Genomic DNA, 114,923 nt, shown 5'->3' with positions numbered 1-114,923 from the left:
GCCTTTCACCGTATAAAGGCACTCAACATGTGCGCATGAAAGCCATGCCGAAGCCATAGGTGGCTGGAGCTGTTGACGGTTACACGTTCTCCGATTCCGCCCGGGCCGTGACACCTTGTAGGGTGCGGCCCCCGCACCGAAAAGAGCTTCAATTGACATCCTCGCATGGGTACCGATAGCCGTCGGAGAGCCTTTCGTCCAAACCTGCCGGGTTATATCTTACGCCACAGCGGGGGCGCGACGGTTTTAACGATCATCACCGCTCAACCCAGTGGTGTTTCAATCCACGCCCCCGCGAGGGGAGCGACGCCCCGCCGTGGATGGATTTTACATCAAGGCGAAGTTTCAATCCACGCTCCCGCGAGGGGAGCGACACCCCCGCGGACGACACGGAAAACGAGGAGGCGACGTTTCAATCCACGCTCCCGCGAGGGGAGCGACGTTAACCAGGCGAGCCAAACACAGGCAGATCAATTGTTTCAATCCACGCTCCCGCGAGGGGAGCGACGTATGTCACCCCCAACTTGGTTAGCGCCCAGCCTGTTTCAATCCACGCTCCCGCGAGGGGAGCGACTCGGAGACCTTAGCGTTACTTAGCAGCTTGCTTGTTTCAATCCACGCTCCCGCGAGGGGAGCGACCATACATCTCCGGGAATTCCCACCCCGTATCGAAGTTTCAATCCACGCTCCCGCGAGGGGAGCGACAGGCTAACGCGGCCTTTCCTGTACCAGGGCCTATGTTTCAATCCACGCTCCCGCGAGGGGAGCGACAAAGGCGGTCAAGCTCCTTCCCCTTGTCGCCCTTGTTTCAATCCACGCTCCCGCGAGGGGAGCGACATAAAGAGGGGTGATCTTGATGCGGACGAGTGGGTTTCAATCCACGCTCCCGCGAGGGGAGCGACTCTAAGCCTCTGCGCTTCTCCTCTCGGCATCCTTGTTTCAATCCACGCTCCCGCGAGGGGAGCGACTTTGGTTTATTTTCGGATAGATAAGAGGCATGAGTTTCAATCCACGCTCCCGCGAGGGGAGCGACCGTATGCCCAGGGCGGCCAATCACAAGCACGAAGGTTTCAATCCACGCTCCCGCGAGGGGAGCGACTGTTTTCAGGGAACCCATTCATATACAAAAGGAAAACCGGGGTTATGCGCGAACCCCGGTCGGCAGTGCCCATGAGGAGCACGTATTGGTCTGATGTTGATGAATAAGTTCATATTTTCAAATGGTTAAAAAATCGCGAACCTCTTCTTCTCCAATGGTCGAAAGAGACCTTTTTTCAGATGGTTGATTTTTATAACAAAAAAACGAGCTCGGGGTTCGCGCTTTCAAAGGATTAAAGGGGCATCCGGGTCGCGTGAGGGTTTTGCCCCCACATGTTCCACCCGGCGTTTCCAGTTGGCCCCCAGAAAGTAGAATCGGAGACTGTCTGTTTCCGGGTTGATCTCTTTGATTAGTTTGGCCTTGACCTCCACCCAGAGGGCCGGGTCCAGGCTGCATTCGAACATGGAGTACTGGACCCGCTGTCCGTAGTTCTGGCACACCCGGGCCACACGTCGGAGCCTCTTTTGGCCCCCTTCATCCATGGCCACATCGTAGCTGACAAGCACCATCATGGCATCTATCTCCATACAAAGGGCGGGTAGCCGTCCAGATCTTTTCGAAAATAACGGTTCAAAAGCTGGGCCTGCACGAAAAAAAGCTGGCCGATCTTTGCCTTTTCCTTCAAGAACGGATGACACACTTCGTCCTGCTTTCGGTCCTGATAGGCGGTAATGACAACCTTGCGCGTGGAATCGTCCATGACCACGGCGCCGGAATCCAGGGTTTGAAAGCCCGACGGGGAGACCTGCCTCTGGTTGATGAGGGAGAGCACCAGGCGATCAGCCACAAAGGCCCGAAACTCTTCCATCATGTCCAGGGCAAGACCCGGTCTGCCCGGTCGGTCCCGGTGAAGAAAACCCACGGCAGGGTCCAGGCCCATGGCCTCCAGGGCTGAGCGGACGTCATGGACAAGGAGGGTGTAGACAAAGGAGAGCATGGCATTGACCATGTCCTGGGGCGGTCGCCTGCTTCGACCCTTGAAACAAAACGTGTCTTTGTTTGTGATGATCAGGTGGTCCAGCACCCCGAAGTATGCCCGGGCCGCGTCTCCCTCCAGGCCGCGGACTGTGTCCAGGGGGCGGGGCGTGGCAAGCTCCTTCAGGGTTGCCTTCAGCCGCGTGACAGCGTCTTGCACGGCATCGGCGTCGAGTTTGTCACGGTGGTCCCTCAGGGCCCTGGAGAGCACGGCCCGGCAGTTGGCCACCTTGCCGATGACGCAGCTTCGGGCAAGCTCCGCAGATTCATCCGGTTCATCGGCGAGGCGGTACTGGGTCCGCCTCACCAAGACGTTACCGGAGACCGGTCCGGCCACCCGGGCAAGGAACCGCCCGCGCTCCGTCAGAAAGGAGGCCCCCACCTCCTTTTCCCCACAGAACCCCATGAGAAAAGGGCTCATCCCCACATTGCCGAAGCAGACGATGCCTGACAGGGTGTGCACGGGAATGCGGGCTACTACCTTGCCGTCCCGGTAGACCGAGACCGTCTCTCCGTCTTTTCCCAGGTAGCTTTTTTGGGTGGTGACGTAGAGGGTATTCAACAGCTTCTTCATCCTTTTGTCACCTCCCTGAGGTAGGCCCTTACACGACCAACCCCCATGTCCTTGGGCATGCAGAGATCCAGAAAGGAGCAGGTGTCGCACCCCTTGGTGTACACAGGCGGCGGGGTGAGGCCTTCCTCCACCAGGTGGTGGAGGGCCAGAGCCGCGTCTATGGTTTCTGTCCTCAACGAGTCGGTGAGGGACACCACTTCACGCCGACGGGGCGTCCCGTAAAAAAGGGCTCCTTCGTCAATACCCATTCCATGCATCTCCTCCAGGCAAAGGGCCTGGGCACAGAGCTGGACCCGGTCGTGGTTGCCCTTTTTGGGCCGCCCTCTTTTGTACTCCACGGGATAGGGACGCCACAGCCCGTCATGATGTCGGTATTCCACGGCGTCGGCTTTGCCCACCAGGCCAAGGGCCCGGCTTTTGAGGTCTACGGCATAGGCCGTCCGTACCCCGGGTTCCCGGTGCTCCCCCGGCCTGTCCACCCGTTGATGGAGGACCTGCCCTTCGGCCGTGTATCTGTTCTCTACCCAGAGCCGCTCCACATGGATCAGTGCGCACTGCCTCGGGCAGAAGAGCAGGTGCTGAAGGGCCGATAGGGGGAGCAGGTCGTCGTCGGCATACATGGCTACAATTTCACCTCGCAGGAGACACCCTTGGGAAGGGCTGACTCGTCAATGGTTATGTCGTAATCCTTAAACGCCCGTGCCGGGGCATTTCCATCCTTGGCGTGGTTGGCGGTCACGGTATCGAACAAGAGGTGGGCCGGGGCATTTCCCAGCTTTGAGTCATGCTTGAACACCACCAGTTTTCGGGCGCTCATTTTCCCCCTTGCCGCTGAATGGTCATGTTCAAACATCTGGGTCAAGGCTTCCCAGAACAGGGAGAGGTCATCTTCGGAAAATCCGGTTTTGGCTGCCAGGGGCGCCGAGATAAACCCTTCGGCACGGTAGAGGGCGTAGGGAATGATGTATTTGCGCCCCATGGTGCGGTTGTCCCCGGATTGTTTTTCGGCTTCTTTTTCCGTTGTCACGGCCATGCGTGTGATGCTCACCTCATGGGGCACCACAGGATCCACGCTTTTGGCAAACACCATCTGAACCGGCCCGCGTACCTGGCCACAGTTCACTTCTGTTGTCATCACCGCACCAAAGCTCCGGATGTCAAAGAAGTTGCCGCACATCCACTGGGTAACGGCCCTGGCGTCTTCCACCTTTTTGGGCAGCTTTTTTCCTTTTTTATCGGGTTTCAGGTCAAGGGCCTTGTACGCCATCTCGTTGCGGTTGTTCAGCACCGCCTTTTCCTGGACATAAATGTTAAATCCTTCCTCTCCGTCCTTGGCCAACTCCACATAGTTTCGGACTTTGCGTTTCAGGCAGACGTCCGTCACCATGCCGTGGCCGGTCTCCGGGTCGATGCGGGGCATGTTTCCGGCATCCGGGTCACCGTTGGGGTTTCCGTTTTCCACGTCAAAAAACAAGACAAATTCATATCGGTTTTCAAGGGCGCTCATGGGTTACTCCTTTTCGTTTTTTCGGTAATTTGCGTTGGACTGGTGGTAATAGCCGATGGTGAAAATACCTTGCTCCTGAAGGGAGAGGCGGGTTGGAAAATCAGCGATATCATCCACAACAGCTTGGATGCCCCTGTCCATTTTTTCCCCGTATTCTGCTTTGGCAATGTGGTGTTGAGCCAGTCTCAGCAATTGGGGAAACACAATGGAGGGCGTGGCCGATGCAGAGCTGAAATAACGGTGTCGAATGGAGGTGTTTACTTTTCCAAGGGCGTCTCTCTGGGCTTTTTCCAACAAGGAAAAAAGACGACCCAACAGGTAAGGGACGTCCTTTCGATTCGGGTCGAGTGACATGGTGATCTCTCCTGATGTTTGCCTGTGGTTTCGAGTCAGACACGCCTTGATGACGGCGGCCCGCACATAATTGACCTCTTTGTCGGCGCGAATGCGCCCTAAAATGGCGGTGTAAAGGCTCTCGGGGTATCGGCAGCCCGTGAGGACGCTGCGCGAAGGGCCCCTGAAAAGCGGAGATGTCTCTCTTTTTTGCTGGACAGCGCTTTCCAATAGAATCTGCCATAGCGACGGAAATTCGGGCTGGTTGGGGTATTGCCTCTCCATACTCAAGGCTCCGTAGTGCAGGCCAGCCTTCTCCACCAGGGTTCCAAAGGTTGAGGGGCACCAGAATCGTACGGAAAGGCGGGACTGGTTGGGGGCCAATCCCAGGATGTAAAATTTTACGTCCTTGTCCAGCTCACCCAGAGCATCATGAAGGGCCACTCCATCCCGCAAGGCCCGTAAAATCGAGCGCACCTTGGCCGCTGATTGCCGGTCTTCCCCGGATTCTTTTGGGGAACCTTTCGGGTCAGGCTCGTTGGTGACATCAAAAAAAGAGGCCAGCAGATCTTCTTCAGGTGCCTTTTTCTCTGCCCAAAACACCGTGCTGGTGTCCCCGATGGACAAAGTCCGTCCGTTTTCACGGCGCAGCAGGTAGTTCAACGCCGTGGTGTATGCAAAGGCAACAGTTTCGCCCACCGGCGCGTTGAAACTCTGCTCTTTGCCGTAGGATGCAAAGGCATCAAGGTTAAAGGATACAATGGCGCACCCTGCGGGCTGCCCCCCGGAGACGCCTTTGATGGGGGGGTGGAGCCTTGCAATGGGTCCCACCTCTCCTGTGACGAGGCAGGGCGCTTCATAGGAGCCATCTTCCTTTTTATCCTGCAGCGTCTGCCAGAGCTCCAGCACGTCCGGGTATTCGTGGACCGGCCTGTCATCGCCTTCCAGCCAGAAGATCAGGTTCTGATCGAGGAACTCCTCTTTTAACTCCAATGCCTCAGCCTGCTCCGGTTCCCATGCCTCCAGAAAAGCGGCCACAGCCTTGACCCGGGCACAGGATGTGTGCCCGGCGATATCCTGGTGCTTTTCCTTGAACGCATCAAAGGTCATGCGGCTGCGCTGGGGTTTTCCCTTGCCGTCCACCCCGAGGACATACCCGGAATTATCCCAGAGAAAGTTGGGAACAATGGATGTGCCGGAACGCTTCACTGCGGCAGGTACGATCTTTTTGACAGGCACGACTTTTTTGCCTTGGGTTTCCCGTAAATCCCGGATGCTTTTGAAATGTCCCTCCGCACTGACCATCACTGCAAAGGAGATCTTCTCTTCGCTGAACCCGGGCCTGGGCATGGAGGCTTTCGGGTCTGCCACCATGCGCTCATAATAGTCGGTTAACGCCGAGAGAATCATAGCCCGGCCTCCTTTTGCCATCGGGCCACATCAATGACCCCGTCCACCATGGTGGGGCGGTAGAATTGAGGTGTCATCTGACAGAGTAAAATGGATGGTCGGTGGACATCCAGCCAATGCTTTAACCGTCCCGCCAGCTTGAAGAGGCTTCCCTCGCGCCAGCTTCTGCCGCCGAAGCCCGGACATCCCCTGGGCCGTCAAAGCGCGCCAGAGTTATCGCACGGCGTTTGAAAATATCCATGTGCTTGCCGGGGTTGTCTTCGGCGCCCGCTTTATCCGTCATGTCGAAATGGGCCTCAATGATGTACGCCACATCGCGAAGTACCAGGGCGGCACGTTGCTGGCGCTCGTCTTCAATGAACTGGTGAACGGCCTTGCCGCTTTTCATGGCCGACTTGGCCGAAGCAGCGGAGGCTTTGCCTTTCAGCTCGTTACGCCGTACCGAATCAAACCGCACGGGCTTCAAGACATGGATTTTGTCCACCACCCAGGAGATGGCGGGTTTCCAGTGGATGGCCTCCAGGATCCCTCGGGCGGCCGAAGGGGTCATCACATCGTAGCTTACCCGCTCCACCTTCATCTCCGGTCGGGTAAAACAGGCGTAATCGCCCCATACCTTCAACTTGACACCATAACCCATAGATCCTCCTTTGTTATCCACGCCACACGGCGGCAATACAGGGTAAACACGATTAAATAATTCCCGAACCCGCGTTCCAGTGGGTGGGGTCTTCCGAACAGAGCCCGACGTCCTCTCTGTACCCGATGCCTTCGCGGGCCACGTAAAATTGATCTCTCAAGGGCACCACACCTCCCTCAAAAAGGGCTTCCAATTCCGTTTTATAAACCTGGACCGTGTAGGACTGGAGTTGTCGTAGAGTGCCCGATATGTCCTGGGCATACTCCAGTTGACGCACCAAGTCCCTGGCCCGTTGGTCCCACTCCACAATGACGGGACGTTTGGTTTCAATGAACCGATACCGATCGTTGATGACCACAAAAGGAAACGAGGTGGGGAGTTTGAGGCCGATATTGGGTTCGTACAGGCATTTCATGACCTCTTTTTGGTCAAGCCCTTCAAACTGGTAGAGCCGCCGGAAAAAGGCGGAGACAGCCTCGCGGCTGAATAGGTCGTCGTGGGAGGCGGCTATCTCTTCAAACACCTCGGCTCGCCGCTGAAACCCCGGTGCCCTTTTGGGCATGCCGGTTTCGGGCCGGAATACGTAGACTTGTCCTGTGGGGCGCTTGCCTTCCCGGTTGCATCGCCCTGCGGCCTGGGCAACGGAGTCAAGGCCTGCCACAGCCCGATACACCGTCGGAAAATCAACATCCACACCGCATTCAATGAGTGAGGTGCTTACCACCCTGCATGGGAGGCCTTTTTCAAGGCATTTCGATATCTTTTGGAGAATTTTCCGTCTGTGGGCCGGGACCATACGGGCGCTTAAATGAAAATTTCCCTCTTCTTTGCCAAGGGTGTCATACAGGGTGCGCGCATGGTTTCTGGTATTGACAATGCAGAGCACCTGATGTTCGTTGCGCAGTCTCTCGGCAATCTCTTCATCTGAAAGGGTGCCGAGCCGGGTAATCTTTGTTCTCTCAAAGGTCCTGAAAAGGTCCTTTTTCTGTTGTTCCGGGATGATCTCCCGAATGGCCCCTTCAGGAAATCCGCAGGTCAGGCGGCCCGATTGTTCAAGGGCGGGCTGGGTGGCCGTGCACAGCACCAGGGTGGAATCATAGTTGGTTGCAAGCTCACGCAGGGCCATCACCGAAGGTTGAAGCAGGGGAAGGGGGAGCATCTGGGCTTCATCGAGTATCACCACACTGCGGGCAATGCTGGGGAGTTTTCGGCATCGGGAGGACCGGTTGGCAAAAAGGGACTCGAAGAATTGCACCGAGGTGGTCACCACCAGGGTGGCGTCCCAGTTCTCCATGGCAAGACGGAACCTGACGGCTCCCGCGATGTCCGGGTGGTCGTCTCCTCCTTCTTTCTCTTCATCGGGGTGAAGGTAGTTGCAATGATGCTCCAGCACGGCATCCTCCCCCAACGCCTTGCGAAACACATCGGCATTTTGTTCGATAATACTGGTGTAGGGGATGACATAAATCACCCGCCTCAACCCATGGGTTTTGGCGTGTTCCAAGGCGAAGGTAAGTGATGAAAGGGTTTTTCCTCCCCCTGTGGGGACGGTGAGGGAAAAGAGGCCTGGTTGTTGTTCGGATGCCTCGCGGCAATAATTCAGGATCTCTTGGCGCGCCGTATTGATGGGGGTTGGTTCTGACTTTTGCAACAAGGTGTCCATGTGCTGGCGAAGCGTTTCCGTCATTTCAGGGATGCCGGGCCAGGGGCTTCTCAGCATGGATTTTTCGGGGGAGCAAAAGGCCTCGGTGTCCAGAAAGTCAGCATCCGTCAGGCAGCCGTAGATCATGCGCACAAAAAAACTTAAGGTGAATCCCGCTGTTTCCTTGTCCATTTTCAGTCTTGGAGGAAGTGCGATTTCGGGAAGGGGGACTTCGTTTTGCCACCCCTCCACAGGCGGGATCTCTCTTTTGGCCAGACGATTTTTCAAGGACCCGTGATCCGCCGTCGTATGACCGCCGTCGGGCAGTCCCCCATGGTGCCCGGCGATGACATAGGAGAGCAAGGTGGCAAGACACTCCCCATGGTCGCCCATGGCCTCTTTCCAAAGACGACGGACCCACTGAGACCCTGCCGTGGAATGATCCACCCTCCCCTTGGATGTTTCAAGGTACCGTTGAAATTCGTGAGAAAATTTACCCAGGTCGTGGAGTAGCCCGGCCCATCGGGCAAAGTCTTCCCCGCCGAAACAGGCGGCCCTGTCGGCGGCAAGGTCGGCTACTTGTATCAGGTGGTCAATCAACGGTTGCCAGGTCGATGGGGCATTGGCAGTCGTGTGAGCATAGTAATGAATTTTGTTTTTCATGATGCTTCAACTTTCTATCAATTAGGTTGATGTCTTGTTGTAGCCAGCTTACAGGGTTACTCCGTCAAAGCTGGTTGCATCGGTGAGAAATTTTTTTTCTGTGTGCCTTTCCAATACAATATGGCATTTGCCCATCGATATATGGATAACTGATAGGTCTTCGTGGCTAAAAAAGCTATAGCCAAATATGAAAAGAATAAACACTAAAACAATCTCGGCTTTTTTTGTTTCAACGCAGCATCGGATTTTCATGAGTCTCCTTTTAGCATACATCAATTGAAATATTATTTTTGGTAAACCATACCCTATGCCAAATGGGACCAAGAGGCATAGAGCATAGCATACATTCAATTGTTTCAATCCACTCCGCTAGCTTGCAGGGAGACTCATTACCAAGACATTCAATGTTTGGTAATTCCTGAGAATGGTAATCTCGAAGTTTCAGTGTGTCAAATGTTTGTTTACATTCAATTGAAGTGTGAGTGGTTAAGATGTTGATTTTTATATTTAAAAAAGTGAGTGTTTTTGTCTGTATATTTGGTCAATTTTTGCGAATTCCCCTCGGATTTCCTGCCGGAACCATTTCGGTGCAAGCACTTCCACATCCGATCCCCACCCCAGAACCCAACGCCTCACATCCCGGATGCCCCGGGTTGTGAAGGAGAGCTCTAAGGTGCCATCGGGTCCGGGCGTGAGGGTTTGTCCGTTTACCCAGGTTCTCTCGGCGGCGTATCGGGCTTGTGCCTTGGAGAACCGAAGGCACACAGTGATCTCACCGTCGTCAATGATACCAAAGGTACGGGACAGGTAATCGCCTGGAGAAAACCCTTTGGGGTAGCTGTACTCCTGCCCGGTTGCGCGGACTTTGTGGATGCGTTCCACTGCGTAGGTTCGGAAAGCGCCTTCGGACCTTTTCTGGGCGATGAGGTAGAGTCCGCCCGACTCCTCAAACAGGTGAAGGGGGTTGATGACCACCTCTTTATGGGTGTCGGTGGCAAAGGCGTGGTAGGACATTTTCAGAGACTCTCGGGAGACGATGGCTTCGGTTACGGTGGCGAGAACCGGCTCATGGGTGGCGTAATTTTTTTGGATCAGGGGCTTGGTCACCTTGAGGTGGCGCATACCGTCCAGGGCGTCGGTGAGTTCTTTGGGATAGAAGTACGTGAGCTTGGAGAAGAGCGACTTCAGGAGGCGCTCCATGTAGGTACCTTTGAACACCGGGTCGTTTCGGTTGAGAAGGTAAAGGCACATCACCTCCTGGTGGGTGAGGGTGAGATTGGGGATGGCGGTGTTGGGGAGTTTTTTCACATAGGAGGGCTCCAGGTGCCATCGCTTTTCCCGGGCGCCCTGGGGTCGATCCTTGTAGATGGGGAACTCCATTTCCTCCATGTTGTGGAGAATCCGTTCCACGGATCGGCGCTTCACCTTCAGGGCTTCTGTCAGTTCCCGGATGGTGGCTCCAGAAGGGGTGGAGAGCCGATCCAATACCTCGCAAATCTGACGCACCTGTTTCCCTCTCATAAGCACTCCTTACTCTTTATTTCTTTGGCGAAAAAAATGAGTTAACGTGTGGCTTGGAAATAGAGGTATCAAAACGGGCCTTGCCTTTCCAGCACTATTTTCACCTGGTGAGTGATGACTATTTAGGTTGGCAGGACGTGGCTGTTTTTACCTTGTGGTAGACTGATTTTCCATCGATGCGGTAAGGCTGGGGTGTTGAGTGGAAGGGGCGTTCGGTATTTATTCTATAGTTTTGGAATAGGTAAGGCTGAGATATAACGGCAAAAAAAGTGTTGACACCCAAAAAGGATCACATTAGGGTGGGGCGTAATAACTAGTTATTGTGACGTTCATGATGCAGCCCGACAGGATGCGGCAAACACCCTGCCAGGCCTGACCAAAAACAACCTTCACAGGAGGTCGTCATGGCTACACGGTTTTTTACACCACCACCAAATCCATTTCAAGTCGTATTTTCCTCATCCCGCGGCACCCCGCACACTTTCAGTGGACATTACAGACTCACCAGATGGCCAATGAACACGATCGTTTCTGATTGACGGCGGGGAAGGCGCGTCTTCGGATTTCTACGCGTTCTCTAACAGACCTGTGAACAGGCGTGTTGCGTTGTTTACTTCTTCCTGGCCTCACCGGAGGCGCGTATTCCCCATGTCTGATTTCAACGTTTGTTTGTCCATGTGTTGAGGCATATCGATCCTTAGAAAAAACCTTTTTTGGTGCGTTCGTCTTCCTTTCGAGACGGATGGCGAGCAAAAGGTCGTGAATGAAGATAGGTAGATTCGGGAACGTCGTGTTCATACAAATCATTATTCATGGCACATTTGCTTTCTGCCCAGCAATGTAAACCCCAAAGGAGATCACCATGACTTCATGCGATAGCCAATCCGCTCCGGCGATGTTCTCGGGGGCGGAAATCGTTGAATTGTGCGACTCCATCAAAGATATCCATCGCCTTCTAAGATCTGTGGGGGCGTTTTTCAATGAACTGGAAGGTGCCGAAGACCCCGGTGGAAACGGTCTCCAGATCGATTTCAAACGGTGGGGGATTCGCACCATCACCGAGGACCTCTTGGCTCGGCAGTACGAGAAGATTGATCGCATGGCCGCGATTTACAAAGAGGAGCAGGAGAAGATGAAGGGCCGAGGGATCCGCAGGTGACAAAAGACCTGCCTGCGAGTCCATGGGGATAAATAGTCGATGGCAAACGAAAAGCCCGCTTTCATCGAGACGATGTATGCGGGCTTTTGTTATACACACTTTCGCGAGGGGAACAACAAATCGTGGGGTGTGGCTCCCGCACAACAAAGAATGTTAATCCACGGACAATACTCGCTTTGCACAGGTAGCGATTCACTTGGTTTCAGACCACGCATCCGCAAGAAGATCGACTGAACGTTTGTATAAACGGTCTGTTGCCATCACAGTTTCAATCCACACTCCCGCACGGGGAGCGACGAGCATTGCGACGATTTGATACAGGAGATTGACAGTATCAACCCACGCTCCCGTAGGGTGAGCGACTTGCCTCCCCTCCCGCTCCCTCCCTCACCCAAGAGGTTTCAATCCACGCTCCCTTACGGGGAGCGACCGAAAGCGAGCTTGCCCCCTACGTTGCCATCAAGTTTCAATCCACACTCCCGTACGGGGAGTGACTGTTCTCGTAGAACCGATTCATTTCAAACTGAAAACCAACTGCACAGCGCGAACTTTCTGCCACGATATACCGATGGGGTGATTTGACAATTTTATGTGGTGAAAGTTCTTTTGTTTCATATTGTTACGCAATTGCGAACCCCTTTGGGCTAAAAGGCGCATAAACCTTGTCAGTTGAGGGGCTGCCTCGTCTTTGGAAAAACGAGCTTGGGGTTCGCGATATCACCGCATGGGCACGGTGTTCTCGGTTGGTCTATCTGTCGCGAACGCAAGCGCATACATCATAAGTAAATCGAGGCCCGGTTGCAACACGGTTTTTTGGGAGGACATAAAAGGACAGTGGGCGAGGAACTCCAGTGATCGTAGCCAGAAAAAGAACAGGGTCTGTTCGCTGTTGATCTGCGTAGGGTCCTGATTGAGCGGGCTTTATAGATAAGGTGTGTGGCGCTGCGAATTTTTTTAGTTTGATTTTCAAAACACTTGATCTTCAAATGAATGGCCGGTATAGAGAGGGTGTGCCGGGATTGTTTTTCCTGCGCCGGCACAGATGACATGCATGTTCTGCGACGATAGATAAGAGAGAAAACAGACCGCGAAAAAGAGGAAACGCTATGATCGGACGGTATGCAAAACTCAATGTGTATCAGGAGATTTTTAAATCATCGGATTTTATCCGTGTGGCGGGCGGGGCGCTTCTGATCCCCGTTGCCCTGTTGACGGGCATGGTGAACCAGCAGGGGCTGGTGGCCTCGCTGAACCTGAGGGACCTTGTGCTTATCCTGTCGGTGGCGCTGAACGGCCTGCCCATTATCGTGGACGCCGTCAAGGGGATCATGGCCCGGGAGGTGAATGTGGACGAGCTGGTGAGCATCGCCATCATCGCCTGCATGCTCACGGGCAATTTTCTGGAGGCTGCCGTGGTCAGCGCCATCATGGTGGTGGGGGCACTCATTGAAGAGGCGGTGAGCGACAGCGCCCGGCACGCCATCGAAGAGCTGGTGGAGATGACCCCGGCCACCGCCACCCTTGTCAAAGAGGGCGGCGAGGTGCAGGTGAAGGTGTCGTCCATCCGTCAGGGGGACCGGCTGGTGGTGCGAAGCGGCGAAACCATCGCCGTGGACGGCGTGATCCGTGAAGGGGCCACCTTTGTGGATGAGGCAGCCATCACCGGGGAGTCCATTCCGGTGAGCCGTTCGGAAGGGGACGAGGTCTACGCCGGGACCACGTGCGTGGACGGGTTCGTGACGGTGGAGGCCCTGCGCGTGGGCGAAGATTCCACCTTCGGAAAGATCGTCAAGATGATCCAGGCCGCCGAGTCGTCGAAAACCCGGAGCGCCCGCATCGTGGATGAATATGCCAAGTGGTTCACCCCGGTGATCCTGGCCGGTGCGGTGCTGGCTCTGCTTATTACCGGTGAGATCTCCCGGGCCATTACCGTGCTTATTGTGGGATGCCCATGCTCGTTTCTGCTGGCCGGGCCCGTGACCACGGTGGCTGCCATCAGCCGTGCGGCCAAAGAGGGCGTGCTGGTGAAGGGAGGCGGATTCCTGGAGACCATGGCCGGTGCCGATGCCCTCTTTTTCGACAAGACCGGCACCCTCACCAAGGGCGAGCCCGGTGTGGTGGAGATTCTGCCCCAAGGGGACAGGCAGCCGGAAGAGCTCCTTGCCATGGCAGCGGCTCTGGAGACGGGAAGCGCCCATCCCCTGGCCCATGCGATCCTTGCCAAGGCAACCTCTTTGGGCTGCTCTGTTCCTGTTGCCCGGGAAATCCAGTCTGAGGTGGGGCGCGGCGTCTCCGGCAAAGTAGGGGACGCCCGGGTTGAGGTAATCTCCAGCGGTGCCAGGGGCGAGACGGGCCTGACCACCGTGGAGGTACGCGTGGACGGCGAGCTCTGGGGCTACCTCGGCATGGATGATGAGGCCCGACCCGAGGCCCAGGAGGTCGTCCGGGCTGTGGAGGCCAAGGGCCTCGGGGATGTGCGCATCCTTTCCGGGGACCGGGAACCGGCGGTCCGGCGCCTGGCAGACCAGGTGGGGATCTCCCGGTGGCACGCCGGGTGCAAACCCCATGAGAAGCTGGGCCTCATCGAGTCCCATGAAGGCTCGGGCCTGATTTTCGTGGGAGACGGAGCTGACGCCCTGAAAGCTGCAGGCACCGGCATCGCCATGGGCCTCCGCGGATCGGACGTGGCCTTGGAGACCGCCGACATCGTGCTGATGAACGACAAGCTGGAGACCCTTCCTTTCCTCGTGGACCTCAGCCGCAGGATGAGTCGCACCATCAAGGTCAACATCGCCCTGAGCTTCGGCATCAACCTTGTGGCCGTGCTCCTGGGCTTTGCCGGGGTGCTCACCCCCATCCTGGGGGCCGTGGCCCACAACATCGGGTCCATTCTGGTGGTGGGGCTTGCCGCGTCATTGAGGTATGCAAGATAGGGGAGATAAGTTAACTCAGCCTGCATCTGCTGGTTATCAGGGTATTGAGGTGAAAAACGACATCTGAAGCTCTCTTGCCTTGCATATGAGTGCACCCGACTTGTGTAATACCCGGGTTAAACCCATGGCTGTCGAGTAACGATTTCACATTGGCCTGTATCGGGTGTCTGGTTACGACAGATGAATCAAAACGGGTGGCGTGCAGCTTATGGGGAGGCAGTTTTTCGGTAAATGGCTTTTCCGACACGATGGATGTGGGACTTCAGGGCGGGGCTTTGAAGGGTATTGTAGTGGATGATGTCGAAAAAGTAGGGGATGAGGGTCTCTTCTTCAAGAATATCCTTAAGCTTGAGGATCTCTTCGGGGGAGACCCCTTTACCTTTGACGGCGAGGTCTATATCGGACGCTGCTTTTTCGGTCCCTTTAGCACGTGATCCGAAAATCAGAATGGATTCCACATTCGGGAACCGTGCAGCAGCATTCTGGATGGCCATGATTTCCGATGGTTTTAATCCGAACCGTTTCATGGCGTGATCCTGGCCTGCAAGGTTGTGTAGAGTTTGGCGAGGTTGGGGAAGTAGGCTCTTCGAATACGTCGTTCAATCTCCTTGGCTGTGGATTCATCATAGGTGTGCACGGTCAGATTTCTATCTTTTAATGCGTTAAGCCAGGTTTCACCATCCTCGATCACTCCGGACTGAAAGGCTTGTTTAATGGCTGCCCGGGGGCTCTGTATATCATATCCTTCCGCGTCCAGATAATCCTTCATCACCTTCCATGCCAACTCAAAGGACATCTCGTAGAACTGGATGAGCCCAGCCCGCTCAAGCCGTGACGGTTCATCGACGGCAACAGCTAGTTTTAACTCGGCAAAGGCTTTCTCAAAATGCTCGAAACGCTGAATCCAGCGGATATCTCCGGCGTCTTTTGTGGTCATGTGGTCTCCTGTCCAAGTGGTGGCATACGTTTTCTTTATACCCTATATGGGCTGTGAATATCCACGGGTGATTTCGTGGTGATGCCGGTGGACGGAGATATCCGCATGTGGGAAGGGTCGATCACCCTCCGTGGGTCTTGTTCCAATTATCCACAAACTGCGCCGACTCTTTCAGGGTGTCCACGAACCACGGCACCTCCCATTCGGGGGTGCTGGAGTAGGTGTGGAGGATCTCTTCGTCGGTCATGCTGAGGATCTGGGTCCAGTTGTCCTGGTTGGCGGCGTTCACCAGGCGGGAGATGAGGGCGTCGTCAAAGGGGCGCGTGGATTTCCACAGCCACACCGGCGGGTAGATCTTCATGCCGAAGACGGCAAAGAGGGTCTGGACACCCCCGGTGGGATCCCGCTGTTCCGGGGTGAGGTTAAAGGCCTGGTTGCTGACCACCATGGTGGTCAGGTCCACCCCAAAGTCGTCACGGTGCTCTTGGTTGGGATCGCCCTGGCCCAGGCTGAGGGTGACCTGTTCCACCCACCAGCTCGGCTTGTCCGCCGGTGCGTTGTATCGGAAGTTATCCAGGGAGTGGGTCATGAGCCACCCCATGAGTGTGTGGGTGTTGTCGTTGGAGGCCTCGGCCAGGGGCGGGTTGCCCCCCTGGCCCCAGATGTGGACCGGCCCCACGAAATGGGCGCCCACCAGGTTGAAGAAGTAGTCGTAGCGAACCTTGCGGGAGAGGTGGGAGAGCATGACGATCTCCTGGTCATCGGCGTTGCGACCGGCCATGACCACGATGATGCAGGAGGTGGCGCTGTCCGAGTAGAGGTATTTTTTGTCTGTGTCGTTGAGGCGAACCAGGCAGTAATTGTCCTGGCTGACGTAGTGAAACCCTTGGGGAAGGGTCGTGTTGGGGGCGGAGGCGGTGCGTTTGAGGGTCAACATGGCTCTGGTCTCCTTATTTGGTGATGGTCATGGTTTGCCACGGTTTGGTGCGGGGGTTGCCGTTGATGATGTATTCGCACATCAGGCCGTTTTCCTGGGTGCTGAAGATCACCGAGGCCTGGGTGTAGAACTCACCGGGCTTGACTGCGACCCGGCAGATCGAGAGCTCGGTTTCGCCGAAGTACTGGTCCCGCAGGAGCTTGTGGATGCCGTCATGGTTGGGTTGGATCAACAACAGCCTTTCTGCCCGCTCCAGGCGCAGGAAGGTGCTCAGGTTCATGGGGTAGGTGACGGAGGTGTTGAAGAGGCGGCAGTTGTTGGTGTTGGCAAAGTAATCGGCCTTGGGGGAGAGGGTCAGGACCTCGGGCTCCCCGGTCTGGCCGATCACATCGCCCATTTTGTTGAATTCAAAGTTGCCGACGGGGGAGTACTCCATGTAAACAGCCTGGCTTGTGTCGGAGAACATGGCGATGTCTGCCGACTCAAAGGGCCCCGGGTGTTCGGCGTCGCCGTTTAAGTAGAAGTCCGCCAGGGAGTCGGCCGCATCCTGGGCGTTGTCGTAATCGGCCACGGCCTTTTCGTAGGCCAGGAACAACGAGTCCACGGATTTGTTCGGCCCTTGGTAGGTGCTGGTGCGGACCAGGCGGAAGGGGGAGTTGCTCTGCCGTGCCGTGATGTCGCGCGTGTAGCTGTCCGCGGCGGTGAAGGTGACGCCGCAGGCGTTGCCCCCGGCCCACAGGCCCGGCCTGTCCAGGCGGGTGAGGGCCAGGTAGGGTCCGGCCTTCCCCTGTCGCTCCTCCGGGGGATAAAAGGTGGTGGGTTTGGTGAGGTCGCACTGCTTGAAGGATCGGACAACGGATGCATCAAACACGGTTCCAATGGTGCACATGGGGTTCTCCTTTCATGGTTGGGGTAGGCGGAAAAAAGCGGGGCCCCGGGACCCGGGAGCAACATGCCCGGACCCGGGGGGGAAATGCCGAGTGCAACGGTCAAAACCCCGGTAAAAAGGCGTCACCGGGGGGCGTTTGTCATCGCCTGCGGGCCATGGTGGAGAGCAGCAGGATTTCGGGTACCGACGGCACGGCAGCGGCCGCAGCCTCTGTTGACGGGTCGTAGATGGTGTAGAACACCTGGTTTGTGTCCATGTTGTATAGCGCCAGGGAGCCGTCGTTTCCGAGCTGGAGATAGGCGTTGTGGCCGATGGTGGCGGTGTTGGTGGCCCAGAGGGGCGTGTGGCTCATGTCGTAGAACACCAGGTTGTTGTCGGACTGCATCACCAGCCTGCCCTGGGCGCCCATGTCCTGGTGCCAGACCAGGGTGGGGTTGGAGGCGTCGCTGACGTCGTAGATGGCCAGGGTGCCGTCGGTGGTGTTCTGGAACTGGAAGTTTCCGTTGGTGGAGAAGAGGTTTTCCCCCGGAGCCAGGTAGGCGTTCTGGTACCCAGAAATGGCGTAGTAGGGGGTGAGCTCTCCGGCGAGGCTTTGGCCCATGAGGTTCTCCACGTCGGCCATGGCCATGGACGGATCCCTGGCAAGGAGCACGATGAGTTTTGCAAGGCCCGCGATGGGGGTCATGTCGTGGCCGCTGATCACCCCGGCCTCCTTGAGCCATGCCCCGGTGGCGTAGGCGTTGTAGTTGACGTCCCCTGCCAGCACCTGGGTGCAGTCCACCAGGATGATGCCATCATCGTGCATCTTCCCGAGGAGGGTCTGCATGGTCTGGTAGCTGGGGATGTTGCCCTCGCCGTAGGCTTCGAAGATAATCCCGGCAAGGGGCGGGTAGACCTGGCTCAGCTGGGTGAGCATGGAGGTCATGAGGGACGGGTCGCCGCCGGTGTCTTCGTTGTAATAGGCAGGGAAGATGAGGAACTGGATGACCGATTTATTGGTGATGTTTGCGGCGATGGTGGCAAGGTCCGCGCCCACCTGTTCGTAGTTGGCGTCGAGGGCGTCGGATCCCGGCAAGGGCAGGAGGAACTGGTTGTAGAGGGTGGGCAGGATGCCGAACTCTCCCAGGGCGGGGAAGTTGGGTGAGGAGAAGGCCACAAACTCGCTGGCGTTGGTCTTGACCACCCTGTTGCCGCGGTAGAGGGTGTCGGCAAAGTAGAGGCACACCTCGTTGACCCCCATGGTGAGGAACTGGACGCTGCCCAGGACGTTGCGCAGGGCGTCGGTGTTAAAGAGAAAGGGATAGGCCGAGGGGTCGCTCCCCTCCTGGACGAACAGGGGGAGCTGGGAGCCCGTCACCGTGATGGGCTTTGTGGTCCCGGGCAGGAGGAAGGAGAGGGCCGACGAGGTCCAGGCCATGGTGTCGGTGCCGTGGAGGACCAGAAAGGCGTCGTAGTCCTTGTAGTTGTCGAAGATGTTCTGGGCGATCATCACCCAGCCCGAGGGCTGCATGTTGGTGCTGTCCAGGGTGTGGTCGAAGTAGGCGATCTCCACGTCGGTGATGGCGGTCTGGCCCGTGATCATGGGGGTGACCTGGGCGTTGAAGGCTGTCTTGAAATCCTCGCCGGACATGGGCGCCAAGGGCGTTCCCACGGAGCCGATGGTTCCACCGGTGTAAAGGATGTAAAGCTTCATGGTGCGATGTCTCCTTTGTTTTGATGCCGTTGGTGTGAATGGCTTTCGCCGGTCAGATGATGTCCACCCCATCGCGGGGCACAAACATGTAAGCGTAGAAGTCGTAGCTCACAACCATCTCCCGGGTGTCTGTCTTGCTGATGGGGCCCTGGTTTACCGTCCAGTTGGCCGTGGCAGGATCAGTGATGGGGTTGCCCGCGAAATCGAAGTCCGTGACCTGGTCGGAGCCATCCTTCTGGGACCACGTGGAGGTGGCCAGGTCGTCGCAACGGACCCAGTGGTAGTCGCCGGTCCACCCGATGCCGGGGTCTGCCTCGGAGATGAGCAGGGCCACGTAATGGCCCGGGGCCTCATCTTTGGCATGGGAATAGACCGCTTCAAGGGTTTGCCCCACCATGGACAGGCCGTCCAGCTCGGCCCCGTATGCCACATCCGAGCCCGTGAATTTTTTGGGGAGGGTGTAGCCGTTGAGGCGCCCCGGCTGGGGAAACGAGTTGCTGGCGATGACGCAGCCGTAGGCGTAGCAGTTGTTGTTGGGCTGGTATTTCGCGGACATGAAGTAGCCTTTGCAGTCATGGGGCGGATCGTAGGCGGTGGATTTCCCGAACACCGTCGGGGCGTACTGAGGAACGCTGCCGACGCCCTCCACAAAGACATAGTTCGGGGCGATGACGTGGTCTTGCGGGGCTTTCTCTCTGAGGATGTGGAACTTGCTGTTCGGGTGAACGACGCCACAGAATTTAAGCCTTCCGACGCCGGTGGCAGCGTCTGACTGCATGGATGATGAACTCATGGGACCTCCTTTTCCAAGGTGGGCCCGGCCCCTTGTGAAGGGCAAAAACCGGGGCGCAGGCCGTTGACAGGGCGCGGGAGCAGGTCCATGGCCCCTGCAGTGCTCAAAGGGTGACGGGGCGCTTGGGCTGTTCACGCGCATGGTTGTTGGATGTCTTGCGGGCCTTGTCTCGGTTGCGAAAGAAGGTGCTGGGATGGGTATGGCTCCGGGGACGTGACGCGACCGGGCATCAAAGGCCGGTGACGATCATTGTACGGGCAGGCCATGGCCTTCATACGCTGGGGTGTTGGTGGGATGCCGTTGGGGCTCTTGTGGGGATTGGCTGTAAATAAGATGTGTTGCAGGCCAAAACGATCGTTTCACAGATCGATTGAAAAATCAAGCGGGAGAATAGGCAAAAAGGGTGAAAAAAGAGTGTGTTGCGCAAAAGGCTCGGAGGGCGTTGGTCTCCGAGCCTTTTGTTTTTCATTGAGCTTACAGGTGGGTGAGCAGGCTCATCAACAGGAGCCCGTGGACGAGGAGGGCACCGGTGAGGATGGCGATCTCTTTAATGTGTGGGCGTTTCATGGCGTGCCTTTCCCATGCGGGGTTGGATGGTGATGCCCTTGGTGACCGTCCTGCGGACCCCTGCCGCTTTTCGGAAACAGACTCCGGCCGGGCAGAAGAACCGGCACCAGAACCGGGGAATGACAAACGATCCCCCCAGGGCCAGGGAGACCAGGTACCACTGCACGGTGGTCCCCTTGAGGCCGAAGAGGGTGGCAAAGGGCTCGATGGCCGCGTGGGCGGCGTTGCCCGTAGCAAAAGCCACCATCAGGGCCAGCCAGGTGAGGCCCAGGGCCCCGGCCCTCAGGGCTTCCTGAAGCTTTTTCGGCACCGTGACCCGTAGGCCGCCGGTGCGGGCGATGAGCTCCTGCAGGGCCCCGAAGGGGCAGAGCCGGGTACAGTAGATGTTTTTCCCGGAAAGGGCCACCAGCACAAGGCTTCCCGGCACCAGAAGCCACCAGAAGAGGTCGTCGCCGATGAAGGGGGCGTGGCCCATGAAAAGGGCCGCGATGTTGGAGACCGACACGGGTCGGTTCATCATCACCCCCAGAAAAAAGAAGCTGAGAATCAGCAGGGGGACCCTCGCCTTGTTGACCTTGAATCGGGCGCAGGCAAAGGCTGCGGTAAACAGGGCCAGGAGAAGGAGTTCATCCCTTCCCACGTGCCACGGGGCTGTTCGTTCGGGGCCCTTGATGCCCAGGATGTCTTCGCCGGCAAGGGCCATGGCATCGCAGGCCGCTCGGGTGATGGCCTTGGACGAGATGGTGGCCCCGCTTACCGCGTCGATGTTTTTCCCGATGCTGGGAAGCTCCCGGGGCGTTTTATCCGTGAACTGATCGAAGAACCCGTTGGAGCCAAGGTAGTCGAAAAACAGGGGCGTCTCCCGGTGTTCCGGCACCAGGACCTCTGTGAGGACGAGTTTGGGCGTCATCACCGCGGCCACGGTCATGGGCCCGCCCCAGCCCGTGGTGCGGGAGGGGTAGATGAGGTAGCGGGTCTCGCCGTTCTCCACCACCCGGTACGCCTCGGGGGAGGTCCCTGTTTTTTCCACGGAAGCCGGGGCAAAATGGTCGCTGAGGAACTGGATGGTCTTGTTTTCCCGGCTCACCCGGCCGTAGGCCAGGGCCCCTGCCAGTGCAAGAATACCAAGGAGTGTGAGTGTTTTTTTGATGTTCATAAGTCTCTGTCTCTGGCCGATGTACTCGCCACATGCAGGTTTTTCCACCTGCCTGGCGGAGGCCTGCCTTCTTTAACCATTTCTTCTCGCTTCCGGGCTCTGCCCGGGAGTGTCGCTTGCAAGGCTCCGCCTTGCAGGCGTGAGGCTTAGCGGCATCATGGCTAAAAGTTGCAGGGGCAAGCGATCTCAATTGTGGAGGCAGAGCCTCCGTGGATCACTCCCAGGTGGAGCCTGGGAGCAAAATATCTTAAAAAATGTTGCAGTTATATCCTCATTTGCCGCTCAACGCATCAGGGCTGAACGGCAAATGGGGCTGTTTGGTGGTGCCCCCACCTTGCCGCCGAAGGCCTGCTTTTTAAGCCGACTCCTTGCCGGTGGCGGGCAGCTTCTTCCAAGCCATGCCCCCTAAGAGGATCGCGGGCAGGCCGAAGAAGAGGAGGCCCATGTTGGCGGCCTGGTGTTCGTGTTCCAGGATGGAGCTGACGGACCAGGCCAGGGCAAAGAGAAAGAGAAAAAGAGAGAGCGCGGCCAGGACCAGGCTCTGGGTTCCTGCACCGCGTGTTTTTTTCAGGTAAACAATACCCATGATGCCCAGGGTGGTTAAGGCCCCGAGGATGAAAAAGAGGGTTTCAATGCCGTTGAATACACCCATGATGTCTGTCTCCTTGTGGTGGTTATGATTTCCAGAAACTGGTCACGGCTTTTTTGTCGAAGGAGTTGCCGTACCCGAAGAGTTTGTCCATCTCCCGCATCATGGAGTGGGCCGGGCCGGGCATGAGGTGGTTGATTTTGTCCACCAGGCGGTGATGCCAGAAATCGGGCTTGTTGTAGGGGCAGCTGGTGATGCAGGTGGCGCAGTCGCTTTTGGTCTTTCCCCAGGCCAGGAGGCATTTTTTCGCATCGATGGCCCATTTGGACACCCCGGGGTTGTTGCACTCATTGTGGACGTCAAAGGAGGGCTCCTTTTCCGTGGAGATGGCATGGCCCGGGCAGGCGTCGGCGCAGCGCATGCAGGTTTCGCAGAAGTGGCGGACCCCGAAGCTCACGGGCTTGTCACAGGCCAGGTCCAGCTCGGTGAACACCTTGCCGATGCGCACCCGGGGGCCGTATTCGTAGGTGACGAGGATGCCGTTTCTGGCCGCCTCTCCAAGGCCTGCGGCCATACCGTAAGGAACGCTCAAGGCCACGTCGTTACCGGCAGCAAAGGCCTTGTAGCCGATGTTGGTGATGAACCGGCGCAGGGACGCCCCGGTGATGGCCATCTGGGAGTATCCCTTGCCCACGGCACCGCCGGAGACACCGGACGGGGCCGTGGTCATGGCCTCGTAGTCCATCTCAAAAGCCATGACGATGACCGATTTGGGGGTAAAGGGCAGGTCCGGTGGCAGACTCTTTCCTTTTTGCGGGTTGTAAAAGGAGGCGTAGGTCCAGCGCTCGTCGTAGGGGGTGATACCCACCAGGTCGGCCCCCAGGAAGCGGGCTGCCTTTTTGATATAAAGGGAGGCCTCTTCTGCAGATGCAAAATCGTAGCGGTCCGGGGAGACCTCGTTGTCCCGGGAATAGGCCACGGTGTCCGGGTTTGCCGTGGATGCACCGTCTGCGATGAGGGAGTCGATGTACCACCCGGCATCGGAGATGGCCTTGTCCAGAACGCGCTGCCCGAGATCTGCCGAGGTACTGCCCAGTTGCCCCAGGGCCTGGCGTCCTTCGGGAAAGGCACCTGAGATGGCCTGGCAGAAGGCGGTGTCTTTCTGGTGAAATCGTTTATAGACCGCCTTGTCGATGGTGACGGGCAGTTCAGGCAGCTCTTTTTTTGCGGTGGGTCCCTTGGCAGGGCCCGCCGCGGCCTGGGAGGGCAACCCGGCCATGAGGGCTCCGCCCGCAACGGCGGATGCGGCCCCGAGCTTCACAAAGTTTCGTCGCTTGAGATCGACCTTTTTTTCTTCTCCTGAATCCATGGATCCTCCTAAATACGTCCAGTGGTCGGACCCCGGCATGGGCTTGGCGTGTGACGGCGCCGTCCTGCCGGGGCTGTTTGTTTCCGGATTGGGTGCGCGGCCCAGACGTGCGTGGGGCGCTGCGATACGTCCGTAAATCAGCATAAAGCATGCCGGGCTGTGGGAGTTCTGTGGGGGAAAAACGCTAGCTGGTTAACATCATGGAGGATGTGTCTTCAGGTGGGAGACGGGGTGACCTTGATGGGTGAACCTTTGGGGATGATATTTCATCCTTGGGATTTAATGTCGTCGTGAGGACGGGCTGTGGCTGGTCGCAACGCATGTGGCTTATGCCTCCGGCGCTCCGGACTGGGCAACGAAAGGAGAGGCAACCGGAACGTTTTTGCGGAGCTTTTATCAAAAAGCGACCCGCCGGAGGCACTGAGCCTTAAATGTCTTTGCCCTGGGGACCTAATTCCTGGTCACGGCCCGAGGCGTTGGGCCTGGGGATGCCCAGTTTGTTGATCTTGGACATCAGGGTGCGGGGGTTGAGCTTCATGATTGCTGCAGCACCGTCCGGTCCGAACACCTTGCCGCCGGTGGTGGCAAGGATCGATGCGATGTACCGGCGCTCGTTCTCTTCAAAGGAGAGGGGCGCGTCCGGGGCGTCGGCGGTGGGGACCGAGGCAAAGGAGATGCAGGTGGGGTCCAGGCTGTCGTCGGTGCTGAGGATGCAGGCCCGCTCCACCACGTTCTGGAGTTCCCGAACGTTGCCCGGCCAGTGGTAGGCCCTGAGAATGTCGGTGAATGCTTTTGGGACAGTCTTGGGCTTTCGGTTGAGGGTTGCGCAGAAGTTTTCCGTGAAAAATTGGGTGAGAAGGGGGATGTCCTCTTTGCGTTCCCTTAAGGGTGGGGTGGGGATGGGAAAGATGCTGAGGCGGAAATAGAGATCGGATCGGAATCTGCCCGTGCGCACAAGGCTCGGCAGGTCCCGATTGGTGGCTGCGATGACCCGTACGTCCACCTTGAGGGTGTCGGTGCCGCCCAGCCTTTCGAACTCGCCTTCCTGGAGCACCCGCAGGAGTTTGGCTTGGATCTCCAGGGACATCTCCCCGATTTCGTCCAGAAAAATCGTCCCTCCGTCGGCCAGCTCGAACCGGCCGGGTTTTTTCGAGTGGGCCCCGGTAAAAGCTCCGCGCTCGTGGCCGAAGAGTTCCCCTTCCACAAGCTGGGCAGGCAGGGTGGCGCAGTTTACCTTGACGAGTTTATTTGCGGCCCTGCCGCTCAACTCGTGGATCTTGCGGGCCACCAGCTCCTTGCCCGTGCCGGTCTCCCCGGAGATGAGGACCGTGGTGGGGGTGGGGGCCACGCTGCAGATGAGCCGGAAGAGCTCTCCGGTGGCCCGGCTCTGCCCGATGAAATCCCGGAAGACCTCCCGGGGTTTTTCGGAAGGGTTCGCCGGGTCGCCTTCGGTGTCATGGGAGGGGTACTTTTCCTGAAAGGCCCGGAGCATCTCCGCAAGGCGCACGGTCTCCGAGAGGTCCGTGAAAAAGGCGCCCCCGAAGTCACCATGGCCTTCATCGGCTCCGTAGACCAGGACCTTTACGGGGATCACCTTGCCGTGCTTGGTAAACAGGTTGTGCAATGTCCCTGCCCCTGGATCGTCCCCGTAGTAGGAGCCCCTCTCCTTCTGGGTGTCCAGAACAACGAATTTGTAGAGATAATTCCCCTCCAGTTCCTCCGGGGCGTACTCCAGTTTACGGGCGGCGTATCGGTTGACGCGGATGATCTTGCCGTCGGCGTCGTGCCAGACAATGCCCACCGGGGCGTGGTCAAAGGAGAAGAGGGTGCGTTGTGATTCCAGGCTGGCTTCGGTCGTGCGCTGCGATTCCATGGTGATACCGTGTTACTCCGATTCTTTGAATTCCAGGATATCGCCGGGCTGGCACGACAGGTGCTCGCAGATGGCATCCAGTGTGGACAGGCGAATGGCTTTGGCCTTGCCGGTCTTTAAAATAGACAGGTTCTGTTCGGTGATGCCGATGGCCCTGGCAAGCTGCACGGACTTCATTTTTCGCCTGGCCAGCATCACGTCTAAATTCACGATAATGGGCATGATCTCTCCGGTTGGGTTTGTTTACATCACATGGGGCTGGCCTTGCCGCCGCAGGGTTGGCCCGAATCCTTATACCGTGAATTGGCTCTCTTCGCTAAGTGCTCTTCCTTCATCCATGACCCAGGCAATGAAAAAGACGATACCTGCCAGTACCAGAGAGGTGAGTTCCGGAGAGCTGAACCCCACGCTGATGACCCGCTCTCCGGGTGGGTTGCCCATGGTGAAGATCACGCTCTTGGCCGACTCGTAGAGGATGGAAAAGACCACCCAGAGCACCAGGGCCTTGGCCGTGCTTCGAAACAGCCGCACGTGTTCAAAGGAGAAGATCTCTCCCTTGTTGTAATGGGCGAACAGCTTCCGGAGGTTTCGCAGCCCGTAGAGCAGGGCCGAAAGGGGAAGCAGGCTGCAGAGAAGGCCCAGGGCCCGAAGGAAGGCGGGCAGGTGGTTGGGGATCAGCGGGGTGGCCGTGGTGTTGACGTTGATGATCTCGTTGGGCAGCTGGTTGATGAAGATCCAGTACAGGAGATAATACAAGGGAATGGCCACCATGAAAAAAGTGATGAGCAGGTGAAACCGCTTACTGTGTTTTTTGATCTTTGACAGGTTGTCCACAACAGGCCTCCTTGGGGCGGGTTGTCCGTAAATATCTATGGGGTTCTTATACATCAATCATTTATTATCGAAAAACGATAAGTTACGGTAGCGTAATGTCTCTATGTGTGTCAATCATTTATTATCGATTTTCAATAATAAAAAGGCCGGGACATAAGACCGGGGTGAGGACAAACGGCTTGCGTTGGAGGGATGGCGCGGAAGGGGAGGCAACCGAAACGGTTTTTGCGGCTTTTCACGGTGTTAACGGTTTCTACACGGGAAGCTGAACGGGAAGATGGGCTTTTTAATATGGCGTAGATTGAGTCTTTTGTTAATGCTTTGGGTGTGTTTGGTGGATCATTTTTATGAAATATCGGGATTGGGAAGGGTGGAACCCCACTCCTTGAGGGCCAAAATGATGGGCTTGACGGGCTCGGCCATGGGCGTGAGGCTGTACTCCACCTCGGCAAGGCTTATAAGACCTCCCGGTGGATGAGGCCGTCGTTTTCAAGTTCCCGGAGCTGCTTGGTGAGCATGCGCTGGGTCACCGAGGGCATGTGCTTTCTCAACTCGCCAAAGCGTTTTTTTCCCGTCATCAGGTGGTAGAGGATGATGCCTTTCCACTTTCCGCCGATGATGCCGAGGGCTTGTTCTACGGGGCAGTTGGGTGCTCTGTCGGCCATCGTCGTACCTATGGTATACAAATGGATACTCTGGGGCCAAAACTGTACCTCTGACCAAAAGATACTTTGTCCTTAGGTTGGTTGTCAACACACTAACGACATCTTTACGGAGGACGATTTCATGAAAAAACAAGAGATTCTCGACGCCTTTATGTTCCGGCACGCCTGCAAGGAATTCGACGCGACGAAAAAGATATCCGAAGAGGACTTTTCCTTTATCCTGGAGACAGGTCGCCTCTCCCCCAGCTCCTTCGGCCTTGAACCCTGGCATTTTCTGGTGATCCAGAACCAGGCCCTGCGGGAGACCCTGGTGAAGGTGGCCTGGGGCGGACAGAAGCAGTTCCCCACGGCCAGCCACCTGGTCTTCATCCTGGCCCGGAAGAGTCACTTCATGAAATATGACAGCGAGTATGTCGACAAATTCATGGTAAACGTCCAGAAGCTGCCACCGGAGATTGTGGAGATGCGCAAAGGGTTTTACGAGGCCTTTCAGTCCACGGATTTCAACCTGCTGGAGAGTGAGCGGGCCATGACAGACTGGGCCACACGGCAGACCTATATCCCCCTTGCCAACATGATGACCGCAGCAGCCGTCATCGGTGTGGACAGCTGCCCCATGGAAGGATTTGACCGGGAGAAGATGGACGCCCTGCTTGCCGCAGAGCTGGGCATGGACAGGGACAAGTTTACACTGGCCTGCGCCGTGGGCTTCGGGTATCGCAAGGAGGCCCCCATGGCAAAGACGCGCCAGGAGCTGGAGGCGGTCACCACCTGGTACGAATAACCGGCAGCCGGGCACCTGATCACGCTGGCAATGATCAGGTACCCGGAATCCCTTTTTACCCTTTGATGTAGAGGATAAAGTTCTTGATTTTCTTCAGATGGGGGAGCACCACGATGACCACGATGGCGATGAAGATATACTGGATAACCTGAAACCGGTCATTTAAAAAATCGAAACCGTAGAACCAGATTCCGATGGCAGTGAGGGTACCCAGGAGGGTGGCGGACAAATTGCGTACCAGGCCCAGCCGCAGCATGTACCCGATGATGGAGCCCATGACCGGTCCGGTGACGGGCAGGGGGGCCATGACAAAGAGGAAGATGCCGATCCAGCCGTAGGGCTCGATTTTGTCTTTGTGCTGCAGGGCCTTTTCGGTGAGGCGGTCCATGGCGTTCATGATCCACGGGATCCTCAGGTAGCTCTTGGTGCTGAGAACGAACCCTGCGTAGGTGAAGCAGACGATGAGCACCTCGATGTAAAAGTTGTAGCCGATGGACATGGCGGGCCCCATTCCCGCGAAAATGCAGAGTCCCACACCGGCTGCCCGTCCCCCGAAGGTGTGGGCCCCGAATACGAGGATCAGGGTCTCGGCTTGCTTGTAGTCTGTGAAGGCGCAGTATCCAAGGTACCCCAGGAGCAGGACGGTCAATAGACAGCCCATAAGCAGGATTTTGAATTCTACGGAGTTAACAAGGGTGTGTTTCATGGTGAATCTGCACCGTTATATTGGGTGGAGGGTTCAGGCGTGTGACGGGTAGCACACAGATAGGTAACTTCCAAAAGAACTATGCTGATGTTTTTATCACACCAATAGCCCTTTACCAAGGGATAACGACTCCTGTCCGAGGGTGTTACCTTCGAACTCCGGGCAGAGACGCAAAAAGGCCCGCTTTCATCGATGATGGAGGCGGGCCTTTTTTTGTTTTCGCGTCATGATGGGGTTTTACTTGAGCAGCTCCACAAAGGCTTCCACGCGGGTCTTGAGCTGTCCCATGTCCTCCTGGCTGTAGTCGGTCTCAATGCGCAGGGTGGGCAGGTCCGTCTCTTCCAACTCTTTTTCCAGGGGAATAGCCTCCATGGCGTAGGGCTGGCAGAAGTTTAAGGTGTACTGAATCACGCCGTCGGCCTTGGATTTTGCGGCCAGCTCTTTGATGTGGCCGGAGCGCTCGGTGTTGGGGGTGAAGATGGCACAGTCGATGGCAAGGTAGCGGTCCACCAGGGCGTCCAGAAGGCCGTCCAGGTCGTCTGCGGAGTCGTCGGTGAGGTTGCGGCAGCCGCGCTCGCCCACGCAGGACTCTTCGGCCACGATGACCGCCCCGGAGGCCTCGATGACGGCGGGCAGCTTCCAGTTGGGAACGGCCATGGGGCAGCCCGAGACAAGGATGCGGGGGGTGCTGTCGGGGACCACGGAGGTCTTGTCCGCGATGCGTGTCTCCAGCTCATCGCACAGGGCGTTGACCGCATCGGTGAAACGGACCGGGTCGTCGTAGAAGAAGACCTGGTTGGCGATGAGGGCGTCCAGGCCGGAGATGGGCAGCATCGGGTTGTGCCGCAGGGCGGCAAGGCGGGCCATGGCCTTGCGCTTGTTGTTGACGATGGCGATGCCTTTTTTCAGGGCGGCCACGTCAATGGCGTTGCCGGTGAGGGCCTCCACCGCCTCTTTGTAGCGGATGAATTCCGCCTTTAAAAGGGCCCGGCCTTCGTCTGATTTTACCTGGGGCAGGTCCATGACGTAGAGGTTGTCGGCCAGGGTCCCCAGGGTTTCGTACGCTTTTTTCTTGCCGTCACAGGTGTTTTCCCCCACCACCAGGTCCGAACACTCCAGATAGGGGCAGACCTTGGCCAGCTTGAAGCCCAGGGAGGACTTGATGAGGGCGCAGGTGTTCCTGGGCAGGTATTTTTCCACCTCGTCCATGGCAAAGTCGGCGCCGGAGCAGAGCCCCACCTGGATGGCTTCGGCCGCCAGGGAGATCTCTTCGGGTACGAAGACGCAGTAACAGCCGATGACTTTTCGGCCTGCGGCCTGTGCGTCCACCAGCTCCTGAATGCGCTGGCCGTGGACCTCGCTCATGACAAAGTCAAAGTACCCCATTCCTTCGGGGCGGTTTTCCTGGGCAAGGTAGATGTCGCCGTAAGCCTGGCCCAGCACGCTGAGCAGGGCATCGTGGGCCTCGATGTCAAGGCCGAGGTCTTTCCACATGGGGGTGTGATCGGTGGTCATGGAAGCTCCTTTGGGTTGGGTGTTCATGTCTTGTCAATATTAGGTGAAAAAAGCAGGCCACCAGGGGCGCGAATGCTTCCGGCCTTCGTTCCTCAGGCCGATCACATTCGCTGACGGGCTGCGCCCATAGGTAACGGAGGTCTTGCTGTTTTATGCGTGTAAGGGCTACAGCGCCTGCCTCCCAGAGGCACGCTACAGGTCTCTTTTGATAATGCCCGAACAATCTCCAGCTTGGGTCGCGGGCATAGCCCGCCAGCAAATGCGTGGGGCGAGGAACGAGCCCCGGAGCATTTGCGAACCTGGGGTGCAGGGGCTGTAGCCCCTGCCCGCCGGAGGCATGCTTTTGTTTTTTACCCTGTTAAATCATTTCCAAAAACGCTTCCACGCGGATCCTTATCTGCTCTGTGTCTGACGGGGAGTAGCCGGTGTTGACGTGGAGGACGGGGATGTCGCACTCGTTTTCCAGGGTTTCTGCCACGGTGGTGTGTTCCACGGTGTAGGGGTGGCAGTTCTGGAGGGTGGCGTCCACCACGGCGTCAGCGCGGAACTGGGTGACCAGGTCTTTGAGGAGGTCCAGGCGCCTGGTGTTGGGGCTCATGCAGGCGCAGGGGGTGCCCAGGTAGTGGTCGGCCAGGGCGGTGACCATGTCGGTCTCTTTTTCCACGGGGCGGAAGATGCTTTTAAGGCCGCCGCAGTGTTCCTGGGCCACCACGAGCCCACCGAGTTCTTCCACGAGTTTCAGGACCTTGTCCGAGCCGCTTCCCATGGGGCATCCGGTGACCAGCACCCGTGGCTTTTTCTTGCCCTGGGATTCCTCGGGGGCGTTGGCCAGGATGGTTTGAAGGAGGTCGTCCAGCATGGCGTTGTAAGCCGGAAGGTCCACGGCCACGTTGCGAGACTCCATGAGCATGAGCATCTCGCGACCTGTCAGGGGCGGCACGGGCCCTGCCATGAGCTTGGAGATGGCCATGAGGGCTTCGTTGCGCGTGTTGAGAAGCTCCGCCTGTTCGGCCATGGCTTCGTCGGTGATGACGCGCCCTGTGTGGTCTTCGATGAAGGCCTTCAGTCGTTGGACTTCACTGCGCCAGAATTCTTTGGCCGGGGCGCTGTCCGCTGCGTAGGGCAGCTGCATCACGTGGACGGGTTTAAGGGATGCCATGCGCTCAAACATCTTCTTTTTGCCGTCGCAGGTGGTCTCCCCGATGATGACGTCGGCAGCCGCAAAATAGGGGCAGGTGTCGGAGAGGGCAAAGCCGTAGCTGGATTTGATGAGGGGGCAAAGGGCTGCGGGAAGCTCGGTTTCAGCCACGGCAATGGGCTTTTCGTCCTTGCCGCAGAGGCTCACCGGGATCATGCCCGCTGCCCGGACCAGTTCTTCCGGTGCAAAGGCGCAGTAGATACCGGCCACCTTGATGCCGTTTTCCGGGGCTTCGGCCAGGTGGCGCTGGCAGTGTTCGGACAGGAGGGTAAAGGGTTTCAGGGCCGCTTTGATGGCCGGATGGGTGGTACGGGTCATGACTGTTTTCCTGAAGATGGGGTGAGAAGGGCGTGGACGGAGACCGCGCCCATGATAACGACACCGTAGACCATGCGGGTCCACAGGCCGGAGAGGCCGATGCTGATGATGCCTGCCTCGATCATGCCGATGATGATGGCTCCCATGAGGGTGCCGTAGATGGTGCCGGTGCCTCCGAAGACCGAGGTGCCTCCCACGAAGACGGCGGCGAAGACGAGGAGCATGTAGCCCTCGCCCTGGGTGGGCCACCAGCTGGCCATCTCCATGCAGACCATGGCGCCGGAGAGCCCGGTGACCATGCCCATGAGCACAAAGACGCCCGTGCGGACCTTTGCCGTGGGGATGCCCATCATGCGGGCGGCTTCGGGGTTGTCTCCGCAGAAGCGCAGGTGGTCCCCTGCCACGTGGCGGTTCAGGACCAGCCAGAAGAGGCCGGTGAGCCCGGCAAACCAGACCGCCTGGGCGGGCAGGAATTCAAACCAGCGGCCCACCATGAGGTGGTGAAGGGCGGTTTCCCTGATCTCGGGCATGTTCACGGCCAGGCCTCCTGCCAGGAGTACGGTGGCTCCGCGCCAGAAGAACTGGGTGCCGATGGTGGCGATGATGGCGGGAACGCCGAAACCCACCACCAGCAGGCTGTTGAGGCATCCGGCAAGGGCGCCCACGGCAACTGCCGCCATGAGCCCTGTCCCCGGGCTGCCGGTGATGGCAAAGACCTTGGCAAAGGCAAACCCGCAGGCTGCCATCACCGCCGGAAAGGAGAGGTCCATCTCGCCGGTGATGATGACCAGGGTCATGGCAAGGGCGATCATGCCCGCAAAGGGGATGGTGGAGAGGTAGGCGATATAGATCCTGCCGTGGAGAAAGGTGTGGGGGGCAAGGGCCATGAAGCCTGCCAGCAGCACCGTAAAGATCAGGGTAATGGCCCATTGCACGGGGTTGTTGCGCAGAAAAGAGGGGATTGCGTTCATATCAGGACCATTTCATCAGGGTTGCCATGGAGGATTAGGGGTTTCGTCGGCCTTGCGGGCTTCATGCACCACCCGGCCGCGCTGGAGAAAGAGGAAACGGTCGGCCACGTCATGGACGTGGTGGAGGTTGTGGGAGACGAAGATCCCTGATTTCCCCTCGGTCTTGAGGGCCTTTGCAAAGCCCAGCACCTTGTCCACCTCTTTGACGGCCAGGGCCGTGGTGGGTTCATCCAGGATCACCACCCGGGCGTTGAAGTACATGGCCCGCCCGATGGCAAGGCCCTGGCGCTCCCCGCCGGAGAGCACCGAGACCGGGGCGTCGGCAGAGAGCCCCGCTCCTTTGAGGCCGATGATGTTTGTCAGGACCTTCATGGCCTCTTTTTTTTCATGGGCCACCCGGATCATGCCCAAAGGGTTGGTGCGGTGGCGCCCCATGAAAAAGTTCCGCCAGATGGGCTGGGACTCCCCCAGGGACTTGTCCTGAAAGACCGTCTCGATGCCCATGTCCCTGGCGGTTTTGACGGTGTGCCTGCCCGGGTCCACGGCGGCCCCGCCGATGCGCATGGTGCCTTTATCAAAGGTCTCCACACCGGAGAGGATTTTGATGAGGGTGGATTTCCCTGCGCCGTTGTCCCCGATGAGGCCGATGATTTCGTTGTCATGCAGGGTCAGGTCGACGCCGTTCAGCGCATCCACGTGGCCGTAGGACTTGGTGATGCCGGACAGTTCGATAAGGGGCGCCATAGGACTCTTACCTGAGCCCTTTTTTCGCCAGGGGCGCGATGAGGGAGAGGTTGTCCGCTCCGATGAAGCCGCCGCCGGTGTCGATGTTAAGGCCTGAGAACCCGTATTTTTCGGTGAGGGCGATCTGGAGCACGGAGAAGTATCCCAAAAGGAAGGGCTGGGCGTCTCCGATGAGGTCCACAAAGCCGTTCTGGATGGCCGTGGCCGTGGCAGGGGAGAGGGAGAAACCGGCCACGTTGATCTCGTCGGGTTTTACGGCTGCGGCTCTTAAGAAATTTTCCATCTGGGCGGTGAGGGCACCGTGGTCGATGACCATGAGCTTGCAGTCCGGGTCGGGAGAGCAGGTAGCCGGTGACCACCGGGGTGCCAAGGGAGGGGTCCTTGTCGATGCGGGAGGTGTTCCAGGTAGTCCACGGTGACGCCTGCGCCTTCAAGGACTTCAAGGATACCCACGGCACGGCGGCCACGGGTGGGCAGGCGCTTGAGCCCCCAGACAAAGGCCCGGTCCCCTTTTTTGAGGCCGAAGCGCTGAAGGCACTCGTTTGCCATGCTCTTGCCCTGGGTGTAGTTGTCCGGGCCGATGAACCCGAACCCTTCGGCCTGGTATTTGCCCTGGGTTTTGGGAAGCGGGGTGTCCACGGTGGTGACGAGGATGCCGCTTTGCCGTGCTTCATTGATGAGGGGGGCAAAGGCCGAATCACCGGGAAGACCCATGACAACAATGCCCGTGGGCTTTTCGGCCAGGGCCTTTTTGAAGTTTTCGATCATTTTTTCCGGGCTCCAGTCCGAGTAGACGAAGCTGATGCGTGCGCCGATGTCGCTGGCTGCGGCTTTGGCACCGTTATACACCACGGTGTTGTACGTGCCGCCCACGGGGCCGCCGGTGTCGAACCAGATGTGCATGCCCTCGCCGGTTTTCGGCATATTCGCGGCCGAGGCAAGGGGAACGGCTGTGAAAAGGAGCAGGGCAAGGGTCAGGAGTCGCTTGATCATGTCGTGTTTCCTTATTGTTTATGTGTGTGTGGGCGGGAGCCCGCGTTACTGCTGATCGTCTGCGAGAAGCGCTGCGCCCAGGGCCACCACGGTCTGGGGAGAGTCCGGGACCACCACCTCAGTGTTGAGGGTGTCGGACAGCAGGGCTCGGATGCAGGGGTTTTTGGCGACCCCACCCACAAAGCACAAGGGGCCGTCCAGGCCCACGCGGCGGATCATGGAGGCCGCGCGCCGGACCACGGATTCGTGGAGGCCCCGGGCGATGTGCACGGGTTTTTCGCCTTTTGCCAGAAGGGAGGTGACCTCGGATTCGGCAAAGACCGTGCACATGCTGCTCACCTCCACGGTCTTTTCGGCTGAAAGGGCCGCGTCTCCGAAGGTTGACGGGGAAAAGCCCAGATTGTCGGACATGATCTCCAGGAATTTGCCGGTGCCTGCGGCGCAGCGGTCGTTCATCTCGAACTTGACCACCCGGCCTTTTTTCCCTACGCGGATGACCTTTACGTCCTGACCGCCGATATCAAGGATGGTGGAGACCTCGGGGTAGAGGTGAAAGGTACCGGCGGCGCAGGCCTTGATTTCGGTGACGGTGTCGGCTTCCATCTGCTGCTCGAAGAGGGTGCGGCCGTAGCCGGTGGCCGTGAGCCGGTGCGGGGTCATGCCGCTTGTGGCCAGGATCTCCCGGGCGCGGGTCATGGGCTGGAAGCCGGTGTCTGTGGTGGCTGTGTGGGTGAGGGTGCCGTTTTCCAAAAGGACCAGTTTAATGGTACGGGAGCCGATGTCGATGCCTGCAGAGATCATGGGGCCATCCTGTGTCTGTCAAAAAAACATGTCGCCTGTCCGTTTAAAGGGCAGGTTTTGTGTGCGATGGATTGCGATGGGTTTGTTTTGTATGTGCAGGAAAGACGGGCGTCAAAGAGATAATATTGATGGGGATGGGGGGCTGCTATCGAGATGTTCTATTGCAAGCCTCGGGTGGGTGTGGTGCTTTACGCTGCGGCGTGGATGATGCGGTTTCGGCCCTTGGCCTTGGCCCGGTAGAGCTGCATGTCCGCGTCGCGGATGAGGCAGGAGAGGTCGGCGTGGTCCGGCTGCAGCTCGGCGGCCCCGATGCTGATGGTGACCAGGACCTCCCCGTTGTCTGTGTGAAAGGGGGTGTTGCAGACCGTGGTGCGGATGCGCTCGGCCGCAATGAGGGCCTGTCGCAGGGTACATTGGGGCAGAAACACGATGAACTCTTCTCCGCCGAGCCTGCCGAAGGAGTCCACCTCCCGCAGGGCATGTTTGCACCGGGAGGCCACTCCGGCCAGGATCAGGTCGCCGGTGTGGTGGCCGAAGGTGTCGTTGAAGCGTTTGAAATGATCGATGTCCACCATGAGAACGGAGCCCGGCGTGTGGAACCGCCTGGCGGATTTAAAGAAGAACTGCCCCATCTCAAGGACCTTTCTTCGGCTGAATACCTGGGTGAGCTCGTCGATTTCCACCAGGTTCCTCAGCTCGGCAAGGGCTGAAAATTCGCGTCGTTTGGTTTTCTCCATGTGGATGAAAAAGTAAATGCCGCAGCAGTTGGCCAGGCAAAAGGAGAGGATGGTGGTGGACATGGAGGTAAAGGGCAGGGGCGTGAAGAAGATCATGGCCGCGATGTACAGCACCGAGCCGCCCAGGCCGCCGATAAGTGGGGCGATGAGGCGCGGGGGGAAAAAGAGATAGCAGATGAGCACCACAAAGGAGGTGGCGGAGATGGTCATGGTGCCCGTGACGGGGGCCTTGAGGATGAGCTCGATGATTTCCGTTCCCATGACCACAGACATGTATGCGCAGACCGTTGCCGTGTGCCGGACGAGATCTTTTTTGTCGAGGTAGAGCTGATAAAAGGCGGTGAGTCCTGCCATGGCTGCAAGGGCCCTGCCTGCCAGAAGGATGTTCAGTTCGGGGCCCACCCCGAGCTCACAAAAATCAGCGAACCCGGCAAGGAGGTAGATAATGGCGGTGACGGCGTATACAAATTGCATTTTGTGCTTGATGCGGGGCCACTGCTCGTCCCGGAAGTGCTTCTCTGTTTCAGGGTCCTGAAATTCACCCATCCAATTGAACTGTGCCATAACTCACTCTCATTCATCAATGCGGGGCGCCCTTTTTATCCGAACGGGGGCGCCAAGAGCCGGATAAACCGTTGAGTTCAGACTCGGGACACTGGAAAAGAACGCGGCACAGAAGGGGAACAGCCCCTGCCGGGGACCGGCCGTGGGGTCAACGGGGGGTGCTGATTCGGTCAGTGTTTATGGTCCGGACTCATGTCTACTTATATATCAGTATCGGATTGTCCCGTGCTCATTATCAGTTTTCAGTGAAAATTTAAAGGGGATTATGTCCGTCGGGATGGGGGGACGGGGGGTGGAATGGCACCCGCAGGTGCAGGCCTTGGGACTCGGTATCCTCCTTTTGCTTGTTTCTGCGGTATGTTTCGAAAATAATTCAATGTTTTTTGATCGCGATGGTGTAGGATAAGAGATCCGGGGCCGGGATGTCGATCCCAGTTCCGCGGGATCGCCCGCCTCGCTGTGGTTGCAAGCCTTTTAAGGAACCATCAGGACACGCCATATGTATACCAGCCGCGGACCGGGCAAGCCGTTCCAGGCATTTTCCTCCGCGCCCTTTGTTGCCAACACATCACCCAAGCAAGGACTGGCCCAGATCATGCGTATGACGCTCCTTTTTCGATGGGTTCTGGTGGGATGGCTCCTTTCTGTCTGTATGTGGTCCCTTTGCTCTGGGGACGAAGCGTCCCTGGTGCGGGGGACGGCTGACTCCCTTGGCACCATCAGCATTCCGTACGGGTTTTACAACGACAGTTTTGGTTTTGCGGTGGGGTATGTGCACAGTGTCACCGGTTATCCCCAGAAGCAGGCCGGGCTCCTGGGCACCGCCATGGTGGGGACCCAGGGATCGGCCATGGCCATTTTGTACGGGCAGGACATCCTGCTTCCTAACACGGAGCGGTTTCTGTTCGATCCCATTGCCTCGGTGGGGTATTTTTCAGACAATGAGAGCTATATCGACGGGAATCCCAATTTCACCGGGGAGCGGGCGGGGAGCAACGGGTCCGACAAGGACAACTTTGTCACCGGGGACGGGTGGGATAACTACTTTCGGCTTCGGTTCCAGTATCTCTTGCCCATCGCCGGGGGCAAGGTGGTCTCCTTTGACACCGTAGCCCTGAAGGAGGGGCTTCCGGTCTTGAAACCCAGGGAGGAGCCGCGATGGAACCCGCTGTCAAGCGGCAAGATCTACCTTGAGCTGACCCCTTTCTACCGGTCCCAGCAGGTGGACGGTGACGATATCGAATCCAACCTGAAGACCAACGGCCTTGATGTGGGGGTGTTCTGGGACAACCGCGATTTCCATCAAAACCCTTCCTGCGGAAATGCTCTGAATCTCCAGTTGTCCCGAGACTTCGGGTGGCTGAACAGCACCGAGTCCTGGACCACGGTCTCCGCCGAATACGACCACTACATCCCCTTATCCCTTTCCCCTGCGTTTCGCCAGTCGGTTCTGGCTTTAGATGCCTGGACCGCCTACTCCCCATCCTGGAACGAAATCGAAAACGGGGTGATCGAGAATCGCCCTCCGGCATTTTCAGGGGCCACCCTGGGCGGTGAATGGCGGATGCGGGGCTATCCGTCGAATCGTTTCAGCGACAAGACCGCCGTTTACTACGCCGCCGAGCTTCGGATGATCCCGTATTGGAATCCCTTTGAGGGCTGGCCCTGGCTCCAGCATTACGTGGGGGTGGCCTGGGTGCAGTTCGTCCCCTTTGTGGAAGTGGGCAGGGTGGGGCCCTCCTGGGACCTGTCCGAGCTTCATTCGGACATGAAGGTTGATGTGGGCCTGGGATTCAGGGTGTGGGCCAAGGGGATCGTGGCCCGGGTGGATGTGGCGGTTTCCGAAGAGTCGGTGGGGGTGCAGATGATGGTGAGCCAGCCCTTTCAATTTTGAGCCGGGCGGCTTTGCGGATAAATTGGTTTTCTTATCCTTCGGGGCAAGGCAGGGCGCACCGGGTTCCCCATGGTGCCATGGGGGACCCGGTGCATGGCGGTGTCATCGGAACGTCAGGGCTTGGGGCAGTCATGGGGCGTCGCCTCTGCGGTCTCTTTCAATGCCTCAAGATCCACGGTGGGGAAGGGCATGATGTGAACCTGGGGCTTGGTTGTGTCGGACTGCGGCGGGGTCTCCTGGCTGATCACTTTGTTTTGGATTTTTCCGGTGTTCCGGTTGATGGTGTACCTTTCGGTGGTGCCGTCGGAGTAGATCCGTTCCCTTTCGATGACCTTCCCTTTGAGGGTATCCACCTGGGTGTATTCACGGGGGGCATCCACGGGCTTTGGTGGCTCGGCATAAGCATACGGAACCCAGGACCGGGCACCCGTCTGTTCGGTGGGGAATGGAAACCACTGGGAGTAATTGCCGTACTCGGCAAAGATGTCGCCGCCCTCATAGATGGAGAGCTTCATGTTGACGGTTTTGTGGCGGGTCTTGATGGGCACCGGAATGGTGACGATGGGCGATTTCCCGAAGTTGTCCGAAAACAGGCGGTTGTTGATCTGTTCCGACCGGGTTTTGGGAAAATTGATGAGGGATTTGTAGATGTCCAGACCGGCGTTGACCAGGGAAGGGATCACGAGAAGCACAGCCGTCAGCCCGATGATCCAGTTTCGCATATCGGTCCAGAGGGATGGGGAGGAAGAGGCATGATCGTTCATGGATCGCTCCTTTCATTTAACCCGGATATTTCACGAGTCGAGTGCACCCATATTCAAGGCATCAGAGCTGCAGATGTAGTGTTTTACCTCAAAGCTCTGATAACGCAGAAGATGGGTGCACTCGGCTCGCCCGAAGGGTGAGAAAATCAAACAGCAAACGCTGATTTACATTTTGCATTTTCAAAATAGCAGACACTTTTATCGTAGATGGCTAAAATCATAGTGTTTTTTCTTTTGGGCGGTTGTTTTCTCATGAAATGTCCGGGCTAAGATCGGGCACTGAACTCCTTCAAGATTTGATCCAACGCGTCGGGGTCGCTCTGGCTGAGGCTTTCCAGGATCCTGCGGGCGGCCGTCCGGGTGGCCACCCTCATCTCTTTTTTTATCTTTTCCGTATCTTGTTGAACTCCCTTGAGATCCTTGAATGCGTCCTTGCTCTGTGTTTTTTTCCCCCCCTCCTCCACCAGGGAGATGAGGACCTCGGTGATGAGGCCGAGCTGCCTGCCGTAGGACGCTTTGCTGACAATGGCCTTTTCCATCCGGCCGTCTCCGGCTTCTGCGGGGATGGCGCCGAAAAAAACATCGGGGTCGATGCTCTGGACGACATCTCCGCTCCAGGGATAGTTGATTTGAGGGTACGGGATCATGGTGAGGCCTCCTTCAGGTTGGGTGTTAGTCCGTTTTATTTGTACCTGCGATTCAGCCGGGAAGGCCGTTGCGGTAGCAGGCCGAGGGCAGTTGGTTCATGGCAGCTTTGTTGCGATCCATCGGTTGCAGGAGATGCGTGGCAACGTCGTTTTCCTTTTTCCTTGAGGCGGTTGACAAAGGCGGGCTGCCGGATGAGGGGCCGTGCAAGGGCGATGAAGTCGGCGTGGCCTTCCGCAAGGACGGTTTCCATGTGCGTCTTGTTGCGCATCCCCCCCACGATGACCAGGGCCATGTCTCCGGCGCACTCCTTCACGGCTTTGAGGTCTTCCAGGCTCCAGCCTTCGATGAGGTCGCGGGTTCCTTCCAGTTGTTTCATCAAAAGCCATCCCACCGGTTTTTTCCATGCGGGCAGGGCCCGGACGATCTCCTTGACCGGGACGCCCCCGCGCCAGCAGCTCATGTGATCGTAAAATTTGACACCGGTTGTCAGCTCCAGGCCGCTGACCCCTGAGTCCCTGAGCCATGCCGTGTAGGTGCGGGCCAGCTCCAGGGTGATGCCCTGCTGCGGGGTCAGGTCCCGGGAGTTCATCTTCACGAGGATGGGGATCTCTTTGGAGACCTTCTCTTTGATGCCGGTGATGATCTCCTGCATGATGCGGAACCGGTTTTCGGGGGAGCCGCCCCAGCGGTCTTTCCTTACGTTGAAAAAGGGGCTGAGGAACTGGTTAAGGAGGTCGCCGCCCCCGGCGTGGAGGTAGATGAGGTCGGAACCGGCTTCCACGGCCCGGCCCGCTGCCGCCACAAAGGCGTCCACGGTTTCTTGCACCATGGCATCGCTCATTTCGTCGGGCTTGATGAAGTAGGATGGGTCCCGCCTGATGCGGGACGGGCCCAGGGGGTTGCGACCGATGAGGTGTTTTTCGGTCTGGCGCCCGGCGTGGGAGATCTCAAAGGCGATTCTGGCTCCGTGGGCGTGGACGGTGTCGGCCAGTTTTTTGAGGCCCGGGACCATAGCGTCACAGTGGATGCCCGCCTGCCGTTTCTGTGCCCGCCCCAGGGGGGAGGCAAACATGTAACCGGTGCAGATCAGGCCCACCCCGCCTCTGGCCAGGCGTTCATGGCAGGCAAGCATGTCGTCGCCGATGGAGCCGTCGGCCTCGGCCAGCCCTTCATAGACCGGTGCTCTGACAAACCTGTTTTTGATTTCAAGGGATCCGATTTTTCCTGGCGTGAACAGCAGCGACATGGGCGATCCTTTCGGGTGGTGTGCAGGCCTGCTCCGGGGGCGGAGTCGCATCACTTCATATGGGAACCGGCGGCACCGGATCGGAAGAACTGCGGGACCGGCCGGGGATTAAGGACGGGCCGATAAATTATTAAGTAAAACAGGACATGGGGGGTTGCTTGCAACGGGTAAGAAGGAAATCAACAAGTCATTAACGAACGGCCTTTAAGGATGACTAATCATGAATGATTTCAAATGCGGCTGTCAAGTGGCAATGAGACCACCGGAGAAATTCGCGATGGGGCAGCGAGGCCGGAGGGCCCCTGAATTCATGCCCTGAGCGGGCTGGCCGTGGTTTCGCTTGTGAGACATTGGTGGTAAGTGTCATGGGGATACCGGTCCACGATACGGCATCGACAATGTGAACGCGAATATCAGTCGGAGGTTTTCTTGAAAGGGACGGCGACAATCAGCAGGGGCGGTGCGAAGATGACCGAAGGGACGGCCATCGTCATCGGGTCTCGGCTGTTCCTGGCATTTTTGTGTGTGATCTGTTTTATGGTCTGCCTGGGGTTTGTGGGGGTCTACAACGTCAAAAACGTGATGCGGACCGTGGAGCACGCCAACGACAGGATCCTGGAGCTCAAGATGATCCAGGGCCGTTTGAACCACGCGCGTATCTATATCTATGACCTGGTGAGCCCCGGGGACCGAGAGCAGATCGATTGCATCAAAGCCCAGTTCAACGCGGACATGGACTCCATCTCGGAAACCATCGACACCTACGGGTTGCCCAGGGATACCTTTGACTCGGCCCGGGCCACCTACGACCGGATCATCCGCCTGACCTACGGCGAGGCGGGCATGCATGCCGACAAGGTGCTCCGGACTCTCTCCAAGATCGAGCATGAGCGCCTCTCCGTTCTCTTTGATGAAAAGGTCTCGGCCATCATCGCCAGGCTTCAGTCCCGCATCATTTCTGCCTACCATCGCGCCATTGCCTTGACCGTGGTGCTCTGTTCCATGGCCCTTGTCACCCTGACGGCGTGGGTGTTTTTCCTGGGGAAGCTTCTGGCCGAGAGGAAACGCGCCGAGGAGATGCAGCACCGGTACCTGGAGCGCCTGGACCTTCTCCACCGCATGGACCAGTCCATCCTGGGGGTGCGATCCCCGGATGCCGTGGCCCAGGCTGCCATGCATCACATTCTTCATATGGTGCCGTGTGACCGGGCCACCATCGCGACCTTTGATGCGGAGATGGGTACCGGGACCCTTCAGGCCATGTATTCGCGGCAGGAGACCGAGATCGGCGCGGGGCTCTGCATGCCCCTCTCCTCTTTTTACGTGTCTCCGGCCATGACCCGCGGGGAGCCCCTGGTGATGGAGGACATGGCGACCTCGGAACAGGATTCCGATGTGGCCCGAAAGCTTGCGCTGAGGGGAATCCGGTCGTGCGCCGGGGTTCCCATGGTAATCGAGGGGCGCATGATCGGGGCCATCTATGTGGGCAAGGAGCGCCCCGGGGGCTTTCTTCCGGAGCACCTGGACATCGTGACGGAAGCGGCAAACTCCCTGGCCACGGTGATCTACCATGCCCAGCTCCATGCCGAGATCCTCAAAAACACCGGGGAACTGGAGATGCGTGTGGAGACGCGGACCCGCGAGCTTGCCGCCGCCAACCGGGCCCTGGTGGCGGCCAACCGGGAGCTGGAGGCCTTTTCCTACTCGGTGTCCCACGATTTGCGGGCCCCTTTGCGTCGCATCGATGGGTTTTGCCAGGCCCTGGAGGAGGACCACGGGGCTCGTCTCAGCGCCGAAGGCACGGCTTGCCTGGGCCGGGTGCGCAGGGCCGCCCGGCATATGGCGGGCCTCATCGACGACATCCTCCATCTGGCCAGGGTGACCCGCTGCGAGATGGTCACCGAGCCCCTGAACCTCTCCAGCCTGGTGGTGTCCACACACAAGGAGCTGGATCGTCAGCATCCCGGCCGGGCTGTGGAACTCATTGTTGCTCCGGGGGTGTCGGGCCAGGGGGACCCCCGCCTCATCCATATTCTCTTTGCCAACCTCATGGGCAATGCCTGGAAGTTCACGGCACCAAAGGAAAATGCGGTTATTGAGTTCGGCATCCTGGGGAGCCGGAAGCATGGAAAACCGGTCTATTTTTTCAAGGACAACGGGGTGGGGTTCGATATGAAAGGGCAGGACAAGCTGTTCAGGCCGTTTCAACGGCTCCACTCCGGCGATGAGTTCCAGGGGTCGGGGGTGGGGCTGGCCACGGCGCAGCGGATCGTGCACCGCCACGGGGGAACCATCTGGGCGGAGAGCGCTCCAGGCCACGGCGCCGCGTTTTATTTTACTCTTTAAGGACACACCCGGATGAACAACCCATTGAACGTGCTCATCGTCGAGGATTCCGAAGACGATGCCTTTCTGATTATACGCAGGCTCCGAAAAGACGGGCTTCGTCCCCATTGCGAGCGGGTGGACGGCGAGGCGGAGATGCGCGGGGCCCTTGCCTCCCGCCGCTGGGACGTCATTATCTCCGATTACGACCTGCCGGGGTTCGGGGGCATTGAGGCGCTGGAGCTCTGGAAGGCGTCGGGCATGGACATTCCCTTTATCATGGTCTCCGGGGTGCTGGGGGAAGACGTGGCCGTGGAGGTGATGAAGCAGGGGGCCCACGACTACCTGATCAAGGATCGCCTGGATCGCCTCGTTCCGGCCATCGAGCGGGAGCTGCGCGATGCGGCCAACCGCAGGAAGCAGGTGGTGGTGGAGCGTGCCCTGGACCGGAGCGAAGTGCAGTACCGGCTCCTCACCGAACAGATCGCCGACGGCATCTCCCTGACCCAGAACGGGCAATACCTCTTTGTCAACAGCGCCTTTGCCGAGATCTTCGGATACCCGGACACCGAGTGCCTGGTGGGGCGTCAGGCCTTTCACCACCTTGTGGAGAAAAAGCGTGAGGCCGTGCTGACCTGGGTCCGGCAGCTGGAGGAGGGCAAGGGGGGGCCGGATTCCTTCCAGGGACAATGCATCGGGGGGGACGGCAGGGCGTTCTGGGTGGGGGCCAATCTCCGGGTCATTACCTGGCAGGGGAGCAACGCTGTGCTGCTCACTGTACGGGACATCACCGAGGTCAAGGAGAAGGAGCGGCGCCTGGAGGAGGAATCTGCCCTGCTCAGAACGGAAAACCGGCTCCTGCGCTCCTCCATGAAGGATCGCTACCGCTTCGGGGGCATGGTCGGCAAGTCCGTGCCCATGCAGCATGTCTACGAGCTGGTGGCCAAGGCCGCTTCCACCGACGCGGGGGTGGTGGTTTACGGTGAGTCCGGCACGGGCAAGGAGCTTGCGGCCAGGGCCATTCACGACATGAGTGATCGCCGGGAAAACCCTTTTGTTCCGGTGAATTGCGGGGCCATTCCCGAGGAGCTTTCTGGAGGACGGTTTGGGTACGCCAAGGGGGCTTTCAGCGGGGCCCACGGCCACAAGCCGGGGTACCTGGATCACGCGGACGGCGGCACCCTGTTTCTGGACGAGATCGGGGAGATCAGCCTGAACATCCAGGTGAAGCTGCTCCGCGCCATCGAAGGCGGCGGGTACTCTCCCCTGGGGAGCGTGGCCGTGAAAAAGCCCGATATCCGTATCATTGCTGCTACCAATCGGGATCTGGAGGGCATGGTGCGAGCCGGTTCCATGCGGGAGGATTTTTATTACAGGATCCACATCATCCCCATCTACCTGCCCCCGTTAAAGGAGCGGCGGGAAGACATCCCCCTGCTGGTGGAGTACTTCACCAACGCCCAGGGCGTGGGGAGTAAAGCCGCCGTGATGGACGGCCGGTCCATGCATGCCCTGCTGGAGTACGGATGGCCCGGGAACATCCGTGAACTTCAGAACGTGGTGCGGCGATACCTCACCCTGGGGACCCTGCAGCTTGAAGGGGCGAGTTCCATGGAGGCCGCGGGGGCCGGGGAAGAAGAGGTCCGGGACCTGCAGGCGGCCATGAAGTGCCATGAAAAGAAGCTGCTGCTCATGGCCCTGGAGAAAAACCGGTGGCACAGGGGCAACACCGCCAGGTATCTGAACCTTCCCGCCCGTACGTTCTATAAAAAAATGAAGGACCATCAGCTGAATTCTGCATGAATTGTGCAAAAAACGGCAGTATCGGTGAAGTGCAGTTATTTCATGGGGATACCGTCAGGCTCTTTTCTGTTGTGCCATTTCTTGCACCTGCATGGGCTTCCCGGCGTGCATGGGCTCCCCTTGATTTACCTTGAAAATGAAGCGGTTTCGATATCTGCGGCGAGACTGGCACCCCTTGTGCAATGAATCTTTTGCATCGGCGGGGCGGTGAGCCGGATGATTCCACCGGGTGAAACCTTTGAAACGTCATCCATACGTTTTGCAAGGGGACTCCCTCTTCTTGTTTCCTTCTTGTTTTGCAGCGGAACACAAACCACCTACACCACCGTACATTACTTTGTGTTCATCGCCCCGGCGACTGTTTTTTTGACTGACTTTTTTATCCGGGGACTGACGTTTGAAAGTGACCATCAAAGGCAAGATCATCGCGGCCTGCGTGATGATGCTTGCCGTATCCATTGTTTCAATCTGCGTGATCACGGGGGCGAGGCTCACAAAGAGCTCCCTTGCCCTGTTTATCCAGGAATCCAGTGACGAGCTCAGGCAGGTGGACGAGACCATCGCCCTGTTGATAGATGCCGTGGCGGCGGACGCAGCCATGCTGGCCAGGGACCCTCGCCTTCTCAAAGACGACAACAGCCTTACCTCCTACCGTCACACCAGCGACCCCACCCCCATGACGCCCCTTGATAACGGGGGGCTTGAAGCCGATATTTTTCGGTATTTCCAGACCATGCTGGACACCCATCCCGCCTATGGTTCCCTCACCTTCGGGACGCGTTACGGCGGGTATGTGCAGTGCCCTGTCAGTGAGAGGAAGCCCGGGTACGACCCCACCACTCGGGGCTGGTACCAAAGCGCCCTTGCTGATCCTGGGCGGGTCGTTATGACCGACCTGTACAGGGCCTCGGACGGCGAGGCCTACCTCAGCCTGCTCAAGGCCGTCACAGGGGCCGGGGGCGAGGTTCTGGGGGTGGTGGCTGCCGACTTGAAGCTTTCCGGGCTTACGGCATTGATCGGTTCGGTCTCCTTTGGAAAGAGCGGGTACGTGGTGCTCGCAGACAAGACCGGCACCATTCTTGCCAACCCCAGGCATCCTGAGATGAATTTTACGCGTCTTGCGGGAAGCGGTGTGGCGCTCTACGAACACATTGCGGACACCGCCTCGGGCCACCTGAGGAGCGACGGTGAGGGCGGGGACTACGATATCAATGTGTACACCTCCCCGCGGACCGGATGGAAACTCATCGGCGTCATCGATCACGGGGAGATTCTTTCCCATGCCCGGGGCATGCTGGGGACCCTTGCCGCTGTGGGGGCGTTTTTTTTCGTGGTGTCCGTCTTTTTCGCGTTTTTCCTGGCCGAATCCATGGTGCGGCCCGTCAGGCGGGTTGCCCGGGGGCTCAGGGAGATGGCCGAAGGCGAAGGGGATCTGTCCATGCGCCTGGAAGTTCGGGGAAAAGACGAGATCGCCGAGCTCTCGGGCTGGTTCAACGTGTTCATGGACAAGATCCATGCGGTTGTAACGGACACGGCCTCCAACGCCCATGCCGTGGGCAGCGCCTCCGGGGATCTGCTGGGCATTTCCGAGAAGATGGCTTCCGGTGCGGAGGAGACGGCCCAACAGGCCCATCGCATCACCACGGCCTCCGTGGGCACCATGGAGAGCATGGACACCATTGCAGGGGCCATGGAGGAGACCTCGGCCAGTATGGCCATGATCGCCGCGGCCACGGAGCAGATGACCGCAACCATCAATGAGATTGCCCATCACTCGGCTAAATCACGTGAGATCTCCGAAAAGGCGGTGGCCAATGCAGGAAGCGCGTCGGATAAAATGGGCCGCCTGGGTGAGGCCGCCGGAGAGATCGGGCACGTCACCGAAGCCATCACCGAGATCTCGGAGCAGACCAACCTGCTGGCCCTCAACGCCACCATTGAGGCGGCCCGGGCCGGGGACGCGGGCAAGGGGTTTGCGGTGGTGGCAGGGGAGATCAAGGACCTCTCCAGGCAGACCGAGGAAGCCACAGGGGAGATTCGCGGCAAGATCACAGGGATCCAGGAGGGGACCCGCGAGGCCCTTTCCGAGATCGGGGATATCTCAACAACCATCCACGAGGTAAACGACATCACCCTGACCATTGCCACGGCCATTGAGGAGCAGTCGGCGGCGACCCGGGATATTTCGGGTAACGTCACCGAGGCCACGGAGCGGTTCAGGCAGGTCAACGACAGCATGGCACAGGTTCTGGCCGTCGTTCGTGAGATCACCGCCGAGATCGGACAGGTGGACGGGTCCGTGGATGAAATGAGGCAAAACAGCAGCAAGGTCAACTCCAGCGCCGACGGTCTGGCCCATCTCTCCGAGACCCTCTCGGCGGTGGTGGAGCGCTTCAGGCTCTGAAGCCCGGGGGGAAAGAGCGCGAAGCCGCAAAGGCATTGCAGGGTGTGCGGCCGGGAACTGGCTGTCAGCGTTTTTTTAACATTTATGTTTGAAGATAATTTTAGTAAAAGATGACGATATCCGGGTCGGGTGTTGCGTTTGTATTAAGTACTGCAGACCGGGTTTGGGAGGCGTTCTTGATTAGGAAAAAAGATGGTAAGTCCGGGCGTGCCCCGGCTGCGGAGTGATGGGTGTGAGGTGACGGTGCAGGTTCTCGTTGTTGATTGCGGCTGTTCAAGGGACAATGATCTGATGAACGCGTTGGAGTGCTTCGGCGGTACGGCCGATTGTGTGACAACGGTGGAAGACGGGCTTAAAGCGGCGGCGACGTCCGAGGTGGAGCTGGTGCTTTTTGATGAAGTGGCGCCGGATGGCCACGGCGTGGATCCCGTGGCGGCCTTTCTGGATCTTCCGTCGGAGCCCGAGGTGATCGTCATCACGGAAAATGCCGATATGAAAAACGCTGAAGCAGCCCTTAAGAACGGTGCCTGGGACTACATGCAGAAGCCTTTTTCCAGCGATGAGCTGCTGCTGGTCATGGCCCGTGCTTCGGAGTATCGGCGGCGCAAGCTTCTGGCAAACAAGGAGGTGCGGTTCAACAGGGAAGGCATCGTGGGAAGTTCCCGCCCCATCCGAAAGGCCCTGGAGCTTGCGGCCCAGGCCGCGGAGTGCGACGCCAATGTCCTGGTGACCGGGGAGTCCGGCACGGGCAAAGAGCTGTTTGTCCGGGCGATTCATGAAAACAGCTCCCGACGTGAGAAACCCTTTGTGGTGGTGGATTGTGCCACCATTGCCAAGCCCCTGGCCGAGAGCATGCTCTTCGGGCACGACAGGGGGGCCTTTACCGGGGCGGACGCCAGCCGCAAAGGGCTCATTCGCCATGCCGACGGGGGCACCCTCTTTCTGGACGAGGTGGGGGAGATGTCCCTGTCCGTGCAGAAAAAGTTCCTGCGATTCCTTCAGGAACATGAATTTCGCCCGGTGGGATCGGACACGGTCATCACCTCGTCGTTCAAGCTCATCTCTGCCACGAACCGGGACCTGGATCGCATGGTCAAGGAGGGCTCTTTCCGTGCGGACCTGATGTATCGCCTCAAGGGTGTCGACATCGAGGTGCCTCCGCTGAGGGATCGCCGGGACGATATCAAAGCCATCGCAGCCCGTTGCGCGGAAAGGTTCTGCCAGGAGAGGTCCCTGCCGGAGAAGCGGTTTTCCCCCTGTTTTGTGGACACCCTGTTGAGTTACGACTGGCCGGGCAATGTCCGTGAATTGCTGGTTGTCATGGACAAGGTCCTTGCCAGTGCCTGGAACTACGACCTGCTCTACGATTTTCACCTGCCTCCCTTTGTCCGCCTCTCCCGGGTGGGCCACGCCATGCGAGACCGCGGGAGCAGGGGTGATCTCCGGGACTTGCCCAGTTTTCGAAAGCACCAGGCCGACAGCACCAGGGCGTACCTGCAGCGGCTGGTTCGTACGGCGGGGGGAGACAAGGACCGGGCCTGCCGGATATCCGGGCTTTCCAAGTCCTATTTGTATAAACTGCTCAAACAGCATGGTGTTGGCATGGGTGACGAGAACCGGTGATCCTGCCAATGACCTGATATTGTACCCTTTCCTTTGGTAGGGGAATTTCATTCTCTTATTTGAGAATGGTTCTTCCATAAAGGAATTTTTGTTTTTCCACACCTGAACGCCGTTCAGGGTGTGTTTCATCCATGACTTAGCTTTCCTTCGCCTTGCCCGCTGGCCGCCTTTCATTCTCCGATAAAACAATCCAGGCAGGAAAAAACGCTCCGGCTGCTCTGGGGTTTGACTCATATTGTCTCTTTCGACAATGCGTTAACGTATTTTTGTCTGAGGTGGCCCTGGTTTTGCTTAAGAAAAGGGCGCAGACATGGCGAGAAGGAGCTGATGAGGTCAGACGGTGGCTTGAAGGGGGTACCGGCGGCCTTGAGTACAGGGTGAGACAGGAAGGCGGTCCATGGCTTCCTGACAGAAAACGGGAAAGGGGTTGGTTTACGGTGGCACCCGCGTATCCATGGTGGAATTGATAACGGCTGGGTTTGGAGATGTATGTGAAAGATAGTGATAAGGCTGTTCTGGCTGTTGATGATGGGCAAACCGTGCAACAAGAAATTTTTCCGGGCGTCATTCGCCATGTGTCATCCGTAAAAGAGGGGCTTGAAGCCGCCAGTACGGGTTCCGAGGCCGACTTCATGGGGCTCGGCCAAGGGCTTCAGTCCGGTTACGAGTATGTGACGGTGCTGATGCGGGATGCGGTGGGCGTGGCTGAGCTCATCGGTGACGACAGCGGTGACCACTCCCTCAGGTCCGTCGGGGCCTCGGTGAACCAGTCCCTGGCCCTTCTCAAACGGTGCCGGGACAATGCCGTGTCCAAGTCCAATCCGGTGAAGGAGGTCCTGGGCTCCTTTGAACAGCTGGATGCGAGGCGGGGGGAAATTGACGGGGTGGCACGGTACCTCAGGGCCGTTGCATTGAACATTTTCATCGAGACCTCCCGGTCCGATATCTCCGACGAGAATTTTTCCGTCATCGCCGGAGAGATTAAGACCCTCTCCGAAGAGATGATCCGTGTCTCAAAGAGCATCCACGAACTCACCGTGGCCTCCAAAAACCGCTTCGAGGCCATGTTTACCGAAATCTCGGGCGGGATCGTCGAGATCACCGGTCTGGCCGACCTGGCCGAACACTCCGCTGGAAATTCCATTGAACAAATCGAAGAGCTCATGGGCTACTCTTTCGGCCTGGTGGAAGATGCCGAGCGCATGTCGCGGGGGATTTTCCGGGAGGTGGAAAAGATTGTGGTGGGGGTTCAGCTCCACGACTCCATGCGCCAGCGCATCGAACATGTCGTGTCGGGCCTGAGCGAAGTGGACCGGCTCTGCAACCCGGAAGCGGCCTGCCTGGAAGGCGGGCAGGGCCGCGCCGACGATGTGGCCACCGCCCATGCCCTCATCGGCCTGCAACGGGCACAGATCGAGCAGCTCATCGCCGATGTGGATGCCGTGTACGGCCAGACCCGGGTGGCCATGGAGGGGATCGTCGGGGACATCACCCAGTTGACCCGATACCTCACCAACATGGGGGATCCGGCCGCAGCCCGGGAGACCTCCAGGGACGCATCGGAGGACCCCTTCGGCATGCTCTCCTCGGACCTCTCGAACATCCGGAGCCTGGAAAGGCGGGGCGCGGACCTTGAGAGCCGGTTGGGGGAGATCTACCAGAAGGCCTTTGAGGCGGTCTCCACCCTCTCGTCGTTCACCGACGATCTGCACAACATCAGTCGGGAATCCCACAACAAGGCCCTCAACACCATCATCGCCGCCAACCACCTGGGCACCGAGGGGCGCTCCCTGTCGGTGCTGGCCAAGGAGATGAAATCCCTCTCAAACCAGGCCGAGGAGTCCATCGGCGCCGTGGAGACGGTTATCTCGTCGGTTGTGGACACCATCCAGGGTGTGGAGCTGGAGACGCTTTTCAACACAGGGGAAGATGATCCTTCCTCGGAGGCGGGGCGTCCCCTGGACAGCATCGTCTCCATGACCCTGAGCCTGTATGAGCAGATCAAGGAGCGCACCGCGGGCCTGCTTGAGGTCTCCACAAAGCTGATCACCACCTTTGCCAGGGCAAGGGAGGCACTGACCTTCCTGCCCAGCCTCGTGGAGATGCTGACCCGTCAGAAGGACCAGCTGGATGAAGCCAGGGGGCTGCTGGCCCCCTGGGTGGAGGAGACGGCCACGGTCCGCATCCCGGAACACTGCCTGGTGGACCGATACACCATGGAGACCGAGCGCAGCGTTCACATGGCCTGCATGGCCGGGGACACAGGCGCTGCCACGGCAGCTTCGGACGGGGGCGGTTCCTTCGGCTCCCAAGGGGCGGAATCGGGGAGCGATGATGACTTCGGTGACAATATCGAGCTGTTCTGATTCATGGAAGGAGGGCAAATGCACCACGAGGTGACGATGACGGGTACGGTTGCGGCCGTGACCCTTGAAGGCAGCGTAACAATCGCCCACGCGGCAGAGCTCAAAGAGCTTCTTGTGGATGTGGTTTCAGAGGCAACCGAGGTGGTTGTCCATATGGAAAATATATCGCAACTGGACCTTTCGGGTATCCAGCTGTTCTGTGCGGCGTGCCGGTCGGCGGAAGACGGGGGGACCAGGCTGCAGCAGGAACGGACGGACAGCGAGGTGATTCGCGAGGCCCTTGTGGAGGCGGGGTTCTACCGCCGGGGGATCTGCGCCGAGCAACGGTGCGAGACATGTTTTTGGAAAGGAGACGTATCATAATGGCTCAGACGATTCTTACAGTGGACGATTCGGCAAGTGTTCGCCAGATGGTTGGCTTTACCCTGAAAAACGCGGGCTACGAGGTGGTGGAGGCCGCCGACGGCCGGGAGGGCGTGGCCAAGCTGTCGACGTCAAAGATCGACATGATCATCACCGACCTCAACATGCCCGGCATGGACGGCATCGAGCTGATCCGCAAGGCCCGCGCCATGGCTCCGTACAAGTTCATCCCCATCATCCTGTTGACCACCGAATCCCAGGACGAAAAAAAGAAAGAGGGGAAAAAGGCAGGGGCCACGGGGTGGATCATCAAGCCCTTCAAGCCCGAGCAGCTTCTTGGCGTGGTGAAAAAAGTGCTGAGGTAACCAAGGCTCATCAGGAGTTGCGTCATGGATGTACAAGAAGAAGCCTATAAAACGGAAGCCTATGAGCTGCTTGCAGAACTCGAAGCCTCGTTGCTGGAGCTTGAGGAGTACCCCGAAGACATGGAGCTCATCGGGCGCGTGTTCCGGGCCATGCACACCATCAAGGGGTCTGGGGCGATGTTCGGGTTTGATGCCATCGCCGCCTTTACCCACAACGTGGAGACGGTTTTCGACCTGGTGCGGGAGGGCAAGGTGTGTGTCACCAAGGAACTCATCAACCTCACCCTTTCGGCAGGGGACCACATCCGGGACCTTCTGGAGTCGGAGGAGGAGGGCGATGCTCTCCGGGAAGAGGAGATCATCCGTGCTTTCAGGGAACTGATCCCGGAGCCGGAGAGTTCCGGGGAGGCGGCCCCAGCGGAGGATGAGGAAGGGCCGGTTCCTTCCGGGGTCCTGACCTCCTACCGTATCCGGTTTCGCCCGGATCCCGGGATCTTTGCCGGGGGCACCAACCCCGTTCACCTCATCGACGAATTGCGGGAGCTCGGAGAGTGCAGTGTGGTGGCCCACACCGACAAGATTCCCACCTTATCGGAGATGGACCCGGAGTCCTGCTACGTCTTCTGGGACATTGTCCTCACCACGGACCAGGCCGAAAATGCCATCCGGGACGTCTTCATCTTTGTGGAGGACGAGTGCGAGCTTGTCATCGGGCGCATTGATGAGGACGACGCCGAGGACAGGATCGGCGAGATCCTCCTCAAGCGGGGGGACCTCTCCGAAGAGGACCTGGACAAGGCCCTCAAACGGCAGAACCTGCTGGGGGAGATCCTGGTGGCGGAGAAGGTCACCAGCCAGGCGGCGGTGAGTTCCGCCCTCATGGAGCAGGATGCGGCAAGGAAGCAGATCTCCAGGCGAAAGGAGGAGGCCCTTGCCACCAGCATCCGGGTGTCGGCGGACAAGCTCGACGACTTGGTGGACCTGGTGGGAGAGCTTGTTATCGCCCAGGCCCGCCTCAGCCAGAAAGCCATTGCCGCCAACGACGTGGACCTGGTCTCCATTGCCGAAGAGATCGAGATGCTCACCGGCAGCCTCCGGGACAACGCCATGGGCATGCGCATGCTGCAGATCGGGACCACATTTTCCACGTTCCGGCGCCTGGTACGGGATCTTTCGGCCGAGCTGGACAAAAAGATCGAGCTCACCACCTCCGGTGAGGAGACCGAGCTGGACAAGACGGTCATCGGGCACCTCAAGGATCCCCTGGTGCATATCCTTCGCAACAGCATCGACCACGGCATCGAGTTGCCCGACGAGCGCGAAGGGGCGGGGAAAAAGCCCTTCGGCACCATTCACCTTGCGGCGGAGCACTCCGGTGGCAACGTGCTGATCCGTATTTCCGACGACGGGCGGGGCCTCGATCCCGAGGCGATCCGTCAAAAAGCCCTGGAAAAGGAGCTGATCCTGCCGGACGCCGACCTGACGGACAAGGAGATCAACAACCTCATTTTTGCCCCGGGGTTTTCCACGGCCAGTCAGGTCTCGGACATCTCCGGCCGCGGGGTGGGCATGGACGTGGTGAAAAAGAGCATCGAGCAGTTGCGGGGCACCATCGATGTGGACAGCACCCCCGGCGTCGGCACCACCATTACCCTGAAACTCCCCCTGACCCTTGCCATCATCGAAGGGTTGCTGGTGACCCTGGGAGAGGGCTTTTTTATCTTTCCCCTCACCGCTGTGGAGGAGTGCGTGGAATTGCCCCCGGATGAGGCGACCCGGGAAACCCGCTTTTTAAGCATTCGCGGCGAGCTGGTGCCCTATATCCGGCTCCGGGAAGAGTACGCCGTGGATGCTGCCAAGCCCGACCTGGAGCAGGTGGTGGTCATGGAAGCCGGCGGCCAGCGGGTCGGGGTGGTGGTGGATTCCGTGGTGGGCAGCCAGCAGGCTGTCATCAAAAAAATGGGGAGCGCGTTTAAAAACGCCCCGGACATCTCCGGGGCCACCATTCTCGGCAACGGCTCGGTGGCCTTGATCGTGGATGTCAACAAGTTGTTGGATTCAAAGCTGTGAATCGGATTTTCTTAAGATAAAGGAGTTCCAGATGCTTAAAATAAAAAACATCAGGCTGAAGCCCAAGCTGATCGGGTTGTTTTTACTCATCGGCATTGTTCCCATGGCCATCGGCGGGTGGTGGGCCGGACACCTGGCAAGCGAGGCCCTCACCGAAGAGGCCTTTAACAAGCTGGAGGCGGTGCGCGTCATTCGGGAAAGGCAGGTGACAAAGCTGTTTGACGGCCGCAAGGCCGATATCAGCGGCCTGGTGGAGTCCGTGGACGTCCTGAAGCAAAACGCCTTTGCAAAACTCAACGCGGTGCAGGCCCTCAAGGCCGGGGAGATGGAGACCTTCATCAACACCCTGGAAAACGAGATGGCCGCCCTGTCGGCGAGCGAGGATGTTAAGGGGTTTTACACGGCCCTCTCCGCTTACCGCGACGCTGCCAAGGCAGGCCCGGCCCAGCCTTTTCCCGTGAACACCGAGGCGTATCGAGCCCTGGTGAGCACCCACGGCGGGTTTCTTACCGAGTATCTCAAGCGGTCGGGTTACGATGATCTGCTCCTCTTAAGTGCCGATCACGGGCAGGTGATGTTCACCTGCGCCCAGGGCCCGGACCTGGGCACGAACCTGGTGAGCGGGCCCCAGAACCGGGAGGGGCTGGCACGACTCTGGGCCCGCGTGGTGGAGACCAAGGGCGTGGTCATGGAGGATTTTTCCGCCTACACCCCGGACCAGGGCCGACAGGTTGCTTTTGTGGGGGCACCGGTCCGAAATGAGTCGGGTTCGGTGGTGGCGGTGGTTGCCCTGAGGCTCTCGGAAGGGCCCCTGAACGCCATCGTGCACAGCCGTCACGGCATGGGAAAAAGCGGAACCACCTATCTTTTGGGACGCCAGGGGGGCAAAACCCTGGCCCGAAGTGCCATCATGGCCGGCGGCGAGACCCTCTACGGCATGGGCCACGACTTTACCAGCCAGGTCACCGACTACATGGGCAAAGCCCTGGGTGGCGAAACCGGTTCCGGGGTCTACACCGACTCCACGGGAAAACTGACCATGGTGAGCTACAAGCCCCTTGATATCCAGGGGCTCAACTGGGCCATGATCTCCAAGGAGGATCTGGAAGAGGCCATCGCCCCCAGGCTCACCGGCCAGGTTGAGGACTACTACACCGGGTACCTCAAGAAGTTCGGGTACCAGGACCTCTACCTGATCCACCCCGAGGGCAACGTGTTCTATTCGGTGCAGAGACGGGCCGACTACGATTCCAACATGGTCTCCGGGAAATACGCGGGCTCCGGCCTCGGCAAGCTCGTGCGTCGGGTCATCAAAAACAAGGCCCTTCACATCGCCGATTTTGAGCCTTACGAGCCCAGCAACAACGAACCCTGCTCCTTTATCGCCCAGCCCGTCATCAACCACAACGGCGACGTGGAACTCATCGTGGCCCTTCAGCTCTCGGTGAGCGCCATCAACGCCATCATGAACGAGCGCACGGGCATGGGGGAGACCGGTGAGGTCTTTCTGGTGGGGAGCGACCATTTGATGCGCTCGGATTCCCTCATTGACCCCGAAAATTATTCCGTTGCCGCCTCCTTTGCCAATCCGTCTAAAGGCAGTGTGGATACCCCTTCCGTCAAGCGCGCTTTAAACGGAGAGGAAGGCCGGATGCTGCGCAAAGATTATCGGGGCAAGTGGGTCCTCTGCAGCTTTGCCCCCGTTGATATCGACGGCATGGTCTGGGCCATTGAGGCCGAGGTGGAAAAAGCAGAGGTGGTGGCCCCCATCAACAAACTGCTGCTCTCCATCCTGATCATGGGGGTTGTCATGGCCGCCATCGTGGCCGTCATTGCCCTGGTGGTCGCAAGCGGCATCGTGACGCCGGTGCTCAAAGGCGTGGCCGTTGCCAAGGCCGTTGCCAAAGGGGACCTGGACGTTACTTCGGACGTGGATCAGAAAGACGAGGTGGGCGCCCTGTCCGATGCCCTGAACCTTATGGTCTCAAACCTCAAGGCCACGGCCAACCTGGCCGAGCGGATTTCCCAGGGGGACCTGACCGTGGATGTGGCTGTCCAGTCGGACAAAGACATCCTGGGCCGGGCCCTTACCCACATGGTGGACAACCTGAGCTCCACGGTCACCGACGTCAAGACCGGGGCAGACAACGTCGCCTCCGGCAGCGTGGCCTTGAGCTCTGCTTCCGAGGAGCTCTCCCAGGGGGCCACAGAGCAGGCAGCCGCCGCCGAAGAAGCCTCCAGTTCCATGGAGCAGATGGCATCGAACATCCGCCAGAACGCCGAGAACGCCCAGCAGACCGAACGCCTGGCCATCCAGGCCGCAGGGGACGCGGAAAAAGGCGGGGTGGCCGTTGGCAAGACGGTCTCGGCCATGAAAGAGATCGCCGAGAAGATCTCCATCATTGAGGAGATCGCCCGCCAGACCAACATGCTGGCCTTAAACGCGGCCATCGAAGCAGCCCGGGCCGGTGAGCACGGCAAGGGGTTTGCCGTGGTGGCCGATGCCGTGCGAAAGCTTGCCGAGAGGAGCCAGTCTGCAGCGGCCGAGATCGGGGAACTCTCTTCCTCCAGCGTGGAGGTGGCTGAGCGGGCCGGGGAGATGCTGGATCGCATTGTCCCGGATATCCGCAAAACCGCCGAGCTGGTTCAGGAGATCAGCGCCGCCTCCAACGAGCAGAACACCGGGGCCGAGCAGATCAACCAGGCCATCCTGCAGCTCGACCAGGTAATTCAGGAGAACGCCTCGGCGTCCGAAGAGATGTCGGCCACCGCCGAAGAGCTGTCTGCCCAGGCCGAGCAGCTCCAGGAGGCCATCGACTTCTTTACGGTGAAGCAGGTGGGGGAATCCGGGAAAGCCAAAAGACCCAACAAGCCTGCGGGCATCAAGATACCCTCCAAGGCGGCCGAGAAAGTGGCTGCAGCACCGGCGGACAAAGGGCTGGGCCGTCGACCCGGGGTGAACTCTCGGACCCTGGGAGCGGCTCCGACGGGGACGCCCTGGACGACGAGTTCGAGAAGTACTAACTCGGGCATGGATCAACACCACCGTTTGACGATGCGGGTCGCCTTTCCGGGTACCGCGCCGGGCGCGACGCACCGGAAAGGCCCTGCTCCCCGAAAGCCCAGGGGGCAGGCCCGCACCATGAAACGGGTTGACGAGAGATATGAAGATTATGACCATCGAAGGGATCACAGAGACAGGCCGCTTCCTGGCGTTCATGCTCCACGGGGAGGTGTATGCCCTGGACATCATGCAGGTCCGGGAGGTGCTGGACTACACGGAGATCACCACCGTGCCCAGGATGCCGGACTTTATGCGGGGCGTCATCAACCTGCGGGGCGGTGTGGTGCCCGTTGTGGACCTGCGGCTCAAGTTCGGCATGCCGGCAACGGAAAAGGGCGTCAACACCTGCATTGTCATCATGGAAACCGACATCGACGGGGAGCGGGCCCTCATCGGCGCCCTGGCCGATTCGGTGCGGGAGGTCCTGGACCTGGAGCCGGATCAGATCGAGCCGGCCCCGCGAATCGGCACGCGCCTGAAGACAGAGTTTATCAAGGGCATGGGCAAGAAAAATGAGGAGTTTATCATCATCCTCGACATTGACAGGGTCTTTTCCGCCGACGAACTCTCCGGGGTTCAGGAGACCGGCCTTGCGGCCGAAGCCTAAAGGACCTGACGCCCATGAACCTCACCAGAGACCATCTCCCGGGGACCGACCGGGGAGAGGAGCCGCCCATGGCCTCTAAACGTCGCAGGGCCTCGTTTCATCCCCATCTTTCCACGCGGGATTTCAGGGTTCTTGCACGCTTTATCCACGGGCGGTTCGGCATCAAGGTGCCGGATGTGAAAAAAGGGATGATCGAGGCGCGCCTCTGCAAGCGTTTGAGCCGCCTGGATATGGGGTCCTACGCCCAGTACTGCGACTACCTGTTCAGCCCCGAGGGCATGGAAAAGGAGCTCTCGCACTTCATCGATGAGGTGACGACGAACAAAACCGATTTCTTCAGGGAGGCGAATCACTTCACCTGTCTGGTGGATGAGGTCCTGCCCGGCATCATGGGCTCGCGCCGGGTGGGGGCGGGGCATAAGCTGAAGGTCTGGAGCTGCGCCTGCTCCCGGGGGGATGAGCCCTATACCCTGGCCATGGTACTGAGCGAGTTTGCCCGGAGCAACCCGGGGTTTGACTTCTCCATCCTGGCCACGGACATCTCCACCCGCGTGCTGGAGGTGGCTCGCAGGGGCGTTTACGACGCCTCGGAGATCGCCCCCGTGCCCCTGGCCCTGAGGAAAAAGTACCTGTTGAAAAGCAAGGACCCCCGGCGTCACCAGGTGCGGATCGTGCCCGGGTTGAGGAAAAAAGTGATGTTCCGGCAGCTCAACCTCATGGACTCGGAGTACCGCCTTGACCGGGCCATGGATATCATCTTCTGTCGCAACGTCACCATTTACTTTGACACGGAGACCACACAGCAGCTGATGCTGAGGCTCTGTGACCGGCTTGCCCCGGGGGGGCACCTGTTCATGGGGCATTCGGAGTTTCTGGATTGCAAGATGCTGCCCCTGGTCCCGGTGGCGCCCACAGTTTATAAAAAAGTGAGAACGCATGAAAAAGAAGGTACGGGTTCTGGTTGTTGATGACTCCGCCCTGGTGCGTCAAACCCTGTGCGAAATCCTCGAAACCGATGAGGATATCGAGGTGATGGCCACGGCCTCGGATCCCTATGACGCCGCCCGAAAGATGAGGGCGGCGGTGCCCGACGTCATTACCCTGGATGTGGAGATGCCGAAAATGGACGGCCTCACCTTTCTGGAAAAACTGATGGCTCAGCACCCCATCCCCGTGGTGCTGTGCTCCAGCCTGGCGGCGGAGCAGTCGGCCACGGCCCTGAAAGCCATGGAACTCGGGGCTGTTGAGATCATCCGAAAACCCACCCTGGGCACCAAGGCCTTTCTTTCGGAGGCGCGCATCCAGATCTGTGACGTGGTGAAGTCCGCGGCCCTTGCCCATGTGAAAAAGGCCCCGACTCTGCGGTCGGTGGAGCCGAAGCTCAGCGCGGACGCCGTCCTGTGCAAGTCCACCCGGGCCATGCTGGAGACCACGGAAAAGGTGGTGGCCATCGGGGCCTCCACAGGGGGCACCGAGGCGCTGCGGGTGTTTTTAGAGCAGCTGCCCGCCGATGCACCGGGCATGGTCATCGTCCAGCACATGCCCGAGCACTTCACCAAGGCCTTTTCCAAGCGCCTGGACACCCTGTGCCGGGTGTCGGTGAAGGAGGCCGAGAACAAGGACCCCGTGATGCGGGGGCGGGTTCTCATCGCTCCGGGCAACATGCATCTTTTGTTGAAGCGAAGCGGAGCCCGATACCACGTGGAGCTGAAAGAAGGGCCCCTGGTGTCCCGCCACCGGCCGTCGGTGGACGTGCTCTTTCGCTCGGCGGCACGGTATGCTGGGAAGAACGCCGTGGGGGTCCTGATGACCGGCATGGGGGATGACGGGGCCAAGGGCCTGTTGGAGATGAAGCAGGCAGGCGCCGTGACCATCGCCCAGGACAAGGCCTCCTGCGTGGTCTTCGGCATGCCCAACGAGGCCATCAAGCTGGGGGGCGTGGACCGGGTCGTTCCCCTGGAGCAGATTTCCGGGGTGGTCCTGGCATGCTGCGCCGAGACCCATCATGCGTGAAAAGGCCGTCATGCCATGCGGCACGGGGGCTGTGAAGCGAGTGACCCTCTCCATCGGGGAGTATTATGCCAGCTGCGAGCCAGCCGTGATCTCCACCCTGCTGGGGTCCTGCGTTTCGGTGTGCCTCTTCGACCCCGCGTCCCGGGTGGGGGGGATGAACCACATCCTGTTGCCCGGACGGGCCGACCTGACGCGGTTCAACCTGTCGGCACGCTACGGGATCAACGCCATGGAGCTTCTCATCAACGCGGTCATGACCCGGGGTGGGCAGCGCACCAACCTCCGGGCCAAGGTTTTTGGCGGGGCCAGCGTCATCCCCGGCCTCATTGAAGCCCAGGCCGTGGGCAAAAAGCTCTCGGAGTTTGTCCTCACCTTTCTGGCAAACGAAGGCATCCCGGTGGTCAATCGGGACCTGGGGGGCGTCTACGTCAGGAACCTTATCTTCCATACCCGCACCGGGGACGCCTTTCTCAAGAAGAGCCGTTCCATGAAGTCGGCCCAGCTCTTGTGGGAAGAGCGCAAAAAGGCCGAACAGATCCGGGCCTCTGTGAAGGAGCCCACCCGGGTGACTTTGTTTTAACCCGGATGTTTCATGGGAAAACAAACACCCAAAATGAAAACCATAATAGACAATGGACACGTAGCGATAACGTATTCTGCTACTTCGAAGCTTGGGATCCAGCCCGCACAAACCATCAGCTTTCGAGGTGGCTCACCTCGCCGCCGGAGGCTCCCCATTACCAATGAGGCTGGTTGCCCACGCGGGGGTTCATGACGTCCAGGGTTTCGGTGACCACCACAAAGGCCTTGGGGTCCACTTCCCGGATGATGTCCTTGACCCGGCCCAGGTCCCGCAGGGTAATCACCGCATAGAGAATTTTTTCGTCCCGGTGTGAATAGGCCCCTTCCCCGTGGATGATAGTAAGGCCCCGCCTGAACTCTTTGAGCATCCGTGCCGAGAGTCCCTCCCATTTTTCCGAGATAATCAGCACGATTTTCCGGTGGCTCGTCCCCATGAAGACAACGTTGAGGACCTTGGCGTTCACGTAGAGAAAGACGATGGTGTAGACGATGATGTCCAGGGTGGAGAGGACATAGGAGAGGATCACCACCAGGATGTTCAGGGCAAGGGTGGTGTTGCCGAGGCGGATGGAGAACCGTTTCAGCAGGAGCACCGACAGGATATCCGTGCCCCCCGAAGAACCGTAGGACTTCAGGATAATGCCCAGGCCCGTACCCGAGAGGATTCCCGCCATGAGGGCGTCGAGCATCTTGTCGTGGAGGGGGATGGGGACCTGGATGAAGTGAACGCACAGGGAGAAGATGGTAAGCCCCAGGAGGCTGTAGAGGAAAAACCGCCGTCCCACGTATTTCCAGGCTACGGCAAACAGGGGGACGTTGAACATCAGGTAGAAGAGGATAAAGGGGATCTCGGGGAACTGGTAGTGCAGAAGCAGGCCCAGGCCCGTGATGCCGCCTGAGGGGAAGTGGTTGGGGATGAGGATCCCGTTGATGGAGAGGGCCGAAAGGCAGCTTCCCAGGGTGAGGAGACACACATTTCTGGCAACGTCTTTTCCGGTGATTATCCAGGCTCGGTCAGTCATGGCTCGGTGGTTCCATTCCATACTCAGGGGCAACGAAGGGGGCTCTGAACAGGGCCGTTACCCGGCCCTTTTCAAGGGGGGAGCAACGGAAGATGGGCTGGTATATACAGACGGTTTCGGGCAATGGAAAGGGGAAAGAGGGTTGTTGCCGCAACGGTGTTTGGGGGTTTTGCGTAACTGTCTGGATTTAAATCTGTTTTGTGGGAGGGTGAAGCGTTCTTTTTTTCTTTGAAGGGAGGCGTTTTGCCTTGAAAAAGGGGAAGGCGTTTTCTTTTTTTGCGTGTGTGCCTATAATCAGCTCTCGCAGGATTTGTCCTTGAGGATTACACCCCTTGATGCAGGAGAGACTTTTTATGTTTGAGATCACCTCGGACGCACAGGACTACATTGTCAAAAAGGGCCGTGAGGTCACGGTCTGGATGGAAACCCACCACGCTTCGGGGGGCTGATGCGCCATGCGGCAGGTCTCCACCCGCACCCCGGCGGTCCGTCGGGGAACCCCATTGCATACTGAGTCGTACACCACCACCCGCGTCTCCGGGATCACCGTCTGGCACCCCGAGGGTATGGAACCCGAGGATGGCGTCATTACCATCGGCCTTGAAAAGAAGTGGATTTTCAGGGAGCTTGTGGTGAGGGGCGTGGGGGCGGTGGTATTGAAAGGCTAAAGGCTAAAGGTGAAGGGCGAAAGGGCCAATGCATTTAAAAATGCAGTTGCCTCCGGCGGGTCGCTTTTTGAAAAAAGCTCCGCAAAAACTTTCCGGTAATCAAAGCCTGTTTGTCAAACTTTTCAAGAGTTTGGCCCCCGGCAGGGCCGCCGGAGGCTTTTTGCGTTGTGTCGGAGGGGGGCCGGCATGGGCTATTTTTTTCGCGCCACCACGAAAATCCGGGTGCTTTTTTCCATGACGGGCGGAGTCGATGTTGCTTCTTTGATGATGGGCATGGCGCAGCGTTTTCCCATCTCCCTTATCAGCTGGTCCTTTGATTTCAAAATGCCGTCACAGACAGCCAGTTGTCTTTCCTTCCAACCTTCGGTCTCTTTATAAACCTCAACCTCAAATCCTGAATCAGCAAGCTCACCTTTGTGGTCGCTTGGCGTAAAAGGGATATTTCCGTCCCAAGACGTAAAAACAAGGCGTCCACCTGGTTTCAGGATACGTGCAATTTCGACGAATGCTTTGTTTCTATCCGGCGTAAGCCACAATGCATCCACTGAGATCGCAGCGTCGCAACTCTCTGTTTCCAAACCGGTGTCCTCAAAGGTACCGGTTTTAAATTCGGCTCTGCCGTCCAAACCGAATTCTTGGATCCGTCGTGTTGCAGACGTAATCGCCTCTTCGGATATATCGATACCTGTCAGACTTGCCTTCGTTTTACGTGCGACCCACATGCCCGGACCGCCACGGCCACAGGCCAGATCGGCAAAGCAATCGCCCTCTTCAAGCTTGGAAAAGTCAGCCATATTGTTCAAGTCGGTCAGCGTGACATAACTGAAATTATCGGTATCTTCCGGGAACTCATCACCAAAGGCGTCTTTTACAATGCTCATAAATTGGCTGCTTTTATTCTGCCCCTGGTAAATCGTATTGTACGCTTCTTTAAACTGCCATTTTCCATACGATAAAAAGCTGATCAACGACATCATTACCTGCTTTAATCCGTGTTTAATTGTATTCACTTGACCTCCTTGCATGACAGACCGGAAAAATCGTTTCATGACGCTCTCACTGCGACATGTCAGCGTACCTCCGGCTGGCCTCCGGAGGCAGGGTTAAAGGGTGTGGTTGCCAATGATGACGGCATGGTTCTTCTCTGCCGCCTTTTAGCCCGGATATTTCATGGTAAAACGATAAAAAACAGATGAATAATGTACGATTGCAGGCTGTTATCTGAAAAACTCAGGTGCTTGGGGAATGCAAAATGTCATTCGTCGTTTTCTGGTCGTTTTTCTGGCCCTTCAGGGAATCCGGGTTAGATGGCTTGGCTTATCAAATCTGAGATCAGAAGGCCGTCTTCATCCAAGGGACGCCTGGTTTTGGTTTTAAATCCGCGAAAGGTCTCGATGGTGCCCTCCATGAGGGAGACCTTCCAGATTTTGGAAAAGTCCGCGTGAAAGGCGATGTAGACATTGCTGGTAGCCGGGGCAAAGACCATGGAGCAGGCGGTGGAGTGCATCGGGTCCCTGTCCTGGGCCTTTTCAAGAAGGGTGAGCCCGTTGTTGACAGAAAAGTCCGTTTGGGACGTTTCGAGGTATCGGCAGGTGATTTTATAGCGCCAGTCTCCGAGCCCCTTGGCCTCAGTGTACGTTATCCCCTTGAGGGTGTGGTTGGGGAAGTTGGCCATGGCGATATAGTTGCCGGTCATGTGGCTGAGGATGTTTTGTTTTTTTCCTGTTTCGACCACCATGGCCCTGCCTGTCATATCCGCAAAAAGGGTATGGATGGTGACCCCCTTGAGCTGGATCAGGTGGGTACCATCGCACGCTTTTTCGATCTCTTTGACGGTGTGGACACGTTCCGGCATGGTGTTGAGGAGGTACAAGGGCAGGTTGCCCTCTCCGGGTTCGGGTGGATTGAGATCGAAGGGATGCAACTCCTGGCAGGCGTAGAAGAGGCCTTTGCTGTTCATGCCGCCGGTGTTGGCGAAAAAGCGCTGGTTGCCGAGCTGCTTTTCAAAGGCGAGGTGGAAGGTGCGCAGGTCTCCCTTTGTGACGATGCGAAGTTTCATGGGGAATCGGGCATAGTCGAAGTTCATGCCGTAGATGGGTTGGGGGGCGTAGACGGCAAAGCTGGTGCAGGCAAGGGCCGTTCCTGAAGCGCACAAAAGGGCAAGGCCGGTAATAAGAAGGGAACGGGTAAGACGTTTCATGGGGTCTCCTTGTGATGCGGTGGCTGTTAAAAAAAGTGATGGGCTCCTGTTTGTCTGGGGCGTGGGGAGTGCCCTGTAAACGGTATTTTCTTGAACCTGTCGCACCGGTAAAGGCTTAATGAGGCTGATAAGTGCGAAAAGTGGCTGCTTGTCCGGGCTTCGGCTTACTGTGGTCTGCGCTCTCGGGTCAAAACCAATATCTGCAATTCAATTATGATAGTATTAAGGTGGGGTGTCATGACTTGTCAAGGTTATTTTCGCACTTGTATGTGGCTTTTAGTGTGCTTGGTCGCACCAATATGCGGTGATGAGGCTTGGCCGGTGTGGCCGGATGAAGGTGTGGGACGGGCGGGAGGTGGTGTGGAACGGGGCTAATCGGCATCCCGGGTGGCGGCTTGAAACAGGGCTTCCAGGCGGCTCTCTCTGGAGAGCAGGGCCTCGATCTCTTTGTAGTAGGGGGGCTTTGTGTCGCCGGGGGTAACAGCGGACAGGAGAGGGTGGTTCTCCTGTGAGACGCCCTGATGGTTCTTTGAGGCCACGGCGTCCTGCTCCATGGCGCAGAGCTCGGTGACCATGGCGGCGATGTGCTCAGCATAGGGGGCCAGGTGGGGGGCCTGGGCGGAAAAGGCCTTGAGGCTGCTTTTGATCTGACCGGTGAGGAGGGTCAGGGTGTCCAGGGCCTCTTTGCGCCGCTCCATGGCATCTTCAAGGACGGCGCCGAAGAGAAAGGGGGCCAGGTCCACGAGGTGTCCCTGGGTGGCCCCGGCCTCATCGGAGAGGGTCTTGATGAGGGTCTGGGACAGGGAGGAGATGCTGTAGGAGATTTTTCGTTTCTTAGCATCTTCGCTGGATTTGAGCATGTCGGCCAGCTTTTCCGACAGGTGGGGCAGACCCCGTTTGTTGGAGACGACGGCATCGGTGAAATCCGATCTGGGTTGTCTGCGCGCTGGTTTTTTTGCGTTGTCTTCCATGGGGGCAACCCTCCGTGTGTGCCGTGTGGTGGGGAGCCCTGTATGGTGTTATCAAGGCTCCCCGGGTGTCTGCAAAGGTCGCAACGGACCGTCCCGGGCTGGTTAAGCAATAAACCAGGCCCCCCTGTTTTGCAAACGGATTTTCGAAGGGCTTTTTCCTGTGGACACTCCCGGTCAAAAAGGGGGGGGGCGCCTCTCCCCGATCGTTTATGGGAAAACGGCTAATCGTGAACACGTATGATGTTATCTTGGCTATGGGGCACCCGCTCGAGAACTGCCCGGGCTAACTATGTCAGACTTCGGGGCGCAGGATCGCCTCCAGGGTTTGGCAGACACGCTTGGCCTCCTCTTCGTCTCCGGCGCAGCCGATCCAGCACTCCCAGGCTTCGTCGTCATCTTTCCAGGACGTCCCGTCGGGCTTGGTCCCCGGGGTGCCGTTGGTGTCGTAAATCCGTTGAAAGAGCATGGCCTTTTTGAGGAAAGCCTCTTCGGTGTCCTCGCCGCCCCGGTTGCGGTAATCGGGGTAGAGGGTGTCGGCCACGCGGAGGTAGAGGCCGCGTTTGAAGTCCTGGACAAGGCGGGGCAGCGCCGCATAAATCCAGGGGGCATTGCGGCGCGCCAGCTCGCTGCGCAGGTGACCCTTGCTTTCGGCAAGGCCTGCTGTGAGTTTGCGGGAAAGCGCCTCCATGTCCGGGGACCCGTTGTCTCCTGCGGGGACGTACCCGGTACGCCAGGTGGTGAACTCATCGGTAATGCCCTGGCGGAGGGCGTTGTCCGGGATTTTCTCTTCAAGGGCTTCCGGCGGCAGGGCGAGGTCGCCCGGCAGGTCCATGAGGATCTCGGTGACGCTCCAGGGGTATGTTCGGCCGGTGGCGGGGTCCACGGCCTGCTTTTCGGTAAGGTGTAGGACCTGGAGGACGACCCGAAGGTCCTCGGCGACAACGGCGCGCATACCCCAGGCCCGGGTCACCGGGGGGCGCTGGGGGAACATGCCGCGGGCGTTGAGATCGAAAACGCAAGGGGTTCGGTAAGGGGGCTGGTAAAGCACGAAGAATCCCCGGGGTGTGTGCATGATGAGCTCCTTATGGCTGTGATTGTATCTGTTCAGCTCCAACAAACAGCCTCCGGCGGCCCTGCAAGACCGATACGTTTTAAACATTTAACGAACAGGTCTTCAACGATGTGGACCGGCCGAAAGTTTCCACATAACGGACATTCAGCCGGAACGTTTTTGCGGAGTTTTTTTTAAAGCGATCCGTTGGAGTTATTCCGGTTAAAGTCAAGCGAATCCCAAAGTTCTTCATCGTGTTTTTAGAAGGAGTGAAATGGGCCTCTCCTGCAAAGACGGTTGCCAGATGTCACACATCCCGCGAATGCCCCGATAACGTTGCATAATGGCTGCCTTCATGCATTCGCCATAGGGTTTCCAGGTGCCCCCACCTGGCCGCCGGAGGCCTGCTTTATCCATTCACTTTAACCATAGAATGCAACTGAACAGTTCTTCCGATTTTTTACTTCCGGGCATGGTGCACCCAGGGCACCATGCCCGAGTCTTTACGCCGTTACTCCAGGCGGCATTCCCAGTCGTAGGGGATGATGTCGTTGTCCGTGGGGCTTAACCGGCGTTCATCCACGTTGTCCGGGTCGTAGTAGACCGAGGGCATGCCGATGACAAGGGAGATGCCGCTGCCGATGTTCTTGGTGCCGTGGAAGATTCCCGGGGGGATAAAGACGGCCCGGGGGTTGCGCTCTCCCATGAAGATTTCGTTGAGCACTCCGTACGTGGGGGAGGCTTCCCGGTAGTCGTACAGCACGAGCTTGATCATGCCGGTGACGCAGACCAGGTGGTCCTCCTGCACGGAGTGGAGGTGCCAGCCCTTGACCATGCCGGGGTGGGAATACGAGGCGATGGCCTGTTTGATTTCCCCGGCGTTCATGGACTCATCGTTAAAACGCATGATCTCCATGAGGTATCCTCTCTCATCGGAAAAGACATCCAACGATTTGATGACGACTCCCTCGATGAGGGACTCGCCGTAAAAACCAGGGAGGGTCTGGATCCTGGGACGGTCCATTTCATCGTATTCGTTCATGCTCAGAACCTGGGCCATGGTGTCTCCTTTTTTGTCAATGGTCAGTTATAAGTCGTCAGCTCAAAAAAAGCTGCCTCCGGTGGCAAGGTGTGCCACCTTGAAAGCTGGTTGCGATGAAACCGAGTCTGTTTTATTGCCTCTACCCTGCTGTGCTGATCGGGTCCACGCCCGACGGGAACATGGCGGAAAAGGGCTCGAAGCCCTTTGTTTCCCGGATGGTGCAGAAGTGCATCCCTTGTTTGCTGCCCGTCATCATCAGGGGCGCTGCGGCCATGGGGTCCAGGTGAAGGGTGTCGTCCAGGACCCCGTCGGCCACCTCCAGATGCAGCACCTTTCCCATGACAAGGCTGTATCTTTCCTCCTTGAACTCCTTTTCCAGGCGGCACTCCATCCAGGCGTAGCATCCCTTGATGCCAGGAGCTTTAATGGTTTGGGAGGGCTTTTCCGAAAGATTCGCAACGTCGAATTCATCGATTTCAGGGGCGCTCATCCGCGCTGTGGGGATCACCTTGTCTTCGAGGTCGGCCCCGGGCAGATTGATGACGAACTCTCCGGTGTCCCGGATGTTTTTCAGGGTGTCGCGGTTTTCGGCCGAGGCAAAGCAGATGAGGTCCAGGGGCCTCAAGACCGGCATGATGCAGGAGTAGGGGGCGATGTTCCGCACCCCGTCTGCGCTTACGGTGGAGATGAAACTCACGGGAAGGGGCATGATGCCTTCCCGCATGAACGGTTTTAAGATCATGGGGCCTCCTTACCACTCGGTGTCTTTGCCGAGGATGACGGCCAGGGGGTTGGCCCCCAGGCGGGTGAGACGGTCGAAATCCGCCTGGGAGGTAAGTTCCACGGTTTTGTGCACCGAGAGGAAATCTTCGGGGGCGTGGGGATTCTGGAAGACGTAGCGGTTGTAGCAGGCGTGGAGCCAGAGATCTTTGTGCCAGTCGAGCTCGTCCGGTGAGAGCCCGAGGCTTTCCACAAAGGCGTCGGTCTGCCATTGATAGCGCAGGACCGTGGCATCGCCTTTCTGGGTGGCTTTGTTGAAGCGGATGATGACGCCGCCGATGTTTTCCCAGGAGCCTTCTGCGGTCTGCCATGGGCGCCTGCTCGGGTAGGCCATGGAGAGGTAGCGCCTTTTGCCCGGGGTGAGGTTGAGGGCATGGGTGATGTAGTCGTCCTGGCACCAGGTGGGAATGCCCATGTAGGTGTAGGACTCGCCGTCCCGCAAGGGGCGCTGGTCCAGGATGAAGCCTGCGGTGAAGTAGCCGGAGGCCACGCCGCAGCAGAAGTGATCGTGGAAGAGGGCGGCCTGTACCAGGGACTCGGGGATGCCGTCGTAAAAGGCGTTGGCCAGAGTGGCCACGGCAAAGGCCCGGGAGCCCAGGATCCTGGTGAAGGGCTCAAAGGAGGTCCCCACGCCCACCCACAGGTTAAACACCTCCGAGGCTTCCAGCTGGTCCCCGGTGGCGGTGATGGAGACCGCAGCGAGCTCCTCCGGCCCTTTTTGATGCACGAAGACCATGAACAGCGGGGCATCGCGCCGGGCGTGGACGCTCAAGAGGTTTCCCTTGCCCCGGCCCATGGCGCTCAGGCGGGTCACCGTGTCCAGAATCTCTCCCGTGGGCTCGCCCTGGTGGTCCACGTATCCCGCGTTGGTCACCAGAGCCAGCCCCTCGTCGGCCGGGGAGGCGGACAGGGTGGTCATGGCCAGCATCAGGGCCTGCTGCCCCAGGGTAGGCTGGTGCCCCCCCATGGCATGGGCCGACAGGGCGCTCAGGCCCGTTGCAACACACCAGACAAGCATTGCGATACACCATTTTTTCATGTTTTCTCTCCTTTAGGCATGCGTTGATTACAAATAACGATTCATCTCAACATGGTCTCCGGCGGGTCGCTTTTTGAAAAAAGCTCCGCAAAAACTTTCCAGTAGCATCCCTCCTGTCGCCCAGCCTCAATGGGCTGAAGGATAGTAGGAATTTATGGGTGTTGGTTTTTCTGTCGGGCGAAGCCCGAGCCGAAGGCCCTTGCGCTTTGGCCGAACGAGGAACAAAGCGCAAGGCGATGTGCTTCGAGGTGGCTCACCTCGCCGCCGGAGGCAGCTCCGGCGGATAGCTTTAAAACACCGCGCTCAGGCCCACGGTGTAGGTGGCGTCGGGCATGGGGTAGCCGGCCTCTTCTTCGTATTCTTCGTCAAAGAGGTTGTCTGCCGAGGCCAGGAGGCGCAGGGTGGTTATTTTGTTCTGGAAGAGCCTGAGGGAGGCATTGAGCCCCACCACGGTGTAGGCGTCCAGGGTTTCCAGGGTGGCTCCTTTGAGGTGGTCCCGCTCGCCCACGTGCCGGACGGAGATCCCTGCGGTGAAGCGGTCGTCAAGGCGGTAGTCGAGACCTGCGTTGGCCATGATTTCCGGAAAATCCGGGATCTGGCCTTCCAGGCTGTTTTCCCTGTCCCAGGGATCGCCTTTTGTGTCGCCTTCCTGCCAGGTGAGGTTGCCCCAGGCAAAGAGGTTAAAGGGCAGGGGGGCGGACAGGGCGAGCTCTGCGCCCTGGATGGTGACCTCGTCGATGTTGTAGATGACAGTGCCCGTGCCCGGGACCATGGTGGAGGCGATGTAGTCGTCGATGTCGTAGTGGTAGCCCCGGATCTCGGCAGTGAAGGCGTGAGCGATCTCCTGGGTGAAGCCCAGTTCCGCCTGCCGGGCCTCTTCCACGGCAAGCTCGGTGTTGAAAAAGCCGGTGCTGCGGTTGAGGTACCACCAGAAGTACTCCGGCGAGGTGGGGTAGCGATGGGCGATGCCCAGGCGGCAGGAGAGCTCGCCGCCCTTCCAGGGCCGGAAGGAGAGGGCGGCCCGGGGGGCCAGGTTGGATTCTGACAGGTCCGTTGGGGTGGCTGCGGCGGGAAATCCGAAGGCTTCAGGGACGATGGCATCGGCCTTGAACCACTCCTGGCGCAGGCCCGCCTCAAGGGTCCAGCGTGGGGATACGCGCCAGGTGTCCTGGAGGTAGAGGGCATGGGTGTCGATGACCTCTTCCTGGCCCTTGAAACCCTCTTTGATGAAGGCGAAATAGGGGGAGTGGATGGAGCCGTTGAAATAGCTGGTGTCGATCTCGGTGACCGTCTGGTCTCCCCAGCCAAGCCTCCGGGTTTCGCCTCCGGTCTCGATGGTGTGGTTGCCGAAGGTAAGCTCCCCTTCGGCCTGGAGGGACCAGTTGCCCGGCTCGGCTTCGGTCTCCCGCTTGTAGATTACTTTGGAGGGGTCTGCGGCGTCCACGTAGGTCTCTTCCCGGTCCTGACTCCAGGTGAGGTAGTCCAGGCGAAGGTGCCCGCGTTGGATCTCTTTTTCGACCCAGGCGGTGACGCGGGTGTTTTCATCCTCGGCAAAGCTGCCGTCTCCCCAGGTCTGGGCGCCGTTGATGAGCCTGCTGGAGATGGAGGGGCCGCCCAGCTCCCGCTCGTCAGCGTCGGGTTCTCCCCCGTCGTAGGTGGGGCTGTTCGGTCGGTTGTAAACGGGCATCCCGGTTTCGTATTTGCTCCAGCAGACACCGGCCCCCGCGCTGAGGCCCATGGGCAGGTTGACCGAGAGGTCCAGCTCCCCGTGGTTGCGGTCCACGGTGTTGTTTCTCAGGAACCCGTCGGTTTCGTAGTGGCCCCCTGAGACGAACCAGCTTCCGTAGCTGTTGCGCCCCATGTGGGTGAGGACCTCTTCATGGGTGGCATGGCTGCGATGAAGGCCCGCGGATTTCGGTCTCCAGCCTGTCCGGGGATCGGGTGGATATCCACCACGCCCCCCAGGGTGTTGCCATACTTGGCGGGTACGGCGCCTTTGTAGACCCGCACGCTCTCCACGCTGTTGGGGTTGAGGGTGCTCCAGTCCACCGGGCCGTTGCCGTAGGAGCCGTCGCGATGGATGGGGACGCCGTTTTTCAGGATGCGGAGCCGGGTCTCGTCAAAACCGCGCATGCGGAGTTGTCCGTTTTCGTTGCCCGAAACGGCTGTGCGCCGCAGCTGGACTCCGGGGATCCGGATGAGGTCCTCCAGGATGGTATCGGATACGCTGGGTTGCTCCATCTCTTCTCGGGTGACGATCTCGGGCTTGGCGGTGGCGGGCCGGGGGGCCTGGACCGTCACGTCCTCCAGGGCCAGGGGGGCGGAATCGTTCAGGCCGTCGGACCATGCCATGCACGGGACCACCAAAAGGGCCAGGCACAAGCGTGTCAAACCAATCTGTGTTGCGTGTTTCAAGGGATTACAAAGCCTCCGTGTTGGGTGAGTGAAAAGGGTTGCCGCATTGCCCGGAGGTCAGGCGCTGCGGCAGGTGAGGCAGAGGGCGTTGCCGTCGATCTCTTTGAGCTTGGAGGCCATGACCGGTTCGCCGCACCGGTGGCAGAGGGCGGACGGTTCGATGACGGCCTTGGGAGGGATGGCCGGTGCAACGGTGGTCATGGAAAAAATGTCGCTCCAGGGCGTGCGGAGAATCTCCTCGGCGCGCTGGTTGTGGAGTCGCCAGAACTCCTTGTGCTGGGCCTCCGTGGGATTGCCCTGGCCCATCACCTTGTCCATGAGGGCCCGGTGCGCGTCGGAGAGCCTGATGGCTCCGGGTTTGAGACAGAGCCGCACCGAGGCCTTCCTGTCCCGGCTGATGAAGGTCATGGCCACCTTGCCCACGTCATTATAGATAAAATTGCCTTTGCCGAAGGTGCTGCCCGAGATCACCTGCACGGCATCGGCGCAGCAGGCGTCGGTCTCCAGGCAGGAGACCACCTCTTCGTCATGGGACCGGTCCACGCCCAGTTCCTCAAGGCCTGCACGGGCCGCCACAATGCCCAGGGCCAGGCCCGGGCAGAGGTGGCCGTGAAAATCCACGCATCGTCTGACATCGTCTTCCAGAGTGTTCATGGTGTGTCCTCTCTTCCGTTTATCGTTGCCGTTTGTAAGGCCTCGGCATGCCCGAGAAAAAAAGCCCGGGCCCCAGGCCCCGTTATCGGTGGTGCGGGCGCAGTTCTCCCGCATCGCTTGGTGCGATAAGTTGGGTCATCATGGATTGACGAAGGGAGGAAACGGATGGTAGGAATAATCCGGGCCCTCCCTTCGGGGGAGAGTGTCTGATTAAATAGAAGGAGGCAGTCCTCATCTCTTGCCGGAGCCGGACTGTCTCCTTTTTTTTATGTCAGTTCAAAACACAGGGTCACCTCCAGGCTGATGGGTTCTTTTTGCATGGCGCCGGGGATCACCGGGAACGGCGCGGCGGAGAGCACCGCCTTTTTGGCCGCCGTGTTCAGCATGGCAAACCGGCTGCCTCGGATGATGGTGATCTTCTGGACGTCCCCTGTGGGGGAGAGGACAAACCGCAGCCGTACAGCCCCTTCCATGCTCTGCCTTCTGGCCCGTTGCGGGTAGGTTTTTTGAGACTCAATGCGATGGCGCACCTGCGCGGCATAGAGGTTAAGGAGCTCCGCACGGGAGGGCCCGGACATATCCACCGCAGGGCTTGATGGTGGTGCGTCGGCATATTCTGCATTCGCTTCGGCGGCAGGGGGCGTGGGCGATGCCTCGGTCACACAGGTGTGCTGGGGAGGCTTTGGAACCGGTGTGCTTTGGGCCACCCGGGGCGCTTGGTCCGGCGGGCGCATCACGGGTGTTTCAGGGGATGCTTTGACCATGCGGCGTCTTTTGACGGGGCGCTCTTCTGGGGGCGGAGCCGTGTGGGGTTTTGGGGCCTTGGGCCCGGATTTTGTCTCTTTCTGAAGGGAGAGAAGCTCGAACTCCCCGGTTACGTGGAGTTTTTCAGCCTCAAGGCTTTCCGGTCCCCGGATGCACAGGATGGCTGCGTGGAGAAGAAGGGAGAGGGCCAGTGTGCATGTGGTCTGGGTGTGTTTTTTCATGGCTCGGTCTCCGTGGCCAGGCAGAAGCTCGCGGCCCCCACGGCCTTGGCCAGGTCCATGACCCGGACCACGCTGTTGACTTTGGCGCCCCGGTCGGCGCGGATGACCAGGCGCGTTTCAGGGGTCAGGTCCGGGGTGGCCTTCAGGGCTTCCTCCAGCTCGGAGAGGGTGATCTTGTTTCCTTCCCAGAGGTATGCCCCGTCTTCGGTGACGGCCACCACCAGGTCCCGCGGCAGGGTCTGTACAGCCTCTTTGGCCTCGGGCAGTTTGATGCCGATGCCTTCATCCGTCATGAACCCCATGGTGAGGAGAAAGTAGATGAGGAGCATGAAGACCATGTCGATGAGGGCCGTCAAGGGCGGCTGGACCGACCCGGTTTCTGCTCCGGTGTCCGCAAGGTCGCTCATGGGGCGCCCGTCCCTTTCAACTCTTTTAAAAAACGGACCATGCCGCGTTTGAGATAGGCCTCCTGACTCTCTTTGCGGGTCACAAGGTAGCTGTGGGCCACCATGACGGGCAGGGCCACGGAAAGGCCCAGGGCCGTGGTGAGCATGGCCTCCCAGATGCCTCCGGCCAGGGCTGCGGCATCCACCTTGCCCCCGGTCTGCTGGATGACCATAAACGCCTTGATCATTCCGGTGATGGTGCCCAGAAGGCCCAGCAGGGGGGCGATGTTGCCGATTGTGGCCAGGAGCTGCAGCCGGGATGCCAGCAGACGGCTCTCCAGGGCGTAGGCCTCCCGGATGGCGGCCTGCTGCGTCGGTTCATCGCAGTTTTGTACGGAGAGTACTTCGGTGAGCAGGCGCCCCAGGGCGCTCTGGGTGTGGTAAGAACGATCGGCGCTCCGGGGCACCTGCTGTTCGTGGGCCGTCTTGCACAGGGCTTCCACCAGCCCGTTATCGTGTGTGCGGAGCCGGGCAAAAAAGAGCCAACGCTCCAGGAACACGGCCAGTGCCACCACCGAGCAGAGCCCGATGGGGATGACCAGAACACCGCCTTTCAAGAGAAACGACACCATAGGAACCTCACCTGCTTCCCGCGCCATGCGGGCAAACAATAAAAAAGCCACGAAATCAGGGCGAACTAGAATTCGCCTGCCTTCGTGGCTTGGTTGGCTTGATGCGTAATGTATGTGTACGGAAACTAAAAACAGCTTAGGAACGGCGATAAAACATCTCATCTTCCTGATGAGTATTGAGTACAAAACAATTGTTCATACTTTGATAACCCTGTCAACAGGAAAAAAGAGCCGTATTCCGGGCCACGGCCGCCATATCTCCATGTCTGCCACCGAAAATCCGAAGGGGCGGATGACGGAGACAGCGGCCTCCGGAACGGAATCTGAAAGCCTTTTGTAAGTTATATCTTGAAGTTGTCGGCTATTTCTCCCAGCTCTTTGGTGAGGGCGTTGAGCTCTGTGGCCCGGGTCTTGACGGCTGCGCTGATCTTCGTGACTCCTTGTGAGGAAAGGGTGATATCGGAGATGGTCCGGGTGATGCTCGTCGAAGCATCCCTGCTGGTGGTTACGCGGCGGGCGGTGTCTTCGATGCCCTCGGATGCCCGGGCAATGTGTTCGGCGATTTCGGCGGTCACGCTGGATTGCTGTTCCACGGCTGCGGCGATATCGGTGATGGTTTCGTTGACGGTGGTGATGATGTCCGCGACCTCATCGGCACCTTGGGCTGCGTCCCTGGCGAGCCCCTGGACCCCCTCGATTTTTCCCCTGATGTCGTCTGTGGCCAGGGCTGTCTGTGAGGCGAGTTCCTTGATTTCATGGGCCACCACGGCAAATCCTTTTCCCGCTTCACCGGCCCGGGCCGCCTCAATGGTTGCGTTGAGGGCCAGGAGGTTGGTCTGCTCTGAGATCTTGGTGATGACGTCGGTGACCTTGCCGATCTCTTCGGCGGCCAGGGTCAGGTCGTGCATGGTGTCCGAGGCTGCCCGGGTCCGGGAAGCGGCTCTGTCCGAGACCGTTGTGGCATTCTCGGCATGGGCTGAGATGCCCGTGGCCGTAGCGGCCATTTCGTCGATGGCTGCGGCGACCCGTGCCATGTTGTCCGTCGACGTCCTGATCATTGCTGCTCCCTGCTCAAGGTCTGATTTCATGGCGTTGGCCGAGGTCAGAACCAGGCCGGAGCTTTTGGACGTCTCTTCGGCGTTGGACGCAAGTTCCGAGGAGATGGAAAGCAGACCTCCTGCCGAGCTGCCGAGGGCGTTGGTGCAATGGCTAAACTGTGTGATGATGCCCTGGAGTTTGTCGATGAAGACATTGAACCATCGGGCAAACCGGCCGGTTTCATCCCGGGAGTCCACCTGGAGCCTTCGGGTGAGGTCTCCTTCTCCTTCGGCAATGTCTTTAAGCTCTTCTAAGGCGGCGTTGATGGGGCGGACAATGCCACCGGACAGGAGGACAATGGCCCCCACCACCAGGCAGGCAGAGATCAGGCAGGAGACAAAACCGATGCGCCTGATCTGCCGGACATCTTTACCGAGGGTGGCCAGGGGCACGCTGATGGCAAAGGACCATGGGGTATCGGCCTTGCCGATGCGCAAGGGGGAGAAGAACATGTAGGCTCCGTGGCCATATCCAGCCTGGGTGCCGGGCAGGGCATACTCCTTTCCCTTGCGGACGGCGGCAAGGAGTTCTTTCGGTGCCCCGGCCTCGGCAAGGCTCGTCCCCGTGGACTCCTTGTCGGGATGGGCAATGACTACCCCGTTAGATTCCACCAGCACTGCGTGGCCGGTGTTAAAGGGCTTGATGGTGGAGATGGCCCGCTCCAGCTCAGTGAGGGCAATGTCGATGCCCACGACGCCGATGACCGCTCCGTTTTCCTTGACGGGCACGGCAACGCTGGTCATGAGGATGTTTCCCGTATCCTCTTCGGCATAGGGCTGAAGAACGGTCTCTTTTCCCGATACCTTGGCGAGCTGATAGTACTCGGCCTCGGTGTAGTCGTCGTTGACGGTGACGGCAACCCTGCCGTCTTCCATGTACCAGTATGGGTAGTAGATCCCCGAGTCGTCGTGCCAGGTGGTGTTGGCGTAGTGCTTGTCCCTGCCGTCAAGCCTGTTCGGCTCAAAGATGGCCCAGATGCCCAGGTAGCGCTTATCATCCTGTAGCAGGCTTTTGAGCATGTCATCCAGCATGTTGCGATCAACAGCCGGGCGGTGGCGGACCACCCCTTCCATGATCCGGGCCAGGGTGCGGGTGTCGTCCATGGCCTTGTCCAGTGCGCGCTGCATTTCACTGCCGTACCGGTATGCGATCTCTTCGACTTTTTCACGGGCCTCTTGGCCGGAGGCCGTCCCGGCCTTGTATGTGATATAGAAAACCGCGGCAATAAACGGAATCAACGCCACCGAACAGAACACAACCAGCATTTTTCGTCTTAAGCTGTTTTTGCCTAAACCCATCTTTTCCCCCTGCCGCCTGGCGTGCTCCCTTCAAAGGGAGGGCAAGCCGCCTCAAGCCCGACGGTGTGCGGAAAAACTGGCGGGCTTGGGCAGATGACCCAACGGCCTGTTTGCTCCGTGGTCTTGTGCAGTCATGTGGCGGCGCTTCAACAGGGCTTCTTTGCCCTGTTTTCAGTCCTGGAGCGCTTTAACGCCCCTTTGTTCGTAATGAAAAAAACATGTGCTTTGCTGAAATTGGCGCAAGGGCTCAGGGGGGCTCACACAATTCGTGGAGAATGTGGGCCGGGGTGCCGTGGGGCGTTGCATGCAGATGATGTGGTCTTACCATGTGGGTGCCTGACATATCTTAAATAAAAAACCGTTTCGGGCATCGGTGATGACCCTTTGCTGTTTTTAAAACTGATATATCGGCACGAACATTAGAATACCTAAATTAGGTTTGCGTGATTCGGCGTGGGAGGATGCGTTGTTTTGCATGGCATCTCACTGCGTTTGATGGGGCTATGGACAAGATTTCGTGGGAGTAGGCGTAGCAGGGTGCCCGGATGCGTTGGTCAGGAGGTGGCCACCGTGTGGGGAGCAACCGGGGTGTGGAGAGCGTATCGCAGATACGGGCCCCACCCCGGTCGTTTTTTTTAGTGGGGATCAGGCCGCGGTCGTTTTTGGATTCGGGCCGTACGGGTTCCCCTCATCCATACTGTCTGTGATCAGGTAGATAAGATAGATCATGGCACCGAGGAAGGGGACCATGTTGATGGTGATCCACCAGCCGCTTTTGCCGATGTCGTGGAGGCGACGTACGCTGACAGCAAGGCTTGGGAGGAATAGGGCAAGGCAATACAGGCTGCTCAGGAAAGCCGGGCCTCCGGTCGCCAAATCTATGAACAGGAGGGGAAAAGCAATCAGGGTGCTGATGAGAGCAAACATCCAGTATTCTTTTCTTTGGGCTCGTCCGGTGAATACCGCATACTTTTTCAGGACTTCGACAAACCATTTCATGGCTTTCTCCTTAGGTGGTCTCGTTTCTGTGGAATTGTGTGGGGTCCCATATCATGTGGGACTTTATCGTATGGGGCTTCTGGGGGGGGGCTGTGTTTAGTCTATAATTGTACTCGTTTGAGTAGTGATGATCAATAGATAATTGCGACGTAGTGAGTAAAGTGTGTGGGGGTGGTTTGTTGTCTGGCGGATCGATATAGCTGTGGCGGCGGGCTGTTGAAAGGTGGGGGAGGCGGGGATAGATGTTTTTGATTGACGGGTTTGAGAGTAAAGTTTCGGAACGCGAGGGGACGCTATTTTTTAGATGCCATGCCGATGTCCGGGAATGTCACGGTGATGATCTCGTAGATGCTCGTGGCAATGACCGCGACGAACACCATCATGGCCGTGACGAGGATCATTCCCCCCGCCTTTGTGCTCAGGATGTGCATGGTTTCGGCAGCTTTGACGGCCAGGGGCATGGTGAACCAGCCGATGAGCGCGGCCAGGATCACGGCAAAGACGATGCGGGCTTTGTTGGCCCGCACGCCGCTGAATAACCCGAAGACAAACACGGCCAGGGCCAGCACCAGGGCTGCCACGGACAGGGTGCTGCTGACCTCGGGCCAGGCAAAATTGACGATATGTTCGGACGACATGGTCAAACTCCTTGCTGGAAGGGTTGGGTTTGGGAGACGGCGCGCAGGGTGGTTGCATTGAACGGTTCTGGATGGCGTGGGTTGTCTGTAACTATCTCATGTGGTTGGGTATAAATCAAGTTCTGTCGTTTTGTTCGGACGATTGAGCCAGAGAAAACGTCCCCTTTGGCAGGGGTGCCCTCAGTCCTGATTGAAAAAAGGGTGGTGTTGAGATTTGTACTAATGATTGTGAAATAAATATCGCGTTAATATATCTTTTTGTTGACTGAGTAGAATAGTCGGTCAATCCTTTGGGTGTAATGGCGCAGGTCGCAAGGCCTTTGGAGATGGGGTCAATAGCACTATTCCGGCCGATTGCCCACGGTGATTGGTCGGGTTGGTATACCAAAAAAACAAAAAGGCAGGTGGTGATGGCGTTTCATATCTGGGTGGCTTTTGTGGTGACGGCCTCGGTGGTTCTGGTGGTGCCGGGACCCACGGTGGTTTTTGTGGTGGCAAAGGTGACGGACCTGGGGCTCAGGAGAAGTGTTCCTGTTGCTTTTGGGGTGCTGGCCGGGGACCTTGTCTGTATGTCCCTCTCTCTGGTGGGGGTGGGGCTTGTTCTTGCCACATCCGCCGTTGCCTTTTCCATCGTGAAATGGCTGGGGATTGGTTCTGTCGGTTATCTGTCGGCGTGGAGATCATGGCAAAGGCCCGCAGGCGCCGTATCACCGAGGTCAATCAATCTGTGGTTCTGCCCACAGGCCGTAAGAGCACACGGTCCTTGTTCTTTAACGCTTTTCTGCTCAACACCCTTCATCCCAAGGGGGTGATCTTTTACTCCTCCTTTATGCCTCAATTCGTCTCCGGCGACACATCCGCAACTCTTCAGTTCCTGATCATGGGCGTGACTTTTTTGGGCCTTGCCGCCTTGAATCTTCTTATGTACATGGCCATGGCAAGGCAGCTGAAGCGGATTACGGGGCCTGGGCGGGCTCGTACGGGAAGGTGGGCAGGCTATGTCTCCGGAGGCATCCTGATTGCAACGGGGCTGTGCGCCGCGGCCATGTGATTTTTTTCCCTCTTTCGTTAACCCGGATTATTCACGGGTCGAGTGGACCCACAGAGTTGCAGATGTGGTGGCTTACCTTAACGTTTTCCATGAAATGTCCGGGGTAAGGGATGGTATGCCCCTCCGTGCCGCCTGTGGTGTGTGTGTCAGCGGTCGGAGGGGCATACCTGTGTGTCGGGGCCGGTCCTCAAAGAGGGCCGTTTAGAGTCCCAACATGGCATACACCCCGTTGTTCTGGAACACGATGGACAGGGTGGTCATGGTAAAGATAACGAAAGCCGGGGGGTCGATGTGGGTGTCGCCCCAGGTGTTGAAGAGGTTGCCGATGATGTCCCAGAGGATGGCGGAAGCTACCCCGAAGATCGCTCCCCAGACAACGCTTCCGCTGGCTGCGGCGGCCACAGCCGCGGGCATGACGATGTGGTGGGTCACCGGTACGTTGAGGCCGAACTGGCCGAAGAGAAGGCTTGCGGCGGCAAGGCCGAAGCAGAGGGGGATCCCTGCGCCGTTAGCCACCTCAAGGGCGGCGTAGGCTGAAAAGGTTCCTGCACCCAGGCCGATGAGGGCCAGTTGAAGGGGGGTAAGGCCGTCTTTGGGCTTAAAGCGGGATTCATCGCTGGGGACCTGGCCAAAAAGGCCGCTGGAGCCAAAGAGGAGGCGGCTGGCGATGCCGGAGAGCACGACGGTGAGGCCCACGGTGTCCGTCCAGTGGCCCGGCATGGAGACCAGCAGGTTGATGAGATAGCCGCCGATGCCGAAGATGCCGCCGACCAGAAGCACGTCGGGCCGGTTCAGGCCCATGAGCGCGTTGTTGAGGTCCTTGCCCTCGCCGTTGATCTCACCTTTGCTGGCGGCATAGGCCGCCGCTGCCACACCGGCTGCAAACCCTCCCACATGGGGGCCCCATACCCCAAAGGAGATGGTGGAGAGGAAATCGCCGGAACCCGATGCCGCTTGAATGAAGACCCCGCCCAGGACAAGGAAGCCCACGAGGGAAAATGAGGTGGCGGCCCCAAAGGCTGCGCCTAAAATACCGCTGGCAAATGAAATAAAAACACCCGTTGCTGAAAACATAATGACTCCTTTGTTGCATGATTCTGTTCATAAAGACCGATCCATGCCGGGGCCCTCTCCGTTGCGTGGCGGATAGGTTCCTGCCCTCCGGATGGAGGATTCCCGTCCCCTGGGATGGAGGAAGTGAAGGGCGGGACTCCGGGGGCAGGAAACGGTACCTTGAGTGGGTTCGCACCCAATGCGTTTACGCTGAATGGGTTTTGGCGATAACGCTTGCGGGGTTCTGGAACCACGTGTGGGCGTGCTCCCCGCTCAGGTACCGTGCCGTGCATCCGGCAGCTGATCTGATCGTGAATCGAGCTTATAGTCGCACTCTTTTTGGTGTCAAATATCCGGGGGGTGTTGCGGGTAGATCATTGATTTTGCTGAGTGATATGAAAATGAGCGCGGGCTAAAACATGGAATGGGTGGGGTTTGCGCGGGCTTAAACATATGGTGTATTTTCAGTCGCGGGTAAAAACGTCGCTTTGCAGTGTGTTTGCGAGATGGAACGTGACGTGGGGAATAGGAAATACAGGCTAACGGCCTCCGTCTTTGGGGAGCACGCCCGTAAAAAGAGGCAAGGGCCCCTCAAAGGGATCAGTATACTTTATGGGACATAGGTGATGTGAGTGGACAAAGGGCGGGGAAATCTCTTGGGCCGTAAAACCTGTGGAAAATAGTAAGTTATGGGCGATGACGGGTCGTTGGGGATGGGTGTTTGGGGATGTATAGGCATTTCAGACAGGCATGAATACCATTCACGGTCTTTTCACTCTTCGGGAAATATCCGGGCTAGATTTTTTCCTTTAACGCCTTTTTGAGCCTGATGTTCTCTTCGACGAGTTCCCGGATTTTCGGATCCGAAAAAAAGGGGCGGAGCTGAAATGAGGTTTCCGGGCACGCCTCTCCCTCAAATCCGCCGGTGTGGTTGATCAGGCGGATATACCCGAGCTTTCGCCTTTCGGTTTCAAAGACATGGCGGATGTGACTGAGGCGGGATTCGGCCTCGATGCGTATCTCTGCGTCTGTGATGCGCTTGCCGTCGAGGATTTTTTTCACCTCGTAATCCGTGCGGATGATCTCCATGGCCGCCAGTTCGTCCAGGGCCTGGCGCACCGAGGCCATGTTGTCCCTGAACCGCCTGTTTTTAAGGATGCCCAAAGGAAGCAGGTCGCTGAGGCGCAGCACAGCCGGGTGGTCTTTTTCAACGGGCACCAGGCACAGCCACCGAAAAAGCCATCGGGAGAACCCGGAACGGCAGGCCATGAAGGTCTCGTAGTCGACACCGGCCGGGGAGGTGGAGGAGACCATGCGGAACACCTCCGGATGAAAGACGCACAGGCATCGCCGACGAGACTCCGGTCCCTTGGCCTTGTCGATGTCCCACAGGACCGAGGTAAGGATTCCCCCCCGGGCGATGGAGCGTTCCTTGGTCTTGACGGTCAGCTGAGCCCCGCACAGGATCAGGAGCCCCATTTTCAGCTGGTCGAAGGAGTAGGTGTGGTTGGAGCGCATCAGCTCCCGGCGGAGGTCGTAGAGGGTAAAGAAGACCCCGGCAGAGTTGTCCACGACAACCCCAGCCCCTTGGGCAAACCACCTGCGGAGGACCGTTTCAATGAGCTCCTCCTTCAACCCGGGGAGAAAGGAGCGGGTGCCGCTGCCGTCGGGGATGACGGCCGGCTGGATGCTAAGCTCGTAGGGGACGCTGCCCAGGGAAAACGAGAGGTTCACGGGGTTGGCATGGCCACTGGCGTCCCGGGCCACCTTCTTAGAATAGGTAAACCTGGGAAGCACATCAAAGGGGGCGCTCATGTGGACCAGGCCCGGATCGATGTTGTGGGGGGCAGACCACAGGGTCGCCGGGACGGGCCGCTTGGACAAAAATGCTTTGGCAAGTCGCCCTTCGGCTCGGCTCCTGCGCGGTGCATGGGGGGCAGGTGTCGGACGCTGGATGATGATGTTTCGGGAGCCAATTTTCTTGATGACGTCCATAGGGGGCCTTTACGACTCGGCAACGGCCTGGGCCAGGGTGGTGCCCAGCTCAAAGGCTTGGGCAAGGGTATCTTCCTTCTTCTTGATGTCACCCCTGCCGAAGACGTTAAGGACGGGGAGCTCTCCCACGATGTCGTAGCCCAGGGCTTTGAGGGGAAGGCCCATGGCCTCCATGGTAAAGCCCATGTCCGCTTTGGTCTCCTGTTCGCAGATCCCCACGATCACGGCCTTTCTCCCCTGTCCGCCGAGCTGGCTCGACCAGGGGCCGGGTCGCTCAGAGGTGAAGTTGTAGAAGCAGTAAAGCCGGTCTATGAAGGATTTCATCCACGCCGTGATGTTGTAGTTGTGGGTGGGGGAGATCAGTACCAGCCCCCTGGAGGCGATGATGTCCGGGTAGAGAAGGGACATGCCGTCTCTCTGGCCGGTGCAGATGCGGTCTTTCCTGCACCGCTCGCAGCCGATGCAGGGGGAATACTCTATGTCCCTCAGGTGAATTTTTCGGGTGGCCGAGCCTTGCTGGCTTGCTCCTTTGAGGACCTGGGTCAGCAAAAGGTCTGAGTTTCCCTTTGCCCTGGGGCTGGCCCCGATGCCCAGCACAGCGGGTTCCGGGGTGTGGGTGCTGATGTTTTTAAACAGTGGGTCGTCAAAATACCGCATGGTTTGTCCTTGGGATGAACGATGGGCCAACGGGGTTGGCGGGTTGACATAAACGTCTTGGCGGCTCACCTCCGGGGGTGGGACCGGACAGGGCCGTTGTCTGGCTTTGGCCGTTCAACCCCGCAACCATAAAGGAGATGGGGCTATAAATCAATGGCCCACAGAGGCCGAACCAGGGCTGACGCATTTCGTTTTTTGCTTTCAGAGGGCCTGCCGGGACCAAACTTTTGCCAGTATCTATGCCTTGACTACCGAAAGGTTTTTGCGGAGCTCTTTTTTAAAGCGATCCACCGGAGGGAGCTGAATTGTTTAATGGCTTTTCCACCTTTCGGGCTAAAAGCTGACCCGCACCCGCAAAAACCGGAGGTGCCCATACACCCCGGGACGTGTTGCCCGCAGGCCCTCGGCCAACGTCCCACCCAGGCCAGGCGCTCCACTTCAGCCAAGGGCTGAGGGTGGCACTCGGATCGTTGACGTTTACGATGGAGTAAAATGAGATGTCCGTCAGGTCCGTTATGGGGTAGGTAAGCCCTAAGTAAAGGGTGTCTTTGTTGGATGTGATGATTTCACCGGTTAAATAGGCAAACCTGTCGTTAAGGGTCATGTCGTCGGGATTGTCCCTTCCCTGGCCGAAGCGCAGGTATTCGAAAAGAACATAGAGCTGCCAGTCAAAGGTGTAGTCCATGCCCAGGAGAAACCGCTCGTGGCTTTTTCCGGCCCGGGAGAGGGTGCCGGGATCCCCGGGTTCGTCGATGAAGGCGTAGCCGCCCTCCCCGTGGAGGCCCACTCCGGCGATTTCTCCTGAGAACTCAGCGGCCACAAGGTCCCAGGTGAAGTCTATGGACTCTCCGTTTTCTTCCCAGTCGATCCGGGTGTCGGTGAAGCGGGTGTACTGCAGGGCCAGGTCCCAGCCGTTTTGGTAGTGGGTGAGACGCATCTGGCCGTCTGTGTGGCGGTGGTCCTCATCGGTACGGGCCGTCAGCTCCAGCTCGGTGACGGGGGACAGGCCAAGGATAAGCATGGCCGCGTCCTGGCCCCGGGTTTCGTAGGTGGGGTCCAGGGGATCTTTCCTGTTGAAGAGGTCGATGGGATTGTAGGCATAACCGGTACCCGAATAGAACTTGTGCCGCCCTACCCGAAGGGCGGCCCGGGGCACGGAGAGGGTTACAAAGGCCTCCTGGACATAGGCATCGGTTTTGTCCACCTCTTCTGTGTACACCTCCCTTTGGCCTTCGGGGATCGTGGCTTTGTCTTTTTCGGGGAGGTAGTCGGTGAGGCGATAGGTGCGTTCCCCTGTGTTGGCCTCCCCGATAAGGCCCAGACCGAAGCTGGTATGGGGAGACACCTCACCCCTTGCGTTCAGGCGCACTTTGGTGTTGTTCAGGATGTTGACGGAGTCGTCTTCTGTCATGTGCTCACCATTGAGGGTGTTTTCCACATACCCGCTGACGGTGGGTGAGAAGCCGGGGCCTGTGTTGGGCAGACCTGAGTCCGTTCCTGCCCCCGGCAGGGGCATGGCAGCGCCCCCGCCGGGCAGGGGGATCTCGTCTCCCAGGGACGGCCCGGGGAGAAGCGCGATGCCTGCTGCATATATAAGGAAGAGGGCCGCAAGGCGGATTGTGGAGCCGGCACGTGGTGAGCCGGGGCGTGCTGGGTTCTGCATGGGGGTGTCCTTCTAACCCGGATATTTTACGAGTCGAGTGCACCCATATTCAAGGCATCAGAGCTGCAGATGTAGTTGTTTACCTCAAAGCTCTGATAACGCAGAAGATGGGTGCACTCGGCTCGCCCGAAGGGTGAGAAAATCAAACAGCAAACGCTGATTTACATTTTGCATTTTTGAAATGGCTGACATTTTTATTGTAGCTATATGAAATCATGCTTTTTTCTTCTGACTGGTTGTTTTCTCATGAAATATACGGGCTAACAAGTTTAGCGTTTTCGGGGGTTAAAGAGGCAACTGGGAATCTTGGCCCCAAAGAGGATGCGTTTGAGCTGGTTGACGGTTTCGGTTCGGTCCTCAAGGTTGGTCATCACGACGGTAAAGGGGACGGTTTTGGTTTCGGCCCCTTCGCTTGCCGGGCAGGGAACGCGCCGGATGTCTGTGGCCGTCATCCGTTTAAAGGGCGTGTTTTCACCATTTTGGAAGTAATCCACCCGTCGGGTGACAAAATCGCTGGCCGAGATCCAGGTGCGGATCTTGTCGTAGCTCGGGCCCTCGGGGGTGGGGGCCAGGTCAAGGACAAAACAATCGTGGCCCTCCTGGGGCTCTTGGCCCACAACGAGGCCGGTGTACTTTTCGCTGAGGGTTCCCCCGGCCTGGTCTTCGTAGGTAAAGTCCGACCCCATGATTTTCTTTTTTTTCATGTGGCTGCCCAGCTTTCGGGTTCGCCGGGTTTCGGCGTTGAACATCCAGATGTTGTCCCCGTCGTCGGTCATGAGGATCTTCTGGCCCTTGATGTCGGCAGGGGTGAGGTATTCGGCCAGTTGGCGGTCCCCGTTTTCCCTGGCCCAGGCCCGGACTCCCAGGGTCCGTTTTGCCCCGCTTGTGGTGGTGATCACCTGGTCGTATTCGGAGTAGGCGGACCGGTACCCTTCAGCAATATCGGCCTTTCGGATGATGTCGGCTGCGTTGCTGTCCCCGGGGGCGGCACCGAGGGCCTGGGTAAGGACAACAAGGAAGGTACAGGTTAAAAAAAGGATCTGTTTCATGGTGAGTCTCCCGTTATTTTGTTGGAACACAAGGCGATGACCGCCGGCAGGAGGATGCAGGACGCCAGCAGGCAGAACCCGACCCCTGCAAAGAGGAGGAGGCCCAAAGAGGCCATGCCCCGCATGACGTAGAGCATGAGGCTGCCGAAGCCGATCATGGTGGTCAGCGAGCTCAGGATCACGGCCCGGCCCACGGAGGCCACGGCTTCGGGCAGGCGGTCCGGTCCTTCCTTCAGGGCCCGATGCAGGATGTGGACCCCGTTGTCCACGCCGATGCCCACGATGACGGTGAGCCCGATGACGTTGATGTAGTTGAGCTTCTGGCCAAACACCCAGAAGAGGCCCGTGAGCAGGGAAAGTCCCGCCACCAGTGGGATCATGGGCACAAGGCCCCTGCCCAGGGAACGAAAGTCGGCAAAGAGTACGCCAAGGATCACCAGAGCCCCTAAGATAAAGGCGATACGCCCTTCGCGGATCATCTCCGTGTTCATCTTGAAGATCATCTGGGAGGTGCCGGTGACGGTCTCGGAGGTCCGGGTCACCACATTCTGGAACACCTCCATCTCCGACTTGCGGTAGAGGTTCTGCTTGGGGAAGATGCGAACGAGGTAGCCCGGGGCTTCATCGCTGACGTAGCGGGCGTGATATTTTGGCGGGACCTGGGCCAGGGTGACCGGCTCATCGCGCACAACGGCTTTTTTCACCCGGGCGGTCAGGGCCCCTTGAAAGAGGTCTGCCAGTGTGCCCACCGAGGTCCAGTCCACGAGGTCCGGATCCTTGTAGCGAGTGGTCAGCTTAAAGAGCAGGCCGTTATCCCGGGTACCGCGCCCGGCCACCAGGCGCCGGGTCTTTTCCACCACCCGGTCCTGGCCGCCGGTGATAGACAGGGCCTGGATTTCCACCAGGTTGGCCCACAGGCGGTCCAGTTCATCGGCCAGGCGGGCCTGCAGAAATAGGGTGGCGTAATCATGGAAAGGTCTGTCTTGACGGCTGTGGGCTCGCAAGGCGTGGATGAAGGGCCGGTTTTTCTCCGCGTCCGGCCTGCTCACCCACCGGGAGATGTCATCCACGTCACCGATGGGCCTCTTTTTCTTCAGCTCTTTTCGGTACGCCCGGGATGCTTCCACATCCGGTGCGGTGAACCAGCTCACCGTGGGGGACACCTTGAACCTGTCCACGATTTCGTCCTGGAGGGCCACGGAGCGCAGGCCCTTGGGTTCAAGCTCCATGAAGTTCCACTCCCAGGTGAGGTGGGCGGCGGTCAAGAGCCCGGCACAGATCAGGAGCACGGATACCCCGGTGACCCATTTATTGTGTCTGGCCACCTGCCGCGTGATTGGATTCAGGAAGGCGATCTCCCGAATTTCGGGGATGGGCTTGCCTTTATTAATCCGTCCCTGGGCATAGGTGAACATCAGGGAGGGCAGCATCCAGAAGACTGCGGTGAGCTGGACCAGCACCCCGACCCCGGCGCAGAATCCGAATTCGTATATGCCCCTTGTTTCGGCAACCATGAGCATGAGAAAGGCGATGGCAGATGTCACGGCACCGGTGATGACCCCTGTGCCGGTTCCGCCGACGGAGAGCTTCAGGGCCGTCTCCGGGTTCCGGCCTTTTTTCAGCTCTTCGAAGAAGCGGCTCACCAGGTGGATGGAAAAGTCGATGCCCAGCCCCAGGAGCACCACCATGATCATGACGGTGATGATGTTCATGGAGCCCAGCACCAGGCCGATGAGCCCCATGGTCCAGATGATTCCCGCGACAATGGGGGTAAGGGCGATAAGGGGGATCATGGCGCTTCGGAAATTCCAGGCCAGAAGAAGGAACACCAGGCCAAAGGCCAGAAAGGTCAGGGCTTGGGTCTGGGGGCCCACGGCGTCCATTTCATCGCGGTACACGGGGATCAGGCCCGTGCGCTCCATGCGGTAGTCCGGGTACCGGGCCTGGATGGGGGTCAGGAGCGACTCAACCCGTTTGTCCACCAGGGGAACGGTGCGGGAGTCGTCCGAGGGTACGGCCGAGGCCACGAAGACGAGGGACATGGTGTTGTCCAGGGAGAACATGTAGGGGCGGCCCACGGTGAGGTCCCGCACCACCCGCCGGATGCGCCCTGGGTCTACGGAGCCGGAGGCCGCCGCCATCAGGGTGTCGGCCATCCCCTGCACCGCATCCAGGGAGGCCACGATTTCCCGCTCCTTGGCCTGGACGTTTTCGCTGTCCGTGTACTCCCGTTCAAAGTCGTCGTTGAGATGGGAGAGGTAGGGCAGGAGCCTGGGATCCCGCAGCAGGTCGCGAAACCGTCGGGCATCCTTGGGCTTGGCCAGCCAGAACATGTGCTCGTTGATCCATTCATCGGGGGATCTGCCGAAGACGTGGCGGGCGTACCGTTCACTTTGCTTGATTTGGTCCAGGGTGGCGCCGGGGGGGGCGAGCATCTCTGCTTCGAGGATGGCCGTCACCTCGTCGGTGATCTGTTCGAGGGTTGCCTCATCAGGGCCGCTGATGGCAACAATCATGTTCCCGGGCTGCAGAAAAGCCCGGTCGATCATCTTGTATTCCACGACCTTCGGGTCCGACTCCGGCAGGAGGGAGGACCATCGGACATCCAGGACGATGAGTCCGGCGGCCCACATCGACAGGGCGGTGAGGACAAGGGTGAGGCCCCAGACGACCCGCCGGTGGAAGAGGGTCAGGTGCATCAGCAGGTTAAGGAGTTTGTCGCGCATTGTGTCATCCTTTCGGCATGGCCGAGGTGAGGAGGGCCGCGGTGGGCCCGGTTAGGGCTATGCCCTAAAATAATAATACATAACGATACTCCGCCTTAAATTCGTTATGTGTCGATGTAACGATCAAAACATCATGCTGAGGACTTATGGCATGCTCCCGTCATGTGTAATTTATTCGTGACAAGGTCCTTACGTAAAACGGCAGGCATCCGCGGAAGATCCCTTCAGGAAGAGGACAGTGCTGGTGATGCTCCGCTTCTTCTGACAGGTATGGCAAAAGCCATGCCATGGAATCGGGTGCGGAAATGTGCTTTGATTCTGGGTGATTGCTTTTGGGTGTTGTTTTCTGGGGCAGGGATGTTGCGTAAAACTGTTGTATATGAAAGATTGTGTCTTTCTTAAATGACAGTTTTGAACTAAACTTTTAAATAAGACAGTATGTAGCTCTAACCATGTTTAAGGAAGAGACCATGGCCGTGGATGAAAATGCATTTTTCCGTGAAGCGACGTTGAGGCTGTGCAGCAGCCTTGCCATTGAAAAGGGGATGTCTGCCTGCCTGGGACATATGCGAAACCACATGCCCGGGCACAAGCTTTTCCTTGAGTGCTACGAGCCGGACCTCGGGGCGCTCAGGACCATGGCCATGGCCACGGAGGACGAGGGAACGCCCTGTGATGTCCTCACTCCCATGGAGGCTCTCACCCTGGACGGCAGCATCGAGTCTCCGGCTCCTTCGGACCTCAATCGCGTGTTCTGCGTTAATCGGCCCCAGGAAGATCCCCTTTCCCAGGTGTTGCTCAAGCGTTTCCAGGAGCCGGAAGAGTGCTCCATCCTCTGGATCATCCTTGCGGCAGAAACCCGGGTGATGGGAGCCCTGACCCTCATCGCAAAGGGTGTGGACCGGTTTACCGACGAAGATGCCCGCCTCTTTGCCCTGCTGCGAGAGCCCTTTACCATCGCCATGTCCAACACCCTGGAGCATCGGCAGGTCTTGAGGCTGAAAGACCTTTTGGCCGATGACAACCGGTATTTCCAGGACGAGATCGGGCGGATCACCGGCGAGGAGATCATCGGGGCCGACTTCGGGCTCAATGGGGTCATGGAGATGGTGGGACAGGTGGCCCAACTCACCAGCCCCGTCATCCTGACCGGGGAGACAGGGGCGGGCAAGGAGGTCATTGCCCGGGCCATCCACAACCTGTCCCCAAGGCGCCAGGGCCCCTTTATCAAGGTGAACTGCGGGGCCATTCCCGAGACCCTCATGGACAGCGAGCTCTTCGGGCATGAAAAAGGGGCCTTCACAGGGGCGATGGCCCAGAAGCGGGGGCGCTTTGAGCGGGCCGACGGCGGGACGATTTTCCTCGATGAGATCGGCGAGTTGACCTTAGAGGCCCAGGTGAGGCTCTTAAGGGTGCTCCAGGAAAAAGAGTTCGAGCGGGTGGGAGGAACCCGGCCCGTGCATGTGGACATCCGGGTCATTGCCGCCACCCATCGCGACCTGGAGTCCATGATCCAAGACGGCCGCTTCCGGCAGGACCTTTTTTACCGACTCCAGGTGTTTCCCATTCCCATTCCGCCCTTGCGGGATCGACTGGGGGACATCCCGGCCCTGGTGCAGCACTTCATCACCAAAAAGAGCCGGGAGATGGGGCTCGGGATGATGCCGCCCCTTGCCACGGGGGCCATGCACCGGCTCAAGGCTTACCCCTGGCCGGGCAATGTGCGGGAGCTGGAAAATACGGTGGAGCGCGCCCTGATCCTCTCCAAAGGCGCACCCCTGGATTTTCCGGAGCTGAATCCTTCGCCCTCAGAAGAGGGTACTCAGCCCATGGCGGTTCCGGGGGGAGGGGACCTTGAACTGGACCGGGTGATCGCTACGCATATCGAGGCCGTCTTGGAGATGACGGGCGGGCGAATCGAAGGGGAGGGGGGCGCAGCAGAGCTGCTGAAGGTGAATCACAGCACCCTGAGGCACCGCATGCGCAGGCTCAAGATTCCCTTTGGTCGGGGACGGCGCCGAAATTTGTGAAGCACTGGGCGTCACCGGCTATAAACAGAACCCAAGGCGATGCCTCCGGCGGGTCGCTTTTTGAAAAAAGCTCCGCAAAAACGTTCCGGTAGACTGTTCGTTATGTTGAAACACTCGTTTCGCCAGACGCTTTGAGCCGGACCTGGCCATTCGTAAGGGCTGTTTCTCAAACGTTTTAAACGTTTTTTCCCCGGCAGGGCCGTCTGAGGCAAAATCTAAACGCCTTTTGCCCTGCCCACTGGCGGGAACCCCTTTTTTTCGGTATAACGACGCCATGACATCCACGAAACTTACACAGACGGCCCTTTTTCATAAGCTTCCCGAGGCGCAGCAGCAGTGGCTGCTCGCCATGGCCGAGGCCTATGCCTTCTCTTTTCAACAGCTCAAGATGCTCACCGAGTACAGTGCGGATCTCATCTGCTGGCGCGTGGGATCCCTGGAGCAGTTTTACCGCCCGGAGGAGGTGGGCAAGGCCAAGGGAAAACAGGCGGCGTCAGTTGTGTTCCAGCAGTTTCGGGAGGGGTATGAGGCCCTGAAGAACGGGAAGAAAAGGTACGCTGGCGATGAAGGCTTTTCGGCTGCAGAACGGAAATTCCCTGATGAGCAGATGGTGGAGGTCCCTTTAAAAGGGAATATCATGGGGCGGTGCCCGGTGGCCTCGGAAAAGACGCGCTGCTGCAATCTCACCACCCTGGATGCGGTGCAGCAGTGCGGCTTTGATTGCAGCTACTGCTCCATCCAGTCTTTTTACCATGGCAACCAGGTGCGTTTTATCCGGGATCTTGTCTCCCACCTGGAGACCCTGGAGCTGGACAAAGAGAAGACCTATCACATCGGAACCGGCCAGTCCTCGGATTCCCTGATGTGGGGCAACCGCTTCGGGCTGCTGGATTCCCTGTACCGGTTTGCTTCGGCCCACCCCAACGTGATCCTGGAGATGAAGTCCAAGAGCGGCCGGGTCGATTATTTCCAGGAGCACCGGCCCCCGGCCAACATGGTCTTTACCTGGTCCCTCAACACCCCCACGGTGATTCACCACGAGGAAAAAGGGACCGCCTCCCTGGAGACACGGATCGCAGGGGCCCGGAAGCTTGCCGATCACGGCATTCCCGTTGGTTTTCACTTCCATCCCATTGTCTGGTACGAGGGCTGGCGGGAGGACTACCTGGCGGTGGTCTCCCGGCTGGTCGACTCGCTGAAGGAGGTGGTCATGGTCTCCCCTGGGGCTCCTTACCTTATCAGCGGCGCTCAAACGCATCCGGGAGCGCATGCCGGACAGCTCCATCCTCCAGATGCCCATGGAGGAGTGCGCCGGGAAACTGAGCTACCCCCTGTCCATCAAAGAAGACCTGTTTTCAACGGTGTACCAGGCCTTTCCCCAGTCCTGGCACGAGTCCGTTTTTTTCTACATGTGCATGGAGCACATCGACCTCTGGGAACCGGTGTTCGGACGCAGCTACGACTCCAACGAAGCGTTTGAGGCGGACATGATCAAGACCTACCACGAAAAAACAGCCCGGATCCGTCAGGCCAACCCATAGTCAGGCCGGTTTTCCCTCATTTCAAAACAAAAAAGCCCCCGACAGGAATGCCGGGGGCTTTTTCGAGTTGCCATTTTTCTTACAGCTTAAAGGCGCTGACCAGGTCCTGGAGTTTTTCGGCCATCTCTTTGAGGCGCTGGGAGTTGTGGCTTACCTCCGAGCTCTGGGTGGAGATGGCGTTGGCTTCCATGTTGACATCGGCGATGTCCCTTGCGATTTCCGTTGCCACGGTGGAGGCCTGGGCCACGTTTTCCGTTACTTCCAGGGTGCCCCGGGAGGCCTGGGAGACGTTGTCGGCGATCTCCCGGGTGGTGGCTGTCTGCTCTTCGATGGCGGCGGCGATGGTGCTGACGATGTTGTTGACCTCGCCCACCACATTGGAGACCTGATGGATCTGGGAGATGGTGGAGTCCGTGGAACTCTGGATGGCCTGGGTCTTTCCCTTGATCTCTTCGATGGCGTCGAAGGTCTGTCGGGCCAGCTCCTTGATTTCGTTGGCCACCACGGCAAACCCTTTTCCGGATTCCCCTGCACGGGCCGCTTCAATGGTGGCGTTCAGGGCCAGGAGGGTGGTCTGCTCGGAGATGTCCGTGATCACATCGGTGATCTTGCCGATTTCGCTGGCAGCCGAGCCCAGTTCCCCGACTTTTTCCGAGGCCCGCGTGGCTTCGTCCACCGCGTCTCCGGTAATGTTTCGGGCGGTCTCGGTGCTTTCGGCAATCTCGTTGATGGTGGCGGTCATCTGTTCGGCGGCGTCGGCCACAAGGCTGACGTTGGTGGCGGTCTCTTCCACGGCCGCAGCCACGGAGTTCATGTTGGTGCTCATCTCTTCGGAGGCCGCGGCCACGGTGCGGGACCGGTCCGCGGTGTTGTCCGAGCTTTTGGAGAGGGTGCCGGAGATACCTTCCAGTTGGGTGGATGCCTCCAGGAGCCGGTTCCCTTCACCTCCGATGTTTTCCATCATGTCCTTGAGCCTCGCCACCATGGTGTTGAGGCGCCTCATCATGCGGCCCATTTCGTCGTTGCTTTGCACCGGGACCGCCCCGGAGAGATTGCCCTGTTCAATCTCCTTGATGAACCGGCCGGTGGCGGCCAGGGGAGCCAGCAGGCTCTTTCGGACCATGAGCCAGGAGATGAGAAGGATCAGGGCCAGGGTGCCGAAGGTGAGAAAGGCCACGTTGAGCTTTGCCTTTAAAAGCTGTTGGTTCGTCTCGGCCAGGGACATGGTGAGTTCAAAGGCGCCGTGGACCTCTCCTGCTTTCCATCCCTCCTTGATGCCGCCCAGGGGGTCCTTGGATCCCCGGGGCGATCCGTGGCAGACCATGCAGTCTGAGGTGAGCTTGATGGGCCGGAAGTAGCGGATGGCGTCGTCTTCGATGACGATTTTCTCGGTAAGGCCCTTGGCCTTGATTTCAGCCAGGATCTCTTTTTCAAAGGCGTTGGCTTCGTTGGCCCTGTTTCGGGGGGAGATCTTCGGCACCCGGAAGGTATACCCGGTGGAGTCCGCGTTCAGCTTAACCATGTCGATGGCGGTGACCACGGGCACGGCTTCGATGAGTTTTGCTTTGGGGATCTCGTCAAAGGGGAGGATGATCCCCTGGGTGAGCTTGTGGGCCATCTCGTTACGGGCGGCCTCGGCCATCAGGACAATGGCCCGGCTTTTCTGCACCATGCCGTCCACAGCGCTGTTTCGAATGTCGGAAACCCGCAGGACACCCAGGATAAGAGCGATGACCAAAGGTCCCAGGGTCGTAATAGCGATGATTTTCCACTTGATGCCGATATCTCTGAATGTCATGGGCAGTTCTCCATTGAGACGTTGGGAGGTTTCCTCCACAGGTGTTCCTCCCTTAGAACGAAAAAGTAAGGAAAAAAAGTTAACACAGTGTGGCTGATGAGGCAACCATACTGTGTTGATCAGAGCTGTGGGCGTGATTCTGTATTTTGATGTCAGGAAAGGTATTACGGATTTTTTTGGCTGGCTTTTGGTCAGGATATACCGCGTGGCGTTGTGGGGGACACATGGATGGTGTCGTGTAATGGATTACCCTTCGGCGAGTCGCTTCTGGAAAACCAGATCAAAACCCGCCGTCACCCTGGGGATGCCGCAGGCTCTTTTTCAAAGCGGAGGGTCACGATTGTCTCAGGATCGATCGTACGTTCATGAGGGCGAAACCCAGCAGGTTCAGGCCTTTCCACTGCTCCGGGTCCGCGCAGCGTGGGTCTTCTTGGGCAAGGCCGATTCCCCAGATGGTATCCACCGGGCTTGCCTCCACCAGAATGCGATCTTCTGTGCCCAGAAGATATGCTTTCAGTGCTTCATTCTGTTCGAATTTTGCTTTGTTTCCTCGCACCACAATGTCGAAACGATGCCGGTTCCACTCCGCTTCATGGAAGTTCTTGATGCTGCGGCCCCATTTTTTTGCTTCCCGGGGGTGTGCGCACTCGATGATGTTGCGCCGCATGGCCTCGTCATTGAACAACCGCGCTTTTTCCGCCATCATGTAGACTTCCGCCGACGTGTAGCGGATGCCGTCCAGGTCAAAGGGGGCCTGCCACCACTGGCTGAAGCACTGCTTGCCTGTGCGGCCGTCCTTTCTTGGGTGGTGCCCCCAGAAGAAGAGGTAGTCGAATTGCCTTCCTGTCCTTACCTCTTTTTGCAACGAGTCAATATCAAAGATTTTTTCATGCATAAGACAGTTTCTTTCCTGAAGGGTGATCAATGTCGAGTTCAAGATATCGTTTATATCAACATTCCGCCCCAGACAAGGTGAATGGTTGCAGGGTCAACACATTTAAACATTCAGTTGCCTCCGGCGGGTCGCTTTTTGAAAAAAGCTCCGCAAAAACGTTCCGGTAATAAAAAAAAGAAGAGGGGGCCATGCCTTGTAGGGACGCATTCCTCCAAAAAAAAACTGTTTGTCAAATTTTTCAAAAGGTTGGCCCCCTGCAGGGCCGCCGGAGGCAAAAATTTGAATGCGTTAAGCCTGTGAATGGTTGGCGCTTTGCTCACCGATGGTCGAATTCAAATTCGATCTGGCCCAGAAGGTCAAGGAAGCGGCGCGTCTTGGCCGGAACAAAGGCTGCCCCCGGATAGAGGGCGTACCAGGGATAGGGGGACAGCTGGTAGCCCTCAAGGAGCCTCACCACCTCACCGGTTTCGAGTAGGTTCCGGTAGGGCCACATGGGCGCCAGGGCAATACCGAACCCCTCCACCACAAGATCCCGAATCGCGGTGAGGCTGTTTACCGTGAATTTTCCGTCCGTGACGTGGACCCGTTCCCGTTTTCCCTGGCGGTGCAGTTCCAGGGGGAGCTCCCGCTGTTGCTTTGAAAAAAGCAGAAAATGATGGTGTTTGAGATCCTGGGCCGTTTGGGGGGGCGGGTGGGTTTCAAGGTAGCCCCTGGACGCAACGAGGATCATGGGCATGTCCGCAAGTTTTTTGCACACGAGGTTGGAGTCGGGGAGATCCCCCACGTGAATCTCCACATCAAAGTGTGCAGTTGGGGCTTCGGCGTATCCGCTGTTGAAGCGAAGCTCCACCCTGAGCTCCGGGTATTGTTTCACCATGTCTTTCAGGACCGGCACCACAAAGGCCTGGCCAAACTCCAGGGGCGCGCTCACCCGAAGGAGGCCCTGGGCCGTATCGGCTACGCTGGAGACACTGGACTCCAGGGTGGATTGCTCATCCACCAGCCTGCGCATGCCTTCGTAATAGAGAAGGCCGGTTTCCGTGGGCGTGGAGCGGCGGGGAGAGCGTTGCAACAGCTTGACCCCCAGGCGCTCTTCCAGGGCCATGACCTTGCGGCTCACCGCTGACGGGTCGGTGCCCAGCTGTTCTGCCGCGGCCTTGAAGCTTCCGGCCTCCACCACCCGCAGGAAAATCCGTTCCGCAGATTCCATGCATTCCTCCCTGAAGCGATATGTAGTGCTCCACGTGTCCTTGCCGGGTTTCCCAGCACAGCCACCGGCGCTGTGGTGCCGGAACCCTGAATCTCTACCCAGGATTGTAAATTTTGCAATGTTAAAATGCAATAACAGGGACTACATGAATGGTAATTATTTCAGTATCCTTTAGCCCAAGTTCGGACTGGGGCCGGGGCATGGGCATCGCATCCTGTGGGTAGGATGCCATTGAACCTGAGCGTTGGTTCCATCCATTGACAGAAAGATGATGCGGGTTGTTTTGTGTGGGTTAATAATTTAATATAATTGAAGAAACCTCGAGTTAAGTGCGCGAGGTTCTTCCCCGTACCCGCCATTTCGTGCCCAATCACCGATCAACCTGCACGTAACGAAACATCATTTTCGAAATGAATACCCCAAAAAGGAGCGTTCAGACCCATGGACATTCAACAAGAGATAAAGAAAATGGAGACCACCCTGGTCACCATGAAGCAGGCCTTTGACAGCAGCCCCATGCCAAGCCTTGATGCGCGGATCGAGATGCTCAAGAAGCTGAAAACCGCCCTGGTGGCGTACACAGGGGACATCAGCACCGCCATGAGCGATGACTATGGAAAGCGAAGTGAGCTGGATACGCTTATCGCCGATATCACCCCCTGCATCGGCAACATCAATCACACCATCGCCCATCTGTCTGAGTGGATGGCGCCTTCCAGGAGAGACCCCGGGCCCCTTCTCACCACGTCATCCGTGGAGGTGATTTATCAACCCCTGGGGGTTGTGGGCATTGTGGTCCCGTGGAATTTTCCCGTTATGCTCTCCATCGGGCCTCTCATTTCCGCCATTGCCGCAGGTAACCGCGCCATGCTCAAGATGAGTGAATTTACGCCCCACACCAACAAGGTCCTCGCAGAGATGCTGAAATCGGTGTTTGATGACAGCTATGTGAGCGTGTTTGAAGGGGAGGCCGAGGTCTCGGCGGCCTTTACGGAGTTGCCCTTTGATCACATCCTGTTCACCGGGTCCACCACGGTGGGGCGCCACGTCATGCGGGCGGCTGCGTCCAACCTGACCCCGGTGACCCTTGAACTCGGCGGGAAATCACCGGTCATCGTGGGTGAGGATGTCTCCATGGAGATGGCGGTGGAACGGATCATCTACGGCAAAAGCCTTAACAACGGCCAGGTTTGCGTGGCTCCGGACTATGTGTTCCTGCCCGAGGGCCGGCTGGAATCGTTCATTGCCGAATACAAAAAGCAGTACGCAGGCCTTTTTCCCCAGGGAGTGGATTCCGAGAACCTTACTTCCATGGCAAACACCCGTCAGTTCAAGCGCATTGAAGGGCTTTTAAACGACGAGCAGGAAAAACAGACCCGCATCGAACCTTGCCACGGAAACAGCATGGACAGCGCCAAAAACCGACTGGTCACCCACATGGTTGTGGACCCGGCAAGAGACGCCAAGGTCATGACCGAAGAGATTTTCGGCCCGTTGCTTCCCCTGATCACCTATGGGGATGTTGAGGAAGCCATAGCCCATATCCAGGGCAACCCGAGGCCCCTGGCCCTTTACCTGATGACCCATGACGAGGCCCTTCAGCAGCGTGTGAAAACCACGGTTCATTCAGGTGGCATGTGCATCAACGACAGCGTGTTTCACCTTGCGGTGGATGATGCTCCCTTTGGCGGTATCGGTGCGTCGGGAATGGGCAACTATCACGGCTTTGAAGGTTTTCTGACCATGTCTCATTCAAAAACTGTGATGACGTCGGGAACGGAACACAACATAAAGCATCTTTTCGCAAGGGAAGACAATGAGTTCAAAAAGGCCGTAATGGAGGCCTTGTTGCGATAACCGGCACGTGTACCGGTAAAAAAAAAATAAGCCCTTCACCCAAATCCATGAAGGGCATTTAAATAAATCAGGAATAGAAACAATGAAGTCTCACCCGTTTGATTACCAGATGAAAACCATCGTTCACGCCAGGGAAAACGGCATTGAAAATGTGCCTTCCCTGTTCCGGCATATGGGCGCAAAGCGCGTTGTCCTCTTCTCCGACAAAGGCCTTGAAGCCTTTGGTGTCGTAGATAGGTGTGCCGATATATTCAACCGCCAGGCAGATGTCACCCTTGCCGGCACGTTTACCGCCATTGAACCCGATGCAGCCTGCCGGAACATCAATGAGGCCATCGCCTACGCAAGGGATTGCGGGGCTGATGCCATCCTGGCCGTTGGGGGAGGAAGCGTCATCGATGCTTCCAAAGGGGTTAAATATGCTCTGGACCGGGGGCTCTCCGACATTCGCGGAGCCATCGCTGGTGGTGGCAGATTGGAGGTCTGGCCGGAGTCTCAGGGCTTTGATACCCCCCATATCGCCGTGCCCACAACCGCAGGCACCGGCGCGGAAGCCTCTCCCATTGCCGTTTTTTTTAACGAAGAGGAGAACATCAAGGCAAGTCTTGTGGCTTCGGGTCTTGAGGCGGATATCGCCATCCTGGACCCTTGCATGACAACAGGGCTTCCCAAGGGACTTACCCGCTCCACGGCCTTTGACGCCCTGACCCATGCCGTGGAGGCCCTGGTTTCGCCCCTGAGCAACAGCTTTACGGACGCCTATGCCATGCAGGCGACACGTCTTATTATCGACAACCTGCCCAGGGCATTGGAGGCGCCCGGGGACACAGCGGCCCGGGGTGCCCTGCTGCAGGCCAGTACCATGGCCATTTCTGCCTTCTACTCTTCCCTCGGGGGGATTCCCATCCACAACTGCGCCCACGCTTTCGGGGCTGTGGGGCATATTCCCCATGGGGACGCCAACACGGTTCTGATGCCCGTTGTCATCGAGGCCTTGCCCGAGTTTTATCAGCCGAAAATCGGCAAGCTGGCTTCGGCCCTGGGGCTGATGCCCGAAGCAGACGATGCCCGTACCCTTGCTTCGGTGGTGGCGTTTTTAAAAGACTTTCAGCAGAGAATCGGGGCCGACACCACCTTTTCAGCGTGGGCCCTTGATGACGACCAGAAGAATCGAATCATGGAGACCGTAAAAAAGGATATGGCTTACCAGTTTTACGCCATCCGTGACGAGAAAATCGCTCAGATTGTCAACGGGGTGGCATAGCCCGGGCGCAGAGCGCCTCCATCCAAAGACAGACATCGTGGCTTGTGCCATGTGCCGGTTTCATGAACACGTAACACGTACTCATTGAAGGACCAAGAATCCAACCAAGGGAGGAAGGTACAATGACGCTTAGTTTACGCGGAAACATGAGGACAGGTGTACTGGTCACCGTGATGGTTGTGATAGGACTGGCGGCGCTCTGGGGGCTTGCCCATGGGGAAGAATCGCAAAAACCCAATATTGTCATCATCTGGGGGGACGACATCGGGCAGAGCAATATCAGCGCATACACCAAAGGCCTGATGGGCTATCGAACCCCCAACATCGACTCCATCGCCAAGGAGGGGATGATGTTTACCGATTATTACGCTGAGCAGACATGCACCGCAGGGCGCGCTGCCTTTATCATGGGGCAGAGTGTGTTCCGAAGCGGTCTGAGCAAAGTGGGGATGCCCGGCGGCGATCTCGGCATGAACAAAGAGGACCCCACCATTGCAAGGCTTTTGAAAGCCCAGGGGTATGCCACCGGGCAGTTCGGAAAGAACCACCTGGGTGACAAAGACGAGCATTTACCCACGGTTCACGGGTTTGATGAATTTTACGGATCTTTGTACCACCTCAATGCATCGGAAGAGCCTGAACTGCCCGACTACCCCAAAGATCCGGAGTTTATCAAGAAATACGGCCCCAGGGGGGTGCTCTACTGCCTTGCCCTGCCCAATGGCAAGCAGTCCATTGAGGATACGGGGCCCCTCACAACAAAACGCATGGAGACCATCGATGACGACGTTGCCGAGCGGTCAGCCCGATTCATCGAAAAACAGCACAAAGCAGGGACGCCTTTTTTTGTCTGGGTCAACTTTACCCACATGCACTTTCGTACCCACGTCAAACCCGAGAGTCTTGGCCAGTCCGGCAGATGGCAGAGCCCCTACCATGATGCCATGATCGACCACGACAAGAATGTGGGGACGGTCCTCGATAAACTCGATGAACTTGGCATCGCAGACAACACCCTTGTTTTTTACAGCACGGACAACGGAACCCATATGAACACCTGGCCCGATTCTGCCATGTCGCCTTTCCGGGGTGAAAAAAACGCAAACTGGGAAGGGGCGTACCGGGTACCTGCCATGGTGCGGTGGCCCGGAAAAATTGAAGCGGACTCGGTGTCCAACGAGATCATGTCCCACATGGACTGGATGCCCACGCTTCTGGCCGCAGCAGGGGTCCCCGACATCAAGGAGAAGCTGAAGAAAGGCTACAAGGCCAATAAAAAGAAATACCGCGTGCACCTGGACGGCTACAATTTCCTGCCGTACCTGACAGGAAAGGAAGAGAAGGGCCCCCGGGAAGAGTATTTCTATTTTTCCGATGATGGGGACCTGCAGGCTCTACGGTACGATAACTGGAAGGTGGTCTTTGCCCAGCAACGTGCGCCGGGAACCATGCTCGTGTGGGGCGAGCCCCTTGTACACACGCGCATTCCGTGGCTCTACAATCTCAGGACAGATCCTTATGAGCGTGCCTCCATCACCTCCAATACCTATTGGGACTGGTGGATGGATCACGCTTTTCTCCTGATTCCCGCCCAGGGGTATGTGGAAAAATTCCTGGCGACCTTCAAAGAGTTTCCTCCCCGTCAGGAAGCAGGCAGCTTCACCATCGACAAGGTGATGGAAAAGCTCAAGTCCCCCAGCAGTCCGTAGTACTTTTTATATGATCTGATGCGTTACATGGTATGGCGTTAAAAAGCGGCCCCAATCGGGCCGCTTTTTTGTTTGGCCTAACCCATGACAGCAGAAGGGGAGCATCCCGTAGCGTCAGTGACCGACGCACCGGGTGTAGAGGTCGTTGCACAGGGCCATGAGGGCTGTGTCCTGACCATACCCGGCGACAAACGAGAGGCCCACAGGGATTCCGTCTGCCTCTGCCACGGGCATGGTGATCTGGGGCGTGGATGACATGCCTGAGATGGCGTTGACGCCCATGGCTCGCGGGATGTACTCCCCTTCGTAGAAAGCCGGGGTGATCTCCGAAAGCCTGGGGGCGGGGTCCACGGTGGTGGGGAAACAGAGGATGTTCCCGTCGTTCAGAAAATTGTTGAGCTGACGCTGGAAGGTTTGCCGAAGCGTGAGGCGGCGCTGGATATCCTTGCGGTCCGAGCCTTTGGCATACGCGTGAAGGGCGGACTCCACCCCGGGGCTCAGGGTTGGCTTTTCATGGGTGACCCAGGCACCGAAGGAGTTCCAGATCTCAATGGAGAGCAGGTACCCCAGGTTTTCGAAGAGCCAGCGCCAGTTGACATGGGGGGCTGTGATGTCTGCCATGGTGGCGGTCCGGGTGGGGCAGGTTTCACCCAGTTTTTTGCGGATGGGCGTAAGGGCGCTGCAGATCTCCCCGTCGGCCAGTTGAAACAGATCCTCCACAAAGCAGATGGTCGGGTGGGGTGTGGCAGGACTGCGGGGCCCCGTTGGCCAGGAGAACCCTTATCACCTTTTCCAGCAACCTCTCCGGTGCGGGCCATGGCGCCCACGCCTTGTAGGACGGTGCCAGGGGGAGTACCCCGGACAGGACGAGGCCGTGGGACGGCCGTGCATCCCCAGATCTGGATCGGATGCGGAGCCTGGACTGCATCCCTGCGTCCGTGCCCAGGGCAAATTCCACCAGCCCCCCTGCCACCGCCGATGCGGAGCCGCTGGAGGATCCTCCGGGAATCCTGTCCGGGGCCTTGGGGTTTACCGGGGTGCCGTAAAAGGCGTTGACCCCCAAAAGGCTGTAGGCCAGCTCGTCGGAGATGGTTTTTCCCTTATGGGTGGCTCCAGCCCCCAGGAGCTGTTCCATGCAGATGGCATGGGCCACCGCCTCGGTGGCACGGGTCTCTTTCCATCCCGGGCTTCCGTACCCCGTAGTCTCACCGGCCACGTCCATGTTGTCTTTCAGGGCAAAGGTCAGGCCGTCCAAAGCCCCGGAGGCGTATGGTGCGTGGGTGGTGTTGTTGACAAACGGGTCGGTCCGGTGAATGGGCATATTGGATTTCATGGCAGGGTACCTCATATTCGAGATGCATTTTTGTTTTCTGCGGTCGCGGGGAGAGCCTTGTCTTTTTCGGTAAACAGATCCCGATGGTAGTCGCAATCAATGCGTTTGACAACCTCGCATAGAGCCAATAAAGCGGGATGGCAACTTTTATTGAAGGCGTTTATGGACGCGCTCGTTGTTTCTGTGGGGTGTTGCATTATACCCGTGGGACGTCACATGCTATGGAACAAAAAACAGGGCGATTGAGCGATGGCTGAGTCTGTTTGGTATACGACGCAACGGCTTTTTTTTGCACTGTGGGTGTAAGTAAAGTGTGATGCCTATAAACTTTGTTGGAGAGACTTGGTTTTTTAAGTAATTTTTTTTGAATGTGGATGTCTTTGATTGTATTTACTGTTTTTGTGATGTGTAGTTAATATGGTGCGTCTGAGGCTATTGCTTTTCTGGTATTTGGTTAAGAGCTTTATTTCTCACAGCGTCCTTAGGATTTGGTGGAGATGTTTGGGTTGACACTAATGTTTATGTTCATCTAAGTATTGCTGGTTTGATTGGCTGGGGTTTGCTTCGTTAATCGTATTTCTAATATTACCGCAAAAGGATTTTTGAAATGAGCTTGGTACCAAGAGAAACGTATTTTGTGCTTTTTCTGTTCTGTGTTTTTAATTTTTGCAGCTGTGCAACTGTTTTTACAGGAGAATCGGCGAACATCTCACTCAATACCCCAGACGGAAAAGAGGCTAACGTTGAAGTCATTTCTGCATCAGGAACCCAAAATATAACCATTCCTTCTTCCGTTATGGTTAAACGGGCCAAAAGCCCTGTCCTTGTGCGTGTGACCGATGAGACGTGCGAACAGACAACCGTAAACGTTGCCCAGCAAGTAAATGTTCCTTTTTACGCCAATTTTCTTTTTGGCCTGTTTGGGACGACATCAGCAGGGGTGGATGCATCAACCGGATCAATGTGGACCTATGATGAAAACGTCGTTGTCCCTGTGAAACGAAAAGACCTTGCCAAGATTCAGTACAGCGCAAAGATAAAGAATGAGAATCATAATTAAAGGTGTGTGTGTTCTGGCAGTGGCATTCGTAGTCGGGTTACCCGGCAATGCCATTGCCGAGCATAAGAATGTCAGCAATACTACTTACCGCTTGCACGAAAAAGCAAAAATAAAAAACCTATCCGATCATCCTTTCTGGCACATTCTCATTCACTATAAAAGTAATCGCTTTTTGATCCGGGACTCGGCTTTTTTTGTCTCTTCCAATGGCTGCCGTTCACCCGAATCTGAGTTGAACGCATGCATTGAGGCTTTTTTTGGGGAAGACTTGCTCGAGAATACATTTTTATGCCGGTTTCCTGCTCGCTATCTTTGGCTGTGCCGCCAACTGGATATCGTTCCTTCAGCATTCACCTGCCCCGAACTCAAAGCCTTTATAACGAATTTGTCAGCCCAAAAAATATCCATCGTATACACTTCCGAAAGCTTTAAATATGTTGGAAGCATGATGGGGCACCTGTTTTTGAAACTCGATGGTGAGGACAGCCGCGGAAGACGATCGCATGCTGTGGGGTTTTGTGCTGTGTTGCCTGACAATAGTACATTTTCTATGTTCTATGACGCACTTTTTTCACACCTGGACGGTCGATATATTCTGACCTCATATGACGATGAAGTAGAAAAATACTGCTATAAAGAACAGCGCAATATGGTTGAATTGCCTTTGGACTTGAGCATGGAGCAGTGCTCACTTCTCATATGCCACCTATGGGAAATGAAGGGGATCAATGTAGGGTATAATTTTATTTCCTATAATTGTGGGGCAGGTATTTTTGACCTGATCCAAGCGGGATACCCCGATTCCGTGAAGATCAGTCGATTCGTTCAAACGCCAAAGGGGATTGTTAGGGCGATCATGTCGACTAAGCATGTCGGCGAAGTCTATTTCAGACCAACACTCGAGTACACAATAAGGCAGATATCGGGGCACCTCAGTGCACAGGACAAGGCGTTGGCAGCGTCTGTAATGAAAAACCATGATTTGACAGTGTTGGATCGCATTTCTGATTTGTATGAAAGGCAAATGGTTTTGATCTTGCTGCGCTCAGAGCTGATATACCAGGTGTTCACAAGCAGGCATGAGAAAGATAACAACAGACAGGATCTGTTGGATGCAATCAATGCCTCAATTGACCCACGCGTTGAACACGCCGTTTTGAATGGGCAATATTCCGAATTTAAGAACCGATTTAACACCAATGGAGCCTCAAGCTTTTCTTTTGGGGCTGCCTACAAGGGGCGGCTCCTTATTCGCTTGTTGGCATATCTCCTGTTTACAATTGCTTATCTTCTGATAATTCGGAATATTTTAAAGAGTTCCGGTTTAAGTTACTGAGTACTGAGCTTGATTACTTTGTAAAAGACCGAGAGTTGTTTGTTCAGGAATTTGATGTGGTTGACTTTAAGGCATATGTCCCCTTTAAACCCTCTGTTAAAGGATCTTCTGCAGAGGTGAAGCTTTCATTTGAGCAGGAAGGGTTGGAAGGAGAGAAAAACAAGCTGTACCCTCACATGGTGCTTGGGCTTGGGCGGACAAAGGCTCTCTGCTATGACCAGTATCAGTACTATGGTTTTCTTCGTGTCGGCGACGCGTATTTTGATGACAGAAATGTGGCTTATGTGGGGCCAGAAGTCGGTTTTTTTGTGAAAAACAGGCGTGTGAAAGTAAACGGCTCCTTAGAGCGAATCATCAGTACGGCTCACTACAAATATGAAACCAAGCTGAGGGTCGCCTGCTCTTTTTTTACAGGGAAAAGTCGGGATGTATCTATGGCAGCTACTCTTTTTTCCGACGACTCTGGACATGAGACAGCTCAAGCCAGTGTTTCCTGCACGGTTCACTTCTGAATCGTTTTAAAGTGAACCAGGGCTTCCCGGAAGCTGACGCTCAGCCGCTCCTTTTCCGTGAGCAAGACAAACCCCATGTTTTGGGCCTCTTTTTCAATATCGGCCATGTGGAGGGCGCCCCAGGGCACGATGAGGGTGTCGTAACGGGGCAGGGCCTTGGCCATCATGGAGATCACGGCCTGGTTTCTTCGGGTGAAGATGTCGTAGGTGATGTCGGCCAGGATCGATTCGTCATCTGTCTGGGTTTCGAGCCAGGCGGTGTAACCCCGCCATGCGCCTGCGGGTGAATCGGCCTCGGAGAGGATCTGGGCCAGAGTGTTGATGAAGGCCACGGTGGCCGGGGAAGCCTCGGAGAGGTCGATGTCTGCGGAGACAATATGGGGTTTGTGGGCCGCCTCATCCGGTGGCGCAAGGGGCTTGAACTCGTCAGAGACGCTGGTGGCGTCCAGGGTCATTCGCTCCTGGGTGTCGAGGCCCAAAAGGGTTCCCAGGCTGTCGTAGGAAAAATGGGTTTTGAGGAGCCCCTGTCTGTCCGAGACCCCTTCGGCAAGGATCAGGGTCCTGCCGTTGGTCATGGAGTTTCCGATGTCATGGTAATAGGGTGTGCGGCCGATGTGGATCATGGGAATCAGGCGCAGGGTCTTTCCGTTTTTCCCGTAGGTTTTTTCGTTCATGTAAAGGCCGGTGAAGCTGATGCGCATGAACCCGTTGGTGCGGGCCTCCACAAAGGCAGAAAAGGCCGAAAGCCCCATGAAAAAGAGAAGCACGGGAACAGCCAGGGTGGTTGCGGATACATACACTATGGTGTTTTTTGCGCTGAACCAGGGGCCCTGAAACATGGAGGGGCTCATGAGAAAGGGGTGGTCCGATTGATGCCCAATGGCCCGGAGCCCTGCAAGGCCGATGCCCAGCTGCCCCAGGGCCATGAGAATGCCGAACACTCCTTCCGGGATGTACCGGGGCGCGGGCCAGAAGAGGAGGCCTCCCCACAGGGCATAGGCCGCCATGGGCAAGAAGACTCGCTTGGGAAGTCGTCGGTCCAGACCCATGGCCATGAAAACAAGTACGGAGAGAAAAAGGACCAGATATGCGAGGACATTCCTGGGCTGGACGAGCAGGTGCATCCCGCTTACCGCCAAAAGGAGTTCGTCCAGGACGGAGATGGCCCCGTCGGCCAGGAAAAGAACCAGAAAAAGATTGGCAAAACGACGCATCATGGGGTGCGGCCTTTTATCGTGGTTTTAGAAGCATGAAAGGAGAGGCCGCCGGTAACTATCCAGCTCAAAAAAGCCTCCGGCGGGTCGCTTTTGGAAAAAAGCTCCGCAAAAATTTTCCGGTAATCAAGGAACTCATCTCCAGCCCCGCAGGGGTCGAAGATAAGCGCTTTGATAAATCGAAAAATAAGGTAACTATTCAGTTGCCTCCGGCGGGTCGCTTTTTTGAAAAAAAGCTCCGCAAAAAACGTTTCTAATGCACCCGTACTTCGTTTTAATCGCCCTTCAGGGCGATTAAAACGAAGTACGGGTGCGCAAAATGGCGAAATTGTTTCGGCGGAGCCTATAAATGATTACTTGAGACCTCTTTGTCAAACTTTTTAAAAGTTTGGCCCCCGGCAGGGCCGCCGGAGGCATTTTTTTTATAACCTATAACCTATAACCTATGACCTGGTGTGTCTCTAACCTGCCCTTTTAGTGCGCCTCGTTCCAGTTGTCTCCCACCTCGATGTTGACGGACAGGGGCACGGCAAGCTCCCAGACGTTCTCCATGGCCTGCTGCATGAGGCCTTTCACCTCGTTTACTTCCGCTTCCGGGGCTTCAAAGACGATCTCATCGTGGACGCTCATGATCATTCGGGTTTCCAGCTGCTTCTCTTTGATGATTTCGCTGCACCGGAGCATGGCCAGCTTGATGAGGTCGGCGGCGGTGCCCTGGATGGGGGTGTTGACCGCAGAGCGCTCGGCAAACTGTTTGACGTTGCGGTTGGCGCTGGCGATCTCGGGCAGGGGCCGGATACGCCCCAGGAGGGTGCTGGTGGTTTTCGTCTCCCGGGCCTCTTCGATGCAGGTGTCGATGAACGTCTTTACGCCGCTGTAGCGGGCAAAGTAGTTTTCGATGAAGCTCTTGGCCATCTTCTGGGTGATGGCGAGTTCCTTGGAGAGGCCGTAGGGGCTCATGCCGTACATGATGCCGAAGTTCACGGCCTTGGCCTGGCGGCGCATCTCCCCGGTGACAAAGAGGAGGTCGCAGTCGAACATTTCGGCGGCGGTGCGCTTGTGGATGTCCTCGCCTGAGTTGAAGGACTCGATGAGGATGGGGTCCCCGGAGCAGTGGGCCAGGAGGCGCAGTTCGATCTGGGAGTAGTCGGCGGCGATGAGTTTATTCCCCTCTGCCGGAACAAAGGCCCCGCGGATCATGCGGCCCTCGTCGCTTCTCACAGGGATGTTCTGGAGGTTGGGGTTGGAGCTGCTCAGGCGTCCGGTGACGGCCACGGTCTGGTTGTAAGAGGTGTGGATCCGGTGGGTGGTGGGGTGAATCAGGCCCACCAGGGCGTCGGCGTAGGTGCTCTTGAGCTTGGCCAGGGTCCGGTACCGGATGACCTGGGCCGGGAGGTCGTGCATGGCGGCCAGGGCGGTCAGGACTTCCACGTCCGTGGAGTAGCCGGTCTTCTTCTTGGTCTTTTTCTGGACGGGCAGCTCAAGTTTTTCAAAGAGGATGGCTCCGAGCTGCTGGGAGGAGTTGATGTTGAACTCTTCCCCTGCAAGGCTGTAGATGGACGATTCGATGGTCTCCATCTCGGTTTCAAAGGTCTTGGAGATGGTGATGAGGGCCTCTTCATCCACGGCCACACCCGTGTGCTCCATCTCGGCCAGGACATGCATCAGGGGCATCTCCATGGTGTCGAAGAGCCCGGTGAGGTTTTTGGCCTCAAGTTCTTTTTCAAACTCCTGGGCGAGCATCAGGGTGATGTCGGCGTCTTCGGCGGCGTAGGGCACGGCCTGGGAAAGGGGCACCTCGGAGAAGAGGAGCTGGTTCTTGCCCTTGCCCGCCACCTCTTCGAACTTGATGGTCTGGTGGTCGAAGAGCTCCAGGGCCAGGTCGTCGAGGCCGTGGGAGCGCCGGGTGGGGTTGAGGAGATAGGAGGCCACCATGGTATCGAAGGCGATGCCGCGAAGCTCGATGCCCGCGCCTTTTAAGACCAGCAGGTCGTATTTGATGTTCTGGCCGCACTTGCGGATGGCCGGATCTTCCAGAATGGGCTTCATGACGGCAAAGACCGCCTCTTTGGAAAGCTGCTTGTCGGACTCCAGGCCGGTGTGGCCGAAGGGGATGTAGTACGCCTCGTGGGGCGTCACGGCAACGGAGATGCCCACCACCTCGGCCAGCATGGGGGAAAGATTCGTGGTCTCGGTGTCCACGGCCACCAGGGGGGCGTCCTTTATCTTGTCGGCAAGCTCTGCCAGGGCCTCTTCGGTGAGCACCGCATGGTAGGCCTTTGTCACCTTTTTCTGCGGGGCGCTGAACATCTTGATGTATTTTTTAAAGCCCAGCTCCTTGAAAAGTTCTAAAAGGGTCTCGCCGTCGGGCTCGGGAACCACAAGGGCCTCTTCGTCAAAGGGGAGGTCGGCATCTGTCTTGATGGTGACCAGGTCCCGGCTGATGAAGGCCAGGTCCTTGTTGGTGATGAGGTTCTCTTTCTGCTTCTTCTTGGTGATGGTCTCCACCTGCTCGTAGAGGCCGTCCAGGGAGCCGAACTCATTGATGAGGGCCGGGGCGGTCTTTTTACCGATGCCCGGTACCCCGGGGACGTTGTCCGAGGTGTCTCCGGTGAGGGCCATGATGTCGGTGACCTGCTCGGGCCACACCCCGAGTTTTTCCTTCACCGCGTCCCGGTCCAGGTAGACGTCCCGGGCCGGGTCCGAGATGACGCAGGTGTCGGTGACGAGCTGCATGAAGTCCTTGTCCCCGGTGACGATGACCACCTCAAAACCGGCGGCCTCGGCTTTTTTGGCCAGGGTGCCGATGACGTCGTCGGCTTCCAGGCCCTGTTGCTCCATGGTGGGGATGCGGTAGGCCTCGGCCAGCCTGTGGACAAAGGGGATCTGGGCCCTTAAGTCGTCGGGCATGGGAGGCCGATTGGCCTTGTACTCTTCGTACATCTCGTGGCGGAAGGTGGGGCCCTTGGCGTCAAAGCAGATGACGGCGTGGGTGGGGGCAAAGTCGTTCATCATCTTGACGATGATGTTGGTAAATCCCAGCACCGCGTTGGTGGGGAGCCCCTCGGCGTTGGTCAAAGGGGGAAGGGCGTGGAAGCTTCGGTATATGTATGCACTGCCGTCGATGAGGTAGATTTTTTTCTTGTCGGTCATGGTCTGGATGGCTCCGGGTTCATGGGGCGAGGCCTGTTGACAGGGGCCTTGGGTTGCATTACGTTCAGCATCTGATATCGCGATGTGATCATGCGGGCCGATGCGTCGGTATGGCGATGCCCCTGCGGGGTCTTTATTATCGGGACAACCCTTGCACGGCGCAGATGACGTGTCGGATTGTGTGGGGTTACGTGTCGATGAGGTCATTGCGCGGAAAAACCCGCTGCAATGGCGTATACCTACCATGAAAAGGGCCAAACGGCAAACACCCGGAGGTGAACCATGGCAGAGAAAAAAGGCGAGATCCTCATCTCGGACCGGCAGATCAAGGACGTGCTGGAGCGTGCAAAAACCATCGCGGTGGTGGGGCTTTCACCCAAGCCTGAGCGGGACTCCCACGATGTGGCCAGATACATGCAGGAAAACGGGTACGTCATCATTCCCGTGCGCCCGGCCCAGAAAGAGATCCTGGGGGAAAAGGCATACAAAACCCTGGATCTGGTGCCGGGGCCCGTGGACATTGTGAATGTGTTTAGAAGAAGCGAAGACGTCATCCAGCATGTGGACGAAGCCATCGCCGTCGGGTGCAAGGTGTTCTGGATGCAGCTCGGCATTGAAAACAGGGAAGCGGCTGAACGTTTGACAGATCACGGCATCGACGTGATCATGAACCGGTGTATCAAGGTGGACCATGCCTCGTACTTCAAAAAGAATATCCTCATATAAGCGAAAGAAACTCAAAGCCCAGGAATCGCCCTGCCACTGCTGCGGCAAAGGCGAGCTCCCCTTTGCCTGGCGTTGCCGCTGCGGCTTTACCATCTGTCAGGACTGCATGGAAGAGAACTTCTGGGGCATGACCTGCAACGGCATCACCTGGGAGTGCCCGGACTGCAGCGCCCAGAACGGGTTCGGGAATCAGTGAGACAGGCGATAGGCTTATAGGTCATAGATCATAAGCTTATAAGGAAAATAAAAAAGGGAGCGACCCGCAAGGCGGGCGCTCCCTTTTTTCGTTTTTATGCGGCTTGCTCTTACATGAAGAACTTGAGAACAAAGATGGCGGCGATGATGTACATCACCGGCGAGACCTCTTTGGCCCGTCCGGAGAGGACCTTTAAGATCACGTAGCTGAGCATGCCGAAGACGATGCCCTCGGAGATGCTGTAGGTAAGGGGCATCATGAGGAAGGTGATGAAGGCCGGGAGGGCCTCGGTGGCATCGTCTAAGTTGATGTTCTTGATGGGGGAGAGCATGAAGAAGCCCACCATGACCAGGGCCGGAGCCGTGGCTGCGCCCGGGATCATGAGAAACAGGGGCGACATGAACAGGGCCACGAAGAAGAGGCCGGCGGTGGTCAGGGAGGTGAGGCCGGTGCGGCCGCCTTCTGCCACGCCAGAGGCGCTCTCCACGTAGGTGGTGACGGTGCTGGTGCCCATGCAGGCGCCGAAGGTGGTGCCGATGGCATCGGCAAAGAGGGCCTGCTTGGCCCGGGGCAGGCGGCCCTTTTCATCCAGGAGTCCTGCCTTGGCGCCCACGCCCACCAGGGTGCCCACGGTGTCGAACATGTCGATGAAGAGGAAGGTGAAGAGAACCACGGCCATGTCCGTTGTAAAGAGCTTGGAGAAATCGAACTTGAACATGATGGGCTCAAGGGAGGGGGGGGCGGAGAAGAGCTTCAGCCCTTCCATGTGGGTGACGCCCAGGGGGATGCCCACCAGGGTGGAGACAAGGATGCCTGCCAGCAGGGCCCCTTTTTTATTCATGGCCAGGAGGGTCCCGGAGACAACGATACCGATGAAGGCCACCCAGACGGCATGATCGCCCATGTTGCCCAGGGTGACGAGGGTGGCATCGCTTTTGACGATGACGTTTGCCCCTTTAAGGCCGATGAGGGCGATGAAAAGACCGATGCCCACGGAGACGGCGTTTTTGATGGAGAGGGGGATGGCGTTGATGATGGCCTCACGCACGTTGAAAAAGGTGAGGACAATGAAAATAAGGCCTTCGATGAAGACCGCGGTGAGGGCCATCTCCCATGAGTAGCCCATGTTGAGGACCACAGTGAAGGCAAAAAAGGCGTTCAAGCCCATGCCCGGGGCCAGGGCAAAAGGGAGCTTGGCCACCAGCGCCATGACAAGGGTGGCCACCAGGGCGGACAGGGTGGTGGCTGTGAAGAGAGCCCCTTTGTCCATGCCGGTGGCACTCATGATGTCCGGGTTGACGGCCAGGATGTAGGCCATGGTCATAAAGGTGGTCAGGCCTGCGATCACTTCCGTCCTGACATCGGTTCCGTTCTCTTTGAGCTTGAAAAAGTTTTCCAGCATCTTCTTAGTAACCTTCCTGGTGGTTCACACATATCCCTGACGCGGCGGACAGGGCTCAACATTTGCCAGGGCCTTGTGCTGGGCCGTGGCATCACTCCTTGAATCCAACATGGCGCGTCCCCGGTGAGTGCGTTGTCAGCCGGGGCCTTCCTTTAAAAAAAAGAGTGCCGGTATTATGAAACCCTTGGATTTGCATGATACCGGCACGAGCTTTCTATACCACTATGTGAGCGGCAGGGAAAAGGCATTTTTTGAATGTGTTATCCCGTCAAGCAAGACGGTCCCCCAGCCGTGCCTCTCTCAGGTGGTGGCATAGGAGGGCACGGGGCAGGGGGGGAGGTGCTCCCGTTATTCGGCAGCGGGAACGATCTCCAGAAGCTCCATCTCGAAGATGAGGGCTTCGTTGGGACCGATCTTGGGACCGTTGCCGTTGGGGCCGTAAGCCAGGGTCGGGGGAAGGTAGAGCTTCCACTTGGCACCGGCCTTCATGAGCTGAAGGGCTTCGGTCCATCCGGCGATGAGGCGGTCCACCTGGAAAACGGCGGGCTCGTTACGCTTGTAGGAGCTGTCAAAAACGGTGCCGTCCAGAAGCATGCCTTTGTAGTGGACCTTCACCTTGTCGGAGGCCTTGGGGGTGTCTCCCGTGCCCTTTGCGATGATCTCGTACTGGAGGCCGGACTCGGTGGTGGTGATGCCCTTCTTGGTTTTGTTTTCGGCCAGGAAGGCGTTGGCTTTTTCAAGGTTGTCCACGGTCTGCTTGATGCGTTTGGCCTGCATCTTTTCAATGGCCGTGGTTTTGGTCTGGGTCATCTCTTCAGGGGTCATGAGGGGCTCGGTACCGTGGAAGCCGTCCTGGATCCCTTTAATGAGGGCATCAATGTCGAGCTCAAGGGCATTGGCCTTGAGGTTGGTGCCGATTTCCATACCGATGGTGTAACCGATCTGCTCATCAAAGGATTCGAGGTTTTTTTTCTTAGCTTCTTCGGCCGGAGCGGCGGCCACGAAAGCCAGGGTTATGATGAGAGCAAATGATGCAGAGATCAGGTTTTTCTTCATGAAGGTGTCCTTTGGTTTACAAGTCGTTGGTTGGGATTCCCGTCGCAAAAGGGATCCGGGTGACGTTGGTGTCAAAAAAAAACGGTTGTTGAACTGTTCGTCTTTCTCGTAAGCGGGGTGGCGCCGGGGAGCTTTGATTCAAGCCATGGGCAACCCCAGCATCAAAGGAATCTCCCCAAGGCGTTCCATGTGGGCGTCGGCCGGAAGGTCCGGGTTGCCGAAGGCCACAAAGGGGACTCCGGCGGCCTGGGCTGCCAGCTGGTCCGTGCTGGAATCCCCTATATAGAGGATCTCGTGGGCCGACACCTTGAAGTGGTCCATGATGCTGTGGAGCTGGTCCGGGGCGGGCTTGGGGTGGGCCACGGTCTGGGAGGTGACAACCAGCTCAAAGAGATCCGAAAGGCCGTAAAACGTCAACACCGCGTCCATGGTGTTGGACCGGTTCGTGGCCACGGCCCGTTTGCACCGGGGTGAAAGGGCGTTGAGAACGCGGATCAGGTCGGGCTCCATCTTCATGTGGGGAATCAGGGAGGCGTAGTCAAAGGCGGCGGTGGCGGCGCGCACCTCGCTTAGGTCCACGCGTCCCTCAAACAGGTAGGCCAGGGCCTGACTGACGGTGGCCATATGGACGTACCGGAACTGCTCGTCGCTTAAGGGGGGCATCCCGAACCGGTCGAGGATGGTGTTGTAGTAGATGCGGTTGGTCTCTTCGGTGTCGAACATAACGCCGTCACAGTCAAAGGCAACCACTCGGATGGCTTCGGGGGTGATGTTTGATTTCATGCCTTAACAGCCCGGGCGTAGCGGGCCTTCCATAAGTAAGTGTTTGGGCCTTTGATTATCCGTGGCATCGGGGGATGCCCGTGGAGAGGCGAGTCGTGGTGGTACCGGCCGGGCATTGCGGGGATTACCGCGGTGCCCGACGGCGCTCATGGCTTTTTTGTCAGGCTTTTTTCCGGATGTACAGGGTCACCTGGATCCTCATCTGGGGACGAATATCGCTGTCCGTATCGATGTCGATGGTGCTGGAATAGCGCCCGCTTTTGCTTGTGACGTTTTTCACGGTGAGTTCATACTCACGGCCGGTCTTTCCCGCCACCTCTTTAACGTCCACGGTGATGAGCTTCGGGTTCACGGGATTGGCAGAGAGGAGCTTGAAGGGATACTCCTTGCTGGGCACGATGCGTACCTTGGCCGTGAGCTCCTGACCCTCTTTGCCGATGAGCCGAACCTGGGACGGGGTGATGGTGACGACTTTTTCCACATGGCCCCTGAAGATCAGGGAGGTGGTCTGTCGTTTGGGGTCGTTGGATTCCACCTGGATGCTGCGCTTGAAGTCCCGTCCGCCGTAGCCCCTGGTATTGCCGATGATTGTGATGATTCCGCTGCCGCCTGGCGCGATTCGCTTCGTAAACGAAGCGGCGGTGCAGCCTCAGCCGGGCCGGACCCGGGTGATGCGGAGCTCTTCGGTACCTTGGTTTTCTACGGTGTACTCGTGCTTTATGCGTTTGCCCTCCGGTGCGGAGCCGAAGTCGAACTGGGCTTCGGGAATATGGAGAACAGGCCCTTCGGCCTGTTCGGCAGCCGAAAGGGGCAGGGCGGTGCAGAGCATGAAAAGCACCAGCGCCACTAATTTTTTGTACATGATGTCACCTCAGTGTCGAACGTTGCTGTCGTCGCGCGGGGACGAAGGGGATGAGCGTGAGGGCTCGGGCAGCACATAACCTTGCGGCTCGTCCATGGAAGCCGGGGTTTTGTCGATACGTTGTGTCGGCTGGTATGTATCGTATCCCCCAAAAGGGCGGAGGATGTGCGGTTATATTTTGCGAGAGCACGGACTCGTTGCGTATCAGGTATCAGCATCGGCGCATAGTGTATGTTTCTCGCCGGGTGTTGTCAAGGTGAAGGGCGGCCTTGGCGTGGTTGCCCAGGGCATGGGGAAAGGTGATTTTGCGAATGGTTCCTTCGGTCGTGTCGAGGAGGGCGAAACTCGGATCGCCGTTGGAACCCATGATCTCCCCGGGGTTCAGGAGGGTGGATCGCCCAAGCTCTTCCCGGTGCCAGGTGTGGGAGTGACCGCAACAGACCAGGTCGAAGTCCCCGGTGGCGGCAAAGGCGCGCCCCACATCGGGCTGGTGGGTAAAAGCAATGCGCAGGCCCCCCAGGGTCACCTTGCCCACGGTCTCGTGGAGGTGGATGTGGTCAAGGTCCCGGTAGGCGGCCCGGGCCAGGGTCAGCACGCTGCCGTCGTTGTTGCCGAGGACCCCGTGCACCGGGATGCCCGCCTTGTCCATGCGCCGGAGCATGAAGGGGGCCACAAAGTCCCCGCAGT

At 58.1% G+C, this 114,923-nt stretch carries 97 protein-coding genes, 2 pseudogenes and 1 CRISPR repeat array (1 of these 100 running past the window's edge); of the genes and pseudogenes, 31 read left to right on the top strand and 68 right to left on the bottom strand.

What is annotated here, in order from left to right:
- Positions 1-276 precede the first annotated feature (276 nt).
- A CRISPR array of direct repeats spans positions 277-1,099; the repeat unit is 32 nt; unit sequence GTTTCAATCCACGCTCCCGCGAGGGGAGCGAC.
- 224 nt (positions 1,100-1,323) lie between these two features.
- From cas2 to ACOYW2_RS18410, 8 genes are all read right to left on the bottom strand, one after another.
- Complete coding sequence (cas2, locus tag ACOYW2_RS18445) at positions 1,324-1,611, bottom strand: CRISPR-associated endonuclease Cas2 (RefSeq protein ID WP_482767498.1); 288 nt, start codon at positions 1,609-1,611, stop codon at positions 1,324-1,326.
- Between the two features lie 5 nt (positions 1,612-1,616).
- Positions 1,617-2,648: a type I-C CRISPR-associated endonuclease Cas1c gene (gene cas1c, locus ACOYW2_RS18440; protein WP_482767497.1), complete on the bottom strand. Its 1,032-nt coding sequence runs from the start codon at positions 2,646-2,648 to the stop codon at positions 1,617-1,619.
- Positions 2,645-3,268, bottom strand: coding sequence for a CRISPR-associated protein Cas4 (cas4, locus tag ACOYW2_RS18435; protein ID WP_482767496.1), 624 nt, complete (start codon positions 3,266-3,268; stop codon positions 2,645-2,647). Before cas4 ends, cas1c begins: the two co-directional genes overlap by 4 nt.
- Before the next feature lie 2 nt (positions 3,269-3,270).
- Entirely contained in the window at positions 3,271-4,155 is an 885-nt protein-coding gene (cas7c, locus tag ACOYW2_RS18430; RefSeq protein WP_482767495.1) for a type I-C CRISPR-associated protein Cas7/Csd2, read from the bottom strand.
- A gap of 3 nt (positions 4,156-4,158) precedes the next feature.
- Complete coding sequence (gene cas8c, locus ACOYW2_RS18425; protein WP_482767494.1) at positions 4,159-5,898, bottom strand: type I-C CRISPR-associated protein Cas8c/Csd1; 1,740 nt, start codon at positions 5,896-5,898, stop codon at positions 4,159-4,161.
- Between the two features lie 121 nt (positions 5,899-6,019).
- On the bottom strand, positions 6,020-6,538 hold the full coding sequence (cas5c, locus tag ACOYW2_RS18420; RefSeq protein WP_482767493.1) for a type I-C CRISPR-associated protein Cas5c: 519 nt from the start codon (positions 6,536-6,538) through the stop codon (positions 6,020-6,022).
- A gap of 52 nt (positions 6,539-6,590) precedes the next feature.
- Positions 6,591-8,843, bottom strand: a complete 2,253-nt coding sequence (gene cas3, locus ACOYW2_RS18415) for a CRISPR-associated helicase Cas3' (RefSeq protein ID WP_482767492.1) — start codon at positions 8,841-8,843, stop codon at positions 6,591-6,593.
- A 507-nt stretch (positions 8,844-9,350) separates the two neighbouring features.
- On the bottom strand, positions 9,351-10,364 hold the full coding sequence (locus ACOYW2_RS18410) for a helix-turn-helix transcriptional regulator (protein ID WP_482767491.1): 1,014 nt from the start codon (positions 10,362-10,364) through the stop codon (positions 9,351-9,353).
- An 862-nt stretch (positions 10,365-11,226) separates the two neighbouring features.
- Between ACOYW2_RS18410 and ACOYW2_RS18405 the strand changes: the two genes are divergently transcribed.
- A complete protein-coding gene (locus tag ACOYW2_RS18405) occupies positions 11,227-11,523 on the top strand; it encodes a hypothetical protein (RefSeq protein WP_482767490.1) in 297 nt (98 codons plus the stop codon).
- Positions 11,524-12,629: 1,106 nt separating this feature from the next.
- On the top strand, positions 12,630-14,456 hold the full coding sequence (locus ACOYW2_RS18400) for a heavy metal translocating P-type ATPase (protein ID WP_482767489.1): 1,827 nt from the start codon (positions 12,630-12,632) through the stop codon (positions 14,454-14,456).
- Between the two features lie 206 nt (positions 14,457-14,662).
- Here the strand turns inward: ACOYW2_RS18400 and ACOYW2_RS18395 are convergent, their stop codons facing one another.
- The 13 genes from ACOYW2_RS18395 to ACOYW2_RS18335 all read right to left on the bottom strand — a co-directional run bounded on the left by ACOYW2_RS18395 (position 14,663) and on the right by ACOYW2_RS18335 (position 26,758).
- Positions 14,663-14,983, bottom strand: a complete 321-nt coding sequence (locus ACOYW2_RS18395; protein ID WP_482767488.1) for a nucleotidyltransferase family protein — start codon at positions 14,981-14,983, stop codon at positions 14,663-14,665.
- Entirely contained in the window at positions 14,980-15,393 is a 414-nt protein-coding gene (locus tag ACOYW2_RS18390) for a nucleotidyltransferase substrate binding protein (RefSeq protein ID WP_180140280.1), read from the bottom strand. Before ACOYW2_RS18390 ends, ACOYW2_RS18395 begins: the two co-directional genes overlap by 4 nt.
- A gap of 121 nt (positions 15,394-15,514) precedes the next feature.
- Positions 15,515-16,330, bottom strand: a complete 816-nt coding sequence (locus tag ACOYW2_RS18385; protein ID WP_482767487.1) for a hypothetical protein — start codon at positions 16,328-16,330, stop codon at positions 15,515-15,517.
- Positions 16,331-16,343: 13 nt separating this feature from the next.
- Positions 16,344-17,219 carry a hypothetical protein gene (locus ACOYW2_RS18380; protein WP_482767486.1) on the bottom strand — a complete coding sequence of 292 codons (876 nt, stop codon included), beginning with the start codon at positions 17,217-17,219 and terminating at the stop codon, positions 16,344-16,346.
- A gap of 139 nt (positions 17,220-17,358) precedes the next feature.
- Positions 17,359-18,912 carry an asparaginase domain-containing protein gene (locus tag ACOYW2_RS18375; RefSeq protein ID WP_482767485.1) on the bottom strand — a complete coding sequence of 518 codons (1,554 nt, stop codon included), beginning with the start codon at positions 18,910-18,912 and terminating at the stop codon, positions 17,359-17,361.
- 52 nt (positions 18,913-18,964) lie between these two features.
- Entirely contained in the window at positions 18,965-19,705 is a 741-nt protein-coding gene (locus ACOYW2_RS18370) for a hypothetical protein (protein ID WP_482417506.1), read from the bottom strand.
- A gap of 547 nt (positions 19,706-20,252) precedes the next feature.
- Positions 20,253-21,428: an FMN-binding protein gene (locus tag ACOYW2_RS18365; protein WP_482767484.1), complete on the bottom strand. Its 1,176-nt coding sequence runs from the start codon at positions 21,426-21,428 to the stop codon at positions 20,253-20,255.
- Positions 21,429-21,783: 355 nt separating this feature from the next.
- A complete protein-coding gene (locus tag ACOYW2_RS18360) occupies positions 21,784-22,080 on the bottom strand; it encodes a hypothetical protein (RefSeq protein ID WP_482767483.1) in 297 nt (98 codons plus the stop codon).
- Between the two features lie 22 nt (positions 22,081-22,102).
- Positions 22,103-23,386 carry a reductive dehalogenase gene (locus ACOYW2_RS18355; protein ID WP_482767482.1) on the bottom strand — a complete coding sequence of 428 codons (1,284 nt, stop codon included), beginning with the start codon at positions 23,384-23,386 and terminating at the stop codon, positions 22,103-22,105.
- Between the two features lie 427 nt (positions 23,387-23,813).
- Positions 23,814-25,259, bottom strand: a complete 1,446-nt coding sequence (locus ACOYW2_RS18350) for a sigma-54 interaction domain-containing protein (RefSeq protein ID WP_482767481.1) — start codon at positions 25,257-25,259, stop codon at positions 23,814-23,816.
- 12 nt (positions 25,260-25,271) lie between these two features.
- Positions 25,272-25,481 carry a helix-turn-helix domain-containing protein gene (locus ACOYW2_RS18345; protein ID WP_482417501.1) on the bottom strand — a complete coding sequence of 70 codons (210 nt, stop codon included), beginning with the start codon at positions 25,479-25,481 and terminating at the stop codon, positions 25,272-25,274.
- Positions 25,482-25,550: 69 nt separating this feature from the next.
- The gene (locus ACOYW2_RS18340; RefSeq protein ID WP_482767480.1) at positions 25,551-26,093 is read right to left on the bottom strand and encodes a DUF2975 domain-containing protein; all 543 of its coding nucleotides are present in this window, start codon (positions 26,091-26,093) and stop codon (positions 25,551-25,553) included.
- 455 nt (positions 26,094-26,548) lie between these two features.
- The gene (locus ACOYW2_RS18335) at positions 26,549-26,758 is read right to left on the bottom strand and encodes a winged helix-turn-helix transcriptional regulator (RefSeq protein ID WP_482767479.1); all 210 of its coding nucleotides are present in this window, start codon (positions 26,756-26,758) and stop codon (positions 26,549-26,551) included.
- A 121-nt stretch (positions 26,759-26,879) separates the two neighbouring features.
- Between ACOYW2_RS18335 and ACOYW2_RS18330 the strand changes: the two genes are divergently transcribed.
- A complete protein-coding gene (locus ACOYW2_RS18330; protein WP_482767478.1) occupies positions 26,880-27,542 on the top strand; it encodes an NAD(P)H-dependent oxidoreductase in 663 nt (220 codons plus the stop codon).
- Positions 27,543-27,597: 55 nt separating this feature from the next.
- Here the strand turns inward: ACOYW2_RS18330 and ACOYW2_RS18325 are convergent, their stop codons facing one another.
- From ACOYW2_RS18325 to ACOYW2_RS18285, 9 genes are all read right to left on the bottom strand, one after another.
- Positions 27,598-28,248 carry a small multi-drug export protein gene (locus ACOYW2_RS18325; RefSeq protein ID WP_482417497.1) on the bottom strand — a complete coding sequence of 217 codons (651 nt, stop codon included), beginning with the start codon at positions 28,246-28,248 and terminating at the stop codon, positions 27,598-27,600.
- A gap of 237 nt (positions 28,249-28,485) precedes the next feature.
- Entirely contained in the window at positions 28,486-29,763 is a 1,278-nt protein-coding gene (locus tag ACOYW2_RS18320; RefSeq protein WP_482767477.1) for a double-cubane-cluster-containing anaerobic reductase, read from the bottom strand.
- 358 nt (positions 29,764-30,121) lie between these two features.
- A complete protein-coding gene (locus ACOYW2_RS18315) occupies positions 30,122-31,279 on the bottom strand; it encodes a double-cubane-cluster-containing anaerobic reductase (RefSeq protein WP_482767476.1) in 1,158 nt (385 codons plus the stop codon).
- A complete protein-coding gene (locus ACOYW2_RS18310; RefSeq protein WP_482767475.1) occupies positions 31,276-32,250 on the bottom strand; it encodes an ABC transporter permease in 975 nt (324 codons plus the stop codon). Before ACOYW2_RS18310 ends, ACOYW2_RS18315 begins: the two co-directional genes overlap by 4 nt.
- Positions 32,251-32,265: 15 nt before the next feature.
- Entirely contained in the window at positions 32,266-32,994 is a 729-nt protein-coding gene (locus tag ACOYW2_RS18305) for an ATP-binding cassette domain-containing protein (protein ID WP_482767474.1), read from the bottom strand.
- Positions 32,995-33,001: 7 nt separating this feature from the next.
- On the bottom strand, positions 33,002-33,310 hold the full coding sequence (locus ACOYW2_RS18300; protein ID WP_482767473.1) for a hypothetical protein: 309 nt from the start codon (positions 33,308-33,310) through the stop codon (positions 33,002-33,004).
- On the bottom strand, positions 33,262-33,987 hold the full coding sequence (locus ACOYW2_RS18295; protein ID WP_482767472.1) for a substrate-binding domain-containing protein: 726 nt from the start codon (positions 33,985-33,987) through the stop codon (positions 33,262-33,264). The genes ACOYW2_RS18300 and ACOYW2_RS18295 overlap by 49 nt, the downstream gene beginning before the upstream one ends.
- A gap of 45 nt (positions 33,988-34,032) precedes the next feature.
- Positions 34,033-34,788 carry an acyl-CoA dehydratase activase gene (locus ACOYW2_RS18290; RefSeq protein ID WP_482417491.1) on the bottom strand — a complete coding sequence of 252 codons (756 nt, stop codon included), beginning with the start codon at positions 34,786-34,788 and terminating at the stop codon, positions 34,033-34,035.
- A 188-nt stretch (positions 34,789-34,976) separates the two neighbouring features.
- Positions 34,977-36,089, bottom strand: a complete 1,113-nt coding sequence (locus tag ACOYW2_RS18285; RefSeq protein ID WP_482767471.1) for a GGDEF domain-containing protein — start codon at positions 36,087-36,089, stop codon at positions 34,977-34,979.
- Positions 36,090-36,588: 499 nt separating this feature from the next.
- Here ACOYW2_RS18285 and ACOYW2_RS18280 point away from each other — a divergent pair, with 499 nt between their 5' ends.
- Positions 36,589-37,983 carry a BamA/TamA family outer membrane protein gene (locus ACOYW2_RS18280; protein ID WP_482767470.1) on the top strand — a complete coding sequence of 465 codons (1,395 nt, stop codon included), beginning with the start codon at positions 36,589-36,591 and terminating at the stop codon, positions 37,981-37,983.
- A 113-nt stretch (positions 37,984-38,096) separates the two neighbouring features.
- Here ACOYW2_RS18280 and ACOYW2_RS18275 read toward each other — a convergent pair whose 3' ends face one another.
- The 3 genes from ACOYW2_RS18275 to ACOYW2_RS18265 form a co-directional block, all read right to left on the bottom strand.
- Positions 38,097-38,747 (bottom strand): hypothetical protein, encoded by a 651-nt coding sequence (locus ACOYW2_RS18275; RefSeq protein WP_482767469.1) that lies wholly within the window; start codon positions 38,745-38,747, stop codon positions 38,097-38,099.
- A 266-nt stretch (positions 38,748-39,013) separates the two neighbouring features.
- Positions 39,014-39,394, bottom strand: a complete 381-nt coding sequence (locus tag ACOYW2_RS18270) for a hypothetical protein (RefSeq protein WP_482767468.1) — start codon at positions 39,392-39,394, stop codon at positions 39,014-39,016.
- 35 nt (positions 39,395-39,429) lie between these two features.
- Positions 39,430-40,641 (bottom strand): NADH:flavin oxidoreductase, encoded by a 1,212-nt coding sequence (locus tag ACOYW2_RS18265; RefSeq protein ID WP_482767467.1) that lies wholly within the window; start codon positions 40,639-40,641, stop codon positions 39,430-39,432.
- Positions 40,642-41,109: 468 nt separating this feature from the next.
- Here ACOYW2_RS18265 and ACOYW2_RS18260 point away from each other — a divergent pair, with 468 nt between their 5' ends.
- From ACOYW2_RS18260 to ACOYW2_RS18200, 13 genes and pseudogenes are all read left to right on the top strand, one after another.
- Positions 41,110-42,987, top strand: coding sequence for an ATP-binding protein (locus tag ACOYW2_RS18260; RefSeq protein ID WP_482767466.1), 1,878 nt, complete (start codon positions 41,110-41,112; stop codon positions 42,985-42,987).
- 12 nt (positions 42,988-42,999) lie between these two features.
- A complete protein-coding gene (locus ACOYW2_RS18255; protein ID WP_482767465.1) occupies positions 43,000-44,769 on the top strand; it encodes a sigma 54-interacting transcriptional regulator in 1,770 nt (589 codons plus the stop codon).
- A 403-nt stretch (positions 44,770-45,172) separates the two neighbouring features.
- Positions 45,173-47,173, top strand: coding sequence for a methyl-accepting chemotaxis protein (locus tag ACOYW2_RS18250; RefSeq protein WP_482771052.1), 2,001 nt, complete (start codon positions 45,173-45,175; stop codon positions 47,171-47,173).
- Between the two features lie 291 nt (positions 47,174-47,464).
- On the top strand, positions 47,465-48,796 hold the full coding sequence (locus tag ACOYW2_RS18245; protein ID WP_482417480.1) for a sigma-54-dependent transcriptional regulator: 1,332 nt from the start codon (positions 47,465-47,467) through the stop codon (positions 48,794-48,796).
- Between the two features lie 491 nt (positions 48,797-49,287).
- Complete coding sequence (locus ACOYW2_RS18240; protein WP_482767464.1) at positions 49,288-51,162, top strand: hypothetical protein; 1,875 nt, start codon at positions 49,288-49,290, stop codon at positions 51,160-51,162.
- 36 nt (positions 51,163-51,198) lie between these two features.
- The gene (locus tag ACOYW2_RS18235; RefSeq protein WP_482767463.1) at positions 51,199-51,525 is read left to right on the top strand and encodes an STAS domain-containing protein; all 327 of its coding nucleotides are present in this window, start codon (positions 51,199-51,201) and stop codon (positions 51,523-51,525) included.
- Complete coding sequence (locus tag ACOYW2_RS18230) at positions 51,525-51,890, top strand: response regulator (RefSeq protein ID WP_482417477.1); 366 nt, start codon at positions 51,525-51,527, stop codon at positions 51,888-51,890. Before ACOYW2_RS18235 ends, ACOYW2_RS18230 begins: the two co-directional genes overlap by 1 nt.
- Before the next feature lie 24 nt (positions 51,891-51,914).
- Positions 51,915-53,960 (top strand): chemotaxis protein CheA, encoded by a 2,046-nt coding sequence (locus ACOYW2_RS18225; RefSeq protein ID WP_482767462.1) that lies wholly within the window; start codon positions 51,915-51,917, stop codon positions 53,958-53,960.
- Positions 53,929-56,676, top strand: a pseudogene (locus ACOYW2_RS18220) (methyl-accepting chemotaxis protein); the annotation flags it as partial. The gene ACOYW2_RS18225 and the pseudogene ACOYW2_RS18220, both read left to right, overlap by 32 nt.
- A 448-nt stretch (positions 56,677-57,124) precedes the next feature.
- On the top strand, positions 57,125-57,631 hold the full coding sequence (locus ACOYW2_RS18215) for a chemotaxis protein CheW (RefSeq protein WP_482419408.1): 507 nt from the start codon (positions 57,125-57,127) through the stop codon (positions 57,629-57,631).
- A gap of 68 nt (positions 57,632-57,699) precedes the next feature.
- The gene (locus ACOYW2_RS18210) at positions 57,700-58,599 is read left to right on the top strand and encodes a CheR family methyltransferase (protein ID WP_482417473.1); all 900 of its coding nucleotides are present in this window, start codon (positions 57,700-57,702) and stop codon (positions 58,597-58,599) included.
- On the top strand, positions 58,568-59,644 hold the full coding sequence (locus ACOYW2_RS18205; protein WP_482767461.1) for a protein-glutamate methylesterase/protein-glutamine glutaminase: 1,077 nt from the start codon (positions 58,568-58,570) through the stop codon (positions 59,642-59,644). Before ACOYW2_RS18210 ends, ACOYW2_RS18205 begins: the two co-directional genes overlap by 32 nt.
- Positions 59,637-60,224 (top strand): chemotaxis protein CheD, encoded by a 588-nt coding sequence (locus ACOYW2_RS18200; RefSeq protein WP_482767460.1) that lies wholly within the window; start codon positions 59,637-59,639, stop codon positions 60,222-60,224. The genes ACOYW2_RS18205 and ACOYW2_RS18200 overlap by 8 nt, the downstream gene beginning before the upstream one ends.
- Before the next feature lie 157 nt (positions 60,225-60,381).
- On the opposite strand, the gene ACOYW2_RS18195 is transcribed toward ACOYW2_RS18200, so the two are convergent.
- On the bottom strand, positions 60,382-61,248 hold the full coding sequence (locus tag ACOYW2_RS18195) for a YitT family protein (protein WP_180140343.1): 867 nt from the start codon (positions 61,246-61,248) through the stop codon (positions 60,382-60,384).
- Between the two features lie 353 nt (positions 61,249-61,601).
- On the opposite strand from ACOYW2_RS18195, the gene ACOYW2_RS18190 reads away from it, so the two are divergent.
- Positions 61,602-61,916: a CC/Se motif family (seleno)protein gene (locus ACOYW2_RS18190; RefSeq protein ID WP_482767459.1), complete on the top strand. Its 315-nt coding sequence runs from the start codon at positions 61,602-61,604 to the stop codon at positions 61,914-61,916.
- Between the two features lie 191 nt (positions 61,917-62,107).
- Here ACOYW2_RS18190 and ACOYW2_RS18185 read toward each other — a convergent pair whose 3' ends face one another.
- The 16 genes from ACOYW2_RS18185 to ACOYW2_RS18110 all read right to left on the bottom strand — a co-directional run bounded on the left by ACOYW2_RS18185 (position 62,108) and on the right by ACOYW2_RS18110 (position 78,105).
- A complete protein-coding gene (locus ACOYW2_RS18185; RefSeq protein ID WP_482767458.1) occupies positions 62,108-62,926 on the bottom strand; it encodes a class I SAM-dependent methyltransferase in 819 nt (272 codons plus the stop codon).
- Positions 62,927-63,219: 293 nt separating this feature from the next.
- On the bottom strand, positions 63,220-64,116 hold the full coding sequence (locus ACOYW2_RS18180; protein WP_482767457.1) for an Ntn hydrolase family protein: 897 nt from the start codon (positions 64,114-64,116) through the stop codon (positions 63,220-63,222).
- Between the two features lie 371 nt (positions 64,117-64,487).
- Positions 64,488-65,087: a hypothetical protein gene (locus ACOYW2_RS18175; protein ID WP_482767456.1), complete on the bottom strand. Its 600-nt coding sequence runs from the start codon at positions 65,085-65,087 to the stop codon at positions 64,488-64,490.
- A 292-nt stretch (positions 65,088-65,379) separates the two neighbouring features.
- Positions 65,380-66,159 (bottom strand): hypothetical protein, encoded by a 780-nt coding sequence (locus tag ACOYW2_RS18170; RefSeq protein ID WP_482767455.1) that lies wholly within the window; start codon positions 66,157-66,159, stop codon positions 65,380-65,382.
- Between the two features lie 490 nt (positions 66,160-66,649).
- Positions 66,650-67,198, bottom strand: a complete 549-nt coding sequence (locus ACOYW2_RS18165; RefSeq protein WP_180140356.1) for a dTDP-4-dehydrorhamnose 3,5-epimerase family protein — start codon at positions 67,196-67,198, stop codon at positions 66,650-66,652.
- Positions 67,199-67,319: 121 nt separating this feature from the next.
- A complete protein-coding gene (locus tag ACOYW2_RS18160) occupies positions 67,320-67,922 on the bottom strand; it encodes a flavin reductase family protein (RefSeq protein WP_482767454.1) in 603 nt (200 codons plus the stop codon).
- A gap of 9 nt (positions 67,923-67,931) precedes the next feature.
- A complete protein-coding gene (locus ACOYW2_RS18155) occupies positions 67,932-68,999 on the bottom strand; it encodes an FmdE family protein (protein WP_482767453.1) in 1,068 nt (355 codons plus the stop codon).
- 289 nt (positions 69,000-69,288) lie between these two features.
- Positions 69,289-70,860 carry a TonB-dependent receptor gene (locus ACOYW2_RS18150; protein WP_482767452.1) on the bottom strand — a complete coding sequence of 524 codons (1,572 nt, stop codon included), beginning with the start codon at positions 70,858-70,860 and terminating at the stop codon, positions 69,289-69,291.
- A complete protein-coding gene (locus ACOYW2_RS18145; RefSeq protein ID WP_482767451.1) occupies positions 70,794-71,351 on the bottom strand; it encodes a TonB-dependent receptor plug domain-containing protein in 558 nt (185 codons plus the stop codon). The genes ACOYW2_RS18150 and ACOYW2_RS18145 overlap by 67 nt, the downstream gene beginning before the upstream one ends.
- Positions 71,352-71,471: 120 nt before the next feature.
- Complete coding sequence (locus tag ACOYW2_RS18140) at positions 71,472-72,068, bottom strand: FmdE family protein (protein WP_482767450.1); 597 nt, start codon at positions 72,066-72,068, stop codon at positions 71,472-71,474.
- A 266-nt stretch (positions 72,069-72,334) separates the two neighbouring features.
- A complete protein-coding gene (locus tag ACOYW2_RS18135; RefSeq protein WP_482767449.1) occupies positions 72,335-73,054 on the bottom strand; it encodes an energy transducer TonB in 720 nt (239 codons plus the stop codon).
- Positions 73,051-73,461, bottom strand: a complete 411-nt coding sequence (locus tag ACOYW2_RS18130) for an ExbD/TolR family protein (RefSeq protein ID WP_482767448.1) — start codon at positions 73,459-73,461, stop codon at positions 73,051-73,053. Before ACOYW2_RS18130 ends, ACOYW2_RS18135 begins: the two co-directional genes overlap by 4 nt.
- Positions 73,458-74,072: a MotA/TolQ/ExbB proton channel family protein gene (locus ACOYW2_RS18125; RefSeq protein ID WP_482767447.1), complete on the bottom strand. Its 615-nt coding sequence runs from the start codon at positions 74,070-74,072 to the stop codon at positions 73,458-73,460. Before ACOYW2_RS18125 ends, ACOYW2_RS18130 begins: the two co-directional genes overlap by 4 nt.
- Positions 74,073-74,413: 341 nt before the next feature.
- Entirely contained in the window at positions 74,414-76,468 is a 2,055-nt protein-coding gene (locus ACOYW2_RS18120; protein ID WP_482767446.1) for a methyl-accepting chemotaxis protein, read from the bottom strand.
- 645 nt (positions 76,469-77,113) lie between these two features.
- The gene (locus ACOYW2_RS18115) at positions 77,114-77,467 is read right to left on the bottom strand and encodes a DUF805 domain-containing protein (protein ID WP_482767445.1); all 354 of its coding nucleotides are present in this window, start codon (positions 77,465-77,467) and stop codon (positions 77,114-77,116) included.
- Between the two features lie 293 nt (positions 77,468-77,760).
- Positions 77,761-78,105, bottom strand: a complete 345-nt coding sequence (locus ACOYW2_RS18110) for a hypothetical protein (protein WP_482419383.1) — start codon at positions 78,103-78,105, stop codon at positions 77,761-77,763.
- 299 nt (positions 78,106-78,404) lie between these two features.
- On the opposite strand from ACOYW2_RS18110, the pseudogene ACOYW2_RS18105 reads away from it, so the two are divergent.
- Positions 78,405-78,743, top strand: a pseudogene (locus ACOYW2_RS18105) (LysE family translocator); the annotation flags it as partial.
- A 44-nt stretch (positions 78,744-78,787) separates the two neighbouring features.
- The gene (locus ACOYW2_RS18100; protein WP_482767444.1) at positions 78,788-79,156 is read left to right on the top strand and encodes a LysE family translocator; all 369 of its coding nucleotides are present in this window, start codon (positions 78,788-78,790) and stop codon (positions 79,154-79,156) included.
- A 201-nt stretch (positions 79,157-79,357) separates the two neighbouring features.
- On the opposite strand, the gene ACOYW2_RS18095 is transcribed toward ACOYW2_RS18100, so the two are convergent.
- The 6 genes from ACOYW2_RS18095 to ACOYW2_RS18070 form a co-directional block, all read right to left on the bottom strand.
- The gene (locus tag ACOYW2_RS18095) at positions 79,358-80,230 is read right to left on the bottom strand and encodes a DUF7973 family transport facilitator (protein ID WP_482419381.1); all 873 of its coding nucleotides are present in this window, start codon (positions 80,228-80,230) and stop codon (positions 79,358-79,360) included.
- 774 nt (positions 80,231-81,004) lie between these two features.
- Positions 81,005-82,204 carry a hypothetical protein gene (locus tag ACOYW2_RS18090; RefSeq protein WP_482767443.1) on the bottom strand — a complete coding sequence of 400 codons (1,200 nt, stop codon included), beginning with the start codon at positions 82,202-82,204 and terminating at the stop codon, positions 81,005-81,007.
- Between the two features lie 9 nt (positions 82,205-82,213).
- Positions 82,214-82,861 carry a flavodoxin family protein gene (locus ACOYW2_RS18085; protein WP_482767442.1) on the bottom strand — a complete coding sequence of 216 codons (648 nt, stop codon included), beginning with the start codon at positions 82,859-82,861 and terminating at the stop codon, positions 82,214-82,216.
- A 277-nt stretch (positions 82,862-83,138) separates the two neighbouring features.
- On the bottom strand, positions 83,139-84,524 hold the full coding sequence (locus ACOYW2_RS18080) for a hypothetical protein (RefSeq protein WP_482767441.1): 1,386 nt from the start codon (positions 84,522-84,524) through the stop codon (positions 83,139-83,141).
- Positions 84,525-84,793: 269 nt separating this feature from the next.
- Positions 84,794-85,573, bottom strand: coding sequence for an outer membrane lipoprotein-sorting protein (locus tag ACOYW2_RS18075; protein WP_482767440.1), 780 nt, complete (start codon positions 85,571-85,573; stop codon positions 84,794-84,796).
- Entirely contained in the window at positions 85,570-88,299 is a 2,730-nt protein-coding gene (locus ACOYW2_RS18070) for an efflux RND transporter permease subunit (protein ID WP_482767439.1), read from the bottom strand. The genes ACOYW2_RS18075 and ACOYW2_RS18070 overlap by 4 nt, the downstream gene beginning before the upstream one ends.
- 452 nt (positions 88,300-88,751) lie before the next feature.
- Here ACOYW2_RS18070 and ACOYW2_RS18065 point away from each other — a divergent pair, with 452 nt between their 5' ends.
- A complete protein-coding gene (locus ACOYW2_RS18065; protein ID WP_482767438.1) occupies positions 88,752-90,329 on the top strand; it encodes a sigma-54 interaction domain-containing protein in 1,578 nt (525 codons plus the stop codon).
- Positions 90,330-90,603: 274 nt separating this feature from the next.
- Positions 90,604-91,809: an SPL family radical SAM protein gene (locus ACOYW2_RS18060; RefSeq protein WP_482767437.1), complete on the top strand. Its 1,206-nt coding sequence runs from the start codon at positions 90,604-90,606 to the stop codon at positions 91,807-91,809.
- A gap of 140 nt (positions 91,810-91,949) precedes the next feature.
- Here ACOYW2_RS18060 and ACOYW2_RS18055 read toward each other — a convergent pair whose 3' ends face one another.
- The 3 genes from ACOYW2_RS18055 to ACOYW2_RS18045 all read right to left on the bottom strand — a co-directional run bounded on the left by ACOYW2_RS18055 (position 91,950) and on the right by ACOYW2_RS18045 (position 95,773).
- The gene (locus tag ACOYW2_RS18055) at positions 91,950-93,668 is read right to left on the bottom strand and encodes a methyl-accepting chemotaxis protein (RefSeq protein ID WP_482767436.1); all 1,719 of its coding nucleotides are present in this window, start codon (positions 93,666-93,668) and stop codon (positions 91,950-91,952) included.
- A gap of 334 nt (positions 93,669-94,002) precedes the next feature.
- Positions 94,003-94,563, bottom strand: coding sequence for an NADAR family protein (locus ACOYW2_RS18050; protein WP_482767435.1), 561 nt, complete (start codon positions 94,561-94,563; stop codon positions 94,003-94,005).
- Between the two features lie 316 nt (positions 94,564-94,879).
- Positions 94,880-95,773, bottom strand: coding sequence for a LysR family transcriptional regulator (locus ACOYW2_RS18045; protein ID WP_482767434.1), 894 nt, complete (start codon positions 95,771-95,773; stop codon positions 94,880-94,882).
- Positions 95,774-96,214: 441 nt separating this feature from the next.
- Here ACOYW2_RS18045 and ACOYW2_RS18040 point away from each other — a divergent pair, with 441 nt between their 5' ends.
- The 3 genes from ACOYW2_RS18040 to ACOYW2_RS18030 all read left to right on the top strand — a co-directional run bounded on the left by ACOYW2_RS18040 (position 96,215) and on the right by ACOYW2_RS18030 (position 100,603).
- Positions 96,215-97,630, top strand: coding sequence for a coniferyl aldehyde dehydrogenase (locus ACOYW2_RS18040; protein ID WP_482767433.1), 1,416 nt, complete (start codon positions 96,215-96,217; stop codon positions 97,628-97,630).
- Positions 97,631-97,712: 82 nt separating this feature from the next.
- A complete protein-coding gene (locus ACOYW2_RS18035) occupies positions 97,713-98,894 on the top strand; it encodes an iron-containing alcohol dehydrogenase (protein ID WP_482767432.1) in 1,182 nt (393 codons plus the stop codon).
- Positions 98,895-99,067: 173 nt separating this feature from the next.
- Positions 99,068-100,603, top strand: a complete 1,536-nt coding sequence (locus ACOYW2_RS18030; RefSeq protein ID WP_482767431.1) for an arylsulfatase — start codon at positions 99,068-99,070, stop codon at positions 100,601-100,603.
- Positions 100,604-100,717: 114 nt separating this feature from the next.
- Here ACOYW2_RS18030 and ACOYW2_RS18025 read toward each other — a convergent pair whose 3' ends face one another.
- Positions 100,718-101,224 carry an amidase family protein gene (locus ACOYW2_RS18025; RefSeq protein ID WP_482767430.1) on the bottom strand — a complete coding sequence of 169 codons (507 nt, stop codon included), beginning with the start codon at positions 101,222-101,224 and terminating at the stop codon, positions 100,718-100,720.
- A 25-nt stretch (positions 101,225-101,249) separates the two neighbouring features.
- On the bottom strand, positions 101,250-101,936 hold the full coding sequence (locus tag ACOYW2_RS18020; protein ID WP_482767429.1) for an amidase family protein: 687 nt from the start codon (positions 101,934-101,936) through the stop codon (positions 101,250-101,252).
- Positions 101,937-102,543: 607 nt separating this feature from the next.
- Between ACOYW2_RS18020 and ACOYW2_RS18015 the strand changes: the two genes are divergently transcribed.
- From ACOYW2_RS18015 to ACOYW2_RS18005, 3 genes are read left to right on the top strand one after another with little or no spacing between them, the layout of a single operon-like run.
- Complete coding sequence (locus ACOYW2_RS18015; RefSeq protein WP_482419365.1) at positions 102,544-102,996, top strand: hypothetical protein; 453 nt, start codon at positions 102,544-102,546, stop codon at positions 102,994-102,996.
- Positions 102,980-104,332, top strand: a complete 1,353-nt coding sequence (locus ACOYW2_RS18010) for a lipoprotein N-acyltransferase Lnb domain-containing protein (RefSeq protein WP_482767428.1) — start codon at positions 102,980-102,982, stop codon at positions 104,330-104,332. The genes ACOYW2_RS18015 and ACOYW2_RS18010 overlap by 17 nt, the downstream gene beginning before the upstream one ends.
- Complete coding sequence (locus ACOYW2_RS18005) at positions 104,260-104,844, top strand: DUF7840 domain-containing protein (protein WP_482423772.1); 585 nt, start codon at positions 104,260-104,262, stop codon at positions 104,842-104,844. Before ACOYW2_RS18010 ends, ACOYW2_RS18005 begins: the two co-directional genes overlap by 73 nt.
- Here the strand turns inward: ACOYW2_RS18005 and ACOYW2_RS18000 are convergent.
- The gene (locus ACOYW2_RS18000) at positions 104,835-106,061 is read right to left on the bottom strand and encodes a hypothetical protein (protein ID WP_482767427.1); all 1,227 of its coding nucleotides are present in this window, start codon (positions 106,059-106,061) and stop codon (positions 104,835-104,837) included. The two genes, ACOYW2_RS18005 and ACOYW2_RS18000, sit on opposite strands and share 10 nt — an antisense overlap.
- A gap of 32 nt (positions 106,062-106,093) precedes the next feature.
- Here ACOYW2_RS18000 and ACOYW2_RS17995 point away from each other — a divergent pair, with 32 nt between their 5' ends.
- Positions 106,094-106,315: a hypothetical protein gene (locus tag ACOYW2_RS17995; RefSeq protein ID WP_482767426.1), complete on the top strand. Its 222-nt coding sequence runs from the start codon at positions 106,094-106,096 to the stop codon at positions 106,313-106,315.
- Between the two features lie 217 nt (positions 106,316-106,532).
- On the opposite strand, the gene polA is transcribed toward ACOYW2_RS17995, so the two are convergent.
- Positions 106,533-109,211: a DNA polymerase I gene (gene polA / locus ACOYW2_RS17990; protein WP_482767425.1), complete on the bottom strand. Its 2,679-nt coding sequence runs from the start codon at positions 109,209-109,211 to the stop codon at positions 106,533-106,535.
- Positions 109,212-109,493: 282 nt separating this feature from the next.
- On the opposite strand from polA, the gene ACOYW2_RS17985 reads away from it, so the two are divergent.
- Together ACOYW2_RS17985 and ACOYW2_RS17980 are read left to right on the top strand one after the other, a co-directional pair.
- Positions 109,494-109,937: a CoA-binding protein gene (locus ACOYW2_RS17985; protein WP_482417439.1), complete on the top strand. Its 444-nt coding sequence runs from the start codon at positions 109,494-109,496 to the stop codon at positions 109,935-109,937.
- Positions 109,903-110,133, top strand: a complete 231-nt coding sequence (locus tag ACOYW2_RS17980) for a hypothetical protein (RefSeq protein ID WP_482417438.1) — start codon at positions 109,903-109,905, stop codon at positions 110,131-110,133. Before ACOYW2_RS17985 ends, ACOYW2_RS17980 begins: the two co-directional genes overlap by 35 nt.
- A gap of 109 nt (positions 110,134-110,242) precedes the next feature.
- On the opposite strand, the gene ACOYW2_RS17975 is transcribed toward ACOYW2_RS17980, so the two are convergent.
- The 5 genes from ACOYW2_RS17975 to ACOYW2_RS17955 form a co-directional block, all read right to left on the bottom strand.
- Positions 110,243-111,535, bottom strand: coding sequence for an NCS2 family permease (locus ACOYW2_RS17975; protein WP_482417437.1), 1,293 nt, complete (start codon positions 111,533-111,535; stop codon positions 110,243-110,245).
- Between the two features lie 348 nt (positions 111,536-111,883).
- Entirely contained in the window at positions 111,884-112,591 is a 708-nt protein-coding gene (gene bamJ, locus ACOYW2_RS17970; protein WP_482767424.1) for a BamJ family beta-barrel-assembly machinery protein, read from the bottom strand.
- Between the two features lie 138 nt (positions 112,592-112,729).
- Positions 112,730-113,374 carry an HAD family hydrolase gene (locus tag ACOYW2_RS17965; protein WP_482767423.1) on the bottom strand — a complete coding sequence of 215 codons (645 nt, stop codon included), beginning with the start codon at positions 113,372-113,374 and terminating at the stop codon, positions 112,730-112,732.
- Positions 113,375-113,534: 160 nt separating this feature from the next.
- On the bottom strand, positions 113,535-114,236 hold the full coding sequence (locus ACOYW2_RS17960; protein WP_482767422.1) for an OS_HP2 family (seleno)protein: 702 nt from the start codon (positions 114,234-114,236) through the stop codon (positions 113,535-113,537).
- Between the two features lie 211 nt (positions 114,237-114,447).
- A protein-coding gene (locus ACOYW2_RS17955) for a YfcE family phosphodiesterase (protein WP_482767421.1) crosses the window boundary here: on the bottom strand, positions 114,448-114,923 show its 3' portion. 97 nt of this gene lie beyond the right edge of the window; the window shows 476 of its 573 coding nt (coding positions 98-573); its start codon lies off the right edge, out of view; its stop codon occupies positions 114,448-114,450.

This window comes from Desulfoluna sp. CLI2B (assembly GCF_056847375.1).
Note: the sequence above shows the minus strand (reverse complement) of the source record. Positions and strands in the feature narration are given on the sequence as shown.

What these genes read in the sequence shown, in the direction of transcription:
- ACOYW2_RS18080 (WP_482767441.1), bottom strand. Translation starts at nt 84,524, where the DNA reads ATGCAGAACCCAGCACGCCCCGGCTCACCACGTGCCGGCTCCACAATC.
- ACOYW2_RS18020 (WP_482767429.1), bottom strand. Translation starts at nt 101,936, where the DNA reads ATGAAATCCAATATGCCCATTCACCGGACCGACCCGTTTGTCAACAAC.
- ACOYW2_RS18125 (WP_482767447.1), bottom strand. Translation starts at nt 74,072, where the DNA reads ATGGTGTCGTTTCTCTTGAAAGGCGGTGTTCTGGTCATCCCCATCGGG.
- ACOYW2_RS18305 (WP_482767474.1), bottom strand. Translation starts at nt 32,994, where the DNA reads ATGGCGCCCCTTATCGAACTGTCCGGCATCACCAAGTCCTACGGCCAC.
- ACOYW2_RS18085 (WP_482767442.1), bottom strand. Translation starts at nt 82,861, where the DNA reads ATGCGGTATTTTGACGACCCACTGTTTAAAAACATCAGCACCCACACC.
- ACOYW2_RS18175 (WP_482767456.1), bottom strand. Translation starts at nt 65,087, where the DNA reads ATGGAAGACAACGCAAAAAAACCAGCGCGCAGACAACCCAGATCGGAT.
- ACOYW2_RS18335 (WP_482767479.1), bottom strand. Translation starts at nt 26,758, where the DNA reads ATGGCCGACAGAGCACCCAACTGCCCCGTAGAACAAGCCCTCGGCATC.
- ACOYW2_RS17985 (WP_482417439.1), top strand. Translation starts at nt 109,494, where the DNA reads ATGGCAGAGAAAAAAGGCGAGATCCTCATCTCGGACCGGCAGATCAAG.
- ACOYW2_RS18165 (WP_180140356.1), bottom strand. Translation starts at nt 67,198, where the DNA reads ATGGCCCAGGTTCTGAGCATGAACGAATACGATGAAATGGACCGTCCC.
- ACOYW2_RS18210 (WP_482417473.1), top strand. Translation starts at nt 57,700, where the DNA reads ATGGCCTCTAAACGTCGCAGGGCCTCGTTTCATCCCCATCTTTCCACG.
- ACOYW2_RS18410 (WP_482767491.1), bottom strand. Translation starts at nt 10,364, where the DNA reads ATGAGAGGGAAACAGGTGCGTCAGATTTGCGAGGTATTGGATCGGCTC.
- ACOYW2_RS18230 (WP_482417477.1), top strand. Translation starts at nt 51,525, where the DNA reads ATGGCTCAGACGATTCTTACAGTGGACGATTCGGCAAGTGTTCGCCAG.
- ACOYW2_RS18375 (WP_482767485.1), bottom strand. Translation starts at nt 18,912, where the DNA reads ATGAAGCTTTACATCCTTTACACCGGTGGAACCATCGGCTCCGTGGGA.
- ACOYW2_RS18040 (WP_482767433.1), top strand. Translation starts at nt 96,215, where the DNA reads ATGGACATTCAACAAGAGATAAAGAAAATGGAGACCACCCTGGTCACC.
- ACOYW2_RS18100 (WP_482767444.1), top strand. Translation starts at nt 78,788, where the DNA reads ATGGCAAAGGCCCGCAGGCGCCGTATCACCGAGGTCAATCAATCTGTG.
- ACOYW2_RS18115 (WP_482767445.1), bottom strand. Translation starts at nt 77,467, where the DNA reads ATGAAATGGTTTGTCGAAGTCCTGAAAAAGTATGCGGTATTCACCGGA.
- ACOYW2_RS18145 (WP_482767451.1), bottom strand. Translation starts at nt 71,351, where the DNA reads ATGGCATGGTCCGACGGCCTGAACGATTCCGCCCCCCTGGCCCTGGAG.
- ACOYW2_RS18400 (WP_482767489.1), top strand. Translation starts at nt 12,630, where the DNA reads ATGATCGGACGGTATGCAAAACTCAATGTGTATCAGGAGATTTTTAAA.
- ACOYW2_RS18320 (WP_482767477.1), bottom strand. Translation starts at nt 29,763, where the DNA reads ATGACCACCGATCACACCCCCATGTGGAAAGACCTCGGCCTTGACATC.
- ACOYW2_RS18260 (WP_482767466.1), top strand. Translation starts at nt 41,110, where the DNA reads ATGACCGAAGGGACGGCCATCGTCATCGGGTCTCGGCTGTTCCTGGCA.
- ACOYW2_RS18395 (WP_482767488.1), bottom strand. Translation starts at nt 14,983, where the DNA reads ATGAAACGGTTCGGATTAAAACCATCGGAAATCATGGCCATCCAGAAT.
- ACOYW2_RS18225 (WP_482767462.1), top strand. Translation starts at nt 51,915, where the DNA reads ATGGATGTACAAGAAGAAGCCTATAAAACGGAAGCCTATGAGCTGCTT.
- ACOYW2_RS18180 (WP_482767457.1), bottom strand. Translation starts at nt 64,116, where the DNA reads ATGAAACGTCTTACCCGTTCCCTTCTTATTACCGGCCTTGCCCTTTTG.
- ACOYW2_RS18015 (WP_482419365.1), top strand. Translation starts at nt 102,544, where the DNA reads ATGAGCTTGGTACCAAGAGAAACGTATTTTGTGCTTTTTCTGTTCTGT.
- ACOYW2_RS18130 (WP_482767448.1), bottom strand. Translation starts at nt 73,461, where the DNA reads ATGAGCGACCTTGCGGACACCGGAGCAGAAACCGGGTCGGTCCAGCCG.
- ACOYW2_RS18160 (WP_482767454.1), bottom strand. Translation starts at nt 67,922, where the DNA reads ATGATCTTAAAACCGTTCATGCGGGAAGGCATCATGCCCCTTCCCGTG.
- ACOYW2_RS18370 (WP_482417506.1), bottom strand. Translation starts at nt 19,705, where the DNA reads ATGAGTTCATCATCCATGCAGTCAGACGCTGCCACCGGCGTCGGAAGG.
- ACOYW2_RS17975 (WP_482417437.1), bottom strand. Translation starts at nt 111,535, where the DNA reads ATGCTGGAAAACTTTTTCAAGCTCAAAGAGAACGGAACCGATGTCAGG.
- ACOYW2_RS18000 (WP_482767427.1), bottom strand. Translation starts at nt 106,061, where the DNA reads ATGATGCGTCGTTTTGCCAATCTTTTTCTGGTTCTTTTCCTGGCCGAC.
- ACOYW2_RS18215 (WP_482419408.1), top strand. Translation starts at nt 57,125, where the DNA reads ATGAAGATTATGACCATCGAAGGGATCACAGAGACAGGCCGCTTCCTG.
- cas8c (WP_482767494.1), bottom strand. Translation starts at nt 5,898, where the DNA reads ATGATTCTCTCGGCGTTAACCGACTATTATGAGCGCATGGTGGCAGAC.
- ACOYW2_RS18300 (WP_482767473.1), bottom strand. Translation starts at nt 33,310, where the DNA reads ATGGTCATCGACCACGGTGCCCTCACCGCCCAGATGGAAAATTTCTTA.
- ACOYW2_RS18330 (WP_482767478.1), top strand. Translation starts at nt 26,880, where the DNA reads ATGAAAAAACAAGAGATTCTCGACGCCTTTATGTTCCGGCACGCCTGC.
- ACOYW2_RS18290 (WP_482417491.1), bottom strand. Translation starts at nt 34,788, where the DNA reads ATGATCTCTGCAGGCATCGACATCGGCTCCCGTACCATTAAACTGGTC.
- cas2 (WP_482767498.1), bottom strand. Translation starts at nt 1,611, where the DNA reads ATGATGGTGCTTGTCAGCTACGATGTGGCCATGGATGAAGGGGGCCAA.
- ACOYW2_RS18110 (WP_482419383.1), bottom strand. Translation starts at nt 78,105, where the DNA reads ATGTCGTCCGAACATATCGTCAATTTTGCCTGGCCCGAGGTCAGCAGC.
- ACOYW2_RS18280 (WP_482767470.1), top strand. Translation starts at nt 36,589, where the DNA reads ATGTATACCAGCCGCGGACCGGGCAAGCCGTTCCAGGCATTTTCCTCC.
- ACOYW2_RS18315 (WP_482767476.1), bottom strand. Translation starts at nt 31,279, where the DNA reads ATGACCCGTACCACCCATCCGGCCATCAAAGCGGCCCTGAAACCCTTT.
- cas3 (WP_482767492.1), bottom strand. Translation starts at nt 8,843, where the DNA reads ATGAAAAACAAAATTCATTACTATGCTCACACGACTGCCAATGCCCCA.
- ACOYW2_RS18405 (WP_482767490.1), top strand. Translation starts at nt 11,227, where the DNA reads ATGACTTCATGCGATAGCCAATCCGCTCCGGCGATGTTCTCGGGGGCG.
- ACOYW2_RS18025 (WP_482767430.1), bottom strand. Translation starts at nt 101,224, where the DNA reads ATGGCAGACATCACAGCCCCCCATGTCAACTGGCGCTGGCTCTTCGAA.
- ACOYW2_RS18150 (WP_482767452.1), bottom strand. Translation starts at nt 70,860, where the DNA reads ATGGGGCGCAACAGCTACGGAAGCTGGTTCGTCTCAGGGGGCCACTAC.
- ACOYW2_RS18365 (WP_482767484.1), bottom strand. Translation starts at nt 21,428, where the DNA reads ATGAACATCAAAAAAACACTCACACTCCTTGGTATTCTTGCACTGGCA.
- ACOYW2_RS18270 (WP_482767468.1), bottom strand. Translation starts at nt 39,394, where the DNA reads ATGATCCCGTACCCTCAAATCAACTATCCCTGGAGCGGAGATGTCGTC.
- ACOYW2_RS18035 (WP_482767432.1), top strand. Translation starts at nt 97,713, where the DNA reads ATGAAGTCTCACCCGTTTGATTACCAGATGAAAACCATCGTTCACGCC.
- cas1c (WP_482767497.1), bottom strand. Translation starts at nt 2,648, where the DNA reads ATGAAGAAGCTGTTGAATACCCTCTACGTCACCACCCAAAAAAGCTAC.
- ACOYW2_RS18195 (WP_180140343.1), bottom strand. Translation starts at nt 61,248, where the DNA reads ATGACTGACCGAGCCTGGATAATCACCGGAAAAGACGTTGCCAGAAAT.
- ACOYW2_RS18345 (WP_482417501.1), bottom strand. Translation starts at nt 25,481, where the DNA reads ATGCCCATTATCGTGAATTTAGACGTGATGCTGGCCAGGCGAAAAATG.
- polA (WP_482767425.1), bottom strand. Translation starts at nt 109,211, where the DNA reads ATGACCGACAAGAAAAAAATCTACCTCATCGACGGCAGTGCATACATA.
- ACOYW2_RS18120 (WP_482767446.1), bottom strand. Translation starts at nt 76,468, where the DNA reads ATGGGTTTAGGCAAAAACAGCTTAAGACGAAAAATGCTGGTTGTGTTC.
- ACOYW2_RS17965 (WP_482767423.1), bottom strand. Translation starts at nt 113,374, where the DNA reads ATGAAATCAAACATCACCCCCGAAGCCATCCGAGTGGTTGCCTTTGAC.
- ACOYW2_RS18095 (WP_482419381.1), bottom strand. Translation starts at nt 80,230, where the DNA reads ATGTTTTCAGCAACGGGTGTTTTTATTTCATTTGCCAGCGGTATTTTA.
- ACOYW2_RS18380 (WP_482767486.1), bottom strand. Translation starts at nt 17,219, where the DNA reads ATGTGCACCATTGGAACCGTGTTTGATGCATCCGTTGTCCGATCCTTC.
- ACOYW2_RS18060 (WP_482767437.1), top strand. Translation starts at nt 90,604, where the DNA reads ATGACATCCACGAAACTTACACAGACGGCCCTTTTTCATAAGCTTCCC.
- ACOYW2_RS17995 (WP_482767426.1), top strand. Translation starts at nt 106,094, where the DNA reads ATGAAAGGAGAGGCCGCCGGTAACTATCCAGCTCAAAAAAGCCTCCGG.
- cas7c (WP_482767495.1), bottom strand. Translation starts at nt 4,155, where the DNA reads ATGAGCGCCCTTGAAAACCGATATGAATTTGTCTTGTTTTTTGACGTG.
- ACOYW2_RS18255 (WP_482767465.1), top strand. Translation starts at nt 43,000, where the DNA reads ATGAACAACCCATTGAACGTGCTCATCGTCGAGGATTCCGAAGACGAT.
- ACOYW2_RS18050 (WP_482767435.1), bottom strand. Translation starts at nt 94,563, where the DNA reads ATGCATGAAAAAATCTTTGATATTGACTCGTTGCAAAAAGAGGTAAGG.
- ACOYW2_RS18360 (WP_482767483.1), bottom strand. Translation starts at nt 22,080, where the DNA reads ATGGGTGTATTCAACGGCATTGAAACCCTCTTTTTCATCCTCGGGGCC.
- ACOYW2_RS18285 (WP_482767471.1), bottom strand. Translation starts at nt 36,089, where the DNA reads ATGGCACAGTTCAATTGGATGGGTGAATTTCAGGACCCTGAAACAGAG.
- ACOYW2_RS18135 (WP_482767449.1), bottom strand. Translation starts at nt 73,054, where the DNA reads ATGAAAAAACACACCCAGACCACATGCACACTGGCCCTCTCCCTTCTT.
- ACOYW2_RS18075 (WP_482767440.1), bottom strand. Translation starts at nt 85,573, where the DNA reads ATGAAACAGATCCTTTTTTTAACCTGTACCTTCCTTGTTGTCCTTACC.
- ACOYW2_RS18010 (WP_482767428.1), top strand. Translation starts at nt 102,980, where the DNA reads ATGAGAATCATAATTAAAGGTGTGTGTGTTCTGGCAGTGGCATTCGTA.
- ACOYW2_RS18140 (WP_482767450.1), bottom strand. Translation starts at nt 72,068, where the DNA reads ATGAACACTCTGGAAGACGATGTCAGACGATGCGTGGATTTTCACGGC.
- ACOYW2_RS18310 (WP_482767475.1), bottom strand. Translation starts at nt 32,250, where the DNA reads ATGAACGCAATCCCCTCTTTTCTGCGCAACAACCCCGTGCAATGGGCC.
- ACOYW2_RS18275 (WP_482767469.1), bottom strand. Translation starts at nt 38,747, where the DNA reads ATGAACGATCATGCCTCTTCCTCCCCATCCCTCTGGACCGATATGCGA.
- ACOYW2_RS18355 (WP_482767482.1), bottom strand. Translation starts at nt 23,386, where the DNA reads ATGGATTCAGGAGAAGAAAAAAAGGTCGATCTCAAGCGACGAAACTTT.
- ACOYW2_RS18235 (WP_482767463.1), top strand. Translation starts at nt 51,199, where the DNA reads ATGACGGGTACGGTTGCGGCCGTGACCCTTGAAGGCAGCGTAACAATC.
- ACOYW2_RS18325 (WP_482417497.1), bottom strand. Translation starts at nt 28,248, where the DNA reads ATGAAACACACCCTTGTTAACTCCGTAGAATTCAAAATCCTGCTTATG.
- ACOYW2_RS18170 (WP_482767455.1), bottom strand. Translation starts at nt 66,159, where the DNA reads ATGCACACACCCCGGGGATTCTTCGTGCTTTACCAGCCCCCTTACCGA.
- ACOYW2_RS18265 (WP_482767467.1), bottom strand. Translation starts at nt 40,641, where the DNA reads ATGTCGCTGCTGTTCACGCCAGGAAAAATCGGATCCCTTGAAATCAAA.
- bamJ (WP_482767424.1), bottom strand. Translation starts at nt 112,591, where the DNA reads ATGAAGAAAAACCTGATCTCTGCATCATTTGCTCTCATCATAACCCTG.
- ACOYW2_RS18385 (WP_482767487.1), bottom strand. Translation starts at nt 16,330, where the DNA reads ATGTTGACCCTCAAACGCACCGCCTCCGCCCCCAACACGACCCTTCCC.
- ACOYW2_RS17980 (WP_482417438.1), top strand. Translation starts at nt 109,903, where the DNA reads ATGCCTCGTACTTCAAAAAGAATATCCTCATATAAGCGAAAGAAACTC.
- ACOYW2_RS18070 (WP_482767439.1), bottom strand. Translation starts at nt 88,299, where the DNA reads ATGCGCGACAAACTCCTTAACCTGCTGATGCACCTGACCCTCTTCCAC.
- ACOYW2_RS18090 (WP_482767443.1), bottom strand. Translation starts at nt 82,204, where the DNA reads ATGGACGTCATCAAGAAAATTGGCTCCCGAAACATCATCATCCAGCGT.
- cas5c (WP_482767493.1), bottom strand. Translation starts at nt 6,538, where the DNA reads ATGGGTTATGGTGTCAAGTTGAAGGTATGGGGCGATTACGCCTGTTTT.
- ACOYW2_RS18350 (WP_482767481.1), bottom strand. Translation starts at nt 25,259, where the DNA reads ATGGAATCGCAGCGCACGACCGAAGCCAGCCTGGAATCACAACGCACC.
- ACOYW2_RS18065 (WP_482767438.1), top strand. Translation starts at nt 88,752, where the DNA reads ATGTTTAAGGAAGAGACCATGGCCGTGGATGAAAATGCATTTTTCCGT.
- ACOYW2_RS18045 (WP_482767434.1), bottom strand. Translation starts at nt 95,773, where the DNA reads ATGGAATCTGCGGAACGGATTTTCCTGCGGGTGGTGGAGGCCGGAAGC.
- ACOYW2_RS18295 (WP_482767472.1), bottom strand. Translation starts at nt 33,987, where the DNA reads ATGATCAAGCGACTCCTGACCCTTGCCCTGCTCCTTTTCACAGCCGTT.
- ACOYW2_RS18390 (WP_180140280.1), bottom strand. Translation starts at nt 15,393, where the DNA reads ATGACCACAAAAGACGCCGGAGATATCCGCTGGATTCAGCGTTTCGAG.
- ACOYW2_RS18055 (WP_482767436.1), bottom strand. Translation starts at nt 93,668, where the DNA reads ATGACATTCAGAGATATCGGCATCAAGTGGAAAATCATCGCTATTACG.
- ACOYW2_RS18200 (WP_482767460.1), top strand. Translation starts at nt 59,637, where the DNA reads ATGCGTGAAAAGGCCGTCATGCCATGCGGCACGGGGGCTGTGAAGCGA.
- ACOYW2_RS18245 (WP_482417480.1), top strand. Translation starts at nt 47,465, where the DNA reads ATGAACGCGTTGGAGTGCTTCGGCGGTACGGCCGATTGTGTGACAACG.
- ACOYW2_RS18205 (WP_482767461.1), top strand. Translation starts at nt 58,568, where the DNA reads ATGAAAAAGAAGGTACGGGTTCTGGTTGTTGATGACTCCGCCCTGGTG.
- ACOYW2_RS18030 (WP_482767431.1), top strand. Translation starts at nt 99,068, where the DNA reads ATGGTTGTGATAGGACTGGCGGCGCTCTGGGGGCTTGCCCATGGGGAA.
- ACOYW2_RS18155 (WP_482767453.1), bottom strand. Translation starts at nt 68,999, where the DNA reads ATGAAAAAATGGTGTATCGCAATGCTTGTCTGGTGTGTTGCAACGGGC.
- cas4 (WP_482767496.1), bottom strand. Translation starts at nt 3,268, where the DNA reads ATGTATGCCGACGACGACCTGCTCCCCCTATCGGCCCTTCAGCACCTG.